Raw genomic sequence first — 113,262 nt, 5'->3', positions numbered from 1 at the left:
GATCGTGGGTGGCGCCCACGTAGGTGGTGGAGGTGAGCATCAGCAGCTGGCCGGGCACGGCGTGCTCGACCACGGTGGCGCAGGCCGCGGAGAGCGCGCGCAGGTCGGGCACGAAGTGGCGGTCGATCGGAGTGGGCACGCAGATCACGACGGTGCGCGCCCGGGCTGTCGCGGTGGGGTCCGACGTGATGGTGAAGCGGGGGTCGTCCACGTACCGGGCAAGGCGCTCGTGGTCGGTGGGCGTCAGGTCCGCCGCGCGGTGGCGGATGGCGTCCAGCCGGCTCGCGCTGACGTCGACGCCGATGACCTCGTTGCCCGCCGCGAGCAGGGCCAGGGCCGTGGGCAGGCCGACATAGCCGAGGCCGACGATGGCGACGGCCGCCGCGGCATGGTCGGTCTCCGCGGCCTGGTCGACCTGCGTGGGCGCGTGCTCGTGGTCGGCATCAGGGATCCGTTGGGCGCTCCGCCGGAGGGAAAGGAGGGACATCGGTGCTCCGAGGACGGGACAGGCGGGGATGTCGGATGCGTGGTCCCGGTGCTCCCGAGGGGAGTGGCTCCCCGACCCGGAGAGCAGCGAGACGTAACCTGATGTTGTACGTTTACGCCGTATATGCCCATCTTGCCCCTGTGGGTGGAGGGGGTCAAGGGGGGACGGGCGGGAGCGGTCATCCCCCGCAGTCGAGGTCGGTGCGCTGACGCAGCACCCGCAGCTCGTAGCCCTGGAGCCGCATCTCGTAGACCAGGGGCCGCTGCTGGTCCCACGGCCCTCGGAGGTCGCCGGACTTCGGGAAGCCTCATCAGGCCGGTCTCGGACACGGCCGAAGAATGCGGCGGTGTCAGAATGCGGCGGCGTCGTGCCGCCGTCGGCGCCGGGACGGCAGGAGGCATGACCCGCACTCTTGACTTGAAGTGCGCTTCAAGATGAAGACTCCCGTTCGTGCCCCGGACCGGGCGCACGAACGGGAGGAGACCCAGCCATGAAGTACCGCACCCTCGGCGCCGCCCCGAGGAACCGCCGTGAGGTCAGCGTCCTCGCGCTCGGCGCGATGCTGTTCGGCTCACGGACCGACGAGGAGACCTCCTTCGCCGTACTCGACCGCTATGTCGAGGCGGGCGGGACCTTCATCGACACGTCCGACAACTACGCCTTCTGGATCGACGGCGGCCAGGGCGGGCAGAGCGAGGAACTGCTCGGCCGGTGGCGGCGCAGCCGCGGTATCGGCGACGAGATCGTCATCGCCACCAAGCTCGGGGCGCGCCCCCTGGCCCCCGGCACCACCTACGTCGACAACGCGGAAGGCCTGTCCGCGAAGATGATCCGCGAGTCCGCCGAACGCAGCCGCGACCGGCTCGGCGTGGCCAAGCTGGACCTGCTCTACGCCCACATCGAGGACCGGCGAGTCCCCCTCCAGGAGACCGTCGAGGGGTTCGCCGAGCTGGTGAGCGAGGGCACCGTCGGCCTCCTCGGCGTCAGCAACCACGCGATGTGGCGGGTCGAGCGGGCCCGTGCCCTCGCCGCGGCGGCCGGACTGCCCGGCTACGAGGTGCTCCAATACGCCCACAGCCACCTGCGGCCCCGCCTCGACATCCCCGAGGGCCTGTTCCCCGACGGCAGCCTCGGTCACGCCGGCCCCGACCTGCTCAGCTATCTGCGGGCCGAACCCGGCCTGACCCTGGTCGCCTACTCGCCGCTGCTGAAGGGCGCCTACACCCACCCGGACCGACTGCCCGCCGACTTCGACCACCCGGGCACACCGGCCCGCCTCAAAGTGCTGCGCGAGGTCGCGCAGGAGACCGGGGCCACCGTCAACCAGGTCGTCCTGGCCTGGCAGATCGGCGGCGCCCTGCCGATCATCCCGCTGGTCGGGGCGTCGTCCGTGGCCCAGCTGGAGGAGAGCCTGGCCGCCGTCGACCTGGAGCTGACCCCGGAGCAGCGGACCCGGCTCGACTCCGTCCACTGACCGCGCCGGTCGCCGGGCTGCGCAGTAGGCTCCCCGGAGGAGCCGAAGGAGAGTGGCCATGCCTCTGTTCCCCACCGAGCGGTCCGTCCGTACGACCCCCGAAGGCCTCCTGTGGGAGCCCAGCGAGCGCTGGGTGCGGGGCCGCAAGGGCGACGTCACCGTCGTCGACAGCCGGCACCCCGTCCTGGTCTGGGAACCCGATCTGCCCGTGCCGTGCTACACGTTCCCGCGCGAGGACGTCCGCACGGACCTTCTCCGCCCGGCCAAGAACCCGCAGCCGGGCAGACACACCGGGTCGCAGATCTTCTACGACCTCGAAGTCGACCGTGAGCTGGTGGAGAACGCGGCCTGGACCTTCCCCGCCGCCGACCTGGCCGGGCACATCTCCTTCGAGTGGTTCCGGCGTTGGGGGAGCGGCCTCGACCACTGGTACGAGGAGGAGGAAGAGATCTTCATCCACCCGCGCGACCCGCACAAACGAGTGGACGCCATGCCCAGCAGCCGCCACGTCCAGGTCGAGATCGGCGGCACCGTCGTCGCGGACAGCCACCGCCCGGTGCTGCTGTTCGAGACCGGGCTGCCGACCCGGTACTACCTGCCCCGCGAGGACGTCCGGCTCGACCTGTTCGAGCCCACCGACCACCGCACCGGGTGCCCGTACAAGGGCACGGCCCAGTACTGGAACTGGAGTGGCGAGGGCGAGGTCCCGCGGAACATCGCCTGGAGCTACGCCGAGCCGCTGTCCGCGGTGGGGCCCGTCAAGGGGCTCGTCGCCTTCTACAACGAGGCCGTCGACATCACCGTGGACGGCGAAGACCTGCCCCGGCCGGTCACGCCGTTCACCGCGAGCCTCAAGCCCTGATCATCGCGAGCCTCAGGGCCTTGTTCGCGAGCCTCACACCCTGACCAGCACCTGGAAGTCGAACGCGTACCGGGACGCGCGGTAGATGTGCGTCCCGTACTCGACCGGCCGGCCCGTGTCGTCGTACGCCGTGCGCTGCATGGTCAGTAGCGCGGCGCCCTCCTTCTCGTCGAGGCGCTCGGCCTCCTCGGCGGTGGCGCAGCGGGCGCCGATGGTCTGGCGGGCGCTGTGCAGGGTGATTCCGGCGGCGCGCATCATCCGGTACAGGCCGGTCGACTCCAGCCGAGCCGTGTCCAGGTCGAGCAGGCTCGCCGGAAGGTAGTTGCAGAGGATGGCCACGGGCTGGCCGTGGGTGCAGCGCAGCCGCTCCAGGACCGTGACCTCCGCGCCCTCCGCGATGCCGAGCGCGGCCGCGACGTCGGCGGTCGCCGGGACGCGTTCGTTGCGGACGACCTCGGTGGTCGGGCCCTGCCCGGCCGCCTCCAGGTCGTCGTAGAGGCTGCTGAGCTCCAACGGGCGCTTGACCTGGCTGTGGACCACCTGGGTGCCCACCCCGCGCCGCCGCACCAGCAGCCCTTTGTCGACGAGCGACTGGATGGCCTGCCGGACGGTGGGCCGGGACAGGCCCAGCCGCACCGACAGGTCGACCTCGTTGCCCAGGAGGTTGCCCGGAGCGAGGACCCCGTGCTCGATCGCCGACTCCAGCTGCCGGGCGAGCTGGTAGTACAGCGGCACCGGACTGCCCCGGTCCAGGGCGAAGTCCAGCGAGTCCAGCGCGGAGGCGGATCCGGCACGTGTGGAGCCGCGGGTCTTCGCCATGGGACGAACCTCCCTGTCAGGGTGTCAGGAGTTGCTGGGGAAACCGAGGTTGATGCCACCGTCGGACGGGTCCGGCCAGCGGGTCGTGATCACCTTGCCCTGCGTGTAGAAGGCGATGCCGTCGTTGCCGTAGATGTGCAGATCGCCGAAGAGCGAGTCCTTCCAGCCACCGAAGGAGTGGTAGCCGACCGGCACCGGGATCGGCACGTTCACGCCGACCATGCCCGCCTTGACCTCGAGCTGGAAGCGGCGGGCGGCACCGCCGTCCCGGGTGAAGATCGCGGTGCCGTTGCCCCAACGGGAGTCGTTGATGAGCTTGATGGCCTCTTCGTACGTCTCCGCGCGGACCACGGCGAGCACCGGGCCGAAGATCTCGTCGCGGTACGCGTCCGCCGTCAGCGGCACCCGGTCCAGCAGCGAGACGCCGAGGAAGAAGCCGTCCTCGTGGCCCTCGACCGAGTAGCCGGTGCCGTCGACGACGACCTCCGCGCCCTGCTCGGCGGCCGAAGCCACATAGGACGCCACCTTGTCGCGGTGCTCGCGCGTGATCAGGGGGCCCATCTCGGAGGCGGGGTCGTTGCCGGGGCCGATGCGCAGGTTCTTCGCGCGCTCGGCGATCTTGCCGACCAACTCGTCGCCCGTGTCGCCGACCGCGACCACGACCGACACGGCCATGCAGCGCTCGCCCGCCGAACCGTACGCGGCGTTGATCGCCTGGTCGGCGGCGAAGTCCAGGTCGGCGTCGGGCAGGACCAGCATGTGGTTCTTGGCGCCGCCCAGGGCCTGCACGCGCTTGCCGTGCTCAACTGCCTTGAGCTGGATGTACTTTGCGATCGGGGTCGAGCCGACGAAGGAGACCGCCTCGATGTCCGGGTGCTCCAGGAGCCGGTCCACGGCCACCTTGTCGCCCTGCACGACGTTCAGCACACCGTCCGGCAGCCCGGCCTCGGAGGCCAGTTCCGCGAGGCGGAAGGACGCCGACGGGTCCTTCTCGCTCGGCTTCAGCACGAAGGTGTTGCCGCACGCGATGGCCAGCGGGAACATCCACATCGGCACCATGGCCGGGAAGTTGAACGGCGTGATGCCCGCGACGACGCCGAGCGGCTGGCGGATCGAGGCCACGTCCACCCGGCTCGACACCTGAGTCGACAGCTCGCCCTTCAGCTGCACGGAGATCCCGCAGGCCAGCTCCACGATCTCCATACCGCGCGCCACCTCACCGAGCGCGTCGGAGTGCACCTTGCCGTGCTCGGCGGTGATCAGCTCGGCGATCTCGTCGCGGTGGGCGTCGAGCAGCTCGCGGTACTTGAACAGGACCGCGGTGCGCTTGGCCAGGGAGGACTGGCCCCAGCTCTCGAACGCGGCCTTCGCCGAGGCGACGGCGGCGTCCACCTCGTCGACGGTCGCGAAGGCGACCTGCTTCTCCTGGGCGCCGGTGGCCGGGTTGTAGACGGGGGCGAAGCGGCCGGAGCCGCCCTCCACGGGCTTGCCGTCGATCCAGTGGGTGATGGTCTTCATGGGGCGAAATGCCTTTCAAGTGCGGGTCGTGTGCGGGGAGTTCGGAGATGGTGACGGCGATCAGAGGTGGTGACGGCGTCCGGCGACGTGCTGGTCGTACCGCTCGCGGGCCTCGACGGCGGCCTCGCGGGAGGCGACCTCGGCCACGGGTACGTCCCACCAGGCCTCGGCGCCCGGCGAGGTCGGGTTCGTGATGTCGGTCTCGACGTACACGCAGGTCGGCCGGTCGGAGGTACGGGCCGTCGCCAGCGCCTCGCGCAACTCACGCACCGTCTTGGCACGCAGGACGTCCATGCCGAGGCTGGCCGCGTTGGCGGCGAGGTCCACCGGGAGCGGGGCCCCGGTGAAGGTGCCGTCGGCGGCCCGGTAACGGTAGTCGGTGCCGAAGCGCTCGCCGCCCGTCTCGGCCGACAGGCCGCCGATGGAGGCGTAGCCGTGGTTCTGGATCAGGACGATGTTGACCGGCAGACCCTCCTGGACCGCGGTCACGATCTCCGTCGGCATCATCAGATACGTGCCGTCACCGACGAGCGACCACACGGCCGTGTCCGGGGCGGCCTGCTGGATGCCGATCCCGGCCGGGATCTCGTAGCCCATGCAGGAGTAGCCGTACTCCAGGTGGTACTGGCGCGGCGAGCGCGACCGCCACAGCTTGTGCAGGTCGCCCGGGAGCGAACCGGCCGCGTTGATCACCACGTCGTCGTCGCCGACGACCGCGTCCAGGGCGCCCAGCACCTGGGTCTGCGTCGGTACGGCGCTCTCGTCGTCGGCACGGTAGGCGGCCTCGACGACCGTGTCCCAGCGCTCCTTGCCGGCGCGGTACTCGGCCTCGTACGCCGCGTCCACCCGGTGGCCGGAAAGCGCCCCGGTCAGCTGCTCCAGGCCGGTCCGCGCATCGCAGACCAGCGTCCGCGCCGCCAGCTTGTGCGCGTCGAACCCGGTGATGTTGAGGTTCAGGAAGCGCACGTCCGGGTTCTGGAAGAGCGTGCCGGAGGCGGTGGTGAAGTCCGTGTACCGGGTGCCCACGCCGATCACCAGGTCGGCGGCGCGGGCGATGTCGTCGCTGACCGAGGTGCCGGTGTGGCCGATACCGCCGAGGTCGGCCGGGTGGTCGAAGCGCAGGGAGCCCTTGCCGGCCTGGGTGGAGGAGACCGGGATGCCGGTGGCCTCGACGAAGGCCTTCAGCGCCGCCTCGGCCTCGCTGTGGTGGACGCCGCCGCCCGCCACGATCAGGGGGCGCTCGGCGGCCCGGATCGCCTCGACGGCCGCCGTCAGCTCGACCGGGTCGGGCGCGGGGCGCCGTACGTACCAGACGCGCTCGGCGAAGAACTCCTGAGGCCAGTCGTACGCCTCCGCCTGGACGTCCTGGGGGAGGGCCAGCGTGACCGCGCCGGTCTCGGCGGGGTCGGCGAGGACGCGCATGGCGTTCAGCGCCGACGGGATCAGGGCCTCGGGGCGGGTGATCCGGTCGAAGTACTTCGACACCGGGCGCAGGGTGTCGTTGACCGACACGTCCGCCTCGGTCGGGTGCTCCAGCTGCTGGAGCAGCGGGTCGGGGGCGTGCGAGGCGAAGTAGTCGCCGGGGAGGAGCAGGACCGGCAGGCGGTTGATCGTGGCCAGGGCGGCACCCGTGACGAGGTTCGTCGCGCCCGGACCGATCGACGTCGTCACCGCCTGCGCGGAGAGGCGGTTGAGCTGGCGGGCGTAGCCGACGGCCGCGTGCACCATGGACTGCTCGTTGCGGCCCTGGTGGTACGGCATGACGTCCTCGCCCGCCTGGAGGAGGGCCTGACCGATGCCGGCCACATTGCCGTGGCCGAAGATGCCCCAGGTGCCGGCGATCAGCCGGTGCCGTACGCCGTCGCGCTCGGTGTACTGGGCGGACAGGAACCGCACCAGCGCCTGGGCGACGGTCAGGCGGACGGTGGATTGGCTCATCGAGGACCTCACTGGGATGGAGCGGTGTAGAGGGGCAGACGGGGGTCGACGGGCTGGTCCGGCCAGGTGCCGCGGATCCAGGCGTGATCGGGGTGGTCGCAGATCAGCCAGGCGCGCTCGGCCTCGGGACCCGCCATGACGTTGAGGTAGTACATGTGGTGGCCGGGCACCGCCATCGAGGGGCCGTGCCAGCCGTCGGGGATCAGTACGACGTCGCCGCCGCGGACCTCGGCCAGGACGTCGGTGTTGCGGCCCTGTCCGGAGGGCGAGACGCGCTGGTAGCCGAGGCCGGGCGTGCCCTCGTGGTCGGCGAACTCGAAGTAGTAGATCTCCTCCAGCACCGACTCCTCGCCGGGGCGGTGCTCGTCGTGCTTGTGCGGTGGGAAGGACGACCAGTTGCCGCCCGGGGTGATGACCTCGACCGCGATGAGCTTGTCGCACTCGAAGACCCCGGCCGCGCCGAAGTTGTTCACCTGGCGGCTGCTGTTGCCCGTGCCGCGCAGCTCCACCGGCACCGACGACGCCGGCCCGTACCGGGCGGGCAGTCGCCGGGAGCAGCGCGCGCCGGTCAGCGCGAACCGCCCGCCGCCGGGGGACGAGACGGTCGTACGGGCATCGCGCGGCACGTACGCGAAGTCGCTCACGCCGCTGAACACGCTGTCACGGCCGGCGAGTGGGAACGTCTCGTGGCCGAAATCGTCCGCGGCCTCGACCGTGCAGCCGCCGCTCAACGGCAGGACGATCCACTCGCTGTCGCCGGTGTCGAAGCTGTGCGAGCCGCCGGGCGGCAGCTCCAGGATCCGCAGGCTGGAGTAGCCCCAGCCGGCCTTCTCGGGCGTGACGTCCACGACGTACGGGCCGCCGAGCGCCTTTCCCGCGGGAAGGTGATAGGTCATCGAGTTCTCCGCCTCACAATCCGGGTCACAACAGGCCGACGGCCGTGTCCACCGCCGTCTCCACGCTGCCCTCGGCCGGGTAGAGCAGCGAGCGGCCGACGACCATGCCCTGCACGGTGGGGAGCCTGAGCGCCTTGCGCCAGCGCTCGTACGCGCCTTCCTGGTCGTCCCCGACCTCACCGCCGAGCAGGACGACGGGCAGCGTGGACGTCTCAAGAACTTCGGCCATGTCGTCGGGGTCATGGGTGACGGGCAGTTTCAGCCAGGTGTACGCCGAGGTGCCGCCGAGGCCGGACGCGATGGCGATCGACCTGGTGACGGCCTCGGCGGACAGGTCGTTGCGCACCCGGCCGTCGATCCGCCGGGAGATGAACGGCTCGACGAACAGCGGGAGTCGCCGCGCGGCCATGTCGTCGATGGCGCGGGCCGTGGACTCCAGGGTGGTCAGCGAGCCCGGGTCGTCGTAGTCGATCCGGACCAGCAGCTTGCCCGCGTCGAAGCGCAGTCGGGCGATGTCCTCGGCGCGGTGGCCGGTGAAGCGGTCGTCCATCTCGAAGGACGCCCCGGCCAGGCCGCCGCGGTTCATGGAGCCCATGACAACCTTGTCGTCGAGGACGCCGAGCAGCAGCAGGTCCTCAAGGATGTCCGCGGTGGCCAGGACCCCGTCCACGCCGGGCCGCGACAGCGCGATGCAGAGACGTTCCAGCAGATCGGCCCTGTTCGCCATGGCCAGGCGCCGGTCGCCGACGCCCAGGGCGCCGCGCGCCGGATGGTCGGCGGCCACGATCATCAGGCGGCCGCTGTCGCCGATCAGCGGGCGGCGCACCCGGCGGGCGGCGGCCTCGGTGATCGCCTCGGGGTGCCGGGCTCTGACCGCGGTGAGGTCGGGGATGGTCATGCTCAAAGGAAGCTCCAGTTCGGGGGTGGCTCGGCCGGCCGTCACGACGCCTGTGCGAGGAGGCTCTCGACCTCGGACTCGGTGGGCATCGCGGAGGAGCAGGCGAGGCGGGAGGCGACGAGGGCGCCGGCGGCGTTGGCGTACCGCATGGTTTCGGCCAGGTCCCAGCCGGACAGCAGCCCGTGGACCAGCGAGCCGCCGAAGGCGTCGCCCGCGCCGAGGCCGTTGGCCACCTCGACCGGCACCGGCGGCACCTCGGCCTCCGTACCGTCGCGGTGCAGCGCCAGGACGCCCTTGGGGCCCTGCTTGACCACCGCCAGCTCCACACCGGCCGCCAGCAGCGCCTCGGCGCAGGCGCGGGGCTCGCGGACTCCGGTGGCGACCTCGCACTCGTCGAGGTTGCCGACGGCGACCGTCGCGTGCCGCAGCGCCTCCGCGTAGTACGGGCGGGCCTCCTCGGGCCCGCGGCGGGAGCCGCTGTTGTCACTGCTCCAGAACATCGGGCGCCAGTCGAGGTCGAAGACCGTGGTGCCCGCCTTGTCGCGCGCCTTGAGGGCGGCGAGGGTGGCGGAGCGGCTCGGCTCCTCGCTCAGACCGGTGCCCGTGATCCAGAAGACCCGGGCCGAGCGGATGGCCCAGTAGTCCAGCTCGTCGGAATGTATCTCCAGGTCAGGGGCCTTAGGCTGCCGGTAGAAGTACAGCGGGAAGTCGTCCGGCGGGAAGATCTCGCAGAACGTCACCGGCGTCGGGTACGCCGCGACGGGCGTCACCCAGCGGTCGTCGACGCCGAAGTCCTTCAGGGCCTCGTGCAGATAGGCGCCGAACGGGTCGTCGCCGGTGCGGGTGATCACGGCGGTGGTACGGCCGAGCCGAGCGGCGGCGACCGCGACGTTCGCGGCGGAGCCGCCGAGGAATTTGCCGAACGTCTCCACCTGCGTCAGAGGTAGGCCAGACTGCAGGGGGTAGAGATCGACTCCTATCCTTCCCATCGTGATCAAGTCGAAGGACTTGGCTGACTCGGCCATGCGCGACGCTCCTACAGCTGGACAGGGGTTGCGGGTCCCAGCGGGCCTGCCGCCTCCCAGGTGTAGGGCGTGGAGGCCGACGCTGTCAATACTTTGTACTTACATTCGGACCTGAGTGTGAAATGATGTCTTAACAAAGTATTGACAGCGGGCGCATCCAGGGATTGGATCCCTTCCCAACGCCACCGCCGTGTTCCACGGCACGCGACCCGGGCTTTCAAGGGTCCGGGACATGGATCCAGATCACTCCCTTTCCCCCCGTCGCACACCCCCGTCGCACAGTGAGGTGCTGGAAAGATGGACCGCTCTTACTCTCGCTCCCGCAGGATGGCCCCCGTAGTGGCCGTCGCAGCAGCGGCAGCGCTGACGCTCGCAGGATGCTCCAGCAGCTCCGGCGGCAAGAAGGCTGAGGAGAGCGCGGAGGGCGCCTCCGCCGGCAAGGCAAACACGCCCCGGATGACGGTCGCCCTGGTCACCCACCAGTCGGCGGGCGACACCTTCTGGGACATCGTCCGCAAGGGCGCCGAGGCGGCCGCCGCCAAGGACAACATCAAGCTGATCTACTCCAACGACCCGAACGCGGGCAACCAGGCCAACCTGGTCCAGAACGCGATCGACCAGAAGGTCGACGGCATCGCGATCACCCTCGCCAAGCCGGACGCCATGAAGGACGTCGTGAGCAAGGCGAAGGCGGCCGGCATACCGGTGGTCGGCCTCAACTCCGGTGTGAGCGACTGGCAGAAGCTCGGCCTGATGGAGTTCTTCGGCCAGGACGAGACCGTGGCGGGCGAGGCGCTCGGCAAGCGGCTGAACGAGGCCGGCGCCAAGAAGGCCGTCTGTGTCATCCAGGAGCAGGGCAACATCGGCCTGGAGCAGCGCTGCGCCGGCGTGAAGAAGACCTTCGAGGGTGACGTCGAGAACCTCAACGTCAACGGCACGGACATGCCGTCCGTGAAGTCCACGATCACCGCCAAGCTCAAGACGGACAGCGACATCGACTACGTCGTCGCCCTCGGTGCCCCGTTCGCGCTGACGGCCGCGCAGTCCGTGGACGAGGCGGGCAGCAAGGCGAAGGTCGCCACCTTCGACCTCAACAAGCAGCTGACCGGAGCGATCAAGGACGGCACCATCGAGTTCGCCGTCGACCAGCAGCCCTACCTCCAGGGCTACCTGGCGATCGACTCCCTGTGGCTCTACAAGAACAACGGCAACTACATGGGCGGCGGCGAGGCACCGGTGCTGACCGGACCTGCCTTCGTCGACAAGACGAATGTCGAGACCATCGACAAGTTCGCCGCGAAGGGTACTCGGTGACGAACATGACCCAACAGGCTGAGCCGGCGGTGACCACACCGCCGGCCCCCGGCCCCAGCAAGGAATCCGACGGGCGTACCCAGCAGCGCCCCCTGGCGCTGCGCCTCCTCGCCCGTCCCGAGGTCGGCGTCTTCCTCGGCGCCGTCGCGGTGCTGATCTTCTTCCTCATCACGGCACCGGCCGTGCGTGACGGCAGCTCGATGGCGAACATCCTGTACCAGTCGTCGACCATCGGGATCATGGCCCTGCCGGTCGCGCTGCTGATGATCGGCGGCGAGTTCGACCTGTCGTCCGGTGTCGCCGTGGTCACCTCGGCACTGACGGCCAGCATGACCGCCTACCAGCTGAGCATGAACGTCTGGGTCGGTGTGATCGTCGCCCTGATCGTGTCGCTCGCGGTGGGTCTGTTCAACGGCTGGCTGCTCGTCAAGACCGGACTGCCCAGCTTCCTGGTCACCCTCGGCACCTTCCTGATCCTCCAGGGCGTGAACCTCGCGGTGACGAAGCTGATCACCGGCAACGTCGCCACGGACGACATCAGCGACATGGACGGCTTCGACCAGGCCAAGGCGCTCTTCGCCTCGTCCTTCGACGTCGGCGGCGTCCAGGTGAAGATCACCGTCGTGTGGTGGCTGGTCTTCGCGGCGCTGGCGACCTGGGTCCTGCTCCGCACCAAGTACGGCAACTGGATCTTCGCGGTCGGCGGCAACCAGGGCAGCGCCCGCGCGGTCGGTGTGCCGGTGACGTTCACGAAGATCTCGCTGTTCATGCTGGTCGGCTTCGGTGCCTGGTTCGTCGGTATGCACCAGCTGTTCTCGTTCAACACCGTGCAGTCCGGCGAGGGCGTGGGCCAGGAGCTCATCTACATCGCCGCGGCCGTCATCGGCGGCTGTCTGCTGACCGGCGGCGCGGGCTCCGCGATCGGCCCGGTCTTCGGCGCCTTCATGTTCGGCATGGTCCAGCAGGGCATCGTCTACGCCGGCTGGAACCCCGACTGGTTCAAGGCATTCCTCGGCGTGATGCTCCTCGGCGCCGTCCTCATCAATCTGTGGGTCCAGCGCACGGCGACCAGGAGGTGACCTGAATGACCACCGAAAAGACCGGCACCCACGGTGCCGTCCTCCAGGACAAGGCCCCGGCCAAGGACGCCCCGATCGTCGAACTGCGCGGCGCGGGCAAGTCCTACGGCAACATCCGCGCCCTGCACGGCGTCGACCTGAAGGTGTTCCCCAACCAGGTCACCTGCGTCCTGGGCGACAACGGCGCCGGCAAGTCCACCCTCATCAAGATCATCTCGGGGTTGCACCAGCACACCGAGGGCCAGTTCCTCGTCGACGGAGAGCCGGTGCGCTTCTCCACCCCGCGCGAGGCCCTCGACGCCGGTATCGCCACCGTCTACCAGGACCTCGCCGTCGTCCCCCTGATGCCGGTGTGGCGCAACTTCTTCCTCGGCTCGGAGATGACCAAGGGCCCCTGGCCGCTGCGCCGTCTCGACATCGAGAAGATGAAGAAGACGGCCGACGAAGAGCTGCGCAACATGGGCATCGTCCTGGACGACCTGGAACAGCCCATCGGCACCCTCTCCGGCGGCCAGCGCCAGTGCGTGGCGATCGCCCGCGCCGTCTACTTCGGCGCCCGCGTCCTCATCCTGGACGAGCCCACCGCCGCCCTCGGCGTCAAGCAGTCCGGCGTGGTCCTGAAGTACATCGCCGCCGCCCGCGAGAAGGGCCTCGGCGTCATCTTCATCACCCACAACCCCCACCACGCCTACATGGTCGGCGACCACTTCAGCGTCCTGCGCCTGGGCACCATGGAGCTCAACGCCTCCCGTGACGAGGTCAGCCTCGAAGAGCTCACCAACCATATGGCCGGCGGCACCGAACTGGCCGCGCTCAAGCACGAGTTGAGCCAGGTCCGCGGCGTCGACGTCGAGGAGCTCCCCGAAGAGGAAGACCTCACCGCACCCCTGGCGACCACCGAAGGGAAGTCCTGAGATGCCCCCTGCGCTCGACCGTATCCGGGTCGGCTCGGCCCCCGACTCCTGGGGCGTCTGGTTCCCCGACGACCCCGTTCAGGTGCCCTGGGAACGCTTCCTCGACGAGGTCTCCGAGGCCGGCTACTCGTGGATCGAGCTGGGCCCGTACGGCTATCTGCCGACCGACCCGGCCCGCCTCACCGACGAGGTGAACAAGCGGAATCTGAAGGTCTCGGCGGGCACGATCTTCTGCGGCCTGCACCGCGGCCCGTCCGAGTGGGACTCGACCTGGGAGCAGGTCAGCCGGGTCGCCTCGCTCACTCAGGCCATGGGCGCGAAGCACCTGGTCGTCATCCCGTCCTTCTGGCGGGACGACAAGACCGCCGAGATCCTGGAGCCGCCGGAGCTCACCGGCGAGCAGTGGGCGTACCTGACCAAGGGCATGGAGCGGCTCGGTCATGAGGTGAAGGAGGCGTACGGCCTCGACATCGTCGTGCACCCGCACGCCGACACCCACATCGACACCGAGGCCCACGTCGAGCGCTTCCTCGACTCGACCGACTCCGACCTGGTCAACCTCTGCCTGGACACCGGTCACTACGCCTACTGCGGTGGCGACAGCGTCAAGCTGATCGAGACCTACGGCGAGCGCATCGGCTATCTCCACCTCAAGCAGGTCGACCCGGAGATCCTCGCGGACGTGGTGAAGAACGAGATCCCGTTCGGCCCCGCCGTCCAGCGCGGCGTGATGTGCGAACCCCCGGCGGGCGTACCGGAGTTGGGGCCGGTCCTGGAGGCCGCGCAGAAGCTGAACGTGGATCTGTTCGCGATCGTCGAGCAGGACATGTACCCGTGCGAGCCGGACAAGCCGCTGCCCATCGCGGTCCGTACCCGTAAGTTCCTGAGGTCCTGCGGCGCCTGACGACCCGAAAGGACGGCCGATCGCCATGACTCAGCGTCCGCACACGCTCGGAGTCGCAGTCATCGGTACCGGAAAGATGGGTGCGGATCATGTGCGCCGTATCCAGGAGGTCACCAGCGGGGCACGGGTGACCGCCGTCGTGGACGTCGACGCGGAACGCGCCAAATCGGTCGCGGACCGTGTCGACGGCTGCACCGTCCACACCGACCCGGCCGCCGCGATGGCGGCGGCCGACGTCGACGCGGTGATCGTCGCCTCGCCGGGCCCCGCCCACGAGGCGGCGCTCCTCGCGGCCTTCGAGCACGACCTGCCGGTGCTGTGCGAGAAGCCCCTCACGCCGGACGCGGCCTCCGCGCTGAGGGTTCTTCAGGCCGAGCAGAAGCTGGGCCGGCGCCGGGTCCAGGTGGGCTTCATGCGGCGCTACGACGCCGAGTACATGAAGCTCAAGGCCCTGCTGGAGACGGGGCAGTTGGGCCGCCCCCTGATGCTGCACAACCGGCACCGCAACGTCGCCAGCTCGCCCGGCTGGACGTCCGAGATGCTCATCAACGACTCCGTGACGCACGAGATGGACGTGACCCGCTGGCTGCTCGGCCACGAGATCACGGCCGTCACCGTGCTCGCGCCGACCCCGTCCGACAACGCGCCGGACGGCATCCGGGACCCGCAGTTCGTCGTCTTCGAGACCGACGGCGGCGCGATCGTCGACGTCGAGATCTTCGTCAACTGCGGCTTCGGCTACCAGGTCCAGGCCGAGGTGGTCTGCGAACGCGGCACCGCCCGTGTCGGCGACGGCCACGCCCTGGTCACCAACGCCGCCGGCCGCTGGGGCGGCATCATCGCCCAGGACTACATCGAGCGGTTCGCCGACGCCTACGACCGTGAGGTCCAGGCCTGGGTCGACGCCACCCGGCGCGGCGAGGTCACCGGGCCCAGCGCCTGGGACGGGTACGCCGTGGCGGCGGTGTGCGAGGCGGGCGTACGGGCGTTGGAGGAGGGCGGGCGGGTCGCGGTGGAGCTGGTCGACCGGCCCGCGCTGTATCAGGACTGACAAAGACGGTTGGGCGTCGGGGAACTCCCCGGCGCCCAACCGTCTTTCCTTAACCTGTCTTTCGTCAGAGCGCCGAACGCGGCCGCGGCTCGAACCCCGCCGCCCGGTAGGACGCGTCGATCAGCGACATCGTCGCCAGTGCGTCGTCCGCATCCAGCGGGAGCGGAGCGTTCCGGCGTATGTGGGCGGCGAGCGCCTCCAGTTGGTAGGTGTACGACGAGCGCGTGCCGAGCCGCTCCGTCCGCTCGCCGTCCGCCGTACGCACCACCACCCGGTCGTCGCGGTGCGGCAGCACGAAGTTCGGCGCGAACGCCTCGCCCCGCGAGCCGACGATCCGGCAGCTCATCTCCAGCTCGTCGTACGCCATGTGGCAACGCGCGGACGCGGTCGCCCCACCCGGGAACTCCAGCTCGGCGTCCAGCCACTCGTCGACGCCCGGCGCGCCCGCCCTCCCCCAGACTCCGTTCGGGGGGACCCCCATCTCGCTTCGCTCGCCGCCCCGCGCCGAGACGAGCCGCGGCGCACCGCCAGCCCACGGCGCGAGCATCCGCGCCGCGTGCAGGCTGTAACAGCCGAGGTCCATCATGGCGCCGCCCGCGAGCGGCAGCGACCAGCGCGGGTCGGAGTCATCGGGCGAAGGAATCGCGACCAGCGTCTCCACCCGCTGCAACTCGCCCAGTTCGCCGCTTTCGAGGATCTCGTGCAGGCGCCGGGTGACCGGGTGGAAGAGGTAGTGGAAGGCCTCCATGAACACGGTGCCGGCCTTCGCCGCTGCCTCCCGCACCTCGGCCGCCTCCTCGGCGTTGCTCGCCGACGGCTTCTCCGTCAGGACGTGCTTGCCGGCCGCGAGCGCGGCGAGGTTCCACGGCCCGTGCAGACCGTTGGCGAGCGGGTTGTAGACGACCTCCACCTCGGGGTCGGCGAGCAGGTCGGCGTAGGAGTCCACCACCCGTTCCACGTCGTGCTCGTCGGCGAACGCCTCGGCGCGGGACCGGTCGCGCGCGGCCACCGCGACGAGGCGGTGGCCGGTCGTGCGGGCCGGGCCGACGAGGGAGAGCTCGGTGATGCGTGCCGCGCCCAGTACTCCGATGCGCAGCGGTTCCGGGCTCGAGTCGTTCATCCCTGCCGTACCTCCTCGATCGTCACCGGACGGTGCTCGTGCAGCGACAGTGTGCACGCGTCCGCGATCCAGCCGGCCTCCAGGGCGTCCTCGATCGTGCACGGGGACGGCCGGGTGCCCGCCACGACCTCGGTGAACGCGGTGAGTTCGGCGCGGTAGGCCTCGGTGAAGCGGTCCATGAAGAAGTCGTGCGGGGTGCCCGCCGGGAAGGTCACGCCGGGCTCGACCGAGCGCAGCGGCAGCTTGTCCTCCAGGCCCACGGCGATGGAGTCCTGGAAGCCGTGGATCTCCATGCGGACGTCGTAACCCCGCGCGTTGTGGCGCGAGTTGGAGACCACCGCGATGGTGCCGTCGTCCAGGGTGAGGATCGCGCCGGTGGTGTCGGCGTCGCCCGCCTCCTTGATGTAGTCGGCGCCCTTGTTGCCGCCCACGGCGTACACCTCGGTCACCTCGCGGCCGGTCACCCAGCGGATGATGTCGAAGTCGTGCACCGAGCAGTCCCGGAAGATGCCACCGGAGGCGGCGATGTAGGCGGCCGGCGGCGGCGCCGGGTCCAGGGTGGTCGAGCGGACCGTGTGCAGCTTGCCCAGCTCGCCGCTCTGCACGGCGGCACGGGCATTGACGAAACCGGTGTCGAAGCGGCGGTTGTAGCCGATCTGGATCGGCACGTCCTTGCCCTGGACGGCCTTCAGCACCTCGACGCCCTCGCTCATGGTCTTGGCGACGGGCTTCTCGCAGAAGACGGGGATGCCGGCCTCGACCCCGGCCAGGATCAGCGCGGGGTGGGCGTCGGTCGCGGCCGCGACGACGATGCCGTCCACGCCGGCCGCCAGCAGGGCCTCCGGCGAGTCCACGACCTCGGCGCCGAACCGCTCCGCGGCGGCCTTGGCGGCATCCGCGAACGGGTCGGTGACGACGAGGGAGTCGACCGCGTCGAGTCCGGAGAGGGTCTCGGCGTGGAAGGCGCCGATGCGGCCGAGGCCGAGGATTCCGATGCGCATGAGCTCTGCTGCTTTCTTGGTGTGTGGTTGCTGTTCGTTGCCGGGGCTCCGCCCCGGACCCCGTCGTCTTCGGGCTCGTCCTCAAACGCCGGACGGGCTCCATTGCTTCAGTCCAGCCCGCCCAGTACGTTCTGGTCCCAGTCGATCACCGACCCGGTGACCACCCCGGACCGATCGGACAACAGGAAGACCACGAAGTCGGCGATCTCATCGGGCTGGCCCAGCTTGCCCATCGGCAGCCGGGCGGCGGCCTGCTCGCGCCAGTCGTCGGCCGCCCCGTGGAACGTCTTCTGCGTGGCGTCCTCACCCTCCGTCGCCGTCCAGCCGATGTTCAGGCCGTTGATCCGGACCCGGTCCCAGCGGTGTGCGTGCGCGGCGTTGCGGGTCAGCCCGATCAGGCCGGCCTTCGCGGCGACGTACGGCGCGAGGAAGGGCTGCCCGCCGTGCGCCGAGGACGTGATGATGTTGACGATCGTGCCGGGCGCCCCCCGCGCGACCATGTCCGAGACGGCGGCCTGCATGGCGAAGAACGGCGCCTTGAGGTTGATCGCGATGTGCTGGTCGAACAGCTCGGGCGTGGTGTCGAGCAGCGTGCCCCGGGAGGTCAGCCCCGCCGAGTTGACCAGGCCGTCGATCCGGCCGTACGCGTCGACGACCTCGGCGACGGACGCCTTCGCCTGGTCGGCGTCCGCCAGGTCGGCCTGCACGAACATGGCCTTGCCGCCGTCGGCGGCGAGTTCGGCCACGAGGGCTTCGCCGGGCTCGGCACGCCGCCCGGTGACGGCGACGACCGCCCCTTCACGAACGGCCGCCCGCGCGATGGCGGCGCCGACACCCTGACTGCCGCCGTTGACGAGGACGACCTTGTCGTCGAGAAGTCCCATGGCTTTCCGGTTCCTTCCAGCTTTCGTCAGCTCTGGCGCCGCTCGGCGCCGGCCCGCAGTTCGTCCCGCAGAGCCGTCGGCGTCCATGCCTCGCGCAGCGCGCGCCGTACGACGTCCGCCTGCGAGGGCGGGGCCAGCCCGGCCACCGGCGGATCGCTGTCGAGGTTGGTGGGGAAGGGGTAGCCCTCGGCGCTCGCGGCGATCACGTTCGCCCTCCATGCCTCGTCGGCACCCTCGCTCTGCCGCTTGAGCAGCACGGGGTAGACGGCGTTCGCGACCGCCTCGCGGTCCACCGTCTCCATCGCCCGTCCGAACGCGGAGGACACCTGCAGGAGGTTCGCCATGCGCCGGATGTCCGCCGAGCGGTTGGTGCCGGCCGCGTGGAACAGCGCCGGGTTGAAGAAGGCCGCGTCGCCTTTGGCGAGCGGGAGCTGGACGTTGTGGGCCTCGAAGTGGGCCTGGAAGTCAGGCAGCCGCCACGCCAGATAGCCCTGCTCGTACGTCTGTGAGTACGGCAGGTACATCGTCGGCCCGGACTCGACCGGCATGTCGCAGTGCGCGATGGCCCCCTGGAGGGTGAGCACGGGGGAGAGGCGGTGGACGTGGGCCGGGTACGCGGCCGCCACGTCGTTCGACAGGAACCCCAGGTGGTAGTCGCGGTGCACGGTCTGGGCCGCGCCGCCCGGGTTGACCACGTTGACCTGTGAGGTCACCTGGTAGCCGGGGCCGAGCCAGGCGGTGGAGACCAACGCCAGGATGTCGTTGGCGTAGTAGTCGGCGAACGCCTCGGCGTCGTACAGCGCCGCCTTCTCCAGCGCGTTCCACACCCGGTCGTTCGCACCGGGCTTGGCGAAGTGGTCGCCCGCGTCGGCGCCGGACGCGCGCTGCTCGGCGATCAGGGCGTCGAAGACCTCGGTGAGCCGGTCGACGACGCCGGGGTCCGGGAAGGCGCCCTGGAAGACCACGATGCCGGGGCCGTCGGTGAGGGCGCGCACCAGCTCCGCCTGGACCTCCCGGACGTCCTCGGCCCGACGCAGCCGCTCACTGTCGTAGCGCAGGACGTTCCGCTCCACGGAGGCGGCGTACGGGTAGTCGGCGAGGTCGGTCGTCCGCTCGACGAGAGCGCGGAAGGCGTCGAGGTCGCAGTCCTGCTCGGACAGCCAGGCACGGCGGTGTACGGAGGTGAAGGACATCGGCGTCCTCTCGGTGACAGGGGCGACTCAGCGCTGTCATTCTTGTCATGACAATCCCCTCGAACAACCAGCAGCAGCCCATCAAAAACCCCTCAAGGAGCCGTTCGTATGGGCCACCCCTTCCCGATCCGGGAGATCGCACGTCAGGCGGGTCTGAGCGAGGCCACGGTCGACCGGGTCCTGAACGGCCGGGGAGGCGTGCGCGAGAGCACCGCGCGCGAGGTCCAGCAGGCGATAGCCGACCTGGACCGGCAGCGCACCCAGGTCCGGCTGCTGGGCCGCACCTTCATGATCGACATGGTGGTGCAGGCGCCCGAGCGGTTCACCACCGCCGTACGCGCCGCCCTGGAGGCGGAGCTGCCGGCCCTGCATCCGGCCGTCGTGCGCTCACGTTTCCACTTCCGCGAGACGGGGCCGGTGCCGGAACTGAGCCGGACGCTGGACCGCATCGCCCGGCGCGGCACGCAGGGCGTGATCCTCAAGGCTCCGGACGTCCCCGAGGTCACCGCCGCGGTCACCCGGCTCGTGGAGGCGGGCATCCCGGTGGTGACCCTGGTGACCGACCTGCCCTCCACGGCCCGCCTCGCCTATGTCGGCATCGACAACCGGGCCGCCGGCGCCACCGCCGCGTACCTGATGGGGCAGTGGCTGGGGGAGCGGCCCGGCAATGTGCTGACCAGCCTCAGCAGCGGCTTCTTCCGCAACGAGGAGGAGCGCGAGATGGGCTTCCGCAGCGCCATGCGCGCCCGTCATCCCGACCGCACGCTGGTCGAGATCGCCGAGGGGCAGGGCCTGGACGCCACCCAGTACGACCTGGTCAGGGCCGCGCTGGAACGCGATCCGGACATCCGTGCCGTCTACTCGATCGGCGGCGGCAACATCGCCACCCTGCGGGCCTTCGAGGACCTGGGCCGCGAGTGCGCGGTGTTCGTCGCGCACGACCTCGACCACGACAACACCCGCCTGCTGCGCGAACACCGCCTGTCCGCCGTGCTCCACCACGATCTGCGCCAGGACATGCGCGAGGCCTGCCACATCGTGATGCGAGCCCACGGCGCGCTGCCGCCGGCGGGGCCCACGCTGCCATCGGCGATCCAGGTGGTGACGCCGTACAACATGCCCACACCCATCCGATGACGGGCGGGGCCGTCGGGGCCGTCGCCCTGGCGTGTATCCCCGTTCGCCGGGTCCCGGCTCCGTACCGTCGTGCGCATGTGGAAATCGAACCCGGACGGCGGGCCCGAGCGGTTGACGGCGCTCGCCGACAGCGTGTTCGCCATCGCGATCACCCTGCTCGTCCTCGATCTCTACGTGCCGAGGGGACTGGACTCGCGGGAGTTCCGCGAGGCTCTGCGCGAGCTGCTCCCGGACCTCGGCGCCTACGCGCTGAGCGTGGCGGTGCTGGGCAGCTTCTGGCGTGACCACCGCAGGATCTTCCGTTCCGTCCGGGAGATCGACGGACAGGTCATGGCGCTGTCCCTGCTCGGGCTGGGCCTCGCGGCCCTGCTGCCCTTCCCCACCAGGCTGGTCGCCGAGTACGGCAAGGAAGCCGCCTCGGTCGCGATCTACGCCGCGGCGGTCGCGGCCCTCGGCGCCGCCCACCTCGCCCTGGTCGCCGTCCTCGCCGGGCGCCCATGGCTGCGTGGCGACTTCACGCCCGCGGGAGGCTTCCGGCTCTACGCCCTCGACCTGGCCGCGACGGTGGTCGTCTTCCTGCTCACCCTCCCGCTGACCCTGGTGGCCGGGGCCGGCGCCGCGTGGTGGTGGCTCGTCCTGATCCCGGTCAAGGTCGCCGTCGGCCGGCGTACCCGCCCACGCGCCGACCGCTGACCGTCCCGGCTACGCGTCCACATCCACCCACGCGCCGCTCCGCGCCGACCGCACCATCGCGTCCAGTACGGCGGCACTGCGCACGGCGTCCGACAAGGTGGCCCCGTGCGGTGTGCCCTCGGCGGCCGAGCGCAGGAAGCGGTACGCCTCGATGACCTTGAGGTCGTCGTAGCCCATGGCGTTCGCCGCGCCCGGCTGGAAGGCGCCGAACTCGCCGTCGCCCGGGCCGACGTACACCGTGCTGACCGGCTGGTCCTGGTAGGTCGTGCCGCGGCTGACGCCCAGCTCGTTCATCCTGCGGAAGTCCCAGAAGACCGCGCCCTTGGTGCCGTGCACCTCGAAGCCGTAGTTGTTCTGCTCGCCGACCGAGACCCGGCAGGCCTCCAGGACGCCGCGCGCGCCGGAGGCGAAGCGCAGCAGGCAGTTGACGTAGTCCTCGTTCTCGACGGGGCCGAGCTCGCCGCCGGTGGCGCGGGTGTGGCCGGCCGTGGCGCCGGTGGGACGGGCCCGCTCGGGGATGAACACGGCCGTGTCGGCGGTCAGCGACGCGATGTCGCCGAGCAGGTACCGGGCCAGGTCCGCGCCGTGCGAGGCGAGGTCGCCCAGCACGCCGCTGCCGCCGCGTTCCTTCTCGTAGCGCCAGGTCAGGGCGCCCTCGGGGTGAGCCGCGTAGTCGCTGAAGAGACGGACGCGAACGTGGGTGACGGTGCCGATCCCGCCGGCGGCGATCAGGTCGCGGGCGGCCTCGACGGCGGGCGCGTTGCGGTAGTTGAAGCCGACCGCGCCCTGGACGCCGGCCTTGGCGACGGCGTCGGCGACCGCCCGGGCATCCGCGAGCGTCAGGCCAACCGGCTTCTCGATCCAGATGTGCTTGCCGGCCTCGGCCATCGCCACGCCGATCTCGCGGTGCAGAAAGTTGGGGGCGGTGATGCTGACGGCCCGCACGCGCGGGTCGGCCGCCACCTCGCGCCAGTCACGGGTCGTCGAGGCGAACCCGAACTGCGCGGCGGCCTCCTCGGCCCGGCCCGGCACCTCCTCGGCCACCGTCACCAGCCGCGGACGCAGGGCCAGCTGCGGATAGTGGTGCGGGACGCGGGTGTACGCCTGGGTGTGCACCCGGCCCATCCAGCCGAACCCGATGACGGCGACACCGAGCGAATCCACCATGACAGCCCCTCTTTGGACCGGTCCATTTTCTGTCCAGGCCACCTTGGGTGCCGATTCCCCAAGGTGTCAACCCTTTGACAAGCCGTAGCGGGCCATGGAACGGTCCATGCCATGAGACCGCCGACGATCCGTGACGTGGCCGACCGGGCCGGTGTCTCCAAGTCGCTGGTCTCGCTGGTGCTGCGCGGCTCCGACCAGGTACGGCCGGAGAAACGGGACGCCGTCCTGCGCGCCGTGCGCGAACTCGGCTACCGCCCCAACGCCGCCGCGCGCAGCCTCAGCGAGCAGCGCACCCGCACGGTCGGCGTCCTCCTGAACGACCTGCGCAACCCGTGGTTCGTGGACATGCTGGACGGGCTCAATTCCCTGCTCCACGACAACGGCCTGCACATGCTGCTCGCCGACGCCCGCCTCAACCGCCGCACCGGCCAGGATCCCGCCGGTCCTTTCCTCGATCTGCGGGTGGACGGCCTGGTCGTGGTCGGTACGCTCCCCGACCCGGCCGCGCTGGAAGCGGTGGCCGCGCGGATGCCGGTCGTGGTGGCCGGTGCGCGTGAGCCGGTGCCGTCCGGCGTCGACGTCGTGGCGAACGACGACGAGCAGGGTGCCCGCCTGGTCGCCGAGCACCTCATCGGCCTCGGCCACCGCCGTATCGCGCACATCGCGGGGTACGGCGCGGTGGGCGAGCTGCGGCGACGGAGCTTCGAGGCGACGATGCGCGAGCACGGCCTCGCGGACCAGGTGGTCGTCGAGGCCGGTGACATGACCGAGGAGGGCGGCTACCGCACCACCGTCCGCCTGCTCAGCCGCCCCGAGCGACCCACGGCCGTCTTCGCCGTCAACGACATCGCCGCCATCGGCGCGCTCTCCGCGGCCGAGGAACTGGGGCTGCGCGTGCCGCGCGACCTGTCCGTCGTCGGCTACGACAACACGAGCATCGCCCGCCTGCGCCACGTCTGGCTCACCACGGTCGACAACACCAGCCATGAGGTCGGCCGCCGCGCGGCCCGCTGCCTCCTGGAGCGCTTCGAGGGCGCCGAGGGGCAGGGCCGGGTCCAACTCGCCACCCCGTCCCTGGAGATCCGGGGCTCTACGGCGCCCCCGCTCACAGGCTGACCGTCCCCTCCCAGCGCCGCCTGCGCTCAATACCGCATACAAAATTGTTGACAATTATGTTGGCTAGATTTACGTTCGACAGGCACTCAGTCAGGGAGGGCACATGCCGAAAGAAGCCCGTCCGAGTACTGGGGAGCAGGCCAAGCAGCACGCGCTCGCGCAGCTGCGGCAGGCGATCCTGCACGGCGAGATGGCACCGGCGCAGCGGCTGGTGGAGAACGAGCTCGCCGAGCAGTTCGGTGTGACACGGGCCAGCATCCGCGCGGCACTCATCGATCTGGAGGCTCAGGGCCTGGTTGAGCGGATCCGCAACCGGGGTTCGCGGGTGCGGGTGGTGAGCGTCGAGGAAGCGGTCGCCATCACCGAGTGCCGCATGGTCCTGGAAGGGCTGTGCGCGGCGAAGGCGGCCGTCGCGGCCAGCGACGAGCAGCTGAGTCGGCTGGCGGACCTGGGCACGGCGATGACCAAGGCCGTGGCCGACGGCGAGCCGATGACGTACTCCGAGCTCAACCAGGAACTGCACGCCGGGATCCTGGAGTTCTCCGGCCAGCGGACGGCCGTGGAACTGCTGGAGCGACTCAACGCCCAACTGGTGCGCCACCGCTTCCTGTTGGCGCTGCGGCCGGGACGTCCGCAGCACTCCCTGAACGAGCATCTGGCGATGATCGAGGCGATCAGGGCCAGGGACCCCCAGGCGGCCGAGGCGGCCGTCCGCGCCCACCTCACCAGCGTGATCGAGGCGCTGCGCGACTGATCACGGCGGTGTGGGGCGGGCGCACACCTGTCACTCGAGGAGAACCAGCAATGACGCATGCCGATGCGCCCTCCCCCATGCTCGAACAACCTCGCGCCGGGGGTCCCCCGCCGCCACTACGCTCGACCCTCGTCATCACCGCGCACGCCGGGGACTTCGTGTGGCGGGCCGGCGGAGCCATCGCCCTGGCCGCCTCCCGGGGCGAGAAGGTGACCATCGCCTGTCTGACCTTCGGTGAGCGCGGCGAGTCCGCCAAGGCCTGGCGCGAGGGCAAGAAGCTGGAGGAGATCAAGGCGATACGCCGCGACGAGGCCGAGCGTGCCGCCGCCACCCTCGGCGCCGAGGTCCGCTTCTTCGACGCCGGCGACTACCCCCTGATCGCCACGGCCGAGCTGACCGACCAGCTCGTCTCGGTCTACCGCGAGACCCAGCCCGACGTCGTCCTCACCCACCCCACCGAGGACCCGTACAACGGCGACCATCCGGCCGCCAACCGCATGGCCCTGGAAGCCCGCATCCTCGCCCAGGCCATCGGCTACCCGGGCGACGGCGACATCATCGGCGCGCCGCCCGTCTTCTACTTCGAGCCGCACCAGCCCGAGATGAGCGGCTTCAAGCCCGAGGTCCTGCTCGACATCACCGAGGTGTGGGAGACCAAGCGCAAGGCCATGGAGTGCCTCGGAGCCCAGCAGCACCTGTGGGACTACTACACCGACCTCGCCGTGCGCCGCGGCGTCCAGCTCAAGCGCAACGCCGGACCCAACCTGGGCCTGGCCCACAAGACCATGGCCGAGGCGTACATGCGCCCCTACCCGCAGATCGCGAAGGAGCTGGCATGAGCGGCGTGATCGTCACCAACCCACCGAAGGCGGAGCTGAAGGACGTCGACGCGCTGGCCGGCTTCGGCGTGGCGACGGTGAGCGAGGCCATGGGGCGGACGGGTCTGCTGGGCCCGGAGATCCGGCCCGTCCAGCAGGGCGTACGAGTCGCCGGCACCGCCGTCACCGTGATCGGCTGGCCCGGCGACAACCTCATGATCCACGCCGCCGTGGAGCAGTGCGGCGAGGGCGACATCCTCGTCGTCACCACCACCTCCCCGTGCACGGACGGCCTGTTCGGCGAGCTGTTCGCGACCGCCCTGAAGCAGCGCGGCGTGCGCGGTGTCGTCATGAACACCGGCATCCGCGACACCCAGGAGCTGCGTGAGATGGGCTTCGCCGCCTGGTCCCGGGCGGTCAGCGCCCAGGGCACCGTCAAGGCCACCGGCGGCTCGGTGAACGTGCCGGTCGCCATCGACGGCCAGGTCATCCGCCCCGGCGACGTGATCCTCGCCGACGACGACGGAGTGGTCGTCGTACCCCGCGAGCGCGCCCGGGAGACGGTCGAGAAGTCCGAGGCCCGCGAGGCCAAGGAAGCCGCGACGCGTGCCGCCTTCCTCGACGGCCAACTCGGCCTCGACCGCTATGGGTTGCGGGAGACGCTCGTACGGCTCGGTGTGACGTACAAGTCCTACGACGAGTACGTTCGCGAGGAGGCGCGGCCGTGACCGGGCCCCTGGAGGTCCGCTGCATGCTCATGCGGGGCGGCACCTCCAAGGGCGCCTACTTCCTCGCCGAGGACCTCCCCGCCGAACCCGCCCTGCGGGACGAGCTGTTGCTGCGCGTCATGGGCAGCCCGGACGATCGCCAGATCGACGGTCTGGGCGGCGCCCACCCGCTCACCAGCAAGGTCGCGGTGGTCTCACCCTCGGCGGATCCGGGCGCCGACGTCGACTACCTCTTCCTCCAAGTGGCCGTCGACCGGCCAGAGGTGAGTGACCGTCAGAACTGCGGAAACATCCTCGCGGGCATAGGGCCGTTCGCCGTGGAGCGCGGCCTGGTCCCGGCGGGGGAGGAGCGCACCTCGGTACGCATCCGCATGGTCAACACCGGCGCCTTCGCCACCGCGACCTTCCCGACACCGGGCGGGCGTGTCGACTACACGGGCGATGCCGAGATCTCGGGCGTGCCCGGCTCGGCCGCCCCAGTGGTGATCGATTTCCCGCCCGGCACCGGCCGGTTGCTGCCCACCGGCAACGTCCGCGATGTGATCGAAGGCATCCCGGTGACCTGCGTGGACAACGGCATGCCGACCGTCCTGATCCAGGCCACCGCGCTCGACGTCACCGGCTACGAGGCGCCGGGGGACCTGGAGGAGAACCTCGCACTCGCCGAGCGGCTTCGTGAACTCCGGCTGGCGGCAGGGAAGTTGATGGGACTCGGCGACGTCTCGGACACCACCGTCCCCAAGCTCACACTCCTCGCCCCGCCCCGGGACGGCGGCGCGATCACCACCCGCACCTTCATCCCGGTCCGCTGCCATACGTCGATCGGCGTACTCGGCGCCGCCGGCGTCGCCGCGGGTCTGCGCGTCGAAGGCGGCGTCGCCGCCGACCTCGCGGAGTTGCCCGCCGACGGCGACCGCGTCCGCATCGAACACCCCACGGGATTCCTGGACATCGAGAGCAGTCTCGGCACCGACTCCGCAGGCCTTCCCACCGCCCGCCGCACCGCCGTCGTCCGTACGGCTCGCAAGATCTTCGACGGCACCGTCTTCCCCCGGCCCGCCGAGACGGCCCCACTCCCCGCACACATCCCCGGAGACCCCCGATGACCCCGCCGCTCGGCGACATCGCCCACCTGGGCCATGCCCAGCTGTTCACCCCGGACCTGGACGCCAGCGTCGCCTTCTTCACCGACTACCTGGGGCTCACGGTCAACGGCCAGGACGGCGCCACGGTCTACCTACGGACCTTCGACGACTACGAGCACCACAGCCTGGTCCTCACCGCCCGCGAACAGCCGGGCCTCGGCCGCCTCGCCTTGCGCACCTCCAGCGAGGACGCGCTCCACCGCCGTATCCAGGCGATCGAGGCGGCGGGCGGCTCCGGCAAGTGGGTCGAGGACGAGCCCGGCCTCGGCAAGCTCTACCTCACCACCGACCCCGACGGACACGAGCACGCCCTGTACTGGGAGAGCGAGTACTACCAGGCACCGGACGAGCTGAAGCCCGCGCTGAAGAACCAGCCGCAGGCCAAGCCCAACAGGGGCGTCGGCGTACGACGGCTCGACCACGTCAACTTCCTCGCCGCCGACGTGCTCGCCAACGCCGAGTTCCAGGAACAGGTGCTGGGTGCCCGGCCCACCGAGCAGATCCAGCTGAACTCCGGGAAGATCGCGGCCCGTTGGCTGACCTTCACCGACAAGTCGTACGACGTCGTCTACACCTCGGACTGGACCGGCTCCGCCGGCCGGCTGCACCACATCGCCTTCGCGACCGACACCCGCGAGGACATCCTGCGCGCCGCCGACCTGGCCATCGACAGCGGCGTGTTCATCGAGACGGGCCCGCACAAGCACGCCATCCAGCAGACGTTCTTCCTGTACGTCTACGAGCCCGGCGGCAACCGCATCGAGCTGTGCAACCCGCTCACGCGACTGGTGCTGGCCCCGGACTGGCCGCTGATCACCTGGACGGAGGCCGAGCGGGCCAAGGGACAGGCGTGGGGTCTGAAGACGATCGAGTCGTTCCACACGCACGGGACGCCGCCGGTCGCCTGAGCCGGCCCCGTAATTTACGCGACGGTCTCGATCCGCTCCCGCCCCGAGAACCGCGCCACCGCCGTCGGCTGGACCTCCGGCATGGGCCGCTTCGGCGCCGTCTTCGGGCCGTGGCTGGGCGGGCAGTTGCTCGCCGCGAACAAGGGCGACTGGGGCTTACCGCGTTCGCCCTCGCCGGACTGTCGTCCATGGTCTTCATCGGCGTCGCCGCACTGCGCGGATCGAAGCGGGCGGCTCCTGCCGACGGCGATCAGGAACTCATAGGCGTGCACTGATTGGCGTCCGTCATATGTACCGATGAGCCGAACTGGGATATACGACTGTCTCGCGTATTGTTGCGTCATATGCCCGCTGTGACGCAGGGCGGCCTTCGGTGCGCCGGTGGCGAATGAGTGGAACTGTTAAGGGGGAACGGGGACGTGACGGGACTTCTCGCAGTGGTGGCCGTGGTCGGGTACATGGCCACCGCCGGCCTGCCTTGGTGGGTGGTGGTGGCCGTGGCCCTGCTGATGGCGGGCTTCGCCGCGGGGAGGTCCGGAAGCCCGGGCCGGGGCGCCAGGAGTACTGCGGCGTCCGGGAGTTGGGACGGGGACGCCAGGGACGCTGCGTCGCCCGGGAGTTGGGACAAAGGCGCCAGTAACACCGCAGCGCCCGGGCGTTGGGACAGGGGCGCCAGGAACGCTGCGTCGCCCGGGAGTTGGGGCCGGGACGCCCGGAGCATGGCGGTGCCCGGGAGTCCGGGCGAGGGTGCCAAGGCCACTGCGACCCCCGGCCCCGTGGGTGAGCCCGTCCTGACCTCGGCCGACGCGCGGTCGGCCGCCGCGCCGGTCGCGGTGAACGTGGGTGCCGCGTGCCCGGAGGAGTGACCGGGCCGCGCGGCCGTCGACGGCAGGGCGACCCGAGCTCTCAGGCGGTGCGGCTTCCGGTGGCCGCCCGCACATGCCGGGCGATCATCGCGTAGACCTCCCGCGCCTTCTGGTCGTCACTCCCGTCGTAACCGTGATCGGCCCCGGCCACGTCGTGATGCGCGACCAGCGCACCCGCCCCCCGCAGCCGCTCGGCATAGCGCTCGCCCTCGGCCCGGAGCAGGTCGTACTCGGCGGTGATCAGCAGGGCCGGGGCGATGCCCGTCAGGTCCGCGGTGTCCGACGGATGCGCCGGGGACACGAGCCGATCGCCACGCAGCCGCACGTCCGGCACGTACGAGGTGTCGAAGACGTCACCCATCCAGGGCCGCAGCATCGGCTTGGCGATGGCGGCGCGCTTGTCCCTGGGGCCGGTCGCCAGGTCGAGCGGGGGATAGTGCAGCACCTGGAGCGCGATCGAGGGCCCGCCCTCTTCAAGAGCCTGCCGTGCCACGGCCGCCGCGAGCCCGCCGCCGGCGCTCTGCCCGCCCACGGTGAGCCGGTCACCGTCCCAGCCCTCCTCCGCCCCGTGCTCAGCGACCCACCGGACGACGTCGTACGCCTGCCGGGGTGGTGCCGGAAACGGATGCTGCGGTGCGACGACGTAATCCACGTTGATCACGACCGCCCCCGCCTCGGCGGCGAGGGTGCGGCACAGCGGGTCGTCCAGCTCGGTCAGCGTCATCACATAGCCGCCGCCGTGGAAGTTGACGTGCACCGGGGGAGCGGGTTCGGCGTTCGCGGGCAGGTACACGGTGGCCCGGGCGGGGGCGATCGACGTGGGAATCGTCAACTCTCGTACCTTGCGCGGATATTCGGGGAATCGCGCGTGCGAGGCGGCGGCGGAACCCCGGCCACCGGAACGGCGGTCAGCCATCACGGTGACACGTTGCATCGCCTTGGCGACGAGGGCGGCCACCGCGGGCCGGGCCAGGAGGGACATAGGGCTCCGATCGTTCGCGGCCCGTGGGCCGGCCCGGTGGGGGACGGTTCGGGACGGACGGCCCGCCGCTGGGTGATTCGATTGAGTTCATCAATTATAGGTGGCAACAATTATGGGTCAAGGGGTCGGACCGATGGGGGCAGCGTGCGTATGGGGTAGGGTTGACCTGCGTGATCACGCGGTTCGCCGCGCGACATACGCCGGGACGTGGCGCAGCTTGGTAGCGCACTTGACTGGGGGTCAAGGGGTCGCAGGTTCAAATCCTGTCGTCCCGACTTTTCGAAGTCGCAGGTCAGAGGCCGTTTCGGAGCAATCCGAAGCGGCCCTTCGGTCATTCTGGGAGACCGCTGGTCTCCCGCACCCGCTCATGGATCGTCAGCCTGCCGTCGTCGATGCGCCAGAGCACATCCGCGCGTGCGGCGAACTTGGGCTCGTCGGTGACGTAGATGACGGTGCCCGGATAACGCTCGAGCAGACGTTCCATCAGGTCGGAACCGAGCGCTTCCTCCGACCGGACATCGTCCAGCAGCAGAACCCGGGGTCCGCTGCGCAGCGCTCGTACCATCGCCACCTGGTAGCGCACGGCCATCGAAAGACCGTGGCCGTTTTCGCCCACCCGGGTGCGCAGACCGTCGGGCAGCAGGTCGGCCAAAGCCTTGATGTGTTCCTCGCCCGCCGCCTCGGCCGCGTCCGGCGGTTCGCCGTACCGCAGGTTCGTGTCGACGCTGCCGCGAAGCAAGGGCAGTTCCGGGCTTGCCAGCCTGATCACCCGGCGTACCGATTCGGGGTCGTGCCGGGCGAGGTCCTGGCCGTCGAGCAGCACCGCGCCGGCGTCCGGCTCCTGCAGTCGCGCGATGAGGCGCAGCAGCAGCGACTTTCCCGAGCTCGGAGGCCCCTGCAGCACGATCCGCTGCCCGGGCCACGCGACGGCCGACGCGTCCAGGACACCGTCCACGCGCAGCCCCTGGAGTTCCAGCTGCCCGGGCCCATGCGCGAGCGGCTCGGCTCCCCGCACTTTGGCCAGCGGCGCCGGTGCCGCGAGGACCTCGGCGATGCGCCGCCGGGCCACGCGCGACTGCTGCCAGTACTCCTGCACACGGACCAGCGACGACAGGGGAGCGCCAAGGAAGTTCGCCACCGTCAGCAGCGAGGCGAGAGCCTCCCAGGTGGTGCCCGCCACCAGCCCCACCGTCACCACGATCAGCAGGATCCCGATGCCGCACGCCTCGGCCGTCGCCGACATCGCTCCGGTGAGACGGGCTTGGCGCACCATGGCGCGACCGTACTCACGGCTGCGCCGCCGCATGACCCGGCGCTCCTGCTCGACCCGTCCGAGGGACTGCATGACGGCGGTGTGCGTGACGCGTTCGTTGACGAAGGCGGCGAGTTTGCCGTTGTGCCGTCTGGTCTCGCGTACGCGTTCGCGCAGCCGCCGCCCGAACAACGCGAGGGCGGCCGCGGCCAGGAGGATCAGCGCCGCCGAGAGCGCGCCGATGCCCGGCGCGATGACGGCCAGTACGACCAGGGCGCACGTCACGAACACCCCGTCCACCAGGATCGGTGCCACACCCTTGCTGATCCACAGCCGCAGGGCTGAGGCGTCACCGGTGAAGCGGAGCACGGTGACGCCGACCGTGCGCCGGAACGGCCCCCCCGCCTCGCTTCCGGCGACATGGTCGAAGAGCCGCATTCTGACGCTGTGTACGTAACTCTGCGCCAGCCGTTCCGCGAGCGGTTCGCCCGCCGCCTTCAGCAGCACGGTCGCGCAGGCCGACGTGGCGAGCCCGACGGCCAGCGTGGTGGGCGCGTAGCCGGCGACGTGCGTGTAGATGGCGCTGCGGTCGTGGCCGGACCCGACCTCCCGGCCGTGCGTGATGCGGTAGGCCGCACCATGCACCAGGAGGGCGAAGCCGACCACGCAGACCGCCTGGCCGAAACCCGCGAGCACCAACAGCAGCATCAACCGGCGCCGCACACCGCCGAGCGTCTGCGGCATCCGGACGCGACGCCGTCCCGCCGCGGTCACGCCACTGTTTCGGCCGTCAGGGGACCGCTGTACTCCGTCAGCCGACTGCGCTCCTGCGGGAGTCCGCCATGGTCCGCCAGTCGACTGCCGTCGTCCGACAGCCCGCTGCCGTCTCCCGCGACGACCCTGCCCGCGACGGCGCCCGCCAGCATCTGGTCGGCGAGAGACGGGTTGGACAGGGCCGCCGCCGTGTACGCGGGGATGTCCACACTGCCCACCGCTTCGGCCGTGGCCAGCGGAGAGGACGTCAGCACGCCGCTCAGAGCGAGGACGGGAAGTCCCTCGTCCCGCAGCAGCCGTACCCCCGCCACCGCGCTGATCGCGTCACCGGCCGCGAACACGATGCCGTCCACTCCGGTGCGGAATTCAGGCGTCTGGATGAGTGCCGCCGTCTCCCGTTGCAGCAGCCCGTCCGCGACCTCCAGCACGATGGCGTCCGCCTGGTGACTCGTCAGATCCGTGATCGCGCCGCGCAGGATACGGATCACCTGCGGCATCGGCAGCTGGTAGGTGGTGGGGAAACCCAGGTCGGTGAAGTCGATGACCCGCGACGCGCCCGCGTCGGCCATCAGCGTCGGATCCCCTGGAGCGCCGGTGCCGGTCACCTTTGCCGCGCCGACCCGGCGGCCGGCCAGGCTGAGCCCGCGGATGAGGGCGGCCGCCACGGTCGTCTTGCCCGAGTTCATCGATGTGCCGAGTACGGCGATGGTGCGCGGGCGAGGAGCGAGGACGGGCACCACGGGCCGGGCCAGACGGGCCAGGTTGATGAGCTCGCCGTGCTCGTCGGTCACCAGGCCCAAAGGCTCCACTTGGGTGGGGGATTTCATTCTGGAGTGGGAGGACACGACCCGTCCCGCTATCCCGCCTCCGGCGACCAGGTCACAGGGTCCGAGGTCGCCGGGCACCTCCGCCTCGAATTGATCCGGGGCGTAGCGGGCGCCATAGGCGACTACGACCGTGTCGCCGACGAACAGCCGATTCCGCTTTCCGTGTACTTGCCCGAGGAACCTGTGCTGGCCGATTTCGGTCACCCGGCACAGCACCAGATCGCCCGCCCGTGGAGGCCCATCCGCCACGCTCAGCCCCAGTGTTCTGGTGCTGCCGTAGCCCAGCTCGACAAGGCGGCGAGCGGTATAGGAAACCTTCGCCACCTCATTGCCGGGGGAATTGAACCGCACGCTCTGCATGGATTTCTCCTTACCCCTTCGTCCCGCGGAGCACCAGCATCCGCCGCGCTCGCAGAGTGCGCACTCCGACCACCGTCATCTGCGCAATCCGAACTCCTTATGGCCGAGTCCGAGGAGACGGTGAGCCTGCGGATGACGGCCCGATGGAGTGATTTTCGGGGGTCGGGCGGTAAGCGCGGCCGAATGCGGGGGCGTTGGCGCCGGGGCACGAGGAGGTGCCGGAGGCGGCACAGCTGCGCAAGGCCACGGCCGACCCGGTGCTGTACGTCCTCACACCCGAGGGGGCAGTGCGAGCCGTCGGCTCCGGGTGCGGCGTGGCCCGGGAGGGCTGCGGGAAACCTCCGGGGGAGCGTTGAAGTCGGCGTACTGATTCCGTGAAGCCCGCACCTCGTACGGGAGGGGTCCCGCGACAGGGTCCGACACTGGTGAGTACGTCGGGCGCCTGCAGAGAAGCTGTCGAACCGAGAAGCCCACGAACCGAGGAGACCAGCGATGCCCCTCTCCGCCAGCCTCGCGCGTGGTGTCGCGCCCGCCGCACCAGGGACCCTGCATGCCCGTACGGTCACGGGTGAGCTCAGCGCACCGCCCCGCCCGGGCTTCACGGTCCGCTTCGGGCGCGGTGAGAAGCCGGACGTGGACCTGGGCGTCGGCGTGGACGACCTGCGGGTGAGCCGGCGGCACGGCGAGTTGACGTACCGTCAGGGCTTGTGGTGGCTGCGCAACACCGGGCAGCAGCTGGTCCGGCTGCCCCGCGGCCGGATGATGCACCTGAGCACCGAGGCGATCCCGCTCGCCACCGGTTACACCCCGCTGTTCGTGAAGGGCTCCGGCTACCGTGAGCACCTGGTCGAGCTGTACGTCGCGGGCCACGACGACCAGGGGCCGGTGTCTCGGCGGCGCGCCGACACGGTCCGGCCGGAGACCTGGGCGCTCGACGACGACGAGCGGCTGCTGCTCGTCGTCCTCGGCCAGCGGTACCTGTTGTACGAGGAGGAACCGCGCCCTCTGACGTATGCCACGGCCGCCAAGCAGCTCAGCTACCTCCGCCCGGAGGACAAGTGGACCGAGCGCAGGATCGAGCACCGGATCGAGGTCGTACGCCACCGCCTGCACCGCACCGGATTCCGGTACCCGCTGCTGCACGACAAGTCGCAGGGCCGCCCCGGCGACAACAGCCTGCTGCACAACCTGATCAAGGGGTTGGTGGAGTCGACGACGCTCGTACCGCCGGATCTGGACCTGATGGAGGACGACGCCACCTGGCCCGACTCCGCGCTCTGACGTTCGGTGTCACCGTGCGCGGAGTTCGGCGGCGGCGGAGGCGGCGAGGTCCTCGGCCATCGGGCAGAGCCTGTCCGTGGGCCGTTGCCCGCTGACGTCCAGACGCACCATCTCGGCGGCGGTCTCGGCGTCCTGGCCGCTGTACCTGCGGTACTCGACGAACGCCGTACAGGTGTCGTCGTCCGGCTCGATGATGGTGCGGTATCCGCTGAGCGTGACGCTGCTCGCGCCGTCCGCGGCGGACTTGGGCTGGTCGCGGTGGAAGGCCACGGTGACCTCCAGGTCGTCGACGTCGCTCGACCACTCGCAGCTCCAGTTCGCGATGCCGACGTCCGGCACGTCGACCTTGAGGCCGGGAACGACGGACAGCGCCTTGGCGTCGAGCAGCTCGCAGGCGTTCGCCCAGGCCAGTGAAGCGCGCGGGTAGGCGGGTGAACGGCGGGGCAGCGGGCCCCGGTTGAGGACCTCGGCGGCGCTCGCGGCGGCCTTGTCGGCGACCGTGCACAGGGTCGCGTTGCCGCCGTGCACGGAGCCCTTGCCCATGTTGACGCGGACCCCGACCAGGGAACCGTCGCTGTCACCGTCGGACGTCAGCAGCAGCTTGCACTCGTCGCTCTCGGCCTGCTCCTCCCGGACGCCGATCCTCCCGATGGTGCGGGAGGGTTTCGACCCCTCGGGCGGTGAGCCTCGCAGGAGCCGGACCGACACATCGATCCGGGTCTGGTCGTCGATGCTCACGAGCACGTCGCAGCGGTCGAAGTTCCCGTAGTCCACGTCCACTTCGACGTCCCCGTCCCCGTTGCCGAACTGGTCGAGTGCGGCGGGGTCGGTCAGCTTGCACACGTCGGCCGTGTGCGGATCGCCGATCAGGGCCCGCGGCTCGCCGTCCGAGCCGTCCTCCTGCGCTCGGCTCCGACCGGGCTCGGCGCCGGTCTTCCCGTCCTCCCGGTCGGGGAGGGCGACGAGTCCCAGGGCCAGTAAGGCGCTGATGCCGAGGGCGGCCGCGATCAGTGGCAGACGCCGGCGTCGGCGCCGGGTGACGGTGGTGGCGGTGTCGCCGGCGGTTTCCGGGTCGGTCTCGGCGACTTCCGTCAGCAGCCGCCTGACCTCGGTGGCGTCGGGGCGTTGCCGCGGATCGCGGTGCAGCATGGCGGTGAGCACGGGGTACAGCGGTCCCACGGCGGCGGCGTCCAGCTCGACGACGCCCTGCTCGGCCTTCCAGTACCGCAGCCGCTCGGCTTCCTCCCCGCCGTCCCCCGCCCCGGCGGGGGCGGCGTCGTCCTCGGGTGCGCCACCGCGCGGCGGCACACCGGTGACCAGGGCGTGGAGGGTGGCGGCCAGGCAGAAGACGTCCGAGGCCGGCCGCGGGACGTTGCCCCGGGCCAGTTCGGGGGCGGCGTAGTCCGGGGTGAAGCTGAACGGGCCGTTGACGGTGATGGTCTCTGCGCCGCCGACCCGGTAGGCGGCACCGAAGTCAAGTAACTTCGCGCTCCCGCGCCGGGTGAGGCCGATGTTGGCGGGCTTGACGTCACAGTGGACGATGCCCGCGTCGTGCAGGGCCGCCAGCGCGTCGGCGAGCTCGGCACCGATGCGCGCCGCCCGCGCGGGAGAGACCGTCGGCTGCCGGTCCAGGCCGCCGCCGGGCACGTACTCCATGACGAACCAGTACGTCTGAGCCCCGGCCCCGGCGGACCCAGCCTCAGCCTCATCCCCGTGCCCGCCCCCGCTCCCGCTTTCGTCCCGCGGCACGGTCACGACGTCGAACAGCGTCACCACGTGGGGATGGTCGCGGAACTTGGCCATGGCACGCGGTTCGCCCAGCAGCCGCCGCACCGCGGTCTCGCCGTCGCCCTCCGTCCGCTCCGGTTTCAGTGCGACGTCCTGGCCCACCACCCGGTCGTGGGCCAGCCACACGTCACCGCCCCGCCCCGCGCCGATGACCTCCTTGAGGACATAGCGGTCGGCGAACTCGTCCCCGGAACGCACGGATCTTCCCCCTTGGTCGAGTACCGAACGCGCACACGGCCCAGGGGCGTGCGCATGGATCGAACCTACTGCGTACGGCGGGCCGTACGCAGTGTCTACCCAGAGCCTTCATCAGTCGCACGCATGCGTAGAGGCGGCGGGATCGCGGACGGCGGGAGGGGTCCCGTCAGCGGCGTCTACCGTACGCGTCGGCCCGAACCGTACGCCCCGACAGAGAGGAACCCTCCATGCCCCGCACCCGGACCCTCGTCCTGGCCGGCATCACCGCGGCTGTCTCGACCGCCACGCTCACGCTGTCCGCCCACGCCGGCACCCCGAGTCCGCACGGGCAGGCCGCCGCTCGGTGCGCGTACCCCGCAGACGTCCTCGACCTGACGGACTGGAAGCTGACACTGCCCACCGGCGAGGACGAGGACCCCACCGAGATCACCCAACCCGAGCTGGCGACCTTCTCCGCCGACCCCTGGTTCCGGGCCGACGCCGGCTGCGACGCGGTCGTCTTCCGGGCCGCCGTCGACGGAGTGACGACGGGAGGTTCCAACTACCCGCGCGCCGAGCTGCGGGAGATGACCGACGGCGGCGAGGACGAAGCCGCCTGGTCCACCACGGACGGCACCCACACCCTCGTGGTCCGGGAGGCGTTCACGGCACTGCCCGCCGAACGGCCGTGGCTGGTCGGCGCGCAGGTCCACGGCGGGGACGACGACGTCACCGTCTTCCGCCTCGAAGGCAGCAGCCTCTACATCACCGACGGCGACGACCGGCACGCCCATCTCGTCACCGACGACTACGAACTCGGCACCGAGTTCGAGGCCAAGTTCGTGGCCCGGGACGGGGAGATCGACGCGTACTACAACGGCCGGCTGGAGACCACGATCTCCCACGACGGCGACACCAACTACTTCAAGGCGGGCGCCTACACCCAGGCCAACTGCGACAACTCCGACCCGTGCGCCGACGACAACTACGGCGAGGTCCGTATCTCCCGCATCAAGGTCACCCACTCCTGACGGGCTGACAACCCCTCAGCGGGTGACCAGCAGACCACGGCTGCGCAGCACCCACCGCTCCAGCGGGCTGAAGATCAGCAGCTCGATGGCGATGCCGACGAGCAGGATCAGGAAGATGGCCAGGAACACCTGGGACATGCTGCTGTTGTTGCGGCCGTTCTCCAGCAACTGGCCGAGACCGACGCCCAGGTCGGGGTGGGAGGCGATGATCTCGGCGGCCATCAGTGAGCGCCAGGAGAAGGCCCAGCCCTGCTTCAGGCCCGCCAGATAGCCGGGCAGCGCGGCCGGCATCACGATGTGCCGGGCTTCGCGCAGCCCGGTCGCGCCCAGGGTCCGCCCGGCGCGCAGGAAGAGCGGTGGGATCTGGTCGATGCCCGCGACGAGGCCGTTGGCGATGGAGGGGACCGCGCCGAGCAGGATGACGGCGTACATCATCGAGTTGTTCAGGCCGAGCCAGAGCACGGCGGGTGCCACCCAGGCCACCGACGGCAGGGACTGCAGGCCGGACAGGATGGGGCCGATGGCCGCCCGGACGAACTTCACCCGGGCGACGAGCAGTCCGAGCGGGGTTCCGATGGCGAGTGCCATGAGGAAGCCGAGCAGGCCGCGTGAGACGGACGTCCAGATGTAGTCGAAGAGCGTGCCCTGGAGCCAGGACTCGCGGACCTCGCCCCAGACGTCGGACGGTGAGGGCAGCTTGTAGGCGGGGGCTGCCTCGGTCCACACCAGCAGCTGCCACACCACCAGGACCAGCGCGATCGCGGTGACGGGCGGCAGCACCTTGCGGGTCAGGGTCTCGCGCAGCGGCGTACGCCGGACCTGTACCGAGTCCAGTGCGTCGAGTCCGGCCTCCAGCCCCGCCAGATCGTTCGGGTCCTGCGGCTCACCGGCAGGCTCACCGGCCGCCGTGGAGCCGTCCTTCTTGACGTCGACCTTGGCGTCGACCTCGATGTCCACGCCGTTGTCAGTGCTGGCCATGGCGGCGGATCTCCCCACGCAGTTCTTCGGTGATCTCGACGGACAGTTCGGCGACCGCGCTGTCCTCGATGCGGCGCGGCTGCGGAATGCCGACCGTCCACTCCCGGGCGATGCGGCCCGGGCGGGAGGACAGCAGGACGACGCGCTGGGCGAGGCGCACCGCCTCGCGCACGTTGTGCGTGACGAACAGGACCGACACCCCTGTCTCGCGCCAGATGCGGGTCAGCTCGTCGTGCAGCACGTCACGCGTGATCGCGTCCAGCGCGGCGAACGGCTCGTCCATCAGCAGCAGCCGGCTGTCCTGGGCCAGGGCACGGGCCAGTGCGACGCGCTGGCGCATACCGCCCGACAGTTCGTGCACCCGCTTGCCGTACGCGCCCCGTAGCCGTACGAGTTCGAGCAGCCGTTCCGCCTCCGGCCGGCGCTCCGCCTTCGCGACCCCGCGCAGCTTCAGCGCGAGCTCGATGTTCTTGCCCGCGGTCAGCCACGGGAACAGGGCGTGCTCCTGGAACATCAGGGCGGGCCGGCCGTCCGTGCCGATCGAGCCGGCGGTCGGCCGGTCCAGCCCCGCGACCAGGTTGAGCAGCGTGGACTTGCCGCAGCCGGAGGCCCCCAGGAGGGTGACGAACTCGCCGGGCGCGACATCGAGCGTGATGTCGTCCAGCACGAGCTGTTGCCCGCCGCGGGTGCCCGGCACCGGGAAGGACTTCGAGACGTGCTCGATACGGGCGGCATACGGCACCGCCGTGGCGTCCTCGGCGACCTCGGCGGTCGTGGCCGTCGCAGTGGCCATGGTCGTCACCTCCTGGGAACTCATCGGATGCGGTGGTCCTTACTTGACGCCGAGACCGGCGTCGTCGACCTCGTCCTTGCCCTCGGCCTTGAGGACCTTGTTGAGCGGTGCGAGGTCGTAGATGCCCTTCAGGTCGGGCTTCTCCAGCAGGCCGGCCTTGACCGCGTGCTGCGCCTCGGTGTCGAGGGTGGCGGCCAGCGGGTCGTCGAGGAAGGTGATCGACTTCCAGGCCGGGTCGATGACCTCGGCGGGCAGGGCCTTGCCGGACTCGGCCTTCAGCGCCTCGTTGGCCGAGGCCTTGGCCTTCTCCGGGTTGGCGTTGATCCACTCGTTGGTCTTCACCGAACCGCGCAGCACGGCCTCGACGACATCCGGGTGCTCCTTCAGGAAGTCCTGCCGGACGATGATGTTCGTGATCACGAACTTCTTGTCCGGCCACAGGTCGGCCTCGTCGAGGAGCACCTTGCCGCCCTCGGCGACCAGCTTGGACGCGGTCGGCTCGGGCACCCAGGCGCCGTCGATCGAGCCGGACTTGTAGGCGTCCGGCGTGATCTTGTTGTCGGTGCGGACGACGGAGACGTCACCCTTGCCGCTCTCCGCGTCGACCTTCCAGCCCTGCTCCGAGACCCAGTTGAGCAGGGCGACGTCCTGGGTGTTGCCGAGCTGCGGCGTGGCGATCTTCTTGCCCTTGACGTCCTTCAGGGACTTGATCTTCTCCGGGTTGACGACGAGCTTCACGCCGCCGGAGGCGGAACCGCTGATGATGCGCAGGTTCTTGCCGGCCGCCTTGGTGTAGCCGTTGATGGCGGGGGAGGGGCCGATCCAGCCGATGTCGAGGTCGCCGGAGTTCAGCGCCTCGATCTCCGAGGGACCGGCGTTGAACGTCGAGGGCTTGATCGTGGTGCCGCCGAGCTCCTTCTGCAGCAGGCCCTCCTGGATGCCGACCAGGGCGGTGGCATGCGTCAGGTTCGGGAAGTAGCCGATGTTCACCTCGTCGACGGAGAGCTTCTTGGCGTTCGCCGCGACCTCGGGCTGCTTGGCGCTGTCGGTGGACTCGGCGCCGTAGCCGCAGGCGGTCAGCAACAGGGGAAGCGTCGCTGTGACGGCGAGGGTGCGCAGGGCGGTGAGCGGTCTTGCGGCAGACACAGAGGTGTCCTCTCAGGCGTGGTCGATCAGGGGGACAACGGCAAGGGGTACGGCAGGTCAGGCGGTTCGGCGCCGAAGCCGAAGAGCCTGCTGGAGCGCACGGGCACGCAACGCGCCGGCGCCGGCGGTCCCGGCGGGACGTCGGGGAGGGCGCCGGAGTCGCGGAGGTGCGGTCCGTGGTGCGGCCGGTACTGCGGCGGGTCTCAGGCGGACTGACAGATGGCGCTGGACGTACGGCCGAAGTCGATGTGGCGACGCGAGGTCAGGAGGGGGAGCGAAAGGTCTGTGTGGTCGTGCATGTGCATGGCCACCCCACCCCCACGGATTCCTAGTTTTCCTACCTGGTTGATGGGGATCGTGGCAGAAGGCGGCGCTCACCCCAAGAGGCTTTTCACATAGTGGACTCGGACATCTCTCTTTCTGAGATGGGAGCCTCGGAGCCGAGGGCGCGCAGCAGCGCGCGGGCCACCGCGTCGTTCTGCCGGAAGGCGGGGGCGTCGGTGCGGGGGCGGGCGAAAGCGGCGACGGCCCGGCTGTTGGTGGGGGCGCCGAGGGCGATGCGGCGGGGGTGTGTGCCGCCGAGCGACGGGTCGATGACGTGGGCGTTCGCGGGGGAGACGGCGAGCAGCCCGGAGCGGTGGGTGTGGGTGTGGTCGGCGATGACCTCCTCGGTGAGGGCGCCGGCCCCGTGCAGATCGCGCAGGAGGGGGTCCTCGGTGCGGTCGAGGGAGTGGCGGGGCAGGTAGGCCTCGATCAGCGCGGTGGCGTGCAGGGTGTGGCCGGGGACGCTGGGGCTGGTCGCGGTGAAGGTGCCGGTGGTCTCGTCGGTGCCGATCCGGACGCGGGCGCCCAGGAAGTGGACGATGCCGGCCCGGGAGAGCGCGAGGAGCTGACGCAGGCGGAAGCCGGGCGGGCCGGAGGCCAGGAAGCTGAAGAACCCGTGCCACCAGCCGTCGAGTTGCTCGGCGACGGACCGTGCGGTCAGCCGGCCCGCGGCGACCAGGCGGGGCAGTTGGCCGTAGAGGGAGAGGAGGGCGAAAAACGCCCCGAGGTCGGCACTGAACCGCGGATCCTCGCGGCGGTCGACGTCCCGGGCGATGTGGTCGCGCAGGTGGTCCTGGAGGTCGTCCGGCGTGCCGAAGGCGAGGCCGTCCAAGGGGTGGTCCAGGGTCTCGAAGTCCAGGCGGTCCGCCGGGTCGGGCACGGCCGTGGCGACGAGAGCGGCCATCTCGTCGGCGTACCAGTCCAGCCGGTCGTACGCGGCCACGAAGTCAGGCCAGGGGAGGGTGGTGCGCTCGGGATGGGCGTGGAAGAGCTCGTGATAGTGGCCGAAGCCGATCTCCTTGGCCATCAGCGGCCACACGTCCCGCCGCAGGTCCAGCGGGCGGCCCTCGGCGAGCAGCGCGTCGACCGCTTCCGGGCCGAAGTGCCTCGGCAGCGGTGGCCGGGGGCCCTGGAGCCGGTAGCGGGTCTTGGAGTGATACGGCACCCCCCGCCGCGATCCGACGTGGAGGACGGGCTCGCGGCCGGACGGGAGGTAGGTGAGGCTGCCGTCCGCCTCGGTGCGATAGGTGCCGCCGCGGCCCTCGGTGAGCAGGGACATCAGGTCGATGAAGGCCAGCCCGAAGCCGCGCAGCACGACGTGTTCGCCGGGGCGCAGCGCGGACAGGTCGGCGTCGGCGGAGAACTCCGGCGGGAGGTGGAAGCGGCCGTGGCGGCGGGCGAAGGCGGCGTGGTCACGGTGCTCGGCGGCGGGGGTGGAGCCGATGTGGCCCTGGGCGAGGACCACCAGGTCGGCGGTGAGCGGGGTGGTGCGGTCGGCCAGGTGCACCTGCTGCGGGCCGTCCGGCGGGCCGGTGACGGAGGTCGCGGTGGTGCGGTGCCACTCGACGGTGACGCTGGGCGGCAACTGGGCCAGCGCCCTGCGGAACACCCAGTCCAGGTAGGCGCTCTGGGCGCGGCGGGTAGGGAAGTCGGCCCCGGCGAGCGTGCGCAGTTCGGCGAGCACCTCAGGGTCGGCCGGTTGGATGTACGGGGCGTGGCGCGGCCCACGGCCGGAGAACTGGGCGGCCCACTCGGCGAGCGAGGGGCCGGGTCGTACCGGGCCGTCGATGGTCGACGACTCGTCGGTGAACATGGTGACGTCCTCGGCCATGGAGTTCATCCGCAGCAGTGCGGACTGTTCCCGCCGCCAGACCCGCCCCGGGCCGGGCGGGTGCGGGTCCACCAAATGGATCCGCAACTCCCTTTTTCCGTCCCATAGTTCGGGCGCGTTGGCGGCCATGCGCTCCAGCAGCCCCGTGGCACGCGGTCCCGCGCCGACGACGACCAGGACGGCCGCGGAAGGGGTGCCGCTCACCGGTCACCGCCGACCGTGGGACGGGCGTTGATCGCCGGGCGGGCGTAGGCGGCTGTCGCCGCGCTCAACCGGAGGCGAACGGCGGCCAGTTGGCCGCGCAGCCGTTGCAGCGGAGTGGGCGGCAGGGTGCGGGAGTTGCCGCGCGCGTAGTACCGCTCGACGTAGAACTGACCCGCGCCGAGCACCGTGGTGACCGCGATGTACCAGAGGGTGGCGACCATCAGCAGCGGGATGACCTGGTAGGTCTGGTTGTAGATCAGCTGCACCGAATAGAGCAGGTCGTGCACGGCCAGCACGCTGACGATGCTGGTGCCCTTGAGGGTGCCGATCAGCATGTTCCCGGCGGTGGGCACGATGGAGCGCATCGCCTGCGGGACGACGACCCGGCGCAGGGTGCGGATTCTGCTCAGCCCGAGCGCCTGGGCGGCCTCGGTCTGCCCGGCGTCCACGGAGAGGATGCCGCCGCGCACGACCTCGGCGGCGTAGGCGGTTTCGTGCAGGGTCAGGCCGATGACGGCGGTGAGGGTGGGGCCGAGCAGATTGACCGTCTTGACGGTGAGGAACTGCGGGCCGAACGGGACACCGAGGCCGAGTGTCGGATACAGGGCGCCGATGTTGAACCAGAACAGCAGCTGCACCAGCAACGGCGTGGACCGGAAGATCCACACATAGCCCCAACTCAGCGTGCGCAGCACCGGATTGGCGGAGAGCCGCATGACCGCGAGCACGGTGCCGAGCAGGAAGCCGAGCACCATCACCACGGCGGTCAGCCACAGGGAGAGCAGCAGCCCGTCGAGTACGGCGCTGGTGGTGAAGTACCGGCCCACCACGTCCCACTGGAAGGCCTTGTTGCGGACGACGGAGTTGAGCGCCATCGCGAAGAGCAGCAGAGCGACGGCGGTGGTGAGCCACCGGCCGACGTGCCGACGCGGCACGATCCGCGGCGGGTCGACGCCGACCAGCGGAGGACTCTTCGTTGCGGGACCGGACGTGAGATCGGGCGAGGTGACCATGGGGAGGCTCTCCGGGGGAGGGAACGCAGGCGTGGGTGACCCCAGTGGCACTCGGTGCGGCCGGGGCCAGGTGTCGTCACGCTCGCCGCGTCCCTCAACGCGGCCGGAGAGGCTGCCGCGCAACGCGGAGCCGATCCGCCGTCGATCGTATGTGCCCATGCCGTCGATGTGTCAACAGCGCGCCCGCAGACGGCTGTCCAGGCGTTCCGGCATCCGGGAGCTGCTTGACGGGGAGCACGATGTACTGCTCAATTGGTCGCATGACTGCCCAGCAGCGCTTGGTCTCGCGCGATCACATCGACTTCGGTCGAGTGTGGTCCGCGGCGTGTTGCGCCTGACTCGGCAGCGGGCCGTCTGACCGGCCTTTCCCTCCCTCGGTGCCCCCGTCGCGGGCCGAGCTCTCTCTTCGCGCGCTGCCGCTGCACTGCCGCCTTCCGTCTTCACCGACGCCCGGCGTCGTCACGCCCGTACGGAAACCGTCAGCCGTCGCCTGACGAGTAATCACTCATGCCTGCAAGCAAGGCAGTTCAGTCATGCCTGCCTGCCGTCCAGGCGCCCGCATCCCCCGAAAGGTCACGTCCATGCCCGTGGAGTTCCTCGGTATCGCCGCCACCAACGACGGCTCCGAAACCACGCCGCGCTCAGGCGCCGCGTTCGACAAGGAGTACACGCTCCGGCTCGCCCGGGCGCACGAGGACCATGACTGGGACCGGGTGCTGTTCGCCTACGGTTCCGGATCGCCGGACCCCGCTCCGGCCGCCGCGTACATCGCGAGCCGGCTGGAGCGCCTCCAGATCCTGCTCGCCCACCGGCCCAACGTTTCGTACCCCACCTTCGCCGCCAAGACGTTCGCCACCCTCGACCGGATCAGCGAGGGCCGGCTGACCGTGCACTTCATCACCGGCGGCAACGACCACGAACAGGGGCGTGAGGGCGACACCCTCACCAAGGACGAGCGCTACTCCCGCACCCGCGAGTACATCCGCATCGTCAAGAAGATCTGGACCACCCACGAGCCCTTCGACCACGAGGGCGAGCACTACCGCTTCCACGACTTCGTCAGCGACGTCTTCCCGGTCCAACAGCCCCGCCCCGACGTCTCGTTCGGCGGCTCGTCGACCGCCGCGTACGCCGCCGGGGGTGCCGAGGCCGACATCTACTGCCTGTGGGGCGAGCCCCTGGCGAAGACCGCCGAGCAGATCGAGAACGTGAAGGCCGCCGCGAAGGCCGCGGGCCGCACCGACCTGCCGCGCATCCAGGTCGCCTTCCGCCCGATCATCGCGCCGACCGAGGAACTGGCCTGGGAAAAGGCCCACCGCACGGTCGGCGCCATCCGGGAGCGGCGCGAGGCGGGACTCGTACGGCACCACCGCAGCGGCGCACCTGAGAACGCCGGGTCGCAGCGGCTGATCGCCATCGCCGAGGCGGGCGAGCGCTACGACCGCGCCCTGTGGACCCCGACCGCCGCCGCGACCGGTGGCGCGGGCAACTCCAACGCCCTGGTCGGCACGCCGGAGACGGTCGCCCAGGCGCTGCTCGACTACTACGACCTCGGCGTCGACATCCTCTCCGCGCGCGGCTACGACCTGCTGGGCGACGCCATCGACTTCGGTCGGCACGTGATCCCGATCGTCCGCGAGGAGGTCGCCAAGCGCGACGCCGAGCGGGCGGCGCGTGGGACACAGACCCTCGCGGCGGTGAACGGATGACTTCCGCACCGGAGTTGACGGTCATCGAGGTGCCCGTCTCCGACGCCCGGGTCGAGCCCCTGCTGCGCGAACTCGGCCACGAGTACTCCACGCGCTACGGCAAGGACGCGCACGCCGAGATCTCCCGCTATCCGGACGAGGAGTTCACCGAACCGTACGGCGGCCTGCTGCTCCTGCTGCTGGAGGGCGGCGAGCCCGTCGCCGGTGGCGCCTTCCGCCGGTACGACGCGACCACGGCCGAGCTGAAGCGGATCTGGACTCACTCCGCGCACCGCCGCCGCGGCCTCGCCCGGCGCGTCATCGGCGAGCTGGAGCGGGAGGCGGGCGCCCGCGGCTACCGGCGGATCTATCTGTCCACCGGGCCACGCCAGCCCGAGGCCCGCCGTCTGTACCTGGCCACCGGCTACACACCGCTCTTCGACACGGAGGCCGACCCCGAAACCATCGGCCCGCTGCCATTCGAAAAGCACCTCGCAGTCCGGGACCTCGTCGTCCGGGAACGCACGGGAAGGGCCCCCGACCAGTGAACCTCCGCCCCATCAGCACCCGCCTGCGCAGCACAGCCGCCCTCGCCCTGCTGCCCCTGCTCGCGCTGACCGCCTGCGGCTCCGACGGCATTGCGGCCGTGGGCGCCTCTTCCGCGCCGACCGACGACCCGGTCGCGGCCGTACACGAGGTGGACGCCGTCGCGACCCTGCTGCCCTCCGGCGTACGCAAGTCGGGCACGCTGCGGGTCGGCAGTTCGATCGGCTTCCCGCCCGGGGCGTACTACCCGAACGGCACCGACAAGCCGCCCGCCGGCCAGGACATCGACCTCGCCGACGCGGTGGCCAAGGTGCTCGGCGTGCGGCTGGAGCGCCAGGACGCCTCGTTCGAGACGATCCTGCCCGCCCTCGGCAGCGGCAAGTACGACTTCGGCACCGGCAACTTCGGGGTGACGAGCGATCGCCTGAAGACCATCGACTTCGTCACCTACATCAACGACGGCCAGGGTTTCGCGGTGAAGAAGGGCAACACCGCGTTCAAGTCGAAGGTCACCGATCTCACCGAGCTGTGCGGGCTGACCATCGGCACGGGCGCCGGAACCACGTTCGAGGCGACCCTCACCGCACAGAAGGGCGTGTGCGCCGCGGCGGGCAAGAAACCGTACGACGTGAAGGTCTACTCGGAGAACGCCGCGACGCTGACCGCGCTCCAGCAGGGCCGTATCGACGTGATCATGTCGACGATCAACGGCCTGCGCCACCAGGCGGCCCAGCCGGCGTCGCAGACCACGTTCCTGGGTGAGTTCCACCGCCTCGACGTCGGCTTCGCCTTCAAGAAGGGCTCCCCCCTCACCAAGGCCTTCCAGGCGGCCGTCAACGAGCTGATCAGGAACGGCACTTACGCCCGGATCCTCGCGAAGTGGGGCACCTCCGCCTCCGCGATCGACGCGTCGCGGATCAACCCGCCCGAGCACAGGTGACCACCCATGAGCAGCGACACCCTCACCGAATCGATCACCCAACCGGCCGAGCGCCCAGGGGAGTTGAAGGTCGTACCCGCCCGCCACCACGCCCGCTGGGCCGCCGGCTTCGCCGTGATCGTGCTGGTCGCCCAGTTCACCCACGGCCTGGCCACCAACCCCGTCTGGGAGTGGCACGTCTTCCGTGACTACGTCTTCTCCGAGACGATCGTCCAGGCGGTGTGGGTGACCCTCCAGCTCACCGCCTACGCCACCGTCCTCGGCTTCCTCCTCGGCACCGTGATCGCCTTCATGCGACTGTCCCGCAGTCCGGTGCTGTCGACCGTCGCCTGGACCTACATCTGGATCTTCCGGTCGATCCCGATGATCGTCCAGCTGGTGTTCTGGTTCAACCTCAGTGCGCTGTACGAGGAGTTGGGCGTCGGCATCCCCTTCGGCCCGGTGTTCTGGTCCGTCGACAGCAACGCCCTCATCGGCACCATGGGCGCCGCCCTCATCGGGCTGACCCTGCACCAGGCGGCGTACGCCGCGGAGATCGTCCGGGGCGGCGTACTCTCCGTCGACCACGGTCAGCTGGAGGCGGCCGCGGCGCTGGGCATTCCCCGGCTCCGGCAGATCCGCCGGATCGTGCTGCCGCAGGCCATGCGCGCCATCCTGCCCACGGCCGGCAACGAGATCATCGGCCTGCTCAAGGGCACCTCGGTGGTCTACGTGATGTCGATCGGCGAGCTCTTCTACCAGGTCCAGGTGATCTACGGCCGCAACGGCCGAGTGATCCCGTTGCTGCTGGTCGCCACTGCCTGGTACGTCGTCCTCACCTCCCTGCTGTCGGTCGCCCAGTACTACGTGGAGCGCCGCTACGCCCGCGGCGCCGACCGCACCCCGCCGCCCACACCGCTCCAGCGCGCCCGGCGCTTCGTGACGAAGGAGAGCTCATGAGTGCCGTCATGGTGGACGTCCACGGCGTCCACAAGAGCTTCGGTGCCCTCCAGGTGCTGCGCGGGGTCGACCTGTTGGTCCCCGCCGGCGACGTGACCGTGATCCTCGGCCCGTCCGGCTCGGGGAAGTCCACACTGCTGCGCACCATCAACCACCTGGAGAAAGTCGACCGCGGCTGGATCAGCATCGACGGCGAACTCATCGGCTACCGCCGCGCCGGGAACAAGCTGCACGAGCTGAAGGAGAAGGACGTTCTGAAGCAGCGAACCGACATCGGGTTCGTCTTCCAGAACTTCAACCTCTTCCCGCATCTGACCGTCCTGGACAACCTCGTCGAGGCCCCCGTCTCCGCGCTGCGCCGCCCGCGCAAGGAGGCGGAGGAAACCGCCCGCCGGCTCCTCGACCGGGTCGGGCTCGCCGACAAGGCCGACGCCTACCCCCGGCAGCTCTCCGGCGGCCAGCAGCAGCGCGTGGCGATCGCCCGCGCGCTCGCCCTCGAACCGAAGGTGCTGCTCTTCGACGAGCCGACCTCGGCACTCGACCCGGAACTGGTCGGCGAAGTCCTCGACGTCATCAAGGACTTGGCGGGCACCGGCACCACCATGATCGTCGTGACTCATGAGATCGGCTTCGCCCGCGAGGTCGCCGACACCGTGGTGTTCATGGACGACGGAGTCGTCGTGGAGCAGGGGCCGCCCTCGGCCGTCCTGGACAACCCGCGCCAGGAACGCACCCGCGCCTTCCTCTCCAAGGTCCTGTGATCCAAGGTCCTGCGACCCACCACCCTCACCCCCTGTTCCGCACGCAAGGAGTACGACCGTGACCACCAGCCCCGCCCGCCGCCGCACCGTCACAGCCGCGCTCGGACTCGCCTCCGCCCTCGTTCTCACCGCCTGCGCCAACCCCACCGACGGCGGCACCACCGAGGTCGCGGCCACCTCGGGCGCCAGGACGAGGATCAACCTCAGTCCCGACCAGGACCGCGTCACCACCGGCAAGGTCGACGCCATAGCCGCCGAGGTCCCGGAGAAGATCCGCAACAGAGGCACCCTGGAACTCGTCGCCTCGTCCGGCTCCGCCGCGCCGCTGACCTTCTACGCCACCGACAACAAGACCGTCATCGGCGTCGAGCCGGACCTCGCCCACCTGGTCGCCGACGTTCTCGGTCTCAAGGCGGACATCAACACCGTGTCCTGGGAGAACATCTTCGTCGGCCTCGACAGCGCCAAGTACGACGCCGGTTTCAGCAACATCACCGTCACCGAGGAGCGCAAGGAGAAGTACGACTTCGCCACCTACCGCGAGGACAACCTGGCCTTCGAGGCGAAGAAGGGCAGCGGCTTGAAGGTCACCGGGCCCGCGGACGTGGCGGGCCGGACCGTCGCCGTGGGCAGCGGCACCAACCAGGAGAAGCTGCTGGTCGAGTGGAGCAAGGAGAACGTGAAGGCCGGCCGGGGTCCGGTGGACATCAAGTACTACCAGAACGACAGCGACACCTACCTCGCGCTCCAGTCCGGCCGTATCGACCTCTACCTCGGCCCCAACCCGACCGCCGCCTACCACGCGGCCACCACCGGAAGGACGGAGGTCGTCGGCACCTACTCCGGCGCCGGCGCCACCCTCCAGGGGCTCATCGCGGCCACCACCAAGAAGGACAGCGGCCTGGTGAAGCCGCTCGCCGACGCACTCAAACATGTCATCGAGAACGGGACGTACGCGAAGGTGCTGCGGCGCTGGGGTCTGTCCGACGAGGCCGTGACCAAGTCGGAGATCAACCCGCCGGGTCTGCCCAAGACCAGCGAGTAGCGGGCGTCCTCAAGCGGCCTCGAACGCACGGGCGTTGCGCACGAACAGCTCGTGCAGTCTCGGACCGCCCGGGGGGCGAGCCCGAAGGGCGGCGCTGCACCACCAGCGCGTGCCGCCCGTCGCGCACCGCGTCCAAGGGAATCCCTGTCACCACCTCGTGAATACCGACTCTCAGTATGTGGAATCACGTACGGGCATTCTTGACCGGCCGGACTCCCCGCTGCTTTGATCGATGACATGAAGCGACCGGACCTCACGCGGCGACGCCACGTCGACCTCGCGCGTGTCTCCAGCTCCTGCTGTCGCTGCCTGGTCTGAACGCACCAGCTCGGCCTTCGAGGGAACCCTCGCACGCGCGCCGCTCTCTCTTCGCCCATTTCACCGCCGGCCGGCTTCCGCCGCGATTTCGGTTCGTGATTCCGGCTCGTGATTTCGGCTTTTCCCGGGTCCGCGTTCCCGCACGCCTGAATCCCGATCACTGAGCACATTTCCCTGTCACGCACGCGCCTTTTCGCGTGCGCAGTCATGCCAGGAGTTCCCCATGCCCGTACCGCCCGGATCCGATCCCGTCCGCTTCGCCTACTGGGTGCCGAACGTCAGCGGCGGCCTGGTCACCAGCACCATCGACGCCGAGGGCCTCGACCGCTTCTGGCGCAACGTCCGCACGCACACCCTCCATGCCCCGGTCGCCCACAAGCGCCGCGGGATCGGCCGCCACGTCCTCACCGGCGAACTGCCGCAGCCCAGCCGGTACTCCTGAAAGGTCGGTCCTCCCATGGCCACCATCCTCTCCGTCTCCGGCAGCCCCTCCGCCACCTCCCGCACCGCCCGGCTGCTGCGCCAACTCGACGACCGACTCAGGGCCCAGGGGCACGACGTGATCCCGTTCGACGTCCGCACCCTTCCGCCCGAGGCCCTGCTGCACGCCGACTTCCGGCATACGGCGATCGTCGAGGCCACCGCCCTGTTCGAGCGCGCGGACGGGGTCGTGATCGGCACCCCCGTCTACAAGGCCGCCTACTCCGGCCTGCTGAAGTCACTGCTGGATCTGCTCCCGCAGTACGCACTCGCGGGCAAGACCGTCCTCCCGCTGGCCACCGGCGGCACCACCGCCCACGTCCTGGCCATCGACTACGCCCTGCGCCCCGTACTGAACTCCATGGGCCCCGCCCACATCACGCCGGGCTGGTTCACCCTCGACAAGGACATCACCGTGGGCGACGACGGCACTCTGACGGTCGCGCCGGGCGCTGCCGAGGCCCTGGCCCAGGTCACCGACCAGTTCTCGCTCGCCCTCGGCGGGCGTCCGACCCTGCTGGCGGCCACCGGATGAGTGCCGTGACCGTGATCGCCGACGACGCCGAGACCCTCGCGGCCGCCTCCGAACTCGCGGCGGCCGACCGGGTGGTGCCGCACCACCTCACCTTCCAGGGGCCCCAACTCCACGGCGCTGACGCCCAGTTGCTGCACGCCGCCATCGACGCCGGGATCGCCTCCGGGGCGCTTGCCGAGGCCGTGGAGTTCGTCCGCACGAAGAGCCGCCCCTGGTTCGAGAGTGTCGGCGAAGGGCACGCCACCCCCGCCGAGGACCCGCTGCTGATCCAGCGGTTCGGTGACCTGGCGATCCGGGTACGGGCCGCCGACGCGCTGGTCGCCACCGCCGCCCGGTCCGTCGACTCCGCCCGCGCCGAGCTGACCGACGACTCGGCCGCCGAGGCATCGATCGCGGTGGCCGCCGCCAAGGTGACCGCGGCGGAGGCCGCCGTGGACGTCGGCAGCGCCCTCTTCGAGGTGGCCGGCACCCGCTCGGCGCTCGACTCCCTGGGGCTGCACCGCCATTGGCGCGACGCCCGCACCCACACGCTGCACGACCCGACCCGCTGGAAGGTCCAGCACATCGGCCGCCACGTGCTCAGCGGCACCGAGCCACCCCGCCACGGCCTGCTGTGACGAACGCCCCTACACGCTCCTGACTTTCCTGCCCGGCCTTCCTGATCGGAGACCCGACGTGTCCCTCACCTTCCACTGGTTCCTGCCCACCAACGGCGACAGCCGTCACGTCGTCGGAGGCGGCCACGGCACCCCCGCCACCGCGTCCGGAGGCGACCGGCCGCCGACGGTCGCCTACCTCAGCCAGATCGCCCGCGCCGCCGAGGACCTGGGCTTCGTCGGCGCGCTCACCCCCACCGGCGCCTGGTGCGAGGACGCCTGGCTCACGACTGCCATGGTCAGCCAGAACACCGAGCGCCTGAAATTCCTGGTCGCCTTCCGGCCCGGCTTCGTCTCGCCGACGCTCGCCGCGCAGATGGCGTCCACCTTCCAGCGGCAGACCGGCGGACGGCTCCTGCTCAACGTGGTCACGGGTGGGGAGAGCCACGAGCAGCGCGCCTACGGCGACTTCCTCGACAAGGACGACCGTTACCGCCGTACCGGTGAATTCCTGGAGATCGTACGGCAGTTGTGGGAGGGCAAGAGCGTCGATCTCGCCGGTGAACACCTCCGGGTCGAGGACGCGAAGCTGGCCCGCCTGCCCGACCCGGTCCCGGAGGTGTACTTCGGCGGCTCCTCACCCATCGCCGGAGAGATCGCCGCCCGGCACGTCGACGTCTACCTCACCTGGGGCGAGCCGCCGGCCGCCGTCGCCGAGAAGATCGCCTGGATCCGGGGGCTCGCGGAGAAGGAGGGCCGGAGCGTCCGCTTCGGCATCCGTCTGCACGTCATCACCCGGGACACCGGCGAGCAGGCGTGGGCGGAGGCCCGGCGGCTGCTGGACGGCTTCGACACGGAGACGGTACGGGCCGTACAGGCCGGACTCGCCCGCAGCGAGTCGGAGGGGCAGCGGCGCATGCTCGCCCTGCACGGCGGCGGACGGGACGGCCTGGAGATCCACCCGAACCTCTGGGCCGGTATCGGGCTGGTACGCGGTGGGGCGGGCACGGCGCTCGTCGGCAGTCACGACGAGGTCGCCGAGCGGATCGCCGAGTACCACCGGCTGGGCATCGACGAGTTCGTGCTCTCCGGCTACCCGCACCTGGAGGAGGCGTACTGGTTCGGCGAGGGCGTCCTGCCGCGGCTGGCGGCGCAAGGGCTGTGGAACCACCCGTTCCGCGGTGCGACGGCTGCGCGGTCAGTGGCTCGGATCCCCTTCGCGGAGCGGTAATCAGCCAGAGCGGCGGGTATTCCCTAGATTTCCTATCGAATTACTAGGGAAGTGTTGACCCTCCTCGGGTGAGCGAGTGAGGATGACGTTGACCGGGTCGGCCGGGCAGCCCGGGATCGCGTTCTCTTCTGTCTTGAAGGAAGTCCGCCATGACAAGCGCACCCCCGGCCGACGCGGCGACCGCAGTGGGAGCCGAGCCGGCCGACTGGCCGCACACAGCCCGCGAGTTGGCGGAGGACCTGGCCACGGACGCGGTCGAGCGCGAGCAGGCCGGCAAGCCACCGCTCGACGAGGTCGCGCGGCTGCGCGAATCGGGGCTGCTGACGCTGTTGGTGCCGGCCGCGCACGGCGGAGGCGGCGCGGACTGGCGCACCGCCTACACGGTCGTACGGACCCTCTCCGCGGCCGACGGGTCCGTGGGCCACCTGCTGGGCAGCCACTACTTCCTGTCCTACTGCGCCCGGTTCTTCGCCGGCCCCGACCGTGCCGCACGCGTGGAGCGGGCGTTCACGGCGGGGCAGTGGTACTGGGGCGGCGGCATCGCCTCGCAGGAACCGCCGCTCATGCTGACCCCGACGGCCAACGGCTATGTGCTGGACGGCCATCAGAGGTACGGCTCCGGAGTCGGGGTCGCCGACCGGCTCCTGGTCCGTGCCGCCGTGCCCGGCACCGGCGAGCCCCTCGCCGTCCTCGTGGACCCCGCCCACCCCGGCCTCGTGAACGGCGCGGGCGGCGACACCTTCGGCCAGCGGCTGGCGGCCGCCGGCGGGGTGGGGTTCGACTCCGTGCCGGTCGGGGCCGACGACGTGCTTGGCTCCCTCTCCCCGGACGAGGGCGCCCTGTCGCCCTTCGCCGGCCTCGCCGCGCCGACCGCCCGGCTGGTCTCCGCCCAGTTCTGTCTCGGCGTCGCCGAGGGCCTGCTCGGTGAAGTCCGCGAGCACGGAAGGGCGGCGCGGTCCGCCTGGCAGCCGTTCTCCCCGCAGCCCTGGCCGGGCAGCCCGCCGCACGACCCGTACGTGCTCACCGCCTACGGTGAACTCGCCGTCGCCGCACGTGCCGCGTCCGCCCTCGCCGACCAGGCGGTGGCCGCCCTGGCCCACGGCCTCGCACGGGGCGAGGAACTCGACGACGAGGAGTGCGCCGAGATCGCCGTCCTCGCCAGCGCGGCCGAGGCCGCCGCCTCCCGGGCCGCGCAGGAGATCACCACCCGTGCCATGGACGCCGTCGGTGTGCCCGCCGCCTTCGCGCGGCACGGCCTGGACCGCTTCTGGCGCGACACCCGCACGCACACCCTGCGCGAACCGGTCGCCCACCGACTGCGCGAGGTCGGCGACTACTTCCTCAACGGCGCACATCCTCCGTTCAGCCTCCCCGCCTGACCGAAGGGCCGGCGGGCGAAGGCGGGCACGGCGGTGATGGATAATCTCAGCATGCGGATCTCGGCGAGAGCGGACTATGCGGTGCGGGCGGCGTTGGAACTGGCCGCGGCCGGTGACGACACCTCGCTCAAGGCCGAAGCGATCGCCGAGGCACAGGGCATCCCGCACAAGTTCCTGGAGGGCATCCTCGGCGACCTGCGCCGCGGCGGCCTCGTGACCAGTCAGCGCGGCGGCAAGGGCGGCTACCGGCTCGCCCGCCCCGCCGACTCGATCCCCATCGCGGACGTGATCCGCGTGGCGGACGGCCCTCTGGTCTCGGTGCGCGGCGTACGCCCGCCCGACCTCTCCTACATCGGCCCCGCGGAGTCCCTGCTCCCGCTGTGGATCGCCGTACGCGCCAACGTCCGCAAGATCCTCGGCGAGGTCACCCTCGCCGACGTGGCCGCGGCCAAGCTGCCCGACGACGTCCTGAGCCTCGCGGACGACCCCGAGGCCTGGACGAATCCCTGACCGGCGTCTCGACGAATTCCTGAGCCACGTCTCACTGCTCGGCGGCCCTCTTGACGTGGCTGGGATGTGGCCCGACACTCCAGTACGGGAATCCTAGTGAATTGGTAGGGAAGCATGGGCCGCTCCGCGCCGGACCTCGGCAGTGACACGGTCCGTGTCGCCGTCCGGCCGCTGCCCCTGCTGACGTCCCGCCGCCACATCGACCTCGTGCGTGTGTGCAGTGCGGCGAGTTCCCCGCAGGGCGAGGGCGTCGTACCCGCCCGCGCCTGAACGCCACCCCCCACGCTCATCTACCGCATCCCGGCCGCGCCGAAGCCGCCGCGCGCCCTCGCCGCCGTATGCCCGTGACCGAGCACCCCAGGGAGACCCATGTCCGCCCCATCCCCGACCGCCGTGCCGTCCTTCCGGAGCAGGATCGGCTGTGACGCGCGCAGCGGTTACTACGCCGCGCCCCGCCGCTATCGGCTCCACCTGTCCCTCTCGTGTCCACGCGGTCTGCGCATCGCCGTCACGCACAGCCTGCTCGGCCTCGACGACGTCCTCCCGGTGACGCTGCTGCCCGCCGTGCCCGACGCCCCCGACGGGGGGCACCAGGAGCTGCGCCCGCTGTACGAGGCCAGTTCGCACCAGCACCCCGGACCGGCCGTGGCCCCGGTGCTCAGCGACACGTGGACCGGCACGATCGTGAGCACACACGCTCCCGACATCCTGCGGGACCTGGCCCGGCGGTTCGGCGGCCGTGGTCCCGATCTCCATCCGTACGGCGCCGAGGAGGCAGTCGAGCACATCGGCCGACTCTGCGAGCAGGGCATCACCGAGGCCGCGCAGCGCGCCGGACAGCCGGACGGCGACCCGGCGGCACGCGACACCGCGCTCGCCACCCTGCTGCACACCCTGGACGCACTGGAGCGACGGACGGCATCCCAGGAGTACCTGCTCGGCGACGAACCGACCCTCGCGGACGTCGAGTTGTGGGTGACGCTGGTGCAACTGGACACCGTGCACCGCCATCACCTGGACGCCGCCGCGGTCACCCGCATCACCGACCATCCGCATCTGTGGTCCTACGCCCGACGGCTCGCGGCGCACCCCGCCTTCGGCGCCCAGCTCGACCTGGACGGCATCGTCCGCAGGCACCACGCCCACTGCCGGGGCGCGGAGGCGGCGGGCGCGGCGGTGCGGATCGTGGACTGGGCGGCCTGCGCACGCGATGTCAGTCGGCCGGTTTCTCCCACACCGACACGTGCTTGCCACTCTCGCTCGTGAACGGCTCGCGCGTCCAGCTCTCCCAGCGATCGCGCAGGCGCAGCCCGGCGAGCCGGGCCATCAGGTCCAGCTCGCTCGCCCACACGTACCGGAACGGGATGGACCAGTGCTCGGCGCGGCCGTCGGCGATGGTGACGTAGTGGGAGCTCGTGGCCTGGGTGGCGAGGTCGTACGTGTCGAACGCCCAACGCGTGTCGCTGATGTGGAACGGTACGGCGCTCTGCCCGGCGGGGAGCTTGCGCAGTTCGGGGACCATGACCTCGACGACGAAGCAGCCGCCGGGCGCCAGGTGTGCGGCGACATTGCGGAAGCAGTCGACCTGGGCGTCCTGGGTCGTCAGGTTCATGAGCGTGTTGAAGACCAGGTAGGCGACCGAGAAGGTCTTCTCCACCCGCGCCGTCGCGAAGTCTCCGATCGTCACGTCGATCGCGTCGCCGCCGGGCTTGGCGCGCAGCCGGTCCACCATGGCGCGGGACATGTCGATGCCGTGCACCGGGACACCGCGGCCGGCCAGCGGCAGCGCGATCCGACCGGTGCCGACGCCGAGTTCGAGCGCCGGGCCGTCGCCGGCGAGTTCGGCCAGCAGGTCCACGGCCGGGCCCACGACGTCGGGGCGGAACATGTCCGCCGCCGACTCGTCGTAGCCGGCCGCGATGTTCTCTCCGAAGTAGCCGTCGTCTTCGATCACGCCGAGACCGTACTGCCGGCTGCCGCCCCCGGGCACGTGATTTTCCGCGGCGGCCGCTCCGGGTGCCGGCACCACCACGAGCGGGGGCTGGGGCGACTGCCCTCGGCAGCTTCTCCATCTGGCTTCGTCACGTCAGGAAGCCAGCAGCTCCAAGGCAGTCCGAGGGGACGTCATGAGTGGCTTGAGCAGGAGGCACGTGTTGCGCGGCGGCCTGGTCGCCACGACGCGGGACCCGGAACCCGGCCGGCACCGCCTGGTCCTGCACCGCCTGGTCCTGCACTTCGACTCCCCGACGGCCGTGACCCGCCGCCTGCTCGGCGTCGGCCCGGACGTGGCGGTTCTCGAACCGCCCGAGGTACGCACGCGGTTGGCCGGGACAGCAGAGCGTACGGCGGCCCGTCTACGCCCACCCGTGTCATGATCAGGACTATGCCGTTCGAGATCGTCCCCGCCGATGTCACGGACCTCCACCAGGTGCTGAAGGACCACGCCCGCTACTGGGGCGAGCGCGACCTGCGCGCGCTCCATCAGCCGGTGCTGGTAAGGGAGTTCGGCGCCACATGTCTCGTCGCACGGGCCGACGACGGCATCCGCGGATACGTCATCGGCTTCGTCACCCCCGACCACACCGGATACGTCCACCTCATCGCCACCCGGGACGACACCCGCGGCACCGGCCTGGGGCGGCGCCTCTACAGGGAGTTCGCCGACGCGGCCCGGGGGCAGGGAGCGGTCCGCCTGAAGGCGATCACCTCGGTCGGCAACAAGGGCTCCATCGCCTTCCATCGCAGCCTCGGCTTCCACGCGCGCGTGGAGGAGGACTACGACGGTCCCGGTCGGCCGATGGTGGTCTTCACACGGGAGCTGTAGCCGGCGCGACCACCGGTCGGGAACGTCGGCGCGGCCGGGCGCACGTCGCCCTCCCCCGAAGGCGGCGTACGCCCGGCCGCTTCCCCCGGCGCCGGACTGTGGACTTGTCGCGTCAGTGCGCGTCAGCGAATCCGTGCTGTCACCAGCACATGACCGCTGTCTCCCCCGAACCCCAGTTGGCATAAAGACGTACACGGACGAAATAGCGGCGGCCCTTGACGAGGCGGGCCTTGACGGTGGCGTTGTGCGGTGTGCCGCCGTCGTCCCGGGCCGTGAGGTAGCGGGGCTCGCCGCCCCGTTCCTCGAAGAGCACCACGACGGTGTCGCTGTCGCCGAAGGTGCTCACGGTGTACTCGCGGGTCTCCGGCGGCTCGACGACGAAGTCGGCCTGCTCGGCCGGCCCGAGCCGCAGCGGTACCGAGCAAAACGGCACCAGCTCCTGCGGCCCCGGCGTCTCGGCCGGCGGGTACCAGCGGCGGACGAACTCCTTGTCGGTCCGGGACAGCACGCCCGGCGGGTTGAGGCCGGCACGGAACTGCTCCGGCTCCAGGATCAGCCCGGCCGAGAAGGGATACTCCATGATCGAGTGCGGGTCCCAGACGGAGCCGTTGGCCTCCTGCGGATCGAGCTTGCGCAGGATGTTGAAGACCGTCTTGTCCCGGCTCCAGAAGTTCGGCGGGCCCGCCAGATCGGCGATCACGGCCTCGTCGTCCCAGTGGATGCCGGCGAACGGGCTCTGGTGCTCGTGCAGCATGCCGAGCGCGTGCCCGATCTCGTGCAGGGCCGTCCCGCGCTCCCCGGGCGCGGTCAGGTCCCAGCCGAAGTTCATCGTGCGGTCGTTGAGGCCCACCTGGAGCGCGTCCTTGCCTACGTTCGACCAGGAGCCGTCGCCCAGCTGGAACCCGATCCGCAGCTCGGCCTCCGACCGGTCGCGCACCTCCACGAACGACAGCCCGATGCCGAGGCCCTGCCACTCCTGGAAGCACTCGCGCACGACGTCCTGCTGCTCCTTGCCGCCGACCCACGACACGCGCTGGGCCCTGCCGGTCGCCGGGTCGGGGATCACGGATCCGTCGGAGTCCCGGTCGAAGAAGTAGTAGTGCAGCACGGTGCCGTTGACCCACATCCGGCGCCCGCTGATGAGCGCACTGAGCCGCTCGGCGGCCAGCCCCGGTGCGAAGGCGGGCGCCGACGCTTGCGCGAGGGAGCAGTAGCGGGCGGTCATGCCGAACAGGTTGCCGTCGGCCCGCCGCGGGCGCTTGAGTCGAGGGCTACTCAAGTCCCTGTGTATCAAAGGTGAGTCACCGCGCTCCTATTGCCGTGATGACCTTCGAACGGGACGCGAAAACCCTGGAACTGCCCTGGCCGTTCACCGGACGGGAGAACGAACTCGACCTGGTCCGCGGGGCCCTGACCGCCGGTCGGCACGGCATCGTGATCACGGGCCCGGCGGGCTACGGCAAGACCCGGCTCGTCACCGAGGCCGTGCGCGGCACCGACTGCGCCAAGGTGGCCGGCACCCCCGAGACCCGCCGGATCCGCTTCGCCGCGTTCGCGCACCTCGTGCCCGAGACGGCCTCCCTGCACGGCGCTTTCCAGCACCTGTCCGGCGTACGGCTGCTCCTGGTCGACGACGCGCACCTGCTCGACGACGCCTCGGCCGCCCTCGTCCACCAGCTGGCCGTGCACGGACGCACCCGTCTCCTGGTCGTCACCACCGACGGTGCCCCCGCTCCGGGCGCGATCTCCCGGCTGTGGACCGGCGAGCTCCTGCCTCGTCTCACCCTGGAGCCACTGCCCCGCGAGGAGACGGCTGAGCTGCTGGCGGGCGGAGTCGGCGGCGGCCGCCCGGAGCCGCTCACCGTGAACCGGCTGCACCGCCTGTGCCAGGGGGACCTGCGGTTGCTGCGGGACCTGGTGGGCGCGGTACGCGAACGCGGGCTGCTCGGCCGCGTCGCGGACTCGGACGAGTGGGCGTGGCGCGGCCCGGTGCCGCTCACCGCGACCGTACGGGAACGCACGGCACACGTCCTCGACCGCACCTGCCCCGAAGAGCGCGCGGCCCTCGAACGCCTCGCCTTCGCCGAGCCGTTGCCCCTGCACCTGGACGAACTCCCCCTACGTGCCCTGGAACACCTCGAGGCCGACTCCCTGGTCCACGTCGACGACCAGGGCGCGGTCCGCCTCGCCCACCCCCTGCACGGCCCGGTGCTGCGGGCCGCGGCCGGCAGGCTGCGGGCGAGGCGGCTGTCCCGTACGCCGGAGCAGTGCGGCCCCGCCCTCGACGCCGAGCGGGCCGCGCTGACCCGCCGCATCGAGCGGGCGGACGTAGGGGCGACGCCGACGCCCGTGGGGGAGTGGCTGGTCGCGGAGGGCGCGCCGGTGCCGGGCGGGTACGCGGCCGTACGCGCCCGGTTCGCGCGGCTGCGTGGGGAGCTGCGCGAGGCCGCGGCGTGGGCGCGGGAGGGGCTGCGGGACGGTGCCGGCGATCCGTCCTGCCGTCTTGAACTCGCCTTCGCCGCAGCGCAGTCGGGCGATGTCCCGGCCGCGCACAAGATCCTGGGTGGCCGCTCCCACGGGGGTGGGGCGGTCACCCGGCCGGCAACAGCCGGCGGGGGCGACCCCGACGGGGTGGTCGAGGCGCTCACCGGCGATGCGTACGACGCCGTCCGCCTCGGCGTCCCGGAGCGTGCCGCGGGCCGCCTGACCGGGGTCTTCGCCGCGCACGCCGACGCGCTCACCCGCGGCGACGGCCCCGCGCTCGACCAGGTGGCCGAGGAGCTGGAGCAGCGCGGCTTCCTGCTGTTCGCGGCCGAGGCGCACGCCCAGGCCGTACGCGCCCACCGCGACCCGCGCGCCGCCCGCACCGCACGCACGCGTGCCGTCGCCCTGGCCCGCCGTTGCCAGGGCGCTCGTACCCCGGCACTGTCCGGGCTCGTCCTGGGCGAACTGACCGCCAGGCAACGGCAGATCGTCACCCTGGCGGCCACGGGACTGAGCAACCGGCAGATCGCCGAGAAACTCACCTTGTCCGTCCGCACGGTCGGCAACCACCTCTACGGCGCCTACGCCCGCCTCGGCGCCGGCGACCGGGGAGCCTTGCCGTGGCTGGTGGAACAACCGGCGTGAGCGACGGCGAAGAAGGGTGCTCCCTCGGCGCCGGGCCACGGCCGCGCCCCAAAGGGGCGCGGGGCTGGTCCATATGCGGCTCCGCCGCGCGGGGCGCGACCAGCCACAATGAACCCGCAGACGACCACCGACACACAGCGGCACTCCCCATCACGGCCCAACCAGCGGAGCGTCACGCCGCCCCGAACGCCGAGAACGCCCACCCCGTCGCCTGGTGCAGTGCGTCACCCGGCAGTGCCGCCCGGGCGTCGCGCAGCGCCTCCGCCAGGGAGAGCCCGTCGCTCAGTCCCTTGTGTAGGGCGAGCATCAGCGGCACCACCGCGGCGTCGTTGACGGGTGCCGTGCACGCCACCACCCCCGCCGTGCCCAGCGGCAGCAGCGCGGTGACCAGGCCGAGCAGCTCGTCGGCGCCGACGGAGGCGAAGCGGGCGGTGTCGCAGCAGGAGAGGATGATCCGGTAGGGGCTGCGGTCCAGGCGCTCGAAGTCATGCACGATGAGCGGCCCGTCGGCCATCCGCAGCGACGAGAACAGGGGACTGTCCGTGCGGAACGTGCCGTGGGCGGCGATATGAGCCAGCGCGGCGCCGTCGAGTTCCTCCAGTACGCGCGGCACGCGCGCGTCGGCGTGCTCCAGGACGACCGCACCACCGTACCGGCAGGCCAGATGGGGCACCTCCGCGCCACCCGTCGCCAACCCCGGCCCCCGCACCAGCACATGGCGGCCGCCCGGCGGCGGCTCGGTCTCCCGGGCGCGCAGCCAGCCGCTCGCCGACGGCGACACGCTGAGCACCCGCTCCCGCAGCGACGGCAGCAACGCCCACGGCACCCGGTGCAGCCGGGCCGGCGGTACCACCACGACCGGGCCGTCGCCCAGATGCGCCGCGGCCGGACCGAGCAGCAGCTCCTCCAGCCGCCGCCCCGCGGCCTCCACCACCGGCAGCCGCCCCTCCGCACCCGGGTGGGCCAGCCGCCGCAGCCCGGCCTGGACGTGCTCGGCCTCCGTCTCCGCCTCGGCCAGCAGCCCCGCCTCGTACCGGCGCACCCGGCCCTGCCCGCACAGCAGCACCTGAACCCGCCCGTCCAGCACGGCGAGTTCGACCAGCCGTACGTCGTCGCCCAGCCGCTGAAGCAGCCGGCCCGGGTCGAAGCGGTGGCCGTCGCCGGGCGTGTCGCCGCGCATGTGCAGGGTGCGGGCACGTATCTCCCGCTCCAGGCGCCGCTGTTCACGCTCCAGCACCGGAACGGGACGCGCCTCACCGCGGGCTTCCTCGGCGCGCGCCGCGATCTCCCGGAACGCGGTCAGGTCGCTCTGCAGCTCCGGGTCGGCGGGTGGCCGGGTCGGCGGCGTCGACAGCGCGGTGGCCCGCCAGCGCTCGCTCCACACCAGCAGCCGGCGCGGGCTGCCGGAGTCGAGGCTGGCCTGCTGGGCGAGCGCGGCGAGCTCGGCTCCCTGCGCGGTGGCGCGGGCCCTGAGCTCGGAGGCGCCCAGCGTCATCCGGTGGGCGTCGAGCACGTCCAGGCCGCGGCGGCAGGCCTCCAGAACGCCGCGCCCCGACCCGGCCGCCCGCGCCCGCAACGCCTGTGCCGCCCAGCCCGTCATCCGCGCCAGCGGCGGCCCGCTGCGCCTGCTGCGGGCGGCGACCGTCAGATGCCGCTCGGCGTCGGCCCGCCAGCCCAGGGAGAGCGCGATGCGGCCCGCGAGCAGCGAGGCCTCCGGCGCGGCCGGCGCGCCGAAGGAGGCCAGTCGGTCGGCGACCGCCGCCGTGTCGGCCACCAGTCGGCCGGAACTGCGCCCCGCGGCGACCCGCGCCTCGATCAGCACCAGCCGGGCGTGCGTCTCCCACCACAAGCGCCGCTGCCCCGCGAACAGCCGTACGGCCATGTCGGCACGCGCGATCGCCGTGTGCGCGTCGTCCGCCAGCCGGGCGGCACGCGCGGCCGCCAGCAGCAGCTCGGCCTTGCGGGTGGACTGGCCGCCGATCCCGTCGAGTACGGCGATCGCCGCGTCCGCCTCGGCCAGCGCCTCCGGGGCCAGCCCGGCGGCCATCAGCACCTCGCAGCGCCGGATGTTCAGCATGAAGGTCGGTGTGCCGAGCTTGGCGTACCGCTCCTCGGCCTCGTCGAGCAGCCGCAGCGCCGCCGGGATGTCCCCCGACCGGAACGCGGCCAGTCCCCGGCTCTCCACGGCGTCGGCCTTGTCGTGCTCCTGGCCCGTGGTGTCCCACAGCGCCTCGGCCGCCGTGAAGTCGGCATCCGCACGGTCCATCGCGCCGAGCGCCAGATGCACGGTCGCCCGCAGGGTCAGCGCCCGCGCCGTCCAGATGACGTCCTCCGCCTGCCGCAGCACGGGTATCGCCTTGCGTACGTCCTCCAGCGCCTCCCGGTGATGGCCCAGGACCCAGTGGGCGTAGGCCCGGCGGAACAGCACGCGCGCGCGGGTGTGTCCGCTGCCGCGCGCGACCCCGCGCTCCAGCGCGGCCAGCCCCTGCTGCGTGCGCCCCGCGTGCACCAACGCGACGCCGAGCGCGGCCAGGGCGTCCGCCTCCCGGTCGGCCGACTCCGCGCGTGCCGCGAGGTCCCGGGCACGCCGCAGGTGATACAGGGCGATGCGCATGTCGCCCCAGTCCCGCTGCCAGATGCCGATCACCTGATGGGCGACGGAGGCGTGCCACGGCGACGGATCGGCGTCGAGCACCCCTTCCGCCCTCGCCAGCGCGTCGTTCGGGGCGGCGAACACCATCGGCAGCAGTTCGAGAACCGAGTCGCTTCCCGCTGTCACTCCACGGATGGTAGTTGCCACGGAACCGTGCCACACCGGTTGGCGCTGTATCAATCGGCGACCGCACGACTCTGACTGACGAACGTCGCCTCAGGGGGAGGACCCGCCATGGCACCACAGCGATTCCACGAGCAGTTCGAACAGATCCAGCGCTCCATGCCCGACGTCCCCCTCGCGATGGGACCGGACGACTCCGGCGAGTTCATCTATGAGAAGGGTTATGTGCTGGTCCGCGACGGCGAGGACGCCCGTGTCGTCGAGGACACCGTGCGGGCGCACTTCACCGCGGACCCGGATCTGGTGCAGGACCACGTGCGCCGCGTGAGCCCGCAGACCAACCGCTCGGGCATCACCCGCATCCGGGTCGGCGACCCCGGCGAGGGCGACCGCAGCGGGGACCCCACCGTCGCGCACGCCCTGCGCGCCCTGCGCGAGACGGAGGGACGCACCGGCCGGCGCCTCGTCAGCCGAAACCACCTCGTGGGGATCACGCCGGGTGTCAACTCCTGCCCCGGAGACGAACCCGCGCCCGCCCCGCTCGCCGACGGCACCAACCCCGCGGCGGCCGAGGGCGTCCACGACCCGGGCACCGCCGTCGGCGTCCTCGTCATCGACACCGGCCTCATGCACGACTACCGCTCCTTCCCGCTGCTGGCCCACACCGAGGGCGACGCCCAGGTCCAGGAGTGCGACGGCCAGGGCATCCTCCAGCAGTACGTCGGCCACGGCACCTTCATCGCCGGGCTCGTCGCCGCCGTCGCGCCCAACACGGACGTCACGGTCCGCAACACCCTCCACGACGCGGGCGCCATCCTGGAGTCCGAGTTCGGCGAGAAGCTCTTCGAGGCCGTCGACGCGGGCGGCTGGCCCGACATCCTCAGCCTCTCCGCCGGCACCGCCAACGGCCGCACCGACGGCCTGCTCGGCATCGAGGCGTTCATGCAGGAGCTGCGCGGACAGCGCACCCTGCTGGTCGCCGCGGCCGGCAACAACGGCAGTGCCACGCCCTTCTGGCCCGCCGCCTACGCCGACCAGCCCGACTACCAGGACGTCGTGCTGTCCGTCGGAGCGCTGCGCCAGGACGGCGAGTTCGGCGCCTGCTTCAGCAACCACGGTGGCTGGGTGAAGGTGTACGCGCCCGGCGAGCGGCTCACCAGCGTCCTCACCGGCTTCGACACGCCCGTGCCGTACGTGTACCAGCACTCCAGCTACGACGCCTGCCGGTACGGCTTCGGTTACTCCTGCACCTGCCAGTCCCCGCGCCACACCGGCGCGTTGAGCGAGCAGGACGGCACCGCCAAGCCCGACCAGGTGATGTTCGAGGGGCTCGCGCACTGGAGCGGCACCTCGTTCGCCACGCCCCTCGTCGCCGGCATGATCGCCGCCCACATGACGGCGCAGCAGGAGCGCGACCCGCGTGTCGCCCGCTACAAGATGCTCGCGGCGAACTCCGGGTTCGCGGAGGTGCGGGGGGCGCATGTGCCCGCACTTCGGCCCCCGACCTGGCGCCCTGTCTCCGTCACACCGCCGGCTCCTCGCTCATGAGGGTCGGAACCGTCCCCTCCGCGGCGTACGATGACTTGCCGTACACGAGGGGTGGGGCTGTGGACCGTGCAGATGTCGGTGCCTTGGTCCAGTCCGCCGTCGACGGTGACGCGGCGGCCTGGAAGGCGCTCGTGGAAGGGCTGAGCCCACTGGTGTGGTCCGTCGTGCGCGCGCACCGGCTGGGCGACGCCGACGCCCATGAGGTGTACCAGACCGTCTGGTTCCGCTTCGCCCAGCACCTGGGGCGCATCCGGGAGCCCGAGAAGGCCGGATCGTGGCTCGCGAGCACCGCACGGCACGAGAGTCTGAAGGTGCTCAAGAGCTTGAGGCGACTGACCGTGACGAGCGATCCGCAGCTGCTCGACCGGGTCAGCGAGGACCGTACGCCCGAACAGTCCGTCCTGGACTCCGAGGAGGCGGCCGCCGAGACCGAACGCATCCGCTGGATGTGGCAGGAGTTCGAGGAACTCGGCGACCGCTGCCGCCAGTTGCTGCGCGTGCTGATGGCCTCGCCGCCACCCAGCTACCAGGAGGTGTCCGCCGCACTGGGCATCGCCGTGGGCAGCATCGGGCCATTGCGCCAGCGCTGCCTGCGCCGCCTTCGGGCCCGACTCGACGCACGGGGAGCGCTGTGAACGACGACATGCACGACGAAGTGACGGGCGAAGATCCCCTCGGCGAACGGCCCCTGGGCGACGACGAGTTCGACGTCGAGCTGCTGGAGGAGGAGCTCCGGCAGGCCGCCACCATCCTGGACCCCGTGCCGGCCCAGCTGCGGCAGATCGCCGTCGAGGCCTTCGCGCTGCACGATCTCGACGCCCGTATCGCCGAGTTGACGTTCGACTCGGTGGTGGACGCCATTCCGGTCAGGGGAGCGACGGACACGCCGAGGATGCTGACCTTCCGCGCCGGCGAGGTGACCGTGGACGTGGAGGTGGGCGCGCAGGGGCTGCTGGGGCAGGTGCTGCCGCCGCAGCAGGCGCGGATCGAGGTGCTCGGCGGCCCGCAGTCGGCCACCCCGGTCGTGGCCGACGACATGGGCCGCTTCACCAGCGACGCACCGCCGAGCGGCCCCTTCGCCCTGCGGCTGCGGACGGGCGGGGAGGTCGTGGTCACGGAGTGGCTGCGGGCCTGACCCACCGCGTCAGCGGGAGACGGCGTCCACCAGCGCCGCCAGCGCCTGCGCGAGCCGGGTGAGTCCGGGACCGGCCGGACCACCCGGCTCCGTCATGTACGTGTCCCGGCGGATCTCGATCATCAGGGCGGTGATCCGGGGCTCCGCGCCGTAGAACTCCAGCGGGACGTAAGTACCGCTGAAGGGACTGTCGAGCCCAATCTCCCCGCACGGGGCGAACGACTCCCGGGCCGCCGCGAGCAGTTCGGGCGGCGTGTGGAAGGAGTCGGTGCCCAGGCACACCGGCGGGCGCGGGCCCTCGCCGTGCAGCTCGTAGGGAAGCCGGACGGTCGGGTAGGAGTGGACGTCGATGATCACGGCACGGCCGGTGACGGCGAGGCGATCGGCCACCGCGTCCGTCATGGCCTTCGCGTACGGCCGGAAGTACCGTTCGACGAGGGGCTCGGGGTCCGTGTCGGTGGGCCGTAGATCCGCCAGATGCGTGGTCCGGGTGTAGACGGCGCCCATCCCCACCGCCAGCATCTCCTCCCGCTCGTCCGGGAACCGCTCCGGATCGACGACCAGCCGCGAGAGCCGGTTGACGAACCGCCACGGCGTGACCTCCGACGCCCCGGCCGCCCGCTGAGCGAGCTCCGCGGTGTGCGCGTCGACGATGTGGTCCGACTCCCGCTCCAGCGCGGCGTCGTCCAGCACGATGTCCGCCCGCACTTCGGGCGGTATCTCCCGCGCCGAATGCGGCACATGCAGGATCACCGGCGATCCCTCGGCCCCGGGGAGCAACTCGAACGACGGCACGGCGGAGGTCATGACGGCTGCTCCCGGGGCGTTGTCAGTGGCGTGGTGCACCATCACAGCATGAACATCGGCAACCAGCAGGTGACGGCACATCCGTTCCTCAAGGGGCTCTACGCGGACGGCTATTACCCCGACCACGCGGTGGACCGGGGCAAGGAGATCCTGCTGCGCCTGTGCGAGCGCATCGAGGCGGAGCGCCCCGCCGACCTGGCCGCGCTGTACATCCTGACCCAGGCGGCCACCGACGAGTTCAACGACCTCCAGGACGACGACTTCGACATCGAGACCGTGGCCCGTGAGGAGATGGCCGAGGACTTCTGGTTCGTGGCACAGGCCTATGGCTTCGCGGACGCGGACGTGGAGGAACTGATCGCCACCCGGGACTGGTGACGCAGGTGCTCGTGCACGAGCTCTCCCGTACCGACGCCCGCCGCATCCCCGTGCACGCACAACTGCTCGACGGCGCCTGCCGAGCGGGCTCCGGGATCCCGTACGACGACTGACCCTGCCGCGGATCGACCCCACCGCCGGCCGTCGCGCCCCATGCCGGCCTCGTGGCGTGGAGCCGGCTCGGCTCCTCGGGGTACTCCCGGGCCGACCTGACCGCCGCCCTCGCCGAGCGGACGCTGCTGGAGTGGGAGGCGATGATCCGGCCCGGTGAGGACCTCGCGCTGTACCGCGCCGAGACGGCCGAGTGGCCAGAACGGGGAACGCCGTCCTCCTGGCGGGAGTGTCACCGCAAGTGGGTCGGCATGAACGACGCCTGCCGCCGGGACCTTCTCGACCGGCTCGCCGTCTCGGGCCGCTGCCCTCCCGCGAGGCGCAGCGGCTGTGGGACCTGGCCGAGCGGGGCTACCCCGACACGCCCGCCGTCCCCTGGGCATCGCCCGTGCGCGGAGCCCGGAGCGCCAGGTGGAGCCGGCGGACATGGGGGAGGCCGGTGAGCGGGCCGTCGTCGAGGGCGTGCGTGGCGGCGCGATCCGGCACGGCCGGGGCAGCCGTTCACGAAGGCCGTGACCGCGGCGGTCGGCCAGGAGATCGAGGACCTCGCACGCCGGCCGACGCTGGAGCTCGTACGGCCGCGGTAGCCGCCGGACATGGCTCCGCCCCGGACGGGCGCGATGCGCCGGCCGGGGCGGACGGGCCGGGACGGGGCGAGCGGCCCTGTCAGGCCTCTCGGTCCCCGTCAGGGCACCCGTGTCAGCTCAGGGACGCGAGCGCCGCGTTCCAGGTGGCCGACGGGCGCATGACCGCGGCGGCCTTGGCCGGGTCGGGCTGGTAGTAGCCGCCGATCTCGGCCGGGCTGCCCTGGACGGCGTTCAGCTCCTCGACGATCTTCTGCTCGTTCGCGGTGAGCGTCTCGGCGAGCGGGGCGAAGGCCTTGGCCAGGTCCGCGTCGTCGGTCTGCGCCGCCAGCTCCTGCGCCCAGTACAGGGACAGGTAGAAGTGGCTGCCGCGGTTGTCGATGCCGCCGACGCGACGGGTCGGGGACTTGTCCTCGTTGAGGAAGGTCGCCGTGGCGCGGTCGAGGGTGTCGGCGAGGACCTTGGCCTTCGGGTTGCTGGTGGCCGTCGCGTACTGCTCCAGGGACGGCACCAGCGCGAAGAACTCACCGAGGGAGTCCCAGCGCAGGTAGTTCTCCTTGACCAGCTGCTGCACGTGCTTCGGCGCGGAGCCGCCGGCGCCCGTCTCGAACAGGCCGCCGCCCGCCATCAGCGGGACGACCGACAGCATCTTGGCGCTGGTGCCCAGCTCCAGGATCGGGAACAGGTCGGTCAGGTAGTCACGCAGGACGTTGCCCGTCACCGAGATCGTGTTCTCGCCGCGGCGGATGCGCTCCACCGACAGCTTGGTGGCCTCGACCGGGGCGAGGATACGGATGTCCAGGCCCTCGGTGTCGTGCTCAGGCAGGTACGCGTTGACCTTGGCGATCAGGTTGGCGTCGTGGGCGCGGGTCTCGTCCAGCCAGAAGACGGCCGGGTCGCCGGTGGCGCGGGCGCGGGTGACGGCCAGCTTCACCCAGTCCTTGATCGGCGCGTCCTTGGTCTGGCAGGCGCGGAAGATGTCACCCTCGGCGACCGGCTGCTCGATGAGCACGTTGCCGGCCTGGTCGACCAGGCGGACCGTGCCGGCGGCCTTGATCTCGAAGGTCTTGTCGTGGGAGCCGTACTCCTCGGCCTTCTGTGCCATCAGGCCGACGTTCGGGACCGAGCCCATGGTCGACGGGTCGTAGGCGCCGTTGGCACGGCAGTCGTCGAGCACAGCCTGGTAGACGCCGGCGTACGAGGAGTCCGGGAGCACCGCGAGGGTGTCGGCCTCCTGGCCGTCCGGCCCCCACATGTGGCCGGAGGTGCGGATCATGGCCGGCATCGAGGCGTCGACGATCACGTCGGACGGCACGTGCAGGTTGGTGATGCCCTTGTCGGAGTCGACCATGGCCAGCTCCGGGCCCTCGGCGATCTCCGCGTCGAAGGACGCCTTGATCTCGGCGCCGTTCGGCAGCGCGTCCAGGCCCTTGAGGATGCCGCCCAGACCGTCGTTCGGGGACAGACCGGCGCCGGCGAGGACCTCGCCGTACTTCGCGAAGGTCTTCGGGAAGAAGGCGCGCACGACGTGGCCGAAGACGATCGGGTCGGAGACCTTCATCATCGTGGCCTTGAGGTGCACGGAGAACAGGACGCCCTCGGCCTTGGCCCTGGCCACCTGCGCGGTCAGGAACTCGCGCAGCGCGGCGACGCGCATCACGGAGGCGTCGACGACCTCACCGGCGAGGACCGGTACGGACTCGCGCAGGACGGTGGTGGTGCCGTCCTCGGCGACGTGCTCGATCTTCAGCGCGCCGGCCTCGGAGATCACGACCGACTTCTCGGTGGAGCGGAAGTCGTTCTGGCCCATGGTCGCCACGTTCGTCTTGGACTCGGGGGTCCAGGCGCCCATGCGGTGCGGGTGGGTCTTGGCGTAGTTCTTGACCGAGGCGGGGGCGCGTCGGTCGGAGTTGCCCTCACGCAGGACCGGGTTCACCGCGGAGCCCTTGACCTTGTCGTAGCGGGCCTGGATCTCCCGCTCCTCGTCGGTCTTCGGGTCGTCCGGGTAGTTCGGCAGCGCGTAGCCCTGGCTCTGCAGCTCGGCGATGGCAGCCTTGAGCTGCGGGATCGACGCCGAGATGTTCGGCAGCTTGATGATGTTGGCCGCGGGCGTCTTCGCGAGCTCACCGAGCTCGGCGAGGGCGTCCGGGATGCGCTGGTCCTCGGTCAGGTACTCCGGGAACACCGCGATGATGCGGCCGGCCAGCGAGATGTCACGCGTCTCCACGGCGACACCCGCCTGCGAGGCGTACGCCTGGACCACCGGCAGGAAGGAATACGTCGCCAGGGCCGGGGCCTCGTCAGTGTGCGTATAGATGATGGTCGAGTCAGTCACCGGGTGCTCCGCTCCACGTCTGCAACATTGCTCGACATCAAGATATCTCGTGATCGACCCGTACTCGACAGCGGTCCGCACACCGGTGCGGGATGCGTGCCGCGATCTCGGCATCGGCGTAAACGGATGCACCGCCTCCGTGCAACCGGATCAGCCGCTCCCACAGTCATGTAGGGAGATCACCGATCCGGCGGCCGGTCCTGACCACCCGGCCGCCCCAGCGAAAGCGGACCATGAGATATCGCAGCAGAGTGACGGCCCCCGCGGCCGCCCTCATCGGAACCGCGGCGGCCCTGACCGCCACCCCCTCCGCCCACGCCGCACCGACGCACACGGGGACGTCGGCCGCCGGGACCGAGGGAACCCCGGGCCCCGAGACCCTCGGCGACCCGGTCTTTCCGGACCTCGGCAACGACGGCTACCGTGTCGCCGCCTACCACCTCGACTTCTCCTACGACGCCACCACCCGGCTGGTCGACGCCACCGCGACCCTGAAGATCCGCACCACCCAGGCCCTGACCCGTTTCTCCCTCGACGCCCTCGGCCTCGACATCCGCTCCGTCCGCATCGGCGGCCGTACGGCGACCTTCGAGCAGGTGGACGAGAAGCTGCGCATAACGCCCGCCCGGACCCTGCCCGCCAAGTGCGCGGTCACCGTGTGCGTCGAGTACGCGGCGGATCCGCGCCGTGCCCTGCCCCACACCGGCTGGGTCGACACGCTGGACGGGTTCGCGGCGTTCTGCCAGCCGAAGTCGGCGCACACTGTCTTCCCCTGCAACGACCACCCGAGCGACAAGGCGGACTTCTCCTTCCGTCTCACCGTCCCGAGCGGCCTGCGCGCGGTGGCGACAGGCCGGCTCGTGCGCACCGAGAGCCGGCCGGACGGCCGTACGGCGTACACGTACCGCTCCCGCGAGCCCATCGCCACGGAGCTCGTGCAGATCACGGTCGGCGACTATGTGATCAAGGAGCGGCAGGGCCCGCATGGTCTTCCGCTCAGGGACGTCGTCCCCGTAGCCCGCGCCGAGGCTCTGGAACCGGCGCTCGCGCTGACCCCGGCCCTGGTGACCTGGCTGGAGGCACGGCTCGGGGCGTACCCCTTCGAGACGTACGGGCTGCTGCCCTGCAACACCGATCTCGACGTGCCCTTCGCGTTCACCGGCCTGGAGACCCAGACGCTCACCATCTACCGGCCGAAGTACCTGCTCCAGGAGGAGCAGAAGATCGGCTCGCACATGATGCACGAGCTGGTCCACTCCTACTTCGGCAACAGCGTCAGCCCCGCCACCTGGGCCGACCTCTGGCTGAACGAGGGCCACGCCGACTTCTACGGGCTGCTCTACCGCTACGAACGCGGCTGGCCGGACTCCCTGGGCATGACCACCCTGGAAGCCCGGATGAAGCACACCTACGCGCAGGGCGACCAGTGGCGCCACGACTGGGGTCCGGTCGCGGCGCCGAACGCGGTGAACCTGTTCGAGGGCCAGCGCTACCTGGGCGGTGTCCTCGTCCTGTACGCACTGCGCAACCTCGTCGGCGAGCAGGCCTTCAACGCCCTGGAGCGCGCCTTCCTCGCCCGGTACCGCAACTCCTCGGCCTCCACGGAGGATTACATAGCCGTCGCCTCGGAGGTCACCGGTCAGGATCTGTCCGGTTTCCTTCGGGACTGGCTGTACGGCACCCGGACGCCGCGGATGCCGGGGCACCCGGACTGGACGGTCACCCCGGTGAACCCGTCGCTCGCCGCGCCGCGCCGCCGCAAGGGCGCCGTTCACCACGAGAACTCGGCCACCCTGTAGGGACCCCGGTTCCTCAGTGGTTCCTCAGTCGAGGCGGACGGAGGCCATCTCGTCCGCCTCTTCGGGGCCGCGCTGCTGCGGAATCGCCACCGTGCCCTGCTGGATCGCCACCGTCCGCGTGGGCGCCGGGATGCGGATGCCCTCCGCGCGGTAGCGCTTGTGCAGGCGCTTGATGAACTCGTGCTTGATCCGGTACTGGTCACTGAACTCACCGACACCCAGGATGACCGTGAAGCCGATCCGGGAGTCGCCGAAGGTGTGGAAGCGGATGATCGGCTCGTGGTCCGGGACGGCGCCCTCGACCTCGGTCATCACCTCGCCGATGACCTCGTTCGTCACCCGCTCCACGTGGTCCAGGTCGCTGTCGTAGGCGACGCCGACCTGGACCAGGATCGTCAACTCCTCCTCGGGACGCATGAAGTTGGTCATGTTCGTCTTCGCGAGCTCCCCGTTGGGGATGACGACCAGGTTGTTGGAGAGGTTGCGGACCGTCGTCTGGCGCCAGTTGATGTCCTCGACGTAGCCCTCCTCGCCGCTGCTCAGCCGGATGTAGTCGCCGGGCTGGACGGTCTTGGAGGCGAGGATGTGGATGCCCGCGAAGAGGTTGGCGAGCGTGTCCTGCAGGGCGAGTGCGACCGCCAGACCGCCGACGCCCAGGGCGGTGAGCAGGGGCGCTATGGAGATGCCCAGGGTCTGCAGCACCACCAGGAAGCCGATGGCCAGGATCAGGACCCGGGTGATGTTGACGAAGATCGTGGCCGAGCCGGCGACGCCGGGGCGGGACTGGGTGACCGTCCGCATCAGCCCGGCGACCCCGCGGGCCACCGCCAGCGTCACGACGAAGATGAGCAGCACCGTCAGGATCTGATTGACGTTGTGCTGGACCGTCCGGGTCAGCGGCAGCGCCGCGCCGGCGGAGGCCGCGCCGCCGAGGAACGCCGCCCACGGCACCACGGTCCGCAGCGTGTCCACGATGAGGTCGTCGCCGCTCCAGCGGGTGCGGTCGGCGTGCTTGCCGAGCCAGCGCAGCAGCATGCGCAGCAGGAAGGCCGCGAGCAGCCCCGCCGCCAGCGTGATCCCGGCGATGACCAGGTCGTCCACAGTGAGCGCTCGCGTCACCGGTCACCTCCGGGGAGGAATACTGCGGCGAACCCCTTCGCCGACGGCCGGATGTGAAGTCTCGTCACGTTGTCACCTGCTCGATTTCCGCGATGTGCCGTCGTGCCGGCCACCCGTCCCCCGAGGACGGCACGAGGGCTCATCCTGCCGTATCGGGCACGGGTGTTCGTACCAGGATCGGTGGCCGGACGGCGGCTTGGCACGGTTTCGGGCATTCTCCGCCGACAGCCTGTGGGCAGAGGGGCACTTGCCGCGCGCGACCTGGGTACGCAGAGCGCCGCTCGCCGCCCGCGCACCCCGGCGGCAGGCTGGCGCGGGTGATCGCCGAGGCGGTCGAAAGAGCCGACGGGGGAGAGGCGCCATGACAGGTCCGGTGCTCGCGATCGACCAGCGGACCAGCGGACCTGCGGCACCAAGGCCCTCGTCGTCTGCCCCGAACGCGGCGTCACCGGCACCGGCTTCACCGCCGTCCACCCCCGCATAGAGCCGAACTCGCCGCACGAGGACCACCGCATCGGCGTCCACCACGAGCAGGCGTACGAGCTCGCCCAGCGCGGCGACCTGACCCTGAACACCGTCACGCGCGGCCCCGCCGCCGACGCGGACCTGCGCACCTCGCCGTCCGGCGTGTTCGCCGTGGGCGGCTTGCCACACCCCGGCGAGCGCGCGAAGACGGCCGCCCGCGCGGGCACGCGGGCGGCGGTTTCCGTGGCGGAGTGGCTCGCGGGTGGCGAGCGGCCGGGCGACGCCATCGAATCGCCGGGCGGGACCGTCACACGGCCGTGAGCGTCACACCAGCCGTTTCCGGGGGCGCCGGCGAGCGCCTCGAGATCGGCGCCCGCGCAGCAGGTGCCGCCCTCACCCCAGCCCTCAGATCACCTTCCACCGCACCAGCGCCCCCAGCGTCAACGCCCCAGGCACCAGCGGCAGCCACACCGTGATGATCCGGTAGGCCAGCACCACCGCCGTCGCCACCGCCACCGGGCCGCCCGCCGCCACCAGCGCCACGACCAGCGCGGCCTCGACCGAGCCGACCCCGCCGGGCGTGGGCACCAGGGCGACGGCGACGGTCGCCGCCAGATAGGCGAGGGCCATGTGCGTGGGCGGCACGTCCAGCCCCAGGGCGAGCCCGACCAGGACCAGGCCGGTCGCCTGCAGGGTGGGGAAGGCGAGCGAACCGCCCCACAGGGCCAGCGCCCGGGACGGGCGGGTGTGCACCGAGCGTGCCTCGCCCAGCGCGGTGCGCAGGAAAGCGAGCACGGCGGTGCGCAGCCGGCGTACGAGTGCGAAGACGGCCACGGCCACGACGGCCACCGCGCCGATGACGAGCAACAGCGGGCCCCACGCCCCCTCCGGGAGGAGCGGGCCGAGCCGCAGCGCGTCCGGGAAGGCGACCAACAGCGCGGCCAGCAGACCGACGCGGGCCACGCTCTCCGCGAGCAGATACAGCGCCAGCGCGGCCGAGGAGCGGGCGAGCGGCAGCCCGCACACCGTCATGAAGCGCAGGTTGACCGCGCTCGCGCCCAGGCCGGTGGGCAGCAGATGGTTGGCCGAGCCCGCCGCGAACTGGGTGACGAGCAGCCGGAGCCTGGGCAGCCGGTCGATCACCGCACCCTGCCGGGTCACCGCCGCCGCGACCCAGGTCAGGCAGGTGGCGCAGGCCGCGGCGAGCAGCCACGGCCACTTGGCCGTCGCCAGATGGCCGATGCCCTCGGCGAGCACGGACCGGTGCTCCACCGCGACCACGACGATGAGGACGAGGGGGAGCAGGCACAGCAGCTGGCGGAGCGGGAAACGTCCGAGCAGGCGTCCCGCGGGGAGTCGTACGGCTGTCACATTCGCAGAGGCTCTCCGCGCTGCGACAACGCCGGGTTGCGGGAGCGAAGACGGCGTCTTACGGACCGGCTGCGGACGGCTGCCGGTCTGCGCGAAGCCGCCGATATTGACCTCAACACCGCTTGAGGTTCTAGGTTCCTGCTTATGAGTATGGAGACCACAGCCTGGACACAGCTGTACGGCGTCATGAACGCCCAGCAAGAGCGCCGCCCTTTTGCCCGGGCCACGCTGCGCCGCATCGGCGCCTTCGCCCGCCCGCACCGCCGTAGGATCGCGCTCTTCGTCGTGCTCGGGATGGCGACCGCACTGCTCGCCGTCGCGACGCCCGTCCTGGCCGGTCGTGTCGTCGACGCGATCGTGACGGGCGGCGAAGAAAGCAGGGTCGTCCGTCTGGCCCTGCTGATCGCCCTGATCGCGGTGGCGGAGGCGGCGCTCGGGATCTTCGCCAGGCGCCTGTCGGCGACGCTCGGCGAGGGGCTCATCCTCGATCTGCGGGCGGCTGTGTTCGATCATGTGCAGCGCATGCCGGTGGCGTTCTTCACACGCACTCGTACGGGAGCACTCGTCTCCCGTCTCAACAACGACGTGATCGGCGCCCAGCGCGCCTTCAGCAACACGCTCTCCGGAGTGGTCAGCAACCTCGTCACGCTACTGCTCACCCTCGCCGTGATGCTCACCCTGTCCTGGCAGATCACCCTGCTCGCCCTCGTCCTGCTCCCGGTGTTCGTGATCCCGGCCCGACGCATGGGCCACCGCATGGCCCACATGCAGCGGGAGGCGGCCGCCCTCAACGCGGCGATGGGCACCCGGATGACCGAGCGCTTCTCGGCGCCCGGCGCCACGCTGGTCAAGCTCTTCGGGCGCCCGGAGGAGGAGTCGCGGGAGTTCGCGAGCAGGGCCAGGCGGGTGGCCGACATCGGGGTGCGGACGGCCACCGCCCAGTCGATGTTCATCACCGCGCTCACCCTGGTGTCCGCCCTGGCCCTCGCCCTGGTCTACGGCCTCGGCGGCTGGTTCGCCCTGCGCGGCACCCTGGAGCCGGGCGCCGTCGTCTCGCTGGCCCTGCTCCTGACCCGCATGTACGCCCCGCTCACCGCGCTCGCCGGCGCCCGCGTCGAGGTCATGAGCGCCCTCGTCAGCTTCGAGCGCGTCTTCGAGGTGCTCGACCTCAAGCCGCTGATCGAGGAAAAGCCGGACGCGAAGAAGGTCCCCGACGGTCCGGTGTCGGTGGAGTTCGACAACGTCCGCTTCGGCTACCCGTCCGCCGACAAGGTCTCCCTCGCCTCCCTGGAAGAGGTGGCGACCCTCGACACGCGCGGTGGCGCCGACGTGCTGCACGGCATCTCCTTCCGCGCCGAACCCGGGCAGACGGTCGCCCTGGTCGGCTCCTCCGGCGCGGGCAAGTCGACCATCGCCCAGCTGCTGCCGCGGCTGTACGACGTGGACGAGGGCGCCGTACGCCTCGGCGGCGTCGACGTCCGTGACCTGAGCGCCGAGTCCCTGCGCTCCACCCTCGGCATGGTCACCCAGGACGGCCACCTCTTCCACGACACCGTCCGTGCCAACCTGCTGCTCGCCCGCCCCGCCGCCACCGAGGCCGACATCTGGGACGCCCTGCGCCGCTCCCGCCTCGACGCCCTCGTACGGTCCCTGCCCGACGGCCTGGACACCGTGGTCGGCGAGCGGGGTTACCGGCTCTCCGGCGGCGAACGCCAGCGCATGACCATCGCCCGGCTGCTGCTGGCCCGCCAGCGTGTCGTCATCCTCGACGAGGCCACCGCCCACCTGGACAACACCTCCGAGGCCGCCGTCCAGGAGGCGCTCACCGAGGCGCTGCAGGGCAGGACCGCGGTCGTGATCGCCCACCGGCTGTCCACCGTGCGGGCGGCGGACCAGATCCTGGTGGTCGAGGCCGGCCGGATCGTCGAACGCGGCACCCACGAGGAGTTGCTGGCGGCCGGGGGCCGCTATGCCGAGCTGTACCGGACGCAGTTCGAAGAGCGGCAGAGCGACCTCACGGAGGTCGAGACGGCGGCGTAAGCGGAACCAGCGGAACTACAGGGGCGGAACCACAGGGCGCGTCAACCCCGCAGGATCACACAAAGTCCGACAGCATCATTGATTCGTTTCTGTTCGCATCCTAGGGTTCGTTCGGTTTGCCAACAGCACCGCACACGATCTGACGCTCCCTCAAGTCCCGCACAGCGCACTGTCGTCCCGAGGAAGGCCACGGTCATGCCGCACGCTCCCGAGTCCCTCGCCGGCCATCCGAGCCCCCAAGGCGTGCCCGTCAGCCGGCGTCGCCTCCTGGAGGGCGGAGCCGCCGTCCTCGGCGCGCTCGCCCTGTCCGGATCGTCCGCCGCCACGGTGCACGCGGCCGACGGGGCCGGGGCGGCGGACGGCACCCCGGAGTGGAACGGGCACATCGACGTCTTCCGGATCGGCACCCAGCCGCCGCACACCACCCTCATGCCGTACGCGGACGTCAGGCAGGCGCTGGACGCCGACCGCACCCGCTCACCGTACCGGCTGAGCCTCGACGGCAAGTGGAAGTTCGCCTACGCGGACCGCCCCGACGACCGCGACACCGACTTCTACCGCACCGACGTCGACGACAGCGACTGGGACAGCATCCCCGTCCCCTCCGTCTGGCAGATGCACGGCTACGACCGTCCGATCTTCGTCAACATCACCTACCCGTGGTGGGGGCCCAACGGGCTCGGCGAGGAGGCACAGCCCCCGGCTGCGCCGACGCGCTTCAACCCGGTGGGGCAGTACCGGCGCACCTTCACCGTGCCGCGCGGCTGGGCGGGACGGCGGACCTTCCTGCACTTCGAAGGGGTCAAGTCCGCGCACTACGTATGGATCAACGGCGAGTTGGTGGGATACGCCGAGGACTCGTTCACGCCCGCCGAGTACGACATCACCCCGCACCTGAAGTCCGGCACCAACCGGATCGCCGTGGAGGTGTACCGATTCTCCGACGGGGACTGGCTCGAAGACCAGGACATGATCCGGCTGAGCGGCATCTTCCGCTCGGTCTACCTCTACTCCACGCCGGACGTCCACCTGCGCGACTTCAAGCTGGACACCCCGCTGAGCGACGACTACACGGCCGCCGAGCTGGCGGTCACCGCGAGCGTCCGCTCATACGGGGGGCCGAGTGAAGGCGGCTACTCCGTCGAGACGCAGCTGTACGACTCCCGCGGCCACGCCGTCTGGTCCCGCCCGCTCCAGCAGGCCGTCGACCTCGCGTCCGCCCCCGCCGGTGACGATGTGACCGTCCGGGCGAGCAGAGCCGTGCCCCAGCCCGAGCTGTGGTCCGCCGAGCACCCGAACCTCTACACGGCCGTCCTCCGCCTCCGCGATCCGGCCGGCAAGGTGATCGAGACGCTCTCGCACCGCGTCGGCCTGCGCGAGTTCGCGCTCAAGGACGGCCTGATGCGGATCAATGGGCAGCCCGTCTCCTTCCGGGGCACGAACCGCCACGAGATGCACCCCGACAGCGGCATGACGCTCACCCGCGCGCACATGGTCAAGGACATCGAGATCATCAAGCGGATGAACATGAACAGCGTCCGCACCTCGCACTACCCCAACAACCCGCTGTGGTACGAACTCGCGGACGAGTACGGCCTGTACCTCGTCGACGAGACCAACCTCGAGACCCACGGCATCCGCGGCGAGTACCCGGGCAACCACGCGGACTGGACCAAGGCCTGCGTGGCCCGCGCCCAGAGCATGGTCCACCGCGACAAGAACCACGCCTCGGTGGTCATCTGGTCGCTCGGCAATGAGGCCGGGGGCGGCAGCACCTTCGTCGCCATGCACGACTGGATCAAGTCCTACGACACCACGCGCGTCATCCAGTACGAGGGCGACGACCGGCCGACGATCAGCGACATCCGCTCGGAGATGTACGACAGCCCGTCCCGCGTCGAGCAGCGCGCCAAGGACACGGCGGACACCCGGCCGTACGTCATGATCGAGTACGCCCACGCGATGGGGAACTCGAACGGCAACCTCACGAAGTACTGGGACCTCGTCCGCCGCTACGACGTCCTCCAGGGCGGCTGGATCTGGGACTTCGTCGACCAGTCCCTGAGCTGGCCCGTGCCCGCCCGCAAGATCCTCACCGAGTCCGGGCCCGGCGGGGTGCGCGGTGAGGTCCTCACCGCGAGCGGCACCTTCGACCGTGCCAAGGGTGTCTCCGGCGCCACCGTCTTCGCCCGCGACGAGCGCCTCGACCTCACGGGCTCGCTCACCCTGGAAGCCTGGGTCACCCCGCACTACACCGGCTACCACCAGCCGATCATCGCCAAGGGCGACACCCAGTACGCCCTGAAGCAGTCGGACCGCACCCTGGAGTTCTTCATCTACGGCGGCGGTCAGTGGATCACCGCGAACTGGGCCCTCCCGGACGACTGGACCGGCAGCGAGCACCACATCGCCGGTGTCTTCGACGCCGACGCCGGCACCCTGACCCTCTACGTCGACGGTGCGGTCAAGGCGACCCGGACCACCACGCGCAAGCCCAGCAGCAACACCGCGCCCCTCGCGCTCGCCACCGACGTCGACAACCCCACCCGGGAGTTCAGCGGCACGATCCGCCGGGCACGCGTGTACGCCCGCGCGCTGAGCGCGGCCGAACTCGGCTCCGACAGCCGCGGCCCCGGCGACGAGGGCGTACGGTTCTGGTTCGACGCGGCCACCGTCGAACTCACCGAGAAGCGGCCCCGCGACAAGACCTTCTTCCCGTACGGCGGTGACTGGGGCGACAACCCCAACGACGGGACCTCCAACGCGGACGGCATCATCACCGCGGACCGCCGGCTCACCGGCAAGGCGGCCGAGGTCAAGCAGGTCTACCAGGCCGTGGGCGCGGCACCCGCCTCCGGAGATTCGCTGGCTCCCGGAGCGGCGATCACCCTCACCAACGAGTACCTGTTCACCAACCTCCGTGAGTTCGACGGCCGTTGGGCCCTCGTCGCCGACGGCGAGGTCGTCCGGCGCGGCAAGCTGAGCCGCACCCAACTGGACGTCCCCCCGCTCAGCGGCAAGGACATCACGGTGCCGGTGCGGCTGCCGGACGACCCGGCGCCGGGCACCGAGTACTTCCTCCAGCTGTCCTTCACCACCAAGGAGCCCACCCCGTGGGCGAAGGCCGGCTTCGAGGTGGCCAAGCAGCAACTCCCCGTCGACGCCGACACCCCGGCCGTGACGCCCGCACCGCTGGCAAGCGTGCCGGCACTGCGGTACGAGGACGCGGACAACGACGTCACGGTCAAGGGCCAGGGCTTCTCCGTGACCGTCGACAAGAGCAGCGGCGTCATCACCTCGTACGAGGCCCGCGGCACCCGGCTCATCACCTCCGGGCCCGTGCCGAACTTCTGGCGGGCACCCACCGAGAACGACCGCGGCAACGGCCAGCACACCCGCAACCAGACCTGGCGCGACGCGGGCGCCCGGCGCAAGGTGACGGACGTCAGCGTGCGCGCCCTGCGCGACAAGGCCGTCGAGATCAAGGTCAGCGGCACACTGCCCACCACGGTCGCGTCGACGTACAGCACCACCTACACAGTGTTCGGCAACGGCGAGATCAAGGTCGACAACACCCTGCGCCCGGGCGCGGCGTCCCTGCCGTACATCCCGGAGGTCGGCACGCTGCTGCTCCTGCCCGGGCGCTTCGAGCGTCTGCGCTACTACGGCCGCGGACCCGAGGAGAACTACTGCGACCGCAATGACGGCACCGATGTCGGCGTGTACTCCGGGACCGTCTCCGGCCAGTGGACCCCGTACATCCGCCCCCAGGAGAACGGCAACAAGACCGACGTCCGCTGGGTCGCGCTCACCGACGGCGCCGGCACCGGCCTGCTCGTCTCGGGCGAGCCCCTGCTGGAGGTCAACGCCTCCCACTTCACCCCCGAGGACCTGTCGTCCGGAGTCCGCCACGACTACCAGCTCACCCCGCGCGACGAGGTCGTCCTCCGCGTGAACCACCGGCAGATGGGCCTGGGCGGAGACAACAGCTGGGGCGCCCACACCCACGACGAGTACAAGCTGTTCGCGAGCCGCGACTACTCCTACACCTACCGGCTGCGCCCGCTGACCGACGTCGACGAGGCGATGTCGGCGTCGCGCAGGCCCACCGCGGTGGAGTGATCCGATGAGACCGGGGTCCCGGTGCAGTGCCGGGACCCCGCCCTTTACGTCTCCTGCAGCGCTGGCCCGATCTGCCGGCGGCGCAGCTCCTCCAGCACGCCCTGTTGCCTTCGGGCCCGTTCGAGCAGGTCGTCGAGGAGGCTCGGGTCGAGGCGTTCCTCGTGGTCGGCGAGTTCACGCAGCGTCTGCCACAGGGCTGCCTTGCCCTCCACTCCCAGCCGCAGCGTCTCCAGTTCCAGCAGCGGACTCAGTGGGGAACGGCGTACGAGCCGGCCGTTGCTCTTCAACCGCCCCACCCGCTCGGACATCCGCCCCGCGTAGACCTTGTAGTGCCGTACCGGGATGTCGAGCCGTTCCATGAGGTCGATCAGGGTGGCCCGGTCCTCGGTGATCTCGGCGGAGACCGGTCCCATCGCCGCCGCGAGGGCCGTACCGCCGTACGACCGCACCATGTGGCGTGCCCGCTCGGCACCGGCGGTGGCACCCGCCAGATGATCGTTGAGGTAAATGCCCAGAAGGGCGGTACCGGTGTGTCGGGTCTGCACCGGGTGACGTGCGTCGGAGCGAGTTCGGTCGTGCATGGCGTGTCCCTTCCGCCCGGCTACCTGCGCGCCGGGTGCCCGCCGGCCCTTTCCCGGAAACGCGGTGTGCCGCGCCGCGAGCCCCGGGGAAACACCGACACCGGTGTGGTGGGACCAGTGCGGGGTACGCGGTGGCCGCACCGGACGCGACACCTGGAGCCCGCATGGAACCGCAGCACGACGCCACCGGCCCTGGAACCGCCCCTGTGGCCCTGATCACCGGATCCGACTCCGGTATCGGCCGCGCCACCGCAGTTCGGCTGGCGGAGGCCGGCATGGACATCGGCATCACCTGGCACCGCGACGACGCCGGGGCACGGCGGACGGCGGACGAGGTGCGGGCGACCGGGCGTCGGGCCGCGATCGAGCAGTTGGACCTGACCCGGCTCCCGGAGGCCGCAGGGGTCGTCGACCGGCTGGCCGACGAACTCGGCAGGATCGACGTACTGGTGAACAATGCCGGGACCGGCACGATGACCCCGTTCCTGGACCTCGACCTCGCTACCGTGCGCCAGGTCATCGACGTCGATCTGGTCGGACCGTTCCTGTGCGGTCAGCGCGCCGCCCACCGCATGATCGAGCAGGGCGGCGGCGGCCGGATCATCAACGTCACCAGCGTCCACGAGCACCAACCACGTGTGGGCGCGGCGCCGTACTGCGCGGCCAAGGGCGGGCTCGGGCTGCTCACCCAGGTCATGGCGCTGGAACTGGCCGAGCACGGGATCACCGTCAACGCCGTCGCTCCGGGGGAGATCGCCACCCCGATGACGGGTCAGACGGACACCGACGTCACCGCCGAACGGCGGCCCGGCGTGCCCTTGGCCCGTCCGGGCGACGCCCGGGAGGTCGCAGCCGTGATCGCCTTCCTCGCCGGTCCGGACGCGTCCTATGTCACCGGTGCCTCATGGGTGGTGGACGGGGGGATGCTCCGGATGGGACCGCAGGCAGGTTCTCATCTCCCGGACGACTCCTGGCGGCGCCCCTGAGCGCACGTCAGAGCAGATCGCGTGGCACGCGCTCGTTCCATGTGCGGGAGAAGACACGGCGGTCGGCCTCGTACGCGTCCAGGGTGGCGTCCACGAAGAAGTTCTCCCGGTCGCAGCTGAGTTCGGTGTGCGTGACCACCCGTACGTCCCAGTCGCCCCGATGGAACCTCATGGTCCACGTGGATTCGCCGGTCACCGACGTGAAGTCGTCGGCGATCGACGCATAGCGCTCGTAGGCGCGGCGGCCGGCCTCGAGGTCGATGCCGTCGAAGCGGACCGTGCCGCGATCCTTCACGATCTCCAGCTCGGCGTGGTAGCCGACCAGGTCCCGCTTCACCTCCCACCGCTCATCGGACGGCGTCAGCTGATGGGTGGGGAGCGGTGGTGTGCCTTCGGGCTCGTCGAAGGGGCTCGGCGGCATGTCATCGGGTTCGTCGACCGGCCGGACCGGCAGGGTGAGCGTGCTGGAGTGCTCGTGGACGCTGAGCAGCGTCGGCTGCGGCGGCGGCCAGGCGAGCGGCCAGTAGGACGTGGACAGGGAGAGCCTGATGCGGTGGCCCGGCGGGAATGCCTGCGCCACTCCGTTCAGCGGGATGGTGGCACGACAGCGTCGGCCCGGTTCCAGCGGCTCCGGGGACTCCGTGCTGTCGCGTCGGGTGAGGTTGAGCAGGCCGTACGAGACACGGGTCGCGGCGCCGTCGGGGCTCACGTCGGACAGGCGCGCGGCCACCATGGCGACCGGCTCACTGACGGACAGATCGAGTTCCACGCTCGGTGAGCCGAGTATCTCCAGCCGTTCGGTCAGGGGCTCGCTGTCGAAGACGAGTGAACCGCCGTCCTCCTCGCGCTGGTCGTACGGCAGGTCCGGGGGCGCGTTGTAGGAGGCCCACTTGCCCCCGAACTGGCCGACGGACAGCGGTGACTGCACGGTCATCGCGTCGCCGTCGGGCGCCCGCCCCGCGCCGGGCGCGGCCTGCGCAGGTTCGATCCGGTGCCGGGTGAGCGGATGGGTGACCGGCCGGATGTGCGGGGAGGGCCACTCGGGCTCACCGACCCAGCGTCCCGGCCGCTCCTCGTAGGAGGTGGAGGGTGGCACGCTGTCCTGCATCCAGGTCCGCAGCATGGGACCGTCCATGACGCCGTTGTCGACACCCTTGAGCCAGTGGTCCCACCACCGCACGACCTCCTGGAGGTAGCCGATGGCGGGCCCGGGCTCCCCGAGGTGGGGGAACTTGTGCGACCAGGGGCCGATCAGCCCCTTGCGGGGCACGTCCAGGTTGCCGAGCAGCCGGGTCACGGCATTGGAGTAGCCGTCTGCCCAGCCGCTGGAGGCCAGCACCGGGCAGCGCACGCTCTTGTAGTCCTCGCACACCGAGGCATGCCGCCAGTAGTCGTCGCGGCGCTGGTGACGGAGCCACGGCAGGACCCAGGGCTCCGTGTGCTCCAGCCGTTCGCGCCACATCTCGCGCCAGCGGTCACCGACCACGGCGGGGTCCGGGGGACAGGTGCCGTAGGCGAACATGGTGCCCGCCTCGGCCAGGTTGTCCGACAGCAGGGCGCCGCCCATGTAGTGCATGTCGTCGGCGTGGCGGTCGTCGGTGAAGGACGCGATGACGATGGCCTTCAGGCTCGGTGGCCGGCGGGCCGCGACCTGGAGCGCCGCGAACGCGCCCCAGGAGATGCCCATCATCCCCGTGCCGCCGTCGCACCAGGGCTGCTCCGCCAGCCAGGCCAGGACCTCCTCCGCGTCGGCCTGCTCCCGCTCCAGGTACTCGTCCCGCAGCACACCCTCGGAATCGCCGGTGCCGCGCAGGTCGACGCGGACGCAGGCGTAGCCGTGCCCGGCGATGTAGGGGTGGTGGATCGAGTCGCGTACGGCCGTCAGATCGCGTTTGCGGTACGGGATGTACTCCAGCACCGCGGGCACCGGCTCGTGGTCCGAGGAGGTGGGGCGCCAGATGTGCGCGGAGAGCCGGACCCCGTCGGACATGGGGATCGTGACGTGCTCTTCTTCCTTGGTCGCGTACGGCAGGTTGGTCACGTAACGCATGGACCGACGTGCTCCTTACTCTCGCGGGGCTTCCTCGAAGGCGAGGCCCAGGGCGGCCACGCAGTGGTCGTACTTCTCCCGCAGCTCCTCCTCGTTCGCCCCGCCGGTGAAGATGTGCGCCAACTCGTAGCTGTAGCTGTCCTGTTGAGGGAGGTCCGACAGCCTGCTGCCCTCCTCGGGGACCACGTCGATGCGCACGCCCGGGGTCTCCCGCTCGATGCGCGCGATGTCCTCGGGCCCGGGAACACGGCGCACCACGCCGTCGGTGAACCAGCGGTGGTACCACTTCGCCGCCCTCGCGTACGGACCCTCGCGGTGCGGCATGCGCGGGTCCTCGCCGAGCGCGAGGCGGACCATGCAGTGGTGGTTGGGCACGCCGTCGACGTACTGGAACAGCTCCGCGTGCGACTGGGAGTGCCGGGGGTTGATCTCCAGCAGGCTGATCTCCTGGGTCCGCGGCTCGTAGAAGTACTCGATGCTGAAAGTGGCCGAGTCCATTCCGATCTGTCGCATCACGCGCTCGCTGACGTCGTGGAGCTGCGCGATGACCGGTTGCGGCAGGGTCGAGGGGTACTGGTGGCGCAAAAAGCACGGCGAGTCGGGGTAGTTGATGGAGTCCAGGACCCCGTAGACGGTCACCTCGCCCCGGTGGACGTATCCCTCCACGGCGACCTGGACCCCGGACATCGCCTCCTCCGCCAGGCAGACCTGGCCGCCGACGCCGGCCATCTCCGGCGGCAGGTCGATGCGGTCGAGGACGTGCTCGAAGGGGCGGCCGATCCGGCTGATGCCCTCGCGTATCTCGGCGACGGCCGCGCGGAACTCCTTGTCGTCCTCGACGCCGAAGGCGAGTTCGGAGGAGTACGAGAGCGCGGGCTTGACCCACATCGGGAACCCGACGTTCTCGGGCGGCCGCGGCGGCTCGGCCGCCAGGTCGACCCTGCCGAAGCGGGGGTGCCGGTCGGTGGCCTTCTGCTGCTCCAGCCGGCTCCAGTACTTGTGCTCGCACTTCACCACCGACTCCAGGCTCGTGCTGCGGGTGCCGTAGCGCTCGCTCAGAATCGGGACGAGGGTGCTGACCGGGAAGTCCCAGTAGCCCACGATCGCGTCGACACTTCCCTCGAAGGCGTCGAGCACGGCCTGGGCCTTGTCGATCAGAGCGGGCAACTCGACCTCGCCGACCTGCAGTTCATCGATCGTCAGCAACTGGTGGAAGCACAGCGACTCCGCTCCCGGGATCTGCCGGAGGGTCGGCAGATTCGCCTCGTCGAGCCCGATCACGAAGACGTTCTTCACCTTCTCGTCAGGCACGGCTGCTTCTCCTTCCCACGCCGGCAGGCTGCCGGTCTCCCGAAGATCGTCTGAGTACCCGTGCGCACGACGGCCAATCCCGGGGAGAGAGTCGGGTCGATGCGCCGGCCTCACCACACCTCGGCCGACGTCGCTCGATCGCGGCGTGATGCACCTGTGACGCCCGCAGGCGCAACCGGTGATGTTGTAATGAGCGTCGGCCTGTAGTGCCACGCTGAGCCGATATCGAGTGCACCACTGTCCGCAGCACTCGGGCGAGGGAAACAGGGGGACGAAACGATCATGGAGAACTTGCGGCCCGGCGATCCCACGCAGGTCGGGGACTACCGGTTGCTCCGACGGCTCGGGGCCGGGGGCATGGGGCAGGTATTCCTTGGGCGGTCGCGGCGGGGGCGCACGGTCGCCGTGAAGCTGGTCCATGCGCAGTTGGCGTACGACGCGGAGTTCCGCCGCCGGTTCCGCGCGGAGGTGGCCGCGGCGCGGCGGGTGGGCGGGGAGTGGACGGCCCCGGTCCTGGACGCCGACACCGAGGCGGACACGCCCTGGGTTGCCACCGGGTATGTCGCCGGCCCCACATTGCACCAGGCGGTGACCGAGATCTGCGGGCCACTGCCGGAGCAGTCCGTGTGGCATCTGGCCGCCGGTCTGGCGCGTGCGCTGCAGAGCATCCACGGCTGCGGGCTGGTGCACCGGGACCTCAAGCCGTCGAACGTCATGCTGACGGTCAACGGTCCCCGGGTGATCGACTTCGGCGTCGCCCGCGCGGCGGACGCCAGCGTGCTGACCCGCACCGGTGCGATGGTCGGCTCTCCGGGGTACATGTCGCCCGAGCAGATCCTGGGCAGCGAGATCACCGGGCTGAGCGACGTGTTCAGCCTCGGCCTGGTGCTGGTGTTCGCCGCTACGGGCCGACAGGCGTTCGGGGGCCCGGACAGCGGCGCCCACGCGCTCATGCTGCGGGCGACCGAGGACGACCCGGACCTGGAGGGGATGCCCGAGCCGCTCGCCGAGCTCGTGGGGCGGTGCCTCGCCAAACAGCCCGAGAACCGAATTCCGCTGCCTGAGATCGTGGCGACGGCAGAGGCGGCCACGGCGGATGCCACCTCGGACGCGTGGCTTCCGGGCGCCCTGACAGCGGAGCTCGGCCGACACGCCTCCAGCCTCCTCGACCTCGAGGAGGCGCCGCCGCCGACCCAGGTCGACAACCCGGCCGCGGGCCGTGGCGGGGACGGCGTGCACGCCCTGCCGACCATGCAGGGCGGGCGCGTCCCGCCTCCGCCGCCGGGCGCTCCGACGCCGGTACCGATGCCCCCGGTACCCACGCCGACGCCGACCCCCATGCCGCCGATGCCGACACCACGTGCAACGGTGGCCACGCCGCCGATGCCGCCGGTACCGGGAGGCTTCCAGCCGGGCGGCCGCCGCAGGAAGCGGGTCGGCTCCGTGCTGCTCACTTTGGCCGCCGTCGCCGTACTCGCCATCGTCCTGGCCGTGAAGCTTCCCGACCTCAAAGGAAACGAGAACTCGGGCACCTCGGGGGCGTCCGGGTCGCCGAAGGCGTCCCCTGCCGACTACAAGGGCAAGTGGACCGGCAACGTGCGCGAGCCGGAGGGCGACCTCTACTCGATCAAGGTGAACTACACGGGCGGGAAGCTCGGCGACCAGGTGGCCACCGTCGACTACCCGTCGCTGGCGTGCAGCGGCCGATGGATCCTCACCATGGACACCGGGTATTCGGTACAGGTCCGAGAGGAGATCACCAAGGAGAGCAGCCCGTTGAACTGCGTCGACGAAGTCGACGTCGTCCTGACCCCCTCGGGCGACGGCAGCCTGAACTACAAGGTGCCGAGTGCGGAGGACACCGGAACGCTACAGCGCAGCAAGTGACCGACAGAGCCTTCAGGTTCTGGAATGCCTGACGGTTTGGACATCAGTCCGGCAGCGGCAGGGGAGGCAGCTGCTGGTACTCGGACCGGCCCCGGTTGAGCACAGAGATCGTCGCGGCGGTCAACCATGGCACGGTCGGTCCGGACAGCCGCATCGGCTCCCACTGCTGGTAGTCGGTGAACAGCGCCCACTGATCGAGCACGGGAAGAAAGCTGATGATCTCGTGGTGCCGAAGCGTCACCCAACGGTTCTCGGCCGCGACGTGCAGCAGCATGCGACGGTCGGTGAGTATCGCGCGGCAGGGGGAGAAGTCGCGCCATTGTGCCTGAGCCATCGCCTGCGCCCGGCTGCGGGCGCTGTTGTTGGCGAGCGCGTCCCCGACCAGCCCGGCGGCGACGAACAGCGGTGACCCGAAGTAGAAGCCCGAGCGCTGGTTGTAGGTCACGTTCGTGCCATAAAAGCGCGCGTAATCCGCCGACACGTCGCCGTATGCGATCTCACCCGCTTCGAGCAGCACGCCTGGAGTGGCGATGGGGGCCAACTCCCCTCCGCTGCTCAGGTGTCGGTGGAGAGAACACGCGGCCTCCCAGCCCTGCTGGTGAAGGGCGTGCAGGTGATCGTCAGCTGAATTCCGATGTGGCACTGCCCCTCGCCCCCACTGCGACACAGAACGGGTGGATCTCCGTTCGCCCTCATAATGCCAGGTGAGGAGGGCCCGGGACCCGAGTTTGGCGCGCGCGGCCCAGCAGCTCAGTGACGGGGCTCTCAATGCGGCCCACAGTGCCGTTCCGTACGCTGGTTGCGCCTGTCGACACCGAGGGCAGAGCAGAGTGAAACCGCCCTTGACCTGCACAAGCAGGCAGGGAGCCGAACAGCAGGAGCGCCCAAGTGCTGCGTACTCTCTTCAAGTCCAAGATCCACCGCGCCACCGTCACCCAGGCCGACCTGCACTACGTGGGATCGGTGACCATCGACGCGGACCTGCTCGCCGCCGCCGACCTGCTCCCCGGCGAGCTCGTCCACATCGTCGACATCACCAACGGCGCCCGCCTGGAGACGTACGTCATCGAGGGCGAGCGCGGCTCGGGGGGCATCGGGATCAACGGTGCCGCCGCCCATCTCGTCCACCCCGGCGACCTGGTGATCATCATCAGCTACGCTCAGATGACCGATGCCGAGGCGCGGGAGTTCGAGCCGCGGGTCGTGCACGTGGACGGAGCCAACCGGATCGTGGCCCTGGGCGCCGACCCGTCCGAGCCGGTGCCGGGCTCCGACCAGGAGCGCAGCCCGCAGGCCGTGCCGACGGCCTGACCCGAGGTCAAGACCAGGAGCGCGCCATGACTGACATCGAGATCCGCGACGACCGGTCGGCCGGCCGCCTGGAGGCGCTCCAGGGCGACGAAGTGGTCGGCCGCATCGAGTACTTCGTCCTCGAATCCCCGGCGCGCGCCCTCGTCCCCGTCCACACCATCGTGGAGCCGGCCCACGAGGGGAAGGGCATCGCGGGCTCCCTGGCGCGCGAGCTGTACGGCACGGCGGCGCGCGAGGGAGTCGTCGTCGCGCCCCTGTGCCCGTACGTCGTGAAGTGGGCCGAACGCCACCCCGACGAGGCCCCGGCAGCCGACCCCGGCCTGCTGGAGGCGGCGCAGGACTGGCTGCGGGAGCACCCGGGGAGGTTCTGATGCTCGCCCTCCTGCACACCTCGCCCTTGCACGTCCCGGTCTTCGACGCACTGCGCGACGAAGACCATCAAGGCCTGCAACTGCGCCACTTCATCGACGAGGAACTGCTGGCCCGGGCCCGCCGAGAAGGCCCCGAATCCGTCGTGGACGACGTCCGGGACGCGCTGCGCGAGGCCGTCGCCGACGGTGCGCGGGCCGTGCTGTGCACCTGCTCGACCATCGGCGCCATCGCGGAGGCGGCCGCCGCCGAGGCCGGGGTGCCGGTGCTGCGCGTGGACCGTCCGATGGCGGCGGCCGCAGTGGCCGAGGGGCCTCGGGTCGTGGTCCTGGCCACGGTGGAGAGCACGTTGGGTCCGACGGTGTCCTTGATCGAGGAGGAGGCCCGCCGTGCGGGGCGCCCCGTCGATGTACGGACCCGCCTCGTCGAGGGCGCGTGGGAGCGCTTCGACGCGGGGGACGTCGATGGTTGTGCCCGTCTGGTGGCCTCCGCGGCGGACCAGGTCACCGACGCCGACGCGGTCGTCCTCGCGCAGGTCTCCCTCACCCGGGCCCGGCAACTGACCACGACACCGGTGCCCGTACTGTCCAGCCCTCGCCTCGGGCTGGCGGCGGGTGCCCGGGCTCTGCACCCGCGGTAGACCCACCTGGGCGCCCGGGGTGACGCGGGTGAGTGACTGGCGGCGCGGCCGTCGGGTACGCGGGGGAGTAGTCCAGAGCCGACGTGCACCGATTGGCCGGAGGACGCCATGACGAACCCGTATCAGGATCCCGTCCACCCGGATCCTGTCCACCCGAGCCCGACCCCGGGCCCGACACCGGGTCCGGAACCCCAGCCCCCGGACCCGGCCCGCCCCCCTGAGCCGACCCCACCCCCACCTCCGAGCCCGGTTCCGCCTCCGACCCCGAGCCCGCCCCCGGAACCCTCCCCGTCACCGATCCCCCCGGGACCGGAGCCGGTACCGAACCCGGAGCCAGGCCCACCACTGACCTGAGGGGGCGACGAGAACGCGGCAGGCAGTGAACGCGGAGCGGTGGGCGACGAGAAATCGCCGCCCACCGCAACGCCCTGAGGGGGCGCGGGGAACTGCGCGGCAAACCCCCACGCACCCGCACCCGCGATACGACCGCCCCCGAGTTCTTAGGCGGACACCTCCGACCGATCCCCGCCCCACAACGTGTGGAACGACCCCTCCCGATCGGTCCGCCGATACGTGTGCGCCCCAAAGAAGTCCCGCTGCCCCTGCGTAAGCGCCGCAGGCAACCGCTCGGCCCGCAGCGCGTCGTAGTAAGCGAGCGCCGCAGCGAACCCCGGCGTCGGCACCCCCTGCCGGGTCGCCGCGACGATCACCTCACGCCAGTCGTCCTGCGCCGCGGCGATCTCCTGCGCGAACGTGTCGTCGGCCAGCAGGCTCGGCAGATCGGCCCGGGTGTCGTACGCCGCGCGGATCCGGTCCAGGAACGCCGCGCGAATGATGCAGCCGCCCCGCCAGATGGCCGAGACGGCACCCAGGTCGATGTCCCAGTCGTACTCCGCGCGCGCCGCGTCGATCTCGTGGAAGCCCTGCGTGTACGACACGATCTTCGACGCGTACAGCGCCTGCTCCACCCGGTCGGCGAACGCCCCCGCCTCCGCCTCGCTCAGCGGCGACGCCTTGGGCCCGGCCAGCCCGCGGGACGCGTCCCGCAGCGCCGCGTGCCCGGACAGGGAGCGGGCGAAGACCGCCTCCGCGATGCCGGAGACCGGCACGCCCAGGTCCAGGGCGATCTGCACGGTCCAGCGTCCTGTGCCCTTCTGCTCGGCCTGGTCGACCACCACGTCCACGAACGGCTTGCCCGTCGCCGCGTCCACGTGCGACAGCACCTCGGCGGTGATCTCGATCAGGTAGGAGTCAAGACGGCCGGTGTTCCAGGTCCGGAAGATCTCCGCGATCTGCGCGGGCTCGTACCCGGCGACATCCCGCAGCAGCTGGTACGCCTCGCCGATGAGCTGCATGTCGGCGTACTCGATGCCGTTGTGCACCATCTTCACGAAGTGCCCGGCACCGTCCGGACCCACGTGCGTCACACAGGGCGCCCCGTCCGCCGCCTTCGCCGAGATCTTCTCCAGCATCGGGCCCAGCGAGTCGTACGACTCCTTCGGGCCGCCCGGCATGATGCTCGGCCCGTGCAGCGCGCCCTCCTCGCCGCCGGAGACGCCCATGCCGACGAAGTGGATGCCCTGCTCGCGCAGGTCGCGCTCCCGGCGCCGGGTGTCGGCGAAGTGCGCGTTGCCGCCGTCGATGATCATGTCGCCGGGCTCCAGGAGCGGCGCGAACTCCTGGATCACCGCGTCGGTCGGCTCACCGGCCTTGACCATGATGACCAGGCGCCGCGGCCGCTCCAGCGCCGCCACGAAGTCCTTGGCGCTCTCGGCCGCGATGAACTCGCCCTCGCTCCCGAACTCCTCCACGAGCGCCCGCGTGCGCGCCGGCGTCCGGTTGTGCACCGCGACCGTGTAGCCGTTGCGGGCGAAGTTGCGGGCGAGATTGCGGCCCATGACCGCGAGACCCGTGACGCCGATCTGCGCCGAAGTGCTCATACGTTGGCTCCTAGTGACCTCGATATATCAGCGGTGCCGGTCATGCCCGCCAGTACTGCCCCATCGTCCATCCTGACGTGCCGGTTCTCCGACCGCACACCCGGGGTGGCGCGATGTCGCGCAGGCAGATACGCACGGAAGGCCCCACCGCACTCAGCTGTAGCGGGCACCGGGCAACGTGCGTCTGTTCCGCGCCACTTGGCGTGGACGAGCGGCTGAATTGCCGTCTTGTCATGGCCTGTTCGCAGCGCTTACTTTTGCCCCTCCTGACGCATGTCAATGGGGGGCTCCGTCATGGCCGTACGCGGTCGGCACCGCCGGTACCAGCCGAACAGGATCAACCGTGCCTCGCTCACCGTCACCGCGGGCGGCGCCGGTATGGCGCTCCCGCTCATCGGCACCGGTGTCGCGCAGGCGGCCGACGTGGACACCTGGAACAAGGTCGCCGCGTGCGAGTCGACCAACCGGTGGCACGTCAACACCGGCAACGGCTACTACGGCGGGCTGCAGTTCGCCCAGTCGACGTGGGAGGCCTACGGCGGTACGCGGTACGCGGCACGGGCGGATCTGGCCACCAAGGACCAGCAGATCGCCGTCGCGGAGAAGGTGCTGGACGGGCAGGGACCGGGTGCCTGGCCGCAGTGCTCGGTGCGGGCCGGGCTGACCCAGGGCGGGGACACCCCCGACATCCACCCCGCCGGCACCACCAGGAAGACCTCGGTGCAGGACGTCCAGCCGCAGACCACGCCCCAGTCGCGGGCGGGCACGGCCGAGATGTACACCGTGGTCCGCGGCGACACACTTTCGGGGATTGCCGAGTCGCAGCAGGTCAAGGGCGGTTGGCAGGGGCTGTACGCCGCGAACCGGAAGGCCATCGGAGCCGACCCGGACCTGATCCTGCCCGGTCAGCGGCTCGCGCTGCGCGGCAAGGCCGCCCCGACGAAGACCCGGCCGGCCTCCCCCGCCACGTCCTCGCCCGAGAAGAAGACCTCTTCGGACCGGCAAGCTGCCGACCGTGACGCCGCCGAGCGGGAGAAGCAGTCCACTACGGCCAGTCGCTCGCTGGTCGCCCCGGTGAGCTCCCCCGCGGGCACCCCGTACCGCAAGGCCGGGTCGTCCTGGTCGAAGGGCTACCACACCGGCGTCGACTTTCCCGTCCCGACCGGTACCTCCGTGAAGTCCATCGGGGCAGGTCAGGTGGTCGACGCGGGCTGGGGCGGCTCCTTCGGCTACCAGGTGGTGATCCGGCACACCGACGGCCGCTACAGCCAGTACGCCCACCTCTCGGCCATCTCCGTGAAGGCCGGGCAGTCGGTGGCAGCCGGTCAGCGCATCGGCCGCTCCGGGTCCACGGGCAACAGCACGGGCCCGCATCTGCACTTCGAGGTGCGGACGGGGCCCGGTTTCGGCGCGGACATCGACCCGGTGGCCTATCTCCGGGCCGGTGGCGTCAGGATTTGACGCGGATGCGGTGCCGGTCGAGGACCGGCGTCGGGACGTACGGGCCGCCGTAGAAGGGGCCGTAGAGGTTCGGGGGGTCGCCCTCGGGCCGCGGCGCCTCGCCGTCCTCGTACGCGCCCTCCGCGACCTGGGCGGGTATGAGGATGCCCTCGATCCTGTCCGGTACGAGGATCTCGTCACGGTCCGGCACGAGAATCTCGTCACTGTCCGGTACGAGGATCTCCTCGCCCGGCATGGGCCCGGTCTGCTCCGGAACGCCCGCGAGCAGCTCCTCGGCAGGCACCGGCTCCACAGCCGGCCGCGTCGGCTCGGGCAGGGCCCGCTCGGCCGCCTCCTCCGTACGCGCGATCCGCTCCGTCGTCAGCAGGATCAGGCCACCCGCCGAGACCACGCCGCAGCCCAGGGCGAGTACGGTGCCCGTGGTGCCGTACCGGAAGATCTCGCCGAACATCGTGATGCCGACCGCGGCCGCCACCACCGGGTTCACGACCGTCAGCGTGGCCAGCGGGGCCGCGAGTCCCGCGCCCCGGTAGGCGGCCTGGGACAGCAGCAGACCGGCCGTGGCGAAGACGCCTATCGTGGCCAGGGCCGGCAGGTCGGCCGCGGACACCCCGCCGTTCCAGTCGACGGCGACGACCTTCGTGAACACCGAGGACATGCCGAAGGCTATGCCGGACCCGGTCGCGAGCAGCATGCTGCGCACCGCCGGATGGCGGTGGGCCGCCCGGCCCGCGATCATCAGCGCCACGACGAGGCCACCGGTCACCAGGGCCACGCCCACCCGCTCGGCCGTGGCCAGCGACTGCGCCTCGGAGGAGCCCACCAGGGACAGCAGCCCGGCGAGACCCACGGTCGCCATGATCGCGCCCCGCCAGGCCGTCGACCCGGCCTTGCGGCCCACGAACAGCGCCGCCATCGGTAGCGCGAACACGATCGTCAGGGCACCGAGCGGCTGCACCAGGCTCAGCGGACCGAACGCCAGCGCCACCACGTGCAGCACGCCGCCGAGGCCGTTCAGCGCGACCGCCGCCCACCAGCCCGGCCGGCGCATCGGCGCGAACTGCTGCCCCGGGGAGGACACCGCGACACGCTCCTGCACGATCGCCCCGCCCGCGTACGCGACCGCGGAGATGAGCGACAGGAGCACGGACAACGCGAGGGCGCTCATGAGCTGCTCCTCTGCGTGAGGCGGGGGCGGTGACCGCGGCGTGGCGATCGGTCGGCTTCCATAATCAACACGATGCCGCGAAAAGCTCTTCCCGTCGTCGTACCAGAGCACGCACTGTGTCGTACTGCCGATGGAGTATTACGGCGGCTGTCTCATCCCCAAGGCTGGTGACCCCGGATGGAGACCCCGAGGTGATAACCCCGAGGGGCCTTGGTACTACTGCTCCTCGTGGACCTCGACCCCGACCTCGCCGCGCTCCGGCCGCTCGGCGGCTTCTTCGTACTACGCACCGCCGGAGCCGCCGCCCCTCGGTCACTTCCGACCCTGGCGGAGGCGTACGCGGAACCCGCACCGGACTCCCGGGGAAATCCCCTGGATTTCCGCGTCCGGAAAGTCGCGAACGCCCTGGGCGCCCCCGAGTTGCGGGTCGCCGTCTCCGTGGCTCAGCAGGGACTCGCGGCCCGCCTGTGGTCGGTGACGCTCGGCTGCGCCGCCCTGTACGGCAGTGTCCCCGACCTCGACCCGCGCCTGCTGCACTGGGACCCCGACGGCAGCGCCCCCGACGACCTGTGGCTCCCTCAGGTGCGCCCCCTGCCCGCGGACCCGGCGACGATCGCCGACGTCGTCCTGCACGGACACCTTCAGCCGCTGACCGCCGCCCTGCACACCCGGTACCGCGTCGCGGCGGGCCTGCTGTGGGGCAACGCCGGATCCGCCCTCGCGGGAGCGGCCCGGCAACTGGACCAGTGGGCGCGCGCAGGCGGCCGTACGGAGATCGCCGCCCGGGCCCGTGCCCTGAGCACCGAACTCTTCGGCCACCCCCTCCTCGCCGGCACCGGCACCCTCACCGCAGCCGCGTTCCGGCGCCGCAGCTGCTGCCTCTACTACCGCGTGCCGGGCGGCGGCGTGTGCGGTGACTGTTGCTTCCCACGACCCCCGCGCTCTTCCCCACGCGCCACATCTGGGTGACCATGAAAGGGCAACCAGCCGCTGAGAACAGGGGGTTCCGGGTGCGAGTGGGACTGCTGACCCGGGAGTACCCGCCGGACGTGTACGGCGGCGCGGGCGTCCATGTCGAGTTCCTCGCCCGGGAGTTGAGGGATCTCGTCGACCTGGAGGTGCACTGCTGGGGCGAGGGCCGCGGGGTGGGCGTGCAGCGCCACCGCCCCTGGTCCGCGCTGGACACCGCCAACGACGCGCTGCGCACCTTCTCCGTGGACCTCGCCATGGCCGCCGGACTCGAAGGCCGCGAACTCGTCCACTCCCACACCTGGTACGCCAACCTCGCCGGCCACCTCGGCAAGCTCCAGTACGGCATTCCGCATGTGATGACCGCCCACTCCCTGGAGCCGCTGCGCCCCTGGAAGGCCGAGCAACTCGGCGGCGGATACGCCCTGTCGAGCTGGGCCGAGCGTACCGCGATCGAGACCGCCGACGCGGTGATCGCCGTCTCCGGAGCCATGCGCGAGGACATCCTCAGCTGCTATCCGATGCTGGATCCGGCCAAGGTCCACGTCGTGCACAACGGCATCGATACCACTCTCTACCGGCCCGACCACGGCACCGATGTCCTGGACCGCATCGGCCTTGACGCCGATCGGCCGATCGTCCTGTTCGTCGGCCGTATCACCCGCCAGAAGGGCGTGCCCCATCTGCTGCGCGCGGTACGGGACATCGACCCGGCCGCGCAGGTCGTCCTGTGCGCCGGCGCGCCCGACACCCCGAGATCGACCAGGAGTTCCGCGATCTCTACCAGGAGCTGAGCCGGGTTCGCGAGGGCGTGCACTGGATCCCGCAGATGCTGCCGCGTCCGGAGGTGATCCAACTCCTCACGCACGCCGCCGTGTTCGTCTGCCCTTCGGTGTACGAGCCCCTCGGCATCGTCAACCTGGAGGCGATGGCCTGCGGAACTCCCGTGGTGGCCTCGCGGGTCGGCGGCATTCCCGAGGTCGTCGACGACGGCAAGACGGGTCTGCTCGTGCCGCTGGGCGACGACTTCGAGGCCTTCGAGGCCGGACTCGCGCGGGCCCTGGACTCGGTGATCGGCGACCCGGAGGCCGCCCGCCGGATGGGCGAGGCCGGACGGGAGCGCGCGGTGGGGGAGTTCGGCTGGGACGCGGTGGCACGGCGGACGGTCCGGCTCTACCGGGAGATCCTCAAACAGGCTTAGCGCGCGCTACTCAGGGGCAGGCTGGCATCAACCACGGTGAGGGGAGCGGCCATGCGTCGTGGCGGACCTTCGGTGCTCGGAATCGTACTCGCGGGCGGAGAAGGCAAACGCCTGATGCCCCTGACCGCGGACCGCGCGAAACCCGCGGTCACTTTCGGAGGAACGTATCGCCTGGTCGATTTCGTCCTCTCCAACCTCGTCAACGCCGACATCCTGCGCATCTGTGTCCTCACGCAGTACAAGTCGCACTCGCTGGACCGGCACATCACCACGACCTGGCGCATGTCCAGCCTGCTCGGCAACTACGTCACCCCCGTCCCGGCCCAGCAGCGGCTCGGCCCGCGCTGGTACCTGGGCAGCGCGGACGCGATCCTGCAGTCCCTGAACCTGATCTACGACGAACGCCCCGAGTACGTCGCGGTGTTCGGCGCCGACCATGTGTACCGCATGGACCCGCGCCAGATGCTCGCCCAGCACATCGAGAGCGGCGCGGGCGTGACGGTGGCGGGCATCCGCGTGCCGCGCAGCGAGTCGTCGTCCTTCGGCGTGATCAGCCCGGGTTCGGACGGCCTCACCGTGGACCGCTTCCTGGAGAAGCCCGCCGACCCGCCGGGCCTGCCGGACGACCCGGAGACCGTCTTCGCCTCGATGGGCAACTACCTCTTCACCACCAAGACCCTCGTCGAGGCGCTCCAGCGGGACGCCGAGGACGAGAACTCCGTGCACGACATGGGCGGTTCGATCCTGCCCCAGCTCACCGACCGGGGCGAGGCCCAGCTGTACGACTTCAGCGCCAACCACGTCCCCGGCGAGACCAACCGCGACCGGGGCTACTGGCGGGACGTCGGCACGCTGGACGCGTACTACGACGCCCACATGGACCTCATCGCCGAGCGCCCCGCCTTCAACCTCTACAACCGCAGCTGGCCCATCTACACCCACTCGGGCCAGCTCTCCCCGGCCCGCTTCAACGCGGGCGGCATGGCGAGCGAGTCCATCATCAGCGCCGGGTGTCTCATACGCGGTCAGGTCACGCGGTCCGTGCTGTCGCCGGGGGTCGTCGTCGACCCGGGGGCGGTGGTGCAGGGGGCGGTACTGCACGACAACGTGCGCATCGGGCGGGGCGCGGTGGTGCGAGGTGCCGTGCTCGACAAGAACGTCGAGGTGCCGCCCGGCGCGACGATCGGCGTCAATCCGGAGCGGGACGCAGACCTGTACACCGTTTCCAAGGGCGGGGTGATCGCGCTGGGGAAGGGGCAGGGGGTGTCCTAGCGGGCGGTACGGACGACAGGGACATCGGCCTCTTCCGACCTCGATCGCTCATGAAGGGTGCCGTCGGCCCTGGGCGATGAGGTGTCGCCGCGATGCACGATGACCACTGCCGCCAGGCCGACGGCCAGGCCGAGCGCGGTCTGCGGGCCGAACGGTTCGCCGAACATGAGGGCGCCCCAGACCGCCGTGACCGGAGCCATGAGGAACATGAGGGTGTTGACCTTGGTGACTCCGGAGCGCCTCAGGATGAGCCAGTACAGCCCGTAACCGCCGAAGGTCGACAAGGCCACGAGCCAGGTGATCGCGGACCAGAACGCGAGTTCGGCGGGCGGCTTCGCGGCTCCGGCGCTCACGGCCAGCGCGGTGAAGACGACCGCGCTGGTGGCGCAGTGGACGGTCATCGACACCGCGGGTGCGACGCGCGTGCGGGAGCGGCTTTCGAAGAACGTGGCCGCCACCAGCGAGCACATGCCCAGGAAGGGGACGAGGTAGGCCCACCAGGCCGCCCCGGTGCCGGCCGCGGCGTCGGCCACGGTGACGAGGGCGACGCCGCTCACCCCGAGGCACAGGCCCAGCCACTGCCTGCGCGAGACGTACTGACCCAACAACGGTCCGGCGAGTGCTCCCGCGACGAGGGGCTGGACGCCGTCGATCAGGGCGGTGGTGCCGCTGGAGACCCCGAGTTGGATCGCGTAGTACACGGTGAGCAGATAGCCGCTCTGCGACAGCACGCCGATCACGGCCTGCCGGCCCACGTCCCGCAGCGTGAGGCCCCGCCACGACGTTCCGGAGGCGAGGGCGACGACGACCAGTACGGCGGCCAGCGGCAGGAACCGCCACATCAGGATGGTGACCGCGGCCGCACTGCCCGCGCCGAGCTTGGCCCCGATGAACCCGGAACTCCAGCAGAGCACGAAGGCGATCGAGAGCAGGAAGTTCATGCCTTGTCCTTCCCTGGCGCTCAACTAAACAGATCGGTATACCAACTCCCTCCCACTATACAGATCGGTATACTCGTGGACATGGGCACCACCGACAGACCGCGACGGATCACGATGACGCCCGGCGCGCGGCGCGCCCTGGAGGCCGCCGGGAGGCTGTTCTACGAGCGGGGCATCCATGCCGTCGGGGTGGACCTGATCGCCGCCGAGGCCGGGGTGACGAAGAAGACCCTCTACGACCGCTTCGGCTCCAAGGAGCAGATCGTCGTGGAGTACCTCGCGGATCGCGACGAACGCTGGCGTGCCTTCCTGGCCCAGCACCTCGACGCCGCACGGCCGACCCCGACGTCGCGCGTCACGGCCGTCTTCGACGCCTCACGCGCGTGGTCGGCGAAGTACAGCTCCAAGGGATGCAGCATGGTCAACGCGCACGCAGAGATCAGCGACCCCTCCCACCCGGCCTACCCGATCATCACCGGGCAGAAGCAGTGGATGCTCGCCCTGTTCACCGACCTCGCCCGGGACATCACCCCGGACGGGGCCGGCCGTCTGGGCCGGACGCTCATGCTGCTCCACGAAGGAGCGCTCGTCGCCCATGGCCTGAACAGCTTCCCGGACCCCATCGGCCATGCCCGCGAGCAGGCGCGAGCGCTCCTTGCCGGCGCTGAGGCCTCCGCGGCGAAGCGGTGAAGCGAGTGCGGCGCCGCTCGGGGACGCTCGCCAAGTGCTCATCCGTGACGCCTCCCGGGTGACACCCACGGGATGCCCGGCGCCGCAACCTGTGTTCAGGTGACCTCATATGCACCATGAGTCCCGCCCCTATCACCAGGGGTGGGACTTAATCTGCTGTTAACTGTGCGTAGCTTGATCGTACTTGACCGTAATCGCTTCAGGGCGATTGACTTCTGATCCACCCTTCGTCGACGCGAGGCAAGCCATTGACTTCTGACCTGCTCGCCCCTCTCGACCTGGCGTTCTGGAGCATCGAGTCCCCCGAACACCCCATGCACCTGGGTGCGCTGGGCGTGTTCACGGCGCACTCGCCCACCGCCGGCGCCCACGCGGCCGACCTGCTCGCCGCGCGCGCCGCCGCCGTGCCGGGGCTGCGGATGCGGATCCGTGACGCCTGGCAGCCGCTGGACCTCCTCCAGCCGTTCTCCTTCGGTGGCGCGGCCCGCGAGCCCGCCCCCGACTTCGACCCCCTGGACCATGTCCGGCTGCACGCCCCCGCCGCCGACTTCCAGGCGGTGGCGGGCCGGCTCATGGAGCGCCCGCTGGAGCGCGGCCGGCCGCCCTGGGAGGCGCATGTGCTGCCGGGGGAGGACGGCGTGTCCTTCGCGGTGCTGTTCAAGTTCCACCACGCCCTCGCCGACGGCCTGCGGGCGCTCACCCTCGCCGCCGCCGTCCTGGACCCGATGGACCTGCCCGCACGCAAACCCCGCCCCGAGGAGCCCCGGCGCGGTCTCCTTCCGGATGTGCGCAAGCTGCCGGGGCTGCTGCGCGGCGCCGTGTCCGACGTGGGGCGGGCCCTCGACATCGGCGCCTCCGTCGCCGCGTCGACCCTCGCGACGCGCTCGTCGTCGGCGTTGACCGCGGAGCCGAGCGGCACCCGCCGTACCGCCGGAGTCGTCGTCGACATCGATGACGTGCACGTGATCCGCAAGGCCGTCGGCGGCACCGTCAACGATGTCCTCATCGCGGTCGTCGCGGGCGCCCTGCGCCGCTGGCTCGACGAGCGCGGCGACGGCAGCGAGGGCGTCGCGCCCCGCGCCCTGATCCCCGTCTCCAAGCGCCGGCCGCGCACCGCCCACCCACAGGGCAACCGGCTCTCCGGGTACTTGATACGGCTCCCGGTCGACGACCCGGACCCGCTGCGCCGCCTCGCCACGGTGCGTACGGCCATGGACCGCAACAAGGACGCCGGCCCCAACCGGGGCGCGGGCGCTGTCGCCCTGCTCGCGGACCATGTGCCGGCGCTCGGACATCGGCTCGGCGGACCGCTGGTCGGCCAGGCGGCCCGGCTCTGGTTCGACATCCTGGTCACCAGCGTGCCGTTGCCCGGCATCGCCCTGAAGCTCGGCGGCCACCCGGTCACCGAGGTCTACCCCTTCGCCCCGCTCGCGCGCGGCCAGTCCCTCGCGGTCGCCATCTCGACCTACCGCGGACGCGTCCACTACGGACTCGTCGCCGACGCGGAGGCCGTACCGGACCTCGACGTCCTCGCCAGGGCCGTGTCCGAGGAGGTGGCGGCGCTGATCACCGCCTGCGGCCCTTGAGCCCCCTACCCAGCCGGGCTTGACCGTCGGTATGTCCTGGTGCGCGAGGAGCGTCCCGCGCACCAGGAGCGCTGAACCGACCGAGACCCGCTGAACGTCACACGAGGACTCCGCACCTCACCCCTTACGCTAGGTAGACCTACCTACCTAGTGTGGAGCTGTGTTGAGCGAGACGGATCCGAGTGCGACAGCGGGCGGAAGACGGCGTCCGGCCCGGGAGCGGCTGCTGGAGGCGGCGGCCCGCCGCTTCTACGCCGACGGCGTCGCGGCGACCGGCATCGACACGATCACCGCCGAGGCCGGCGTGGCGAAGATGAGCCTCTACAACAACTTCTCCTCCAAGGCCGACCTGGTCAGGGCCTACCTCGACGCCCGGCACCAGGAGTGGCTCGGCCTGTACCGGACCCGCCTGGAGCAGGCCCAGGGCCCGCGCGACGGCGTCCTCGCGGTGTTCGACGCCTACGCCGACCACGCGGCGTTCGCGTACGAGCACGGCTTCCGCGGCTGCGGGCTGCTCAACGCCGCCGCGGAACTCCCGGCCGGAGACGAGGGCCGGGCCGTGGTGCGCGCCCACAAGGAGGAGGTCGAGCGGCTGATCGCCGACCACCTGGAGCAGCTGCTGCCCGACCGGCCCGACGAGGCGCGCGCGACGGCCGAGCACCTGGCCTTCCTGCTGGAGGGCGCGATGGCACGCGCCGGACTGGAGGGCGACGGCGACCGTCTCCGGCACGCCCGCTCCCTGGCAGCCGACCTGCTGGACCGGTGGTGAGGCGGCGCGCCGGACCCGGCCGGTCGGCGGCGACAGGCGCGCTCTGCGTGCTGGTGGCCTCTGTGCTGTGGGGTACGACGGGCACCGCCGCCACCTTCGCCCCGGATGTGGGCCCGCTCGCGATCGGCGCCGTCGCCATGGGCATGGGCGGACTGCTCCAGGCGCTCTTCGCCGCCCCGCAGATCACCCGCCATGCTCCCCGCCTGCGCGAGCAGCGCGGCACGGTAGTGCTCGGTGCCGTCACGGTGGCGGTCTATCCCCTGGCGTTCTACAGCTCCATGTACCTGGCCGGAGTCGCCGTGGGCACCGTGGTGTCCATCGGTACCGCCCCGCTCGCCTCGGCCCTGATCGAACGGGTCGTGGACGGCCGTCGGCTCACGCGCCGCTGGATGCTCGCGGCGAGCCTCGGCCTGCTCGGCACCGTCCTGCTGTGCGGAGCCGAAGCCGCCCATGCCGCCGACGACACCGGACAGGCCTCGGTGGCCGCCACGCTGCTCGGCGTCGGCCTCGGACTCGTCGCCGCCGCGACCTACGCCCTCTACTCCTGGGCCGCGCACCGGCTCATCACCCACCGGATCCCCTCCCGCGCGGCGATGGGCGCCGTCTTCGGACTCGGCGGACTGCTCCTCCTGCCCGTCCTCGCGATGACCGGCGCCCCCCTCATCGGCTCCTGGTCCAACGCGGCAGTCGGCACCTATATGGCGCTGGTCCCGATGTTCGCCGGCTACGTCCTGTTCGGCTGGGGCCTCGCCCACGTCCCGGCCAGCACCGCCACCACCCTGTCCCTGCTCGAACCGGCCGTCGCGGCCGTCCTCGCCGTCCTGGTCGTCGGCGAACGCCTGCCCGCCACCGGCTGGATGGGCATCGCACTCGTCATCGCCTGCCTCGGCGTACTCACCGCCCCAGCAGCCGGCCGCCGACACCGCCCCGGCAAGACGGCCCCGAGCGACGACGCGGCCCAGGGCGACCTGGTACGCCCCAGCGCGATGTAGAGCGCTCATCGCCGCGGCCCCCGGTTTTTGGAGTACCGGCCCCGCGCTCCGTACAATTCCCCGTTCGAAAGCGGACGCGGTCGGAGCGCCGCGCGGGTGATCAGGGAAACGGCAGCGCGATGACGGTGACAGAGGAAGGCTCGGCGACGGCGCACGAGGTCGTGCACGAGCCGGGTGACGAGGTCGTGTACGGCCCCGGCATCGACCCCGAGCGGCTGGCCGTCTGCCTCGGCGTGCTCGAGGAACTCGACAAGCTGGAGGTCGACCACCCCGACGCCATCGCCGTGCGCCGGGCCACCGCCGGCATCTACCGCACCGTCAAGCAGCGCCGCCGCCAGGAGCGCCGGGCCGCCAAGACCGCGCACGACAAGGCGGTCACGGAGGCCACGGCGACCGGCTCCGCCCAGCGCATCGACGACGAGACCGAGGGCCTCCTGCCCTCGTCGGCCACTGAGGAGGGCAGGATCGCGGGGATACTCCAGCGCCCGCGCTCCTGCTACACCTGCAAGACCCGGTACGTGGAAGTCGACTACTTCTACCACCAGCTCTGTCCGGACTGCGCCCGCCTGAACCGCGACAAGCGCGACGCCCGCGCCGACCTCGCCGGAAAGCGCGCCCTGCTCACCGGCGGGCGCGCCAAGATCGGCATGTACATCGCGCTCAGGCTGCTGCGCGACGGCGCCCACACCACGATCACCACGCGCTTCCCGAAGGACGCCATCCGCCGCTTCAAGGCCATGGACGACTCCGGCGACTGGATGCACCGCCTGGAGGTCGTCGGCATCGACCTGCGCGACCCCGCGCAGGCCGTGGCCCTCGCCGACCAGGTCGCCGAGGCGGGACCCCTCGACATCCTCATCAACAACGCGACCCAGACCGTACGCCGCCTGCCCTCCGCCTACGCCGCCCTGGTCGACGGGGAGAGCGCCCCGCTGCCCGCCGGCGAGCTCCCCGCCCACCACGTCATCGGCGCCTTCAACTCCGGCGCGGTCGACGGCCTCGCCGCCCTGCCCCTCGGCACCAGCGGCCTCGACGCCCAGAAGGTCGCCGACCTCGCCCTGGTCGCGGGCAACGCCAGCGTCGCCCGGCACCTCGACGGCACCGCCATCGACGCGGGCGGCCTCGTCCCCGACGTCGTGGACACCAACACCTGGGTGCAGACCATCGAGCAGATCTCCCCGGTGGAGCTCCTCGAGACCCAGCTGTGCAACTACACGGCGCCGTTCATCCTGATCAGCAAGCTGCGGCCGGCGATGGCCGAGGCCGCGAAGAAGGCGGCGAGCGGGCGCGCGTACGTCGTGAACGTCTCCGCGATGGAGGGCGTCTTCGGTCGCGGCTACAAGGGGGCGGGCCACCCGAACACGAACGCCGCCAAGGCCGCGATGAACATGGTCACGCGGACCAGCGCGCAGGAGATGTTCCAGAGCGACGGCATCCTCATGACGTCGGTCGACACGGGCTGGATCACCGACGAGCGTCCCCACTTCGACAAGTTGCGCCTTGCCGAGGAGGGCTTCCACGCGCCGCTCGACCTGGTGGACGGTGCGGCGCGGGTCTACGACCCGGTCGTGCGGGGTGAGGCGGGTGAGGATGTGTACGGCGTCTTCCTGAAGGACTACGCGCCGGGTAAGTGGTAGGCCCCTACGGGGGTGGGGTGATGACGCCGGTGGGAGGCTGCGGGGCGTAGAGGGCCGGTCGGGCAGTTCCCCGCGCCCCTGGGTTGGCCGTGCGGGCCGCGCGTACCCGTGTACCCCCGTCCACCAGCAGGTCCGCCCCCGTCACCCACTCCGCCGCGTCCGACGCCAGCCACACCACCGCCCGCGCCACATCCTCCGGCTCCCCGATCCGCCCGAGCGGCAGCCCGGCCGCCACCTCCTCCTCGTCCGGCTCCCACACGAACCGTGCCATCTCGGTGCGGACGAGCCCGGGGGAGACGGAGTTGACCCGTACCTTCGGGGCCAGCTCGCCCGCGAGCTGCTGGGTGAGGTGGGCGAGGGCCGCCTTGCTGGTGCCGTAGGCGCCGATGTGGGGGCCGACATGGGCGGCGCCCTCCGTGCAGACGTTGACCACCGCGCCGCCGTGCTCGCCCATCCAGGCCCGCCAGGCGCACTGCACGAGCCGCAGGGGCGCCTCGACGTTCACGGTGAACGCCTCGCGCCAGGCCAACGGGTCGACGTCCATGAGGGGGCCGTACGGCAGGTTGGTGGCCGCGTTGTTCACCAGCACGTCGATCCGGCCGAACTCGCGCAGGGCCAGTTCCACGACCGCCCGCAGATGATCGGGGTCGGCCACGCTGCCGGCCGCCCCGACGCCGCCCAGTTCGGCGGCGGTCCGCCGCACCTCGTGGGCGTCCCGCGCGGTCACGCACACGAGCGCACCGGCCCGCACCAGGTGCTCGGCGACCGCTCGGCCGATGCCGCGCGTACCGCCCGTGACGACGGCGGCCCTGCCCCGGAGTGCGTACGACGACGTCATCGCCGTACCGTCTCATGACGGGCCGTCAGTCAACAGCCCCGAGACGCGAGTGCCGTGCCGCCACCAGCTCCAGGACCGTGCGCCAGTCCTCCAGGACCCCGGCGTCGAATCCGGTGGCCCGGCTCTCCTCGATCGCCAGGCGCAGGCGCAGCGCGTCTTCGTCGGTGCCGGGGTTGTGGCGGCGCACGAGGCGGTGGACGCGTTCGCCGAGCAGCGGCCGTACGGCTTGCGCCGCTTGCTCGGTGCGGCGGATCTCGTCGCCCGGGCACAGCAACCGCCCGATGTCGTGCACCAGGCCCGCCACTTGGAGCTCCTTGTCGGCGGGGCGGCTGCGGCGCAGCAGCGCGGCGGTCCGCAGCGCGGGCTGGTGCGGGCAGGCGTACAGCAGATCCATCAGCTCTTCGACACTGCGCAGCTCCATGCGTCAGTCCTCCCGCCGGACAAGCCGTTGCGTACGGCAGCAGATCATGGCCGCCTTGCGAATCGGCCAACGGGACTTGAACTGCGCGGCGTGCTCGCGTTCCGCGCCGGACAAGAAGATGATGTTGACCCGAACGAGTGGCTTTAAAACGGTTCATACCGTAACAAACACGTGAATAACATAGCTGGTAAATACCGGATGACTCCGGATAGTTACACGTTGTTTGCAGCCCCATCGAGCGGGCACCCGCTCATTTGGTTAATCTGTAGCGGACGGACAGCACTACAGGGTCCCAACCCACACCCACGGTCCGTCCCGGGACAAGCCGGTGCACAACGGCCTGCTCGCACACCAGTTACCGGCGCCACCGCGTCCGAGCCGACTTTGAGTAAGACCCGAGCGGGCGTCGAGCACCGGACCGCAGACTGGACCGGCCCGCCCCGAGGGTGATCCGACACAGAAGGAGTGCGCGGTGACACCTGAGAAGACGAATCGCGAACAGCGCCCCAAGGAACGCACGGAGCGCACGGGCAGCCGGTCGGAGGAGATCGGCAGTCTCGATGTGTGGGCCAGGTCCGCCCCCATCCGCTTGGCGGGCTACGAGGACGACCTCGCTGAGCCCCACATCCTGCCCAGCGTCGACTGACGGGGCAGACCCCTTCGCGATCGCCGACCGCATGGGCGTGCGGGACTCACGCCCATGCCGATCAGAGAAGCCGCGGCCGACGGTTGGCCGCGGATTTCGCGTTTTTGGCGTCCCCGACTCCGGCTGCGGCCACGGCGTCGCTTTAGCCGACCGCCTCCAACCCCTCCCGTATTTGCCTAAAGGCTTTAGGTAAATGCATAATCGCTTCTGGCGAAGGGGAGGACGGTTGTGGCACGCGTAGGACTGACCACGGAACGCCTGGTCCGGGCGGGTGCGGAGCTGGCCGACGACGTCGGCTTCGAGCAGGTGACCGTGTCGGAGCTCGCCCGGCGCTTCGACGTCAAGGTCGCGAGCCTGTACTCGCACGTGAAGAACTCCCAGGACCTCAAGACGCGGATCGCCCTGTTCGCACTGGAGGAGCTGGCCGACCGGGCCGCCGACGCCGTGGCCGGCCGGGCCGGCAAGGACGCGCTGGTCGCCTTCGCCGACGTCTACCGCGACTACGGCCGCGAGCACCCCGGCCGTGCCGCCGCCGCGCGGATGCCGCTCGACCCCCAGACCGCGGCCGCCAGTGCGGGCGTCCGGCACGCGCAGATGACGCGGGCGATCCTGCGCGGCTACGACCTGACGGAGCCGGACGCGACGCATGCCGTACGGCTTCTGGGCAGCGTCTTCCACGGGTACTCCAGCCTGGAGATCGCGGGCGGCTTCAGTCACAGCGTCCCCGACTCCCAGGAGACCTGGACCCGGATCCTGGACGCCCTCGACGCCCTGCTGCGCAACTGGCCCACCGCGCCCACCCCCTGACGGACAGGCTGAGGACATGGACACCGAGCACGACTGGATCACCACGCCCGTCACCGCCGACCTGCTGCGCGGCGCTCTCGACGTCGAGCACACCGAGCACGGCGTACTGCCGCACCGGCTGCCCGCCCGGGCACGCGCCCAGAACACCGACGAGCAGCTGGCGATGGCCGAGTCCCAGCCCTCCGGCGTACGGCTGGCCTTCCGCACCCGGGCCGGCGCCGTAGAACTGGACACGCTGCCCACCAAGCGCAGTTATGTGGGAGTACCGCCCCGCCCGCACGGCGTGTACGACCTGCTCGTCGACGGGCGCCTTGCGGGACAGGGCAGCGTGACCGACGGCAACGTCGTGGTCGTCGACATGGCCGCCGGCACCGCCGAGCACCGGCCAGGCCGGCCCGGCACCGTCCGCTTCACCGGGTTGCCCGACCGCGACAAGGACGTCGAGATCTGGCTGCCGCACAACGAGACCACCGAACTGATCGCCCTGCGCACCGACGCCCCCGTCGAGCCCGCTCGGGATCCGGGCCGCCGGGTCTGGCTGCACCACGGCAGTTCGATCAGCCACGGCTCCGACGCCGCGAGCCCCACCGGCATCTGGCCCGCGCTCGCCGCCTCCCTCGGCGGCGTGGAGCTGATCAACCTCGGCCTGGCCGGGAGTGCCCTGCTCGATCCGTTCACCGCCCGCGCCCTGCGTGACACCCCCGCCGACCTGATCAGCGTCAAGATCGGCATCAACCTCGTCAACCTGGGCCTGATGCGGCTGAGCGCCTTCGGCCCCGCGGTGCACGGCTTCCTCGACAGCATCCGGGAAGGACACCCGACGACACCGCTGCTGGTCGTCTCGCCCATCCTGTGCCCGATCCACGAGGACACGCCCGGCCCCTGCGCCCCCGACTTCAGCGCCCTCGGCACCGGACGCCTGCGGTTCGTCGCCATGGGCGACCCGGCGGAACGCGCCGGCGGCAAGCTGACGTTGCGCGTCATCCGGGACGAGCTGTCCCGCATCGTGAAGCAGCGCGCGGCCGACGACCCGCACCTGCACTACCTCGACGGCCGCGAGCTCTACGGCGAGACCGACTCCGCCGAACTCCCCCTCCCCGACGACCTCCACCCGGACGCCGCCACCCACCGCCGCATCGGCGAACGCTTCGCGCGGCTGGCGTTCACGGCCGAGGGACCCTTCGCGGAAGAGACCGGAAAGCGATGATCAGGGCGTGAGCGAACGAGACCATGACGACGGACTCGCCCACCTGTGGGAGGAGCACATGCGCGCGCCGTTCCCGGCGGGCTTCCGCGGAGTGGACTACGACGGGGTGGATCTGGTCCTGCTCGACGCGGACGTCGCCGGGCTCGTCCGGAGCGAGCTCGACGGCGGGCTCGACGAGGAGGGTGTGGCGATCCTCTGGTGGTGCATCGCGGGCCTCGACAAGGTCCTGCCGCTGATCGACGACGAATACTGCGCGTCCTACTACCGGAGACTGCGGACGGCGGCCGGAGTCACAGCAGCGCGCCACATGCCCGGCGCGATCTGAGGACTACGACGACACCGCCTGGTCCAGCGGCGCCGTCCGCTGCCAGGGCCGCAGCTTCTCGATCTGCTCCGCCAGGCCCAGCAGCTCCGCCTCCGAGCCCGGACGCCCCACCAGCTGGATGGCGCAGGGCGCTCCGGAGGGCAGCGTGCCGAAGGGGACCGACAGCGCGGGCCAGCCGGTGAGGTTCCACGGTGGGGTCAGTGGCGAGTAGGCGGTGTTGGCCATGATGTTGCGCAGCCAGCCCCGCTCGTGCCAGGGCTCGGACCTGGGGGAGCGGCGGGCGAGGGCAGGAGTCAGGAGCACGTCGTACTCGGCGAAGAACGGCTCCAGGCGGCGGCGCAGCTGCTCCCGGCTCTCACCGCCCCGCACCTGGCGCAGGAAGCGCCGGCCGACGGCCGCGTGGACCCGGGTCCGGCGGGCGAGCCGGTGCGGGTCGAGGCCCTGGGCGTCGACGGCCGTGCCCGCCGTCCAGTGGGCGAGCGAAGTGAGGCCCAGCGACATCGGATAGGGCGGGTCGGCGCGCCGTACCTGGTGGCCCGCCTTGATCAGCAGCCCCGCGGCCTCCCGGGCGGCGGTCGTATACGGCTTGCTGACGGCGACCCCGGCGAGCGGGCTGCGCAGGGACACGGCGATCTTGTGGGTGCCGGGCGCCTTCGGGAGGGCGACCTCGGTGCCGGCGATGACCGACAGCATCAGACGGGCGTCCTCGACCGTGGTGGCCAGGGGGCCGTTCTCCGACATGCCGAACCAGTCGCCGTCGCTGATGCCGGCCGGGACCACGCCGGTGCCGGGCTTGATGGTGACGAGGCCGCAGTTGGCCGCCGGTATGCGCAGCGAGCCCATGCCGTCGTTGCCGAGGGCGATCGGCACCATGCCCGCGGCGACGGCGGCCGCGCTGCCGCCGGACGAGCCGCCCGCCGTGCGCGAGGTGTCCCACGGGTTGCGGGCGGTGCCGTGGACGCCCTCGGTCGTGCCGAAGACACACAGCTCCGGCACGTTCGTCAGCCCCACGACCACCGCGCCGGCCGCCCGCAGCCGGGCCACGGTGACGTGGTCGTGGTCGGCCGGGGTGTCCGGCGTCGCCGCGGAGCCGACGCGGTTGGACTCGCCGCCCACCGCCAGGTTGTCCTTCACGGCCACCGGCACGCCGGCCAGGGGCAGTTCGGCGAGATCGGCGCGCGAGCCGACCTCGTCGGCCTCGGCGAGCGCCGCCTCGGCCCGGACCACCCGGAAGGCGCCGACGTGGCCGTCCAGCCGCTCGATACGGGCCAGGTGCTCGGCCACCACCTCACGGGGCGTGGCCCGCTTCTCGCGTACGGCGGCGGCGATCTCCGCGGCGGTCCGGCCGACCCAGCTGGTCACGGGCCCTCCTCAGGGCTTACTCGCGAGTATGTAGCAGCACTCTGCCTGGCCGCGCGCCCGGCGTCGAGGGGGTGCGGCGCTTGGATATTCGGGACGGTGTTCTTGGACTTTTCACGACAGCGCTCCTCGGCGCGGCCCTGCTGACCTGCGCATCATCCGATCAATGAGTCAACACAGCGCTTTTCGCGGCCCATTGACAGCCCCTGGGGCCCGCCCAATCATCAGACATCCGATGAATGGGGGTGTCTCATGAGGAGACGCTTGAGAACGGCCGGTGTCCTGGCGGCGCTGACTCTGTTCTCCGCGGTGTCGGAGTCGGTGTCGGTGCCGGCGGTCGCGGAGGAGAAGCAGGGGGCGCCGGTCACGGTGCCGGCCCTGACCGACTGGACACCGGCACCCGGCAGCTACACCTACGAGCGCTCCGCCCGCCTCGTGGCCGACAGCGTGAGCGAACGGCGGGTCGCCGACACCCTCGCCGACGACCTCCGCGACGCGGGACACGGCACGGCCGCCGTGGTGCGCGGCGGTGCCCGACCCGGTGACATCGTTATCGACGTCCGGCCCTCCCGGACCTCCCTCGGTGCGGAGGGCTACGAACTCAGCGCCGGCAAGCGGCTCTCGGTGACCGCGGCGACCGAGACCGGCGCCTTCTACGGCACCCGCACCCTCCTCCAGCTGCTGGCCCGGAGCGACCGCATCCCGGCCGGCCGCACGGTGGACGTACCGCGCTACAAGGAGCGGGGTGTCGGCGTCTGCGCCTGCTACATCCACGTCTCGATGCCCTGGCTGGAGAACCTGGTCCGCGAGATGGCGTACCACAAGCTCAACCAGCTGCTCCTCGAACTGAAGGTGAGGAGCGACGCCCATCCCGAGGCCAACACCTGGGGGTACTACACCAAGGACGAGATACGGCGGCTGGTCGCCCTCGGCAACCGCTACCACGTCGAGATCATCCCCGAGATCAACTCGCCGGGGCACATGGACCCGTGGATCGAGAACCGCCCCGATCTCCAGCTGACCGACTCCGACGGCAACAAGCAGCCCTCGCGCCTCGACATCACCCGCCCCGAGGCCTTCGCCTACTACACCGGCCTGATCGACGAGTACGCCCAGGTCTTCACCGCCACGTCCTGGCACATGGGAGCCGACGAGTACATGCTCGGCTCCGACTTCGCCAAGTACCCGCAGATCCTGAAGTACGCGCAGGACAGGTACGGCCCCGACGCCACACCCCAGGACGCCTTCATCGACTTCGTCAACCGCGTCCACGCCCACGCGGCCGCCAAGGGCAGGAAGCTGCGCATCTGGAACGACGGGCTCACCGGCGCCAACACCGTCCCCGTGGCCGCGGGAACGACGGTCGAGCACTGGCTGAACGTGGCGGTGAAACCGAGCCGACTCCTGGCCCGGGGCTATCCGTTGATGAACGCGGCATACGCCTTGTACCTGGTCCGCGGCGGCTTCCACAGCGACACCAAGGGGCTGTACGACCAGAGCTGGGACCCGCGCAGCTTCGAGGGCGAGAAGCTCGCCTCCAGTGACGGCATCACCGGCGCGAAGATCAGCCTGTGGCCCGACAACGGCCGCGGCGAGACCGAGAACGAGGTCGCCGTCGCCCTGTGGCCCGCGCTCCGGCACATCGCCCAGGCGACCTGGGGCGATCCCCATCCCGACGCCACCTACGCCGAGTTCACCGCACGCGGCACGGCGGTCGGGCACGCGCCCGGGTGGCGGGACCTGACCCGGGTGCCGGTGGCGGACGGGGCGTACACCTTCCGGACGGGCGGCCGCTCCTTCACCGCCGAGGTGGCGCGCACGGCCGACGGTTACATGACCGTGCGGACGGCCGACGGCTGTCTCGAGGTGCGCGGCGGAAGGCTCACGCTCAACGTGCCGTTGCAGCCGGGCGTCGAGGCGGCGCCGCAGACATGCGCTCCGGAGAACACCCTCCAGCGCTGGCAGTTGGAGCCCACAGCCGGTGGCTACCGCCTCGTCAACGCCATCACCCGGATGACGGTCAGCGTGGCCTCCGACGGGCGGCTCGTGCAGTACCCGCCGGACCAGCGCACGCCCGCCGTATGGCATCTGAGCCGATGACCTGACCTGAGGATCTGACCAGAGGAGCCGCCCCATGGCCGTATCCCGACGCGTCTTCGTCGCGACAGCCGCCGCCCTCGCAGTGACCGGCGCCGCCAGACCCGCCCTGGCGGCACACCGAGCACCCGCCGCCGCCGAAGACCCCCACTACCGCATCCCCGTCAGCCCCGACGACACCGAGGCCGACCTGGTCCGCAAAGCCTCCCAAGTCCGCCCCACCGCACGGCAGATCGCTTGGCAGCGCCTGGAACGCACCGCGTTCCTGCACTTCGGCGTGAACACCTTCACCGGCCTGGAATGGGGCACCGGCGACGAGGACCCGGACGTGTTCCAGCCGACCGGCCTCGACACCGACCAGTGGGCCCGCGCCCTGCGCGACGGCGGCTTCCGGCTCGCCGTCCTGACCGTCAAGCACCATGACGGCTTCGTGCTCCATCCGTCCCGCTACACCGACCACTCGGTGGCATCGAGCAGTTGGCGCGACGGTCAGGGCGACGTCCTGCGTTCCTTCGCCGACTCCATGCGGCGGCACGGCATCAAGGTCGGCGTCTACGTCTCACCCGCCGACGAGAACCAGTACCTCCACGGCGTCTACGCCAACGGCAGCGCCCGCACCGACCGCACCATCCCCACCCTCGTCGACGGCGACGACCGCACACCGCCACGGACGTACACCCTGCCGGCCACCGACTACGGCGCCCATATGCTCAACCAGCTCTACGAGGTCCTCACCGAGTACGGCCCGGTCGACGAGGTCTGGTTCGACGGCGCGCAGGGGCGCATCCCGCCGGACAAGGTGGAGAAGTACGACTGGGAC

Annotated in this window: 98 protein-coding genes, 1 tRNA gene and 3 pseudogenes (2 of these 102 running past the window's edge); 63 read left to right on the top strand and 39 right to left on the bottom strand. The window is 71.1% G+C overall.

Annotated elements, in window-relative coordinates:
* Positions 1-487, bottom strand: the 5' end (the start) of a protein-coding gene (locus tag ACTMVF_RS15780) for a nucleotide sugar dehydrogenase (RefSeq protein WP_441271646.1). The gene continues 878 nt to the left of window position 1, outside the view; the window shows 487 of its 1,365 coding nt (coding positions 1-487); the start codon lies at positions 485-487; its stop codon lies beyond the left edge, outside the window.
* A 490-nt stretch (positions 488-977) separates the two neighbouring features.
* Here ACTMVF_RS15780 and ACTMVF_RS15775 point away from each other — a divergent pair, with 490 nt between their 5' ends.
* Positions 978-1,961, top strand: a complete 984-nt coding sequence (locus tag ACTMVF_RS15775; RefSeq protein WP_441271645.1) for an aldo/keto reductase — start codon at positions 978-980, stop codon at positions 1,959-1,961.
* A 58-nt stretch (positions 1,962-2,019) separates the two neighbouring features.
* Positions 2,020-2,823: a DUF427 domain-containing protein gene (locus tag ACTMVF_RS15770; RefSeq protein ID WP_441271644.1), complete on the top strand. Its 804-nt coding sequence runs from the start codon at positions 2,020-2,022 to the stop codon at positions 2,821-2,823.
* A gap of 33 nt (positions 2,824-2,856) precedes the next feature.
* Here the strand turns inward: ACTMVF_RS15770 and ACTMVF_RS15765 are convergent, their stop codons facing one another.
* Genes ACTMVF_RS15765 through iolC form a run of 6 tightly spaced genes read right to left on the bottom strand, consistent with a single transcriptional unit; the run spans position 2,857 to position 9,917 of the window.
* On the bottom strand, positions 2,857-3,642 hold the full coding sequence (locus tag ACTMVF_RS15765; RefSeq protein WP_441271643.1) for a GntR family transcriptional regulator: 786 nt from the start codon (positions 3,640-3,642) through the stop codon (positions 2,857-2,859).
* Positions 3,643-3,666: 24 nt separating this feature from the next.
* Positions 3,667-5,160, bottom strand: a complete 1,494-nt coding sequence (locus tag ACTMVF_RS15760) for a CoA-acylating methylmalonate-semialdehyde dehydrogenase (RefSeq protein ID WP_441271642.1) — start codon at positions 5,158-5,160, stop codon at positions 3,667-3,669.
* A gap of 60 nt (positions 5,161-5,220) precedes the next feature.
* A complete protein-coding gene (iolD, locus tag ACTMVF_RS15755; protein ID WP_441271641.1) occupies positions 5,221-7,098 on the bottom strand; it encodes a 3D-(3,5/4)-trihydroxycyclohexane-1,2-dione acylhydrolase (decyclizing) in 1,878 nt (625 codons plus the stop codon).
* Positions 7,099-7,106: 8 nt separating this feature from the next.
* Positions 7,107-7,994, bottom strand: coding sequence for a 5-deoxy-glucuronate isomerase (gene iolB, locus ACTMVF_RS15750; protein WP_441271640.1), 888 nt, complete (start codon positions 7,992-7,994; stop codon positions 7,107-7,109).
* 25 nt (positions 7,995-8,019) lie between these two features.
* The gene (locus ACTMVF_RS15745; RefSeq protein ID WP_441271639.1) at positions 8,020-8,898 is read right to left on the bottom strand and encodes a Cgl0159 family (beta/alpha)8-fold protein; all 879 of its coding nucleotides are present in this window, start codon (positions 8,896-8,898) and stop codon (positions 8,020-8,022) included.
* Positions 8,899-8,933: 35 nt separating this feature from the next.
* Complete coding sequence (iolC, locus tag ACTMVF_RS15740) at positions 8,934-9,917, bottom strand: 5-dehydro-2-deoxygluconokinase (protein ID WP_441271638.1); 984 nt, start codon at positions 9,915-9,917, stop codon at positions 8,934-8,936.
* Between the two features lie 297 nt (positions 9,918-10,214).
* Here iolC and ACTMVF_RS15735 point away from each other — a divergent pair, with 297 nt between their 5' ends.
* Genes ACTMVF_RS15735 through ACTMVF_RS15715 form a run of 5 tightly spaced genes read left to right on the top strand, consistent with a single transcriptional unit; the run spans position 10,215 to position 15,179 of the window.
* Positions 10,215-11,231 carry a sugar ABC transporter substrate-binding protein gene (locus tag ACTMVF_RS15735; RefSeq protein WP_441271637.1) on the top strand — a complete coding sequence of 339 codons (1,017 nt, stop codon included), beginning with the start codon at positions 10,215-10,217 and terminating at the stop codon, positions 11,229-11,231.
* A 5-nt stretch (positions 11,232-11,236) separates the two neighbouring features.
* Positions 11,237-12,310, top strand: a complete 1,074-nt coding sequence (locus ACTMVF_RS15730) for an ABC transporter permease (RefSeq protein ID WP_441271636.1) — start codon at positions 11,237-11,239, stop codon at positions 12,308-12,310.
* A 5-nt stretch (positions 12,311-12,315) separates the two neighbouring features.
* Positions 12,316-13,224: an ATP-binding cassette domain-containing protein gene (locus tag ACTMVF_RS15725; RefSeq protein ID WP_441271635.1), complete on the top strand. Its 909-nt coding sequence runs from the start codon at positions 12,316-12,318 to the stop codon at positions 13,222-13,224.
* A 1-nt stretch (position 13,225) separates the two neighbouring features.
* Entirely contained in the window at positions 13,226-14,128 is a 903-nt protein-coding gene (locus tag ACTMVF_RS15720) for a sugar phosphate isomerase/epimerase family protein (protein WP_441271634.1), read from the top strand.
* A gap of 25 nt (positions 14,129-14,153) precedes the next feature.
* Positions 14,154-15,179 (top strand): Gfo/Idh/MocA family protein, encoded by a 1,026-nt coding sequence (locus tag ACTMVF_RS15715; protein ID WP_441271633.1) that lies wholly within the window; start codon positions 14,154-14,156, stop codon positions 15,177-15,179.
* A 64-nt stretch (positions 15,180-15,243) separates the two neighbouring features.
* On the opposite strand, the gene ACTMVF_RS15710 is transcribed toward ACTMVF_RS15715, so the two are convergent.
* The 4 genes from ACTMVF_RS15710 to ACTMVF_RS15695 form a co-directional block, all read right to left on the bottom strand.
* The gene (locus ACTMVF_RS15710; protein WP_441271632.1) at positions 15,244-16,299 is read right to left on the bottom strand and encodes a Gfo/Idh/MocA family protein; all 1,056 of its coding nucleotides are present in this window, start codon (positions 16,297-16,299) and stop codon (positions 15,244-15,246) included.
* Positions 16,296-17,300: a Gfo/Idh/MocA family protein gene (locus tag ACTMVF_RS15705; protein ID WP_441271631.1), complete on the bottom strand. Its 1,005-nt coding sequence runs from the start codon at positions 17,298-17,300 to the stop codon at positions 16,296-16,298. Before ACTMVF_RS15705 ends, ACTMVF_RS15710 begins: the two co-directional genes overlap by 4 nt.
* Before the next feature lie 107 nt (positions 17,301-17,407).
* Positions 17,408-18,184, bottom strand: a complete 777-nt coding sequence (locus ACTMVF_RS15700; protein ID WP_441271630.1) for an SDR family oxidoreductase — start codon at positions 18,182-18,184, stop codon at positions 17,408-17,410.
* A gap of 26 nt (positions 18,185-18,210) precedes the next feature.
* Complete coding sequence (locus ACTMVF_RS15695; protein ID WP_441271629.1) at positions 18,211-19,377, bottom strand: phytanoyl-CoA dioxygenase family protein; 1,167 nt, start codon at positions 19,375-19,377, stop codon at positions 18,211-18,213.
* Between the two features lie 108 nt (positions 19,378-19,485).
* Between ACTMVF_RS15695 and ACTMVF_RS15690 the strand changes: the two genes are divergently transcribed.
* Positions 19,486-20,514, top strand: a complete 1,029-nt coding sequence (locus ACTMVF_RS15690) for a LacI family DNA-binding transcriptional regulator (RefSeq protein WP_441271628.1) — start codon at positions 19,486-19,488, stop codon at positions 20,512-20,514.
* 75 nt (positions 20,515-20,589) lie between these two features.
* The gene (locus tag ACTMVF_RS15685; protein ID WP_441271627.1) at positions 20,590-21,207 is read left to right on the top strand and encodes a TMEM175 family protein; all 618 of its coding nucleotides are present in this window, start codon (positions 20,590-20,592) and stop codon (positions 21,205-21,207) included.
* A 9-nt stretch (positions 21,208-21,216) separates the two neighbouring features.
* On the opposite strand, the gene ACTMVF_RS15680 is transcribed toward ACTMVF_RS15685, so the two are convergent.
* Entirely contained in the window at positions 21,217-22,374 is a 1,158-nt protein-coding gene (locus ACTMVF_RS15680) for a Gfo/Idh/MocA family protein (protein ID WP_441271626.1), read from the bottom strand.
* 111 nt (positions 22,375-22,485) lie between these two features.
* Between ACTMVF_RS15680 and ACTMVF_RS15675 the strand changes: the two genes are divergently transcribed.
* The 6 genes from ACTMVF_RS15675 (at position 22,486) to ACTMVF_RS15650 (ending at position 27,843) form a co-directional block, all read left to right on the top strand.
* Positions 22,486-23,490: a LacI family DNA-binding transcriptional regulator gene (locus ACTMVF_RS15675; RefSeq protein ID WP_441271625.1), complete on the top strand. Its 1,005-nt coding sequence runs from the start codon at positions 22,486-22,488 to the stop codon at positions 23,488-23,490.
* A 103-nt stretch (positions 23,491-23,593) separates the two neighbouring features.
* Positions 23,594-24,244 carry a GntR family transcriptional regulator gene (locus ACTMVF_RS15670; RefSeq protein WP_441271624.1) on the top strand — a complete coding sequence of 217 codons (651 nt, stop codon included), beginning with the start codon at positions 23,594-23,596 and terminating at the stop codon, positions 24,242-24,244.
* 77 nt (positions 24,245-24,321) lie between these two features.
* Positions 24,322-25,083 (top strand): PIG-L deacetylase family protein, encoded by a 762-nt coding sequence (locus tag ACTMVF_RS15665; RefSeq protein ID WP_441271771.1) that lies wholly within the window; start codon positions 24,322-24,324, stop codon positions 25,081-25,083.
* Positions 25,080-25,790 (top strand): 4-carboxy-4-hydroxy-2-oxoadipate aldolase/oxaloacetate decarboxylase, encoded by a 711-nt coding sequence (locus ACTMVF_RS15660; RefSeq protein WP_441271623.1) that lies wholly within the window; start codon positions 25,080-25,082, stop codon positions 25,788-25,790. The genes ACTMVF_RS15665 and ACTMVF_RS15660 overlap by 4 nt, the downstream gene beginning before the upstream one ends.
* A complete protein-coding gene (locus tag ACTMVF_RS15655; protein WP_441271622.1) occupies positions 25,787-26,896 on the top strand; it encodes a 4-oxalomesaconate tautomerase in 1,110 nt (369 codons plus the stop codon). The genes ACTMVF_RS15660 and ACTMVF_RS15655 overlap by 4 nt, the downstream gene beginning before the upstream one ends.
* Positions 26,893-27,843: a catechol 2,3-dioxygenase gene (locus tag ACTMVF_RS15650; RefSeq protein WP_441271621.1), complete on the top strand. Its 951-nt coding sequence runs from the start codon at positions 26,893-26,895 to the stop codon at positions 27,841-27,843. Before ACTMVF_RS15655 ends, ACTMVF_RS15650 begins: the two co-directional genes overlap by 4 nt.
* Positions 27,844-27,857: 14 nt before the next feature.
* On the opposite strand, the gene ACTMVF_RS15645 is transcribed toward ACTMVF_RS15650, so the two are convergent.
* Positions 27,858-28,115 (bottom strand): hypothetical protein, encoded by a 258-nt coding sequence (locus ACTMVF_RS15645; protein WP_441271620.1) that lies wholly within the window; start codon positions 28,113-28,115, stop codon positions 27,858-27,860.
* A 634-nt stretch (positions 28,116-28,749) separates the two neighbouring features.
* On the bottom strand, positions 28,750-29,691 hold the full coding sequence (locus tag ACTMVF_RS15640; RefSeq protein WP_441271619.1) for an alpha/beta hydrolase: 942 nt from the start codon (positions 29,689-29,691) through the stop codon (positions 28,750-28,752).
* A 201-nt stretch (positions 29,692-29,892) separates the two neighbouring features.
* Between ACTMVF_RS15640 and ACTMVF_RS15635 the strand changes: the two genes are divergently transcribed.
* Positions 29,893-29,966, top strand: a tRNA-Pro gene (locus tag ACTMVF_RS15635).
* A gap of 56 nt (positions 29,967-30,022) precedes the next feature.
* Here ACTMVF_RS15635 and ACTMVF_RS15630 read toward each other — a convergent pair.
* Both ACTMVF_RS15630 and ACTMVF_RS15625 read right to left on the bottom strand, forming a co-directional pair.
* On the bottom strand, positions 30,023-31,687 hold the full coding sequence (locus ACTMVF_RS15630) for an ATP-binding cassette domain-containing protein (protein WP_441271618.1): 1,665 nt from the start codon (positions 31,685-31,687) through the stop codon (positions 30,023-30,025).
* A gap of 26 nt (positions 31,688-31,713) precedes the next feature.
* On the bottom strand, positions 31,714-32,904 hold the full coding sequence (locus ACTMVF_RS15625) for a DUF1611 domain-containing protein (protein ID WP_441271617.1): 1,191 nt from the start codon (positions 32,902-32,904) through the stop codon (positions 31,714-31,716).
* Between the two features lie 492 nt (positions 32,905-33,396).
* Here ACTMVF_RS15625 and ACTMVF_RS15620 point away from each other — a divergent pair, with 492 nt between their 5' ends.
* Positions 33,397-34,185 carry an FHA domain-containing protein gene (locus ACTMVF_RS15620; RefSeq protein WP_441271616.1) on the top strand — a complete coding sequence of 263 codons (789 nt, stop codon included), beginning with the start codon at positions 33,397-33,399 and terminating at the stop codon, positions 34,183-34,185.
* Between the two features lie 9 nt (positions 34,186-34,194).
* Here ACTMVF_RS15620 and ACTMVF_RS15615 read toward each other — a convergent pair whose 3' ends face one another.
* Positions 34,195-36,171: a serine/threonine-protein kinase gene (locus ACTMVF_RS15615; RefSeq protein ID WP_441271615.1), complete on the bottom strand. Its 1,977-nt coding sequence runs from the start codon at positions 36,169-36,171 to the stop codon at positions 34,195-34,197.
* 227 nt (positions 36,172-36,398) lie between these two features.
* On the opposite strand from ACTMVF_RS15615, the gene ACTMVF_RS15610 reads away from it, so the two are divergent.
* Positions 36,399-37,181 carry a polysaccharide lyase family 7 protein gene (locus ACTMVF_RS15610; RefSeq protein WP_441271614.1) on the top strand — a complete coding sequence of 261 codons (783 nt, stop codon included), beginning with the start codon at positions 36,399-36,401 and terminating at the stop codon, positions 37,179-37,181.
* A gap of 15 nt (positions 37,182-37,196) precedes the next feature.
* Here the strand turns inward: ACTMVF_RS15610 and ACTMVF_RS15605 are convergent, their stop codons facing one another.
* From ACTMVF_RS15605 to ACTMVF_RS15585, 5 genes are all read right to left on the bottom strand, one after another.
* On the bottom strand, positions 37,197-38,159 hold the full coding sequence (locus ACTMVF_RS15605; RefSeq protein ID WP_441271613.1) for an ABC transporter permease: 963 nt from the start codon (positions 38,157-38,159) through the stop codon (positions 37,197-37,199).
* Complete coding sequence (locus tag ACTMVF_RS15600) at positions 38,146-38,952, bottom strand: ABC transporter ATP-binding protein (RefSeq protein ID WP_441271612.1); 807 nt, start codon at positions 38,950-38,952, stop codon at positions 38,146-38,148. Before ACTMVF_RS15600 ends, ACTMVF_RS15605 begins: the two co-directional genes overlap by 14 nt.
* 39 nt (positions 38,953-38,991) lie before the next feature.
* Positions 38,992-40,098, bottom strand: coding sequence for an ABC transporter substrate-binding protein (locus tag ACTMVF_RS15595; RefSeq protein WP_441271611.1), 1,107 nt, complete (start codon positions 40,096-40,098; stop codon positions 38,992-38,994).
* A 391-nt stretch (positions 40,099-40,489) separates the two neighbouring features.
* Entirely contained in the window at positions 40,490-42,457 is a 1,968-nt protein-coding gene (locus ACTMVF_RS15590; protein WP_441271610.1) for an FAD/NAD(P)-binding protein, read from the bottom strand.
* Positions 42,454-43,470, bottom strand: coding sequence for an amino acid ABC transporter permease (locus ACTMVF_RS15585; protein WP_441271609.1), 1,017 nt, complete (start codon positions 43,468-43,470; stop codon positions 42,454-42,456). The genes ACTMVF_RS15590 and ACTMVF_RS15585 overlap by 4 nt, the downstream gene beginning before the upstream one ends.
* A gap of 581 nt (positions 43,471-44,051) precedes the next feature.
* On the opposite strand from ACTMVF_RS15585, the gene ACTMVF_RS15580 reads away from it, so the two are divergent.
* The 15 genes and pseudogenes from ACTMVF_RS15580 (at position 44,052) to ACTMVF_RS15510 (ending at position 55,704) form a co-directional block, all read left to right on the top strand.
* The gene (locus ACTMVF_RS15580; RefSeq protein ID WP_441271608.1) at positions 44,052-45,179 is read left to right on the top strand and encodes an LLM class flavin-dependent oxidoreductase; all 1,128 of its coding nucleotides are present in this window, start codon (positions 44,052-44,054) and stop codon (positions 45,177-45,179) included.
* Complete coding sequence (locus ACTMVF_RS15575; RefSeq protein WP_441271607.1) at positions 45,176-45,706, top strand: GNAT family N-acetyltransferase; 531 nt, start codon at positions 45,176-45,178, stop codon at positions 45,704-45,706. Before ACTMVF_RS15580 ends, ACTMVF_RS15575 begins: the two co-directional genes overlap by 4 nt.
* A complete protein-coding gene (locus tag ACTMVF_RS15570; protein WP_441271606.1) occupies positions 45,703-46,644 on the top strand; it encodes an ABC transporter substrate-binding protein in 942 nt (313 codons plus the stop codon). Before ACTMVF_RS15575 ends, ACTMVF_RS15570 begins: the two co-directional genes overlap by 4 nt.
* A 6-nt stretch (positions 46,645-46,650) precedes the next feature.
* Complete coding sequence (locus tag ACTMVF_RS15565) at positions 46,651-47,583, top strand: amino acid ABC transporter permease (protein WP_441271605.1); 933 nt, start codon at positions 46,651-46,653, stop codon at positions 47,581-47,583.
* On the top strand, positions 47,580-48,344 hold the full coding sequence (locus tag ACTMVF_RS15560) for an amino acid ABC transporter ATP-binding protein (protein ID WP_441271604.1): 765 nt from the start codon (positions 47,580-47,582) through the stop codon (positions 48,342-48,344). Before ACTMVF_RS15565 ends, ACTMVF_RS15560 begins: the two co-directional genes overlap by 4 nt.
* A 58-nt stretch (positions 48,345-48,402) precedes the next feature.
* Positions 48,403-49,389 (top strand): ABC transporter substrate-binding protein, encoded by a 987-nt coding sequence (locus ACTMVF_RS15555; protein WP_441271603.1) that lies wholly within the window; start codon positions 48,403-48,405, stop codon positions 49,387-49,389.
* A gap of 237 nt (positions 49,390-49,626) precedes the next feature.
* Positions 49,627-49,707, top strand: coding sequence for a putative leader peptide (locus ACTMVF_RS15550; protein WP_441271770.1), 81 nt, complete (start codon positions 49,627-49,629; stop codon positions 49,705-49,707).
* A 298-nt stretch (positions 49,708-50,005) separates the two neighbouring features.
* Positions 50,006-50,149: pseudogene (locus ACTMVF_RS15545) on the top strand (acyl-CoA dehydrogenase family protein); the annotation flags it as partial.
* A 15-nt stretch (positions 50,150-50,164) separates the two neighbouring features.
* Positions 50,165-50,722 carry an NADPH-dependent FMN reductase gene (gene ssuE, locus ACTMVF_RS15540; protein WP_301995169.1) on the top strand — a complete coding sequence of 186 codons (558 nt, stop codon included), beginning with the start codon at positions 50,165-50,167 and terminating at the stop codon, positions 50,720-50,722.
* Positions 50,723-50,784: 62 nt separating this feature from the next.
* Positions 50,785-51,339: pseudogene (locus ACTMVF_RS15535) on the top strand (acyl-CoA dehydrogenase family protein); the annotation flags it as partial.
* A 58-nt stretch (positions 51,340-51,397) separates the two neighbouring features.
* Entirely contained in the window at positions 51,398-52,549 is a 1,152-nt protein-coding gene (locus tag ACTMVF_RS15530) for an LLM class flavin-dependent oxidoreductase (RefSeq protein WP_441271602.1), read from the top strand.
* Between the two features lie 149 nt (positions 52,550-52,698).
* Entirely contained in the window at positions 52,699-53,928 is a 1,230-nt protein-coding gene (locus ACTMVF_RS15525) for an acyl-CoA dehydrogenase family protein (protein WP_441271601.1), read from the top strand.
* Between the two features lie 51 nt (positions 53,929-53,979).
* Complete coding sequence (locus tag ACTMVF_RS15520) at positions 53,980-54,438, top strand: RrF2 family transcriptional regulator (RefSeq protein WP_441271600.1); 459 nt, start codon at positions 53,980-53,982, stop codon at positions 54,436-54,438.
* Between the two features lie 114 nt (positions 54,439-54,552).
* Positions 54,553-54,708 carry a hypothetical protein gene (locus ACTMVF_RS15515; RefSeq protein ID WP_441271599.1) on the top strand — a complete coding sequence of 52 codons (156 nt, stop codon included), beginning with the start codon at positions 54,553-54,555 and terminating at the stop codon, positions 54,706-54,708.
* Positions 54,709-54,807: 99 nt separating this feature from the next.
* Positions 54,808-55,704: a glutathione S-transferase C-terminal domain-containing protein gene (locus ACTMVF_RS15510; protein WP_441271598.1), complete on the top strand. Its 897-nt coding sequence runs from the start codon at positions 54,808-54,810 to the stop codon at positions 55,702-55,704.
* On the opposite strand, the gene ACTMVF_RS15505 is transcribed toward ACTMVF_RS15510, so the two are convergent.
* Positions 55,652-56,392: a class I SAM-dependent DNA methyltransferase gene (locus ACTMVF_RS15505; protein WP_441271597.1), complete on the bottom strand. Its 741-nt coding sequence runs from the start codon at positions 56,390-56,392 to the stop codon at positions 55,652-55,654. The genes ACTMVF_RS15510 and ACTMVF_RS15505 overlap by 53 nt on opposite strands.
* Before the next feature lie 172 nt (positions 56,393-56,564).
* On the opposite strand from ACTMVF_RS15505, the gene ACTMVF_RS15500 reads away from it, so the two are divergent.
* Complete coding sequence (locus ACTMVF_RS15500) at positions 56,565-56,813, top strand: WYL domain-containing protein (RefSeq protein WP_441271596.1); 249 nt, start codon at positions 56,565-56,567, stop codon at positions 56,811-56,813.
* 8 nt (positions 56,814-56,821) lie between these two features.
* The gene (locus ACTMVF_RS15495; RefSeq protein WP_441271595.1) at positions 56,822-57,262 is read left to right on the top strand and encodes an N-acetyltransferase family protein; all 441 of its coding nucleotides are present in this window, start codon (positions 56,822-56,824) and stop codon (positions 57,260-57,262) included.
* 139 nt (positions 57,263-57,401) lie between these two features.
* On the opposite strand, the gene absR1 is transcribed toward ACTMVF_RS15495, so the two are convergent.
* Positions 57,402-58,487, bottom strand: a complete 1,086-nt coding sequence (gene absR1, locus ACTMVF_RS15490; RefSeq protein ID WP_441271769.1) for a beta-glucuronidase AbsR1 — start codon at positions 58,485-58,487, stop codon at positions 57,402-57,404.
* Between the two features lie 98 nt (positions 58,488-58,585).
* Here absR1 and ACTMVF_RS15485 point away from each other — a divergent pair, with 98 nt between their 5' ends.
* Positions 58,586-60,391: a LuxR family transcriptional regulator AbsR2 gene (locus ACTMVF_RS15485; protein WP_441271594.1), complete on the top strand. Its 1,806-nt coding sequence runs from the start codon at positions 58,586-58,588 to the stop codon at positions 60,389-60,391.
* Between the two features lie 172 nt (positions 60,392-60,563).
* Here the strand turns inward: ACTMVF_RS15485 and ACTMVF_RS15480 are convergent, their stop codons facing one another.
* On the bottom strand, positions 60,564-63,131 hold the full coding sequence (locus tag ACTMVF_RS15480) for a CHAT domain-containing protein (RefSeq protein WP_441271768.1): 2,568 nt from the start codon (positions 63,129-63,131) through the stop codon (positions 60,564-60,566).
* A 147-nt stretch (positions 63,132-63,278) separates the two neighbouring features.
* Between ACTMVF_RS15480 and ACTMVF_RS15475 the strand changes: the two genes are divergently transcribed.
* Genes ACTMVF_RS15475 through ACTMVF_RS15465 form a run of 3 tightly spaced genes read left to right on the top strand, consistent with a single transcriptional unit; the run spans position 63,279 to position 65,850 of the window.
* A complete protein-coding gene (locus ACTMVF_RS15475) occupies positions 63,279-64,715 on the top strand; it encodes a S8/S53 family peptidase (RefSeq protein WP_441271593.1) in 1,437 nt (478 codons plus the stop codon).
* Positions 64,716-64,774: 59 nt separating this feature from the next.
* Positions 64,775-65,350, top strand: coding sequence for an RNA polymerase sigma factor (locus ACTMVF_RS15470; protein ID WP_441271592.1), 576 nt, complete (start codon positions 64,775-64,777; stop codon positions 65,348-65,350).
* A gap of 8 nt (positions 65,351-65,358) precedes the next feature.
* Complete coding sequence (locus ACTMVF_RS15465) at positions 65,359-65,850, top strand: hypothetical protein (RefSeq protein ID WP_441271767.1); 492 nt, start codon at positions 65,359-65,361, stop codon at positions 65,848-65,850.
* A 9-nt stretch (positions 65,851-65,859) separates the two neighbouring features.
* Here ACTMVF_RS15465 and ACTMVF_RS15460 read toward each other — a convergent pair whose 3' ends face one another.
* On the bottom strand, positions 65,860-66,657 hold the full coding sequence (locus ACTMVF_RS15460; protein ID WP_441271591.1) for an N-formylglutamate amidohydrolase: 798 nt from the start codon (positions 66,655-66,657) through the stop codon (positions 65,860-65,862).
* A 48-nt stretch (positions 66,658-66,705) separates the two neighbouring features.
* Here ACTMVF_RS15460 and ACTMVF_RS15455 point away from each other — a divergent pair, with 48 nt between their 5' ends.
* Positions 66,706-67,035 carry a DUF5713 family protein gene (locus tag ACTMVF_RS15455; protein WP_441271590.1) on the top strand — a complete coding sequence of 110 codons (330 nt, stop codon included), beginning with the start codon at positions 66,706-66,708 and terminating at the stop codon, positions 67,033-67,035.
* 810 nt (positions 67,036-67,845) lie between these two features.
* Here ACTMVF_RS15455 and ACTMVF_RS15450 read toward each other — a convergent pair.
* Positions 67,846-70,065 (bottom strand): NADP-dependent isocitrate dehydrogenase, encoded by a 2,220-nt coding sequence (locus tag ACTMVF_RS15450; protein WP_441271589.1) that lies wholly within the window; start codon positions 70,063-70,065, stop codon positions 67,846-67,848.
* Between the two features lie 233 nt (positions 70,066-70,298).
* Between ACTMVF_RS15450 and ACTMVF_RS15445 the strand changes: the two genes are divergently transcribed.
* Complete coding sequence (locus tag ACTMVF_RS15445) at positions 70,299-71,864, top strand: M1 family metallopeptidase (RefSeq protein ID WP_441271588.1); 1,566 nt, start codon at positions 70,299-70,301, stop codon at positions 71,862-71,864.
* Between the two features lie 24 nt (positions 71,865-71,888).
* On the opposite strand, the gene ACTMVF_RS15440 is transcribed toward ACTMVF_RS15445, so the two are convergent.
* Positions 71,889-72,983 (bottom strand): mechanosensitive ion channel family protein, encoded by a 1,095-nt coding sequence (locus ACTMVF_RS15440; RefSeq protein WP_441271587.1) that lies wholly within the window; start codon positions 72,981-72,983, stop codon positions 71,889-71,891.
* A gap of 870 nt (positions 72,984-73,853) precedes the next feature.
* A complete protein-coding gene (locus ACTMVF_RS15435; protein WP_441271586.1) occupies positions 73,854-74,819 on the bottom strand; it encodes a lysylphosphatidylglycerol synthase transmembrane domain-containing protein in 966 nt (321 codons plus the stop codon).
* A gap of 150 nt (positions 74,820-74,969) precedes the next feature.
* Here ACTMVF_RS15435 and ACTMVF_RS15430 point away from each other — a divergent pair, with 150 nt between their 5' ends.
* A complete protein-coding gene (locus tag ACTMVF_RS15430) occupies positions 74,970-76,859 on the top strand; it encodes an ABC transporter ATP-binding protein (protein WP_441271766.1) in 1,890 nt (629 codons plus the stop codon).
* Between the two features lie 195 nt (positions 76,860-77,054).
* Complete coding sequence (locus ACTMVF_RS15425) at positions 77,055-80,981, top strand: glycoside hydrolase family 2 TIM barrel-domain containing protein (RefSeq protein WP_441271585.1); 3,927 nt, start codon at positions 77,055-77,057, stop codon at positions 80,979-80,981.
* Between the two features lie 44 nt (positions 80,982-81,025).
* Here the strand turns inward: ACTMVF_RS15425 and ACTMVF_RS15420 are convergent, their stop codons facing one another.
* On the bottom strand, positions 81,026-81,562 hold the full coding sequence (locus ACTMVF_RS15420; protein ID WP_441271584.1) for a hypothetical protein: 537 nt from the start codon (positions 81,560-81,562) through the stop codon (positions 81,026-81,028).
* A 164-nt stretch (positions 81,563-81,726) separates the two neighbouring features.
* Here ACTMVF_RS15420 and ACTMVF_RS15415 point away from each other — a divergent pair, with 164 nt between their 5' ends.
* On the top strand, positions 81,727-82,548 hold the full coding sequence (locus tag ACTMVF_RS15415) for an SDR family oxidoreductase (protein ID WP_441271583.1): 822 nt from the start codon (positions 81,727-81,729) through the stop codon (positions 82,546-82,548).
* 7 nt (positions 82,549-82,555) lie between these two features.
* Here ACTMVF_RS15415 and ACTMVF_RS15410 read toward each other — a convergent pair whose 3' ends face one another.
* Both ACTMVF_RS15410 and ACTMVF_RS15405 read right to left on the bottom strand, forming a co-directional pair.
* Entirely contained in the window at positions 82,556-84,598 is a 2,043-nt protein-coding gene (locus tag ACTMVF_RS15410; protein WP_441271582.1) for a CocE/NonD family hydrolase, read from the bottom strand.
* Positions 84,599-84,613: 15 nt separating this feature from the next.
* Positions 84,614-85,909 (bottom strand): ATP-grasp domain-containing protein, encoded by a 1,296-nt coding sequence (locus ACTMVF_RS15405; RefSeq protein WP_441271581.1) that lies wholly within the window; start codon positions 85,907-85,909, stop codon positions 84,614-84,616.
* Positions 85,910-86,191: 282 nt separating this feature from the next.
* On the opposite strand from ACTMVF_RS15405, the gene ACTMVF_RS15400 reads away from it, so the two are divergent.
* Positions 86,192-87,796: a serine/threonine-protein kinase gene (locus tag ACTMVF_RS15400; RefSeq protein WP_441271580.1), complete on the top strand. Its 1,605-nt coding sequence runs from the start codon at positions 86,192-86,194 to the stop codon at positions 87,794-87,796.
* A 43-nt stretch (positions 87,797-87,839) separates the two neighbouring features.
* On the opposite strand, the gene ACTMVF_RS15395 is transcribed toward ACTMVF_RS15400, so the two are convergent.
* Positions 87,840-88,313, bottom strand: coding sequence for a hypothetical protein (locus ACTMVF_RS15395; protein WP_441271579.1), 474 nt, complete (start codon positions 88,311-88,313; stop codon positions 87,840-87,842).
* A gap of 371 nt (positions 88,314-88,684) precedes the next feature.
* Between ACTMVF_RS15395 and panD the strand changes: the two genes are divergently transcribed.
* Genes panD through ACTMVF_RS15380 form a run of 3 tightly spaced genes read left to right on the top strand, consistent with a single transcriptional unit; the run spans position 88,685 to position 90,116 of the window.
* Positions 88,685-89,107: an aspartate 1-decarboxylase gene (gene panD / locus ACTMVF_RS15390; protein ID WP_441271578.1), complete on the top strand. Its 423-nt coding sequence runs from the start codon at positions 88,685-88,687 to the stop codon at positions 89,105-89,107.
* Positions 89,108-89,133: 26 nt separating this feature from the next.
* Positions 89,134-89,478 carry a GNAT family N-acetyltransferase gene (locus tag ACTMVF_RS15385; RefSeq protein WP_441271577.1) on the top strand — a complete coding sequence of 115 codons (345 nt, stop codon included), beginning with the start codon at positions 89,134-89,136 and terminating at the stop codon, positions 89,476-89,478.
* Positions 89,478-90,116: an aspartate/glutamate racemase family protein gene (locus tag ACTMVF_RS15380; protein WP_441271576.1), complete on the top strand. Its 639-nt coding sequence runs from the start codon at positions 89,478-89,480 to the stop codon at positions 90,114-90,116. Before ACTMVF_RS15385 ends, ACTMVF_RS15380 begins: the two co-directional genes overlap by 1 nt.
* Positions 90,117-90,616: 500 nt before the next feature.
* Here ACTMVF_RS15380 and gndA read toward each other — a convergent pair whose 3' ends face one another.
* On the bottom strand, positions 90,617-92,056 hold the full coding sequence (gndA, locus tag ACTMVF_RS15375; protein WP_441271575.1) for an NADP-dependent phosphogluconate dehydrogenase: 1,440 nt from the start codon (positions 92,054-92,056) through the stop codon (positions 90,617-90,619).
* 294 nt (positions 92,057-92,350) lie between these two features.
* On the opposite strand from gndA, the gene ACTMVF_RS15370 reads away from it, so the two are divergent.
* Complete coding sequence (locus ACTMVF_RS15370; protein ID WP_441271574.1) at positions 92,351-93,517, top strand: transglycosylase family protein; 1,167 nt, start codon at positions 92,351-92,353, stop codon at positions 93,515-93,517.
* Here ACTMVF_RS15370 and ACTMVF_RS15365 read toward each other — a convergent pair.
* Positions 93,507-94,685 carry a DMT family transporter gene (locus ACTMVF_RS15365; protein WP_441271573.1) on the bottom strand — a complete coding sequence of 393 codons (1,179 nt, stop codon included), beginning with the start codon at positions 94,683-94,685 and terminating at the stop codon, positions 93,507-93,509. The two genes, ACTMVF_RS15370 and ACTMVF_RS15365, sit on opposite strands and share 11 nt — an antisense overlap.
* 210 nt (positions 94,686-94,895) lie before the next feature.
* Here ACTMVF_RS15365 and ACTMVF_RS15360 point away from each other — a divergent pair, with 210 nt between their 5' ends.
* From ACTMVF_RS15360 to glgC, 3 genes and pseudogenes are all read left to right on the top strand, one after another.
* On the top strand, positions 94,896-95,654 hold the full coding sequence (locus ACTMVF_RS15360) for a (2Fe-2S)-binding protein (protein ID WP_441271572.1): 759 nt from the start codon (positions 94,896-94,898) through the stop codon (positions 95,652-95,654).
* 41 nt (positions 95,655-95,695) lie between these two features.
* Positions 95,696-96,855: pseudogene (gene glgA / locus ACTMVF_RS15355) on the top strand (glycogen synthase).
* A gap of 51 nt (positions 96,856-96,906) precedes the next feature.
* On the top strand, positions 96,907-98,127 hold the full coding sequence (glgC, locus tag ACTMVF_RS15350) for a glucose-1-phosphate adenylyltransferase (RefSeq protein ID WP_441271571.1): 1,221 nt from the start codon (positions 96,907-96,909) through the stop codon (positions 98,125-98,127).
* On the opposite strand, the gene ACTMVF_RS15345 is transcribed toward glgC, so the two are convergent.
* The gene (locus tag ACTMVF_RS15345; RefSeq protein ID WP_441271570.1) at positions 98,124-99,068 is read right to left on the bottom strand and encodes a DMT family transporter; all 945 of its coding nucleotides are present in this window, start codon (positions 99,066-99,068) and stop codon (positions 98,124-98,126) included. The two genes, glgC and ACTMVF_RS15345, sit on opposite strands and share 4 nt — an antisense overlap.
* 81 nt (positions 99,069-99,149) lie before the next feature.
* Between ACTMVF_RS15345 and ACTMVF_RS15340 the strand changes: the two genes are divergently transcribed.
* The 5 genes from ACTMVF_RS15340 (at position 99,150) to ACTMVF_RS15320 (ending at position 104,742) form a co-directional block, all read left to right on the top strand.
* Positions 99,150-99,758 (top strand): TetR/AcrR family transcriptional regulator, encoded by a 609-nt coding sequence (locus tag ACTMVF_RS15340; RefSeq protein ID WP_441271569.1) that lies wholly within the window; start codon positions 99,150-99,152, stop codon positions 99,756-99,758.
* 248 nt (positions 99,759-100,006) lie between these two features.
* Positions 100,007-101,344, top strand: coding sequence for a wax ester/triacylglycerol synthase family O-acyltransferase (locus ACTMVF_RS15335; RefSeq protein ID WP_441271568.1), 1,338 nt, complete (start codon positions 100,007-100,009; stop codon positions 101,342-101,344).
* A gap of 163 nt (positions 101,345-101,507) precedes the next feature.
* Positions 101,508-102,113 (top strand): TetR/AcrR family transcriptional regulator, encoded by a 606-nt coding sequence (locus tag ACTMVF_RS15330; protein ID WP_441271567.1) that lies wholly within the window; start codon positions 101,508-101,510, stop codon positions 102,111-102,113.
* A gap of 47 nt (positions 102,114-102,160) precedes the next feature.
* On the top strand, positions 102,161-103,105 hold the full coding sequence (locus tag ACTMVF_RS15325) for a DMT family transporter (protein ID WP_441271566.1): 945 nt from the start codon (positions 102,161-102,163) through the stop codon (positions 103,103-103,105).
* Positions 103,106-103,224: 119 nt separating this feature from the next.
* Entirely contained in the window at positions 103,225-104,742 is a 1,518-nt protein-coding gene (locus ACTMVF_RS15320) for an SDR family NAD(P)-dependent oxidoreductase (RefSeq protein ID WP_441271565.1), read from the top strand.
* 4 nt (positions 104,743-104,746) lie between these two features.
* Here the strand turns inward: ACTMVF_RS15320 and ACTMVF_RS15315 are convergent, their stop codons facing one another.
* The gene (locus ACTMVF_RS15315; protein ID WP_441271564.1) at positions 104,747-105,580 is read right to left on the bottom strand and encodes an SDR family oxidoreductase; all 834 of its coding nucleotides are present in this window, start codon (positions 105,578-105,580) and stop codon (positions 104,747-104,749) included.
* A gap of 25 nt (positions 105,581-105,605) precedes the next feature.
* Positions 105,606-106,001 carry a hypothetical protein gene (locus tag ACTMVF_RS15310; protein WP_441271563.1) on the bottom strand — a complete coding sequence of 132 codons (396 nt, stop codon included), beginning with the start codon at positions 105,999-106,001 and terminating at the stop codon, positions 105,606-105,608.
* A gap of 472 nt (positions 106,002-106,473) precedes the next feature.
* On the opposite strand from ACTMVF_RS15310, the gene ACTMVF_RS15305 reads away from it, so the two are divergent.
* From ACTMVF_RS15305 to ACTMVF_RS15290, 4 genes are all read left to right on the top strand, one after another.
* Positions 106,474-106,647, top strand: coding sequence for a hypothetical protein (locus tag ACTMVF_RS15305; RefSeq protein WP_403330695.1), 174 nt, complete (start codon positions 106,474-106,476; stop codon positions 106,645-106,647).
* Between the two features lie 228 nt (positions 106,648-106,875).
* On the top strand, positions 106,876-107,454 hold the full coding sequence (locus ACTMVF_RS15300; RefSeq protein WP_441271562.1) for a TetR/AcrR family transcriptional regulator: 579 nt from the start codon (positions 106,876-106,878) through the stop codon (positions 107,452-107,454).
* Positions 107,455-107,470: 16 nt separating this feature from the next.
* Positions 107,471-108,661 carry a GDSL-type esterase/lipase family protein gene (locus ACTMVF_RS15295; RefSeq protein ID WP_441271561.1) on the top strand — a complete coding sequence of 397 codons (1,191 nt, stop codon included), beginning with the start codon at positions 107,471-107,473 and terminating at the stop codon, positions 108,659-108,661.
* A 7-nt stretch (positions 108,662-108,668) separates the two neighbouring features.
* Positions 108,669-108,986 carry a hypothetical protein gene (locus tag ACTMVF_RS15290; RefSeq protein ID WP_441271560.1) on the top strand — a complete coding sequence of 106 codons (318 nt, stop codon included), beginning with the start codon at positions 108,669-108,671 and terminating at the stop codon, positions 108,984-108,986.
* Between the two features lie 3 nt (positions 108,987-108,989).
* Here the strand turns inward: ACTMVF_RS15290 and ACTMVF_RS15285 are convergent, their stop codons facing one another.
* A complete protein-coding gene (locus ACTMVF_RS15285) occupies positions 108,990-110,348 on the bottom strand; it encodes an amidase (protein ID WP_441271559.1) in 1,359 nt (452 codons plus the stop codon).
* A gap of 249 nt (positions 110,349-110,597) precedes the next feature.
* Here ACTMVF_RS15285 and ACTMVF_RS15280 point away from each other — a divergent pair, with 249 nt between their 5' ends.
* Together ACTMVF_RS15280 and ACTMVF_RS15275 are read left to right on the top strand one after the other, a co-directional pair.
* Positions 110,598-112,445, top strand: coding sequence for a family 20 glycosylhydrolase (locus ACTMVF_RS15280; protein WP_441271558.1), 1,848 nt, complete (start codon positions 110,598-110,600; stop codon positions 112,443-112,445).
* Positions 112,446-112,479: 34 nt separating this feature from the next.
* A protein-coding gene (locus tag ACTMVF_RS15275) for an alpha-L-fucosidase (RefSeq protein ID WP_441271557.1) crosses the window boundary here: on the top strand, positions 112,480-113,262 show its 5' portion. It continues 768 nt past the right edge of the window; only the first 783 of its 1,551 coding nucleotides appear in the window; its start codon is at positions 112,480-112,482; its stop codon lies beyond the right edge, outside the window.

It is taken from the genome of Streptomyces sp. SD31 (genome assembly GCF_052068475.1).
GTDB lineage: Bacteria > Actinomycetota > Actinomycetes > Streptomycetales > Streptomycetaceae > Streptomyces.
This window is presented reverse-complemented; position numbering and strand designations above follow the sequence as displayed.

Excerpts from the sequence above, each read along its gene's own strand:
- ACTMVF_RS15415 (WP_441271583.1), top strand. The coding sequence starts at position 81,727 with ATGGAACCGCAGCACGACGCCACCGGCCCTGGAACCGCCCCTGTGGCC.
- ACTMVF_RS15510 (WP_441271598.1), top strand. The coding sequence starts at position 54,808 with ATGTCCGCCCCATCCCCGACCGCCGTGCCGTCCTTCCGGAGCAGGATC.
- ACTMVF_RS15665 (WP_441271771.1), top strand. The coding sequence starts at position 24,322 with ATGCTCGAACAACCTCGCGCCGGGGGTCCCCCGCCGCCACTACGCTCG.
- iolB (WP_441271640.1), bottom strand. The coding sequence starts at position 7,994 with ATGACCTATCACCTTCCCGCGGGAAAGGCGCTCGGCGGCCCGTACGTC.
- ACTMVF_RS15550 (WP_441271770.1), top strand. The coding sequence starts at position 49,627 with ATGAAGCGACCGGACCTCACGCGGCGACGCCACGTCGACCTCGCGCGT.
- ACTMVF_RS15765 (WP_441271643.1), bottom strand. The coding sequence starts at position 3,642 with ATGGCGAAGACCCGCGGCTCCACACGTGCCGGATCCGCCTCCGCGCTG.
- ACTMVF_RS15385 (WP_441271577.1), top strand. The coding sequence starts at position 89,134 with ATGACTGACATCGAGATCCGCGACGACCGGTCGGCCGGCCGCCTGGAG.
- ACTMVF_RS15475 (WP_441271593.1), top strand. The coding sequence starts at position 63,279 with ATGGCACCACAGCGATTCCACGAGCAGTTCGAACAGATCCAGCGCTCC.
- ACTMVF_RS15515 (WP_441271599.1), top strand. The coding sequence starts at position 54,553 with ATGGGCCGCTCCGCGCCGGACCTCGGCAGTGACACGGTCCGTGTCGCC.
- ACTMVF_RS15465 (WP_441271767.1), top strand. The coding sequence starts at position 65,359 with ATGCACGACGAAGTGACGGGCGAAGATCCCCTCGGCGAACGGCCCCTG.
- ACTMVF_RS15675 (WP_441271625.1), top strand. The coding sequence starts at position 22,486 with ATGAGACCGCCGACGATCCGTGACGTGGCCGACCGGGCCGGTGTCTCC.
- ACTMVF_RS15700 (WP_441271630.1), bottom strand. The coding sequence starts at position 18,184 with ATGGGACTTCTCGACGACAAGGTCGTCCTCGTCAACGGCGGCAGTCAG.
- ACTMVF_RS15500 (WP_441271596.1), top strand. The coding sequence starts at position 56,565 with ATGAGTGGCTTGAGCAGGAGGCACGTGTTGCGCGGCGGCCTGGTCGCC.
- ACTMVF_RS15380 (WP_441271576.1), top strand. The coding sequence starts at position 89,478 with ATGCTCGCCCTCCTGCACACCTCGCCCTTGCACGTCCCGGTCTTCGAC.
- ACTMVF_RS15660 (WP_441271623.1), top strand. The coding sequence starts at position 25,080 with ATGAGCGGCGTGATCGTCACCAACCCACCGAAGGCGGAGCTGAAGGAC.
- ACTMVF_RS15680 (WP_441271626.1), bottom strand. The coding sequence starts at position 22,374 with ATGGTGGATTCGCTCGGTGTCGCCGTCATCGGGTTCGGCTGGATGGGC.
- ACTMVF_RS15485 (WP_441271594.1), top strand. The coding sequence starts at position 58,586 with ATGACCTTCGAACGGGACGCGAAAACCCTGGAACTGCCCTGGCCGTTC.
- ACTMVF_RS15565 (WP_441271605.1), top strand. The coding sequence starts at position 46,651 with ATGAGCAGCGACACCCTCACCGAATCGATCACCCAACCGGCCGAGCGC.
- ACTMVF_RS15730 (WP_441271636.1), top strand. The coding sequence starts at position 11,237 with ATGACCCAACAGGCTGAGCCGGCGGTGACCACACCGCCGGCCCCCGGC.
- ACTMVF_RS15280 (WP_441271558.1), top strand. The coding sequence starts at position 110,598 with ATGAGGAGACGCTTGAGAACGGCCGGTGTCCTGGCGGCGCTGACTCTG.
- ACTMVF_RS15310 (WP_441271563.1), bottom strand. The coding sequence starts at position 106,001 with ATGGAGCTGCGCAGTGTCGAAGAGCTGATGGATCTGCTGTACGCCTGC.
- ACTMVF_RS15670 (WP_441271624.1), top strand. The coding sequence starts at position 23,594 with ATGCCGAAAGAAGCCCGTCCGAGTACTGGGGAGCAGGCCAAGCAGCAC.
- ACTMVF_RS15640 (WP_441271619.1), bottom strand. The coding sequence starts at position 29,691 with ATGTCCCTCCTGGCCCGGCCCGCGGTGGCCGCCCTCGTCGCCAAGGCG.
- ACTMVF_RS15295 (WP_441271561.1), top strand. The coding sequence starts at position 107,471 with ATGGACACCGAGCACGACTGGATCACCACGCCCGTCACCGCCGACCTG.
- ACTMVF_RS15775 (WP_441271645.1), top strand. The coding sequence starts at position 978 with ATGAAGTACCGCACCCTCGGCGCCGCCCCGAGGAACCGCCGTGAGGTC.
- ACTMVF_RS15705 (WP_441271631.1), bottom strand. The coding sequence starts at position 17,300 with ATGCGCATCGGAATCCTCGGCCTCGGCCGCATCGGCGCCTTCCACGCC.
- ACTMVF_RS15710 (WP_441271632.1), bottom strand. The coding sequence starts at position 16,299 with ATGAACGACTCGAGCCCGGAACCGCTGCGCATCGGAGTACTGGGCGCG.
- ACTMVF_RS15460 (WP_441271591.1), bottom strand. The coding sequence starts at position 66,657 with ATGACCTCCGCCGTGCCGTCGTTCGAGTTGCTCCCCGGGGCCGAGGGA.
- ACTMVF_RS15525 (WP_441271601.1), top strand. The coding sequence starts at position 52,699 with ATGACAAGCGCACCCCCGGCCGACGCGGCGACCGCAGTGGGAGCCGAG.
- ACTMVF_RS15690 (WP_441271628.1), top strand. The coding sequence starts at position 19,486 with ATGGGCCACCCCTTCCCGATCCGGGAGATCGCACGTCAGGCGGGTCTG.
- ACTMVF_RS15580 (WP_441271608.1), top strand. The coding sequence starts at position 44,052 with ATGCCCGTGGAGTTCCTCGGTATCGCCGCCACCAACGACGGCTCCGAA.
- ACTMVF_RS15495 (WP_441271595.1), top strand. The coding sequence starts at position 56,822 with ATGCCGTTCGAGATCGTCCCCGCCGATGTCACGGACCTCCACCAGGTG.
- ssuE (WP_301995169.1), top strand. The coding sequence starts at position 50,165 with ATGGCCACCATCCTCTCCGTCTCCGGCAGCCCCTCCGCCACCTCCCGC.
- ACTMVF_RS15695 (WP_441271629.1), bottom strand. The coding sequence starts at position 19,377 with ATGTCCTTCACCTCCGTACACCGCCGTGCCTGGCTGTCCGAGCAGGAC.
- ACTMVF_RS15735 (WP_441271637.1), top strand. The coding sequence starts at position 10,215 with ATGGACCGCTCTTACTCTCGCTCCCGCAGGATGGCCCCCGTAGTGGCC.
- ACTMVF_RS15575 (WP_441271607.1), top strand. The coding sequence starts at position 45,176 with ATGACTTCCGCACCGGAGTTGACGGTCATCGAGGTGCCCGTCTCCGAC.
- ACTMVF_RS15605 (WP_441271613.1), bottom strand. The coding sequence starts at position 38,159 with ATGGCCAGCACTGACAACGGCGTGGACATCGAGGTCGACGCCAAGGTC.
- ACTMVF_RS15365 (WP_441271573.1), bottom strand. The coding sequence starts at position 94,685 with ATGAGCGCCCTCGCGTTGTCCGTGCTCCTGTCGCTCATCTCCGCGGTC.
- ACTMVF_RS15630 (WP_441271618.1), bottom strand. The coding sequence starts at position 31,687 with ATGCCGCAGACGCTCGGCGGTGTGCGGCGCCGGTTGATGCTGCTGTTG.
- glgC (WP_441271571.1), top strand. The coding sequence starts at position 96,907 with ATGCGTCGTGGCGGACCTTCGGTGCTCGGAATCGTACTCGCGGGCGGA.
- ACTMVF_RS15430 (WP_441271766.1), top strand. The coding sequence starts at position 74,970 with ATGGAGACCACAGCCTGGACACAGCTGTACGGCGTCATGAACGCCCAG.
- ACTMVF_RS15345 (WP_441271570.1), bottom strand. The coding sequence starts at position 99,068 with ATGAACTTCCTGCTCTCGATCGCCTTCGTGCTCTGCTGGAGTTCCGGG.
- ACTMVF_RS15685 (WP_441271627.1), top strand. The coding sequence starts at position 20,590 with ATGTGGAAATCGAACCCGGACGGCGGGCCCGAGCGGTTGACGGCGCTC.
- ACTMVF_RS15625 (WP_441271617.1), bottom strand. The coding sequence starts at position 32,904 with ATGCAGAGCGTGCGGTTCAATTCCCCCGGCAATGAGGTGGCGAAGGTT.
- ACTMVF_RS15760 (WP_441271642.1), bottom strand. The coding sequence starts at position 5,160 with ATGAAGACCATCACCCACTGGATCGACGGCAAGCCCGTGGAGGGCGGC.
- ACTMVF_RS15420 (WP_441271584.1), bottom strand. The coding sequence starts at position 81,562 with ATGCACGACCGAACTCGCTCCGACGCACGTCACCCGGTGCAGACCCGA.
- ACTMVF_RS15320 (WP_441271565.1), top strand. The coding sequence starts at position 103,225 with ATGACGGTGACAGAGGAAGGCTCGGCGACGGCGCACGAGGTCGTGCAC.
- ACTMVF_RS15410 (WP_441271582.1), bottom strand. The coding sequence starts at position 84,598 with ATGCGTTACGTGACCAACCTGCCGTACGCGACCAAGGAAGAAGAGCAC.
- ACTMVF_RS15480 (WP_441271768.1), bottom strand. The coding sequence starts at position 63,131 with ATGGTGTTCGCCGCCCCGAACGACGCGCTGGCGAGGGCGGAAGGGGTG.
- ACTMVF_RS15445 (WP_441271588.1), top strand. The coding sequence starts at position 70,299 with ATGAGATATCGCAGCAGAGTGACGGCCCCCGCGGCCGCCCTCATCGGA.
- ACTMVF_RS15610 (WP_441271614.1), top strand. The coding sequence starts at position 36,399 with ATGCCCCGCACCCGGACCCTCGTCCTGGCCGGCATCACCGCGGCTGTC.
- iolC (WP_441271638.1), bottom strand. The coding sequence starts at position 9,917 with ATGGCCGAGTCAGCCAAGTCCTTCGACTTGATCACGATGGGAAGGATA.
- ACTMVF_RS15725 (WP_441271635.1), top strand. The coding sequence starts at position 12,316 with ATGACCACCGAAAAGACCGGCACCCACGGTGCCGTCCTCCAGGACAAG.
- ACTMVF_RS15650 (WP_441271621.1), top strand. The coding sequence starts at position 26,893 with ATGACCCCGCCGCTCGGCGACATCGCCCACCTGGGCCATGCCCAGCTG.
- ACTMVF_RS15455 (WP_441271590.1), top strand. The coding sequence starts at position 66,706 with ATGAACATCGGCAACCAGCAGGTGACGGCACATCCGTTCCTCAAGGGG.
- ACTMVF_RS15770 (WP_441271644.1), top strand. The coding sequence starts at position 2,020 with ATGCCTCTGTTCCCCACCGAGCGGTCCGTCCGTACGACCCCCGAAGGC.
- gndA (WP_441271575.1), bottom strand. The coding sequence starts at position 92,056 with ATGAGCACTTCGGCGCAGATCGGCGTCACGGGTCTCGCGGTCATGGGC.
- ACTMVF_RS15340 (WP_441271569.1), top strand. The coding sequence starts at position 99,150 with ATGGGCACCACCGACAGACCGCGACGGATCACGATGACGCCCGGCGCG.
- absR1 (WP_441271769.1), bottom strand. The coding sequence starts at position 58,487 with ATGACCGCCCGCTACTGCTCCCTCGCGCAAGCGTCGGCGCCCGCCTTC.
- ACTMVF_RS15600 (WP_441271612.1), bottom strand. The coding sequence starts at position 38,952 with ATGGCCACTGCGACGGCCACGACCGCCGAGGTCGCCGAGGACGCCACG.
- ACTMVF_RS15720 (WP_441271634.1), top strand. The coding sequence starts at position 13,226 with ATGCCCCCTGCGCTCGACCGTATCCGGGTCGGCTCGGCCCCCGACTCC.
- ACTMVF_RS15370 (WP_441271574.1), top strand. The coding sequence starts at position 92,351 with ATGGCCGTACGCGGTCGGCACCGCCGGTACCAGCCGAACAGGATCAAC.
- ACTMVF_RS15400 (WP_441271580.1), top strand. The coding sequence starts at position 86,192 with ATGGAGAACTTGCGGCCCGGCGATCCCACGCAGGTCGGGGACTACCGG.
- ACTMVF_RS15520 (WP_441271600.1), top strand. The coding sequence starts at position 53,980 with ATGCGGATCTCGGCGAGAGCGGACTATGCGGTGCGGGCGGCGTTGGAA.
- ACTMVF_RS15315 (WP_441271564.1), bottom strand. The coding sequence starts at position 105,580 with ATGACGTCGTCGTACGCACTCCGGGGCAGGGCCGCCGTCGTCACGGGC.
- ACTMVF_RS15715 (WP_441271633.1), top strand. The coding sequence starts at position 14,154 with ATGACTCAGCGTCCGCACACGCTCGGAGTCGCAGTCATCGGTACCGGA.
- ACTMVF_RS15620 (WP_441271616.1), top strand. The coding sequence starts at position 33,397 with ATGCCCCTCTCCGCCAGCCTCGCGCGTGGTGTCGCGCCCGCCGCACCA.
- ACTMVF_RS15560 (WP_441271604.1), top strand. The coding sequence starts at position 47,580 with ATGAGTGCCGTCATGGTGGACGTCCACGGCGTCCACAAGAGCTTCGGT.
- ACTMVF_RS15425 (WP_441271585.1), top strand. The coding sequence starts at position 77,055 with ATGCCGCACGCTCCCGAGTCCCTCGCCGGCCATCCGAGCCCCCAAGGC.
- ACTMVF_RS15585 (WP_441271609.1), bottom strand. The coding sequence starts at position 43,470 with ATGGTCACCTCGCCCGATCTCACGTCCGGTCCCGCAACGAAGAGTCCT.
- iolD (WP_441271641.1), bottom strand. The coding sequence starts at position 7,098 with ATGAGCCAATCCACCGTCCGCCTGACCGTCGCCCAGGCGCTGGTGCGG.